98 protein-coding genes (1 of these 98 cut by a window edge) are annotated in these 115,343 nt (G+C 39.5%); 31 read left to right on the forward strand and 67 right to left on the reverse strand.

Features of this window, described 5'->3' with window-relative positions; all coding sequences use genetic code 11:
• Nucleotides 1-255: 255 nt before the first annotated feature.
• From LX80_RS08670 to LX80_RS08685, 4 genes are read right to left on the reverse strand one after another with little or no spacing between them, the layout of a single operon-like run.
• Complete coding sequence (locus LX80_RS08670) at nt 256-999, reverse strand: glycosyltransferase family 2 protein (protein ID WP_111295321.1); 744 nt, start codon at nt 997-999, stop codon at nt 256-258.
• An 8-nt stretch (nt 1,000-1,007) separates the two neighbouring features.
• Entirely contained in the window at nt 1,008-1,562 is a 555-nt protein-coding gene (locus LX80_RS08675) for a WcaF family extracellular polysaccharide biosynthesis acetyltransferase (RefSeq protein ID WP_111295677.1), read from the reverse strand.
• An 8-nt stretch (nt 1,563-1,570) separates the two neighbouring features.
• On the reverse strand, nt 1,571-2,728 hold the full coding sequence (locus tag LX80_RS08680) for a glycosyltransferase (RefSeq protein WP_111295323.1): 1,158 nt from the start codon (nt 2,726-2,728) through the stop codon (nt 1,571-1,573).
• A 48-nt stretch (nt 2,729-2,776) separates the two neighbouring features.
• A complete protein-coding gene (locus tag LX80_RS08685; RefSeq protein WP_111295325.1) occupies nt 2,777-3,910 on the reverse strand; it encodes a glycosyltransferase family 4 protein in 1,134 nt (377 codons plus the stop codon).
• A 90-nt stretch (nt 3,911-4,000) separates the two neighbouring features.
• On the opposite strand from LX80_RS08685, the gene LX80_RS14380 reads away from it, so the two are divergent.
• Nucleotides 4,001-4,342 carry a hypothetical protein gene (locus LX80_RS14380; RefSeq protein ID WP_146250441.1) on the forward strand — a complete coding sequence of 114 codons (342 nt, stop codon included), beginning with the start codon at nt 4,001-4,003 and terminating at the stop codon, nt 4,340-4,342.
• Here LX80_RS14380 and asnB read toward each other — a convergent pair.
• From asnB to LX80_RS08810, 25 genes are all read right to left on the reverse strand, one after another.
• Nucleotides 4,339-6,123, reverse strand: coding sequence for an asparagine synthase (glutamine-hydrolyzing) (asnB, locus tag LX80_RS08690; RefSeq protein ID WP_111295327.1), 1,785 nt, complete (start codon nt 6,121-6,123; stop codon nt 4,339-4,341). The two genes, LX80_RS14380 and asnB, sit on opposite strands and share 4 nt — an antisense overlap.
• Before the next feature lie 77 nt (nt 6,124-6,200).
• Entirely contained in the window at nt 6,201-7,349 is a 1,149-nt protein-coding gene (locus LX80_RS08695; protein ID WP_111295329.1) for a glycosyltransferase family 4 protein, read from the reverse strand.
• On the reverse strand, nt 7,346-8,578 hold the full coding sequence (locus LX80_RS08700) for a glycosyltransferase family 4 protein (protein ID WP_111295331.1): 1,233 nt from the start codon (nt 8,576-8,578) through the stop codon (nt 7,346-7,348). Before LX80_RS08700 ends, LX80_RS08695 begins: the two co-directional genes overlap by 4 nt.
• A 3-nt stretch (nt 8,579-8,581) precedes the next feature.
• The gene (locus tag LX80_RS08705) at nt 8,582-9,580 is read right to left on the reverse strand and encodes a glycosyltransferase family 4 protein (protein WP_111295333.1); all 999 of its coding nucleotides are present in this window, start codon (nt 9,578-9,580) and stop codon (nt 8,582-8,584) included.
• A 141-nt stretch (nt 9,581-9,721) separates the two neighbouring features.
• On the reverse strand, nt 9,722-10,984 hold the full coding sequence (locus tag LX80_RS08710) for a hypothetical protein (RefSeq protein ID WP_111295335.1): 1,263 nt from the start codon (nt 10,982-10,984) through the stop codon (nt 9,722-9,724).
• Nucleotides 10,985-11,125: 141 nt separating this feature from the next.
• The gene (locus LX80_RS08715) at nt 11,126-11,755 is read right to left on the reverse strand and encodes a class I SAM-dependent methyltransferase (protein ID WP_111295337.1); all 630 of its coding nucleotides are present in this window, start codon (nt 11,753-11,755) and stop codon (nt 11,126-11,128) included.
• A 30-nt stretch (nt 11,756-11,785) separates the two neighbouring features.
• On the reverse strand, nt 11,786-12,682 hold the full coding sequence (locus LX80_RS08720; RefSeq protein ID WP_111295339.1) for a glycosyltransferase family 2 protein: 897 nt from the start codon (nt 12,680-12,682) through the stop codon (nt 11,786-11,788).
• A gap of 3 nt (nt 12,683-12,685) precedes the next feature.
• Nucleotides 12,686-13,744 (reverse strand): glycosyltransferase family protein, encoded by a 1,059-nt coding sequence (locus LX80_RS08725; protein ID WP_111295341.1) that lies wholly within the window; start codon nt 13,742-13,744, stop codon nt 12,686-12,688.
• Between the two features lie 256 nt (nt 13,745-14,000).
• Complete coding sequence (locus LX80_RS08730; protein ID WP_111295343.1) at nt 14,001-15,098, reverse strand: glycosyltransferase family 4 protein; 1,098 nt, start codon at nt 15,096-15,098, stop codon at nt 14,001-14,003.
• A complete protein-coding gene (locus LX80_RS08735) occupies nt 15,085-15,927 on the reverse strand; it encodes a glycosyltransferase family 2 protein (protein WP_111295345.1) in 843 nt (280 codons plus the stop codon). The genes LX80_RS08730 and LX80_RS08735 overlap by 14 nt, the downstream gene beginning before the upstream one ends.
• Before the next feature lie 8 nt (nt 15,928-15,935).
• Complete coding sequence (locus LX80_RS08740; protein ID WP_111295347.1) at nt 15,936-16,730, reverse strand: FkbM family methyltransferase; 795 nt, start codon at nt 16,728-16,730, stop codon at nt 15,936-15,938.
• On the reverse strand, nt 16,730-17,644 hold the full coding sequence (locus tag LX80_RS08745; protein WP_111295349.1) for a DUF6625 family protein: 915 nt from the start codon (nt 17,642-17,644) through the stop codon (nt 16,730-16,732). The genes LX80_RS08740 and LX80_RS08745 overlap by 1 nt, the downstream gene beginning before the upstream one ends.
• Before the next feature lie 8 nt (nt 17,645-17,652).
• Nucleotides 17,653-18,825 (reverse strand): glycosyltransferase family protein, encoded by a 1,173-nt coding sequence (locus LX80_RS08750; RefSeq protein ID WP_111295351.1) that lies wholly within the window; start codon nt 18,823-18,825, stop codon nt 17,653-17,655.
• A gap of 4 nt (nt 18,826-18,829) precedes the next feature.
• Nucleotides 18,830-19,882: an NAD-dependent epimerase/dehydratase family protein gene (locus tag LX80_RS08755; protein ID WP_111295353.1), complete on the reverse strand. Its 1,053-nt coding sequence runs from the start codon at nt 19,880-19,882 to the stop codon at nt 18,830-18,832.
• A gap of 3 nt (nt 19,883-19,885) precedes the next feature.
• On the reverse strand, nt 19,886-20,644 hold the full coding sequence (locus LX80_RS08760; protein WP_146250443.1) for a hypothetical protein: 759 nt from the start codon (nt 20,642-20,644) through the stop codon (nt 19,886-19,888).
• Nucleotides 20,645-20,647: 3 nt separating this feature from the next.
• Entirely contained in the window at nt 20,648-21,547 is a 900-nt protein-coding gene (locus LX80_RS08765; protein ID WP_111295357.1) for a glycosyltransferase, read from the reverse strand.
• Complete coding sequence (locus tag LX80_RS08770; RefSeq protein ID WP_111295359.1) at nt 21,537-22,646, reverse strand: DegT/DnrJ/EryC1/StrS family aminotransferase; 1,110 nt, start codon at nt 22,644-22,646, stop codon at nt 21,537-21,539. The genes LX80_RS08765 and LX80_RS08770 overlap by 11 nt, the downstream gene beginning before the upstream one ends.
• Complete coding sequence (locus tag LX80_RS08775) at nt 22,643-23,200, reverse strand: acyltransferase (RefSeq protein WP_111295361.1); 558 nt, start codon at nt 23,198-23,200, stop codon at nt 22,643-22,645. The genes LX80_RS08770 and LX80_RS08775 overlap by 4 nt, the downstream gene beginning before the upstream one ends.
• Nucleotides 23,201-23,220: 20 nt before the next feature.
• Nucleotides 23,221-23,655: a sugar 3,4-ketoisomerase gene (locus tag LX80_RS08780; RefSeq protein WP_111295363.1), complete on the reverse strand. Its 435-nt coding sequence runs from the start codon at nt 23,653-23,655 to the stop codon at nt 23,221-23,223.
• Entirely contained in the window at nt 23,634-24,044 is a 411-nt protein-coding gene (locus LX80_RS08785; RefSeq protein ID WP_111295365.1) for a sugar 3,4-ketoisomerase, read from the reverse strand. The genes LX80_RS08780 and LX80_RS08785 overlap by 22 nt, the downstream gene beginning before the upstream one ends.
• A gap of 4 nt (nt 24,045-24,048) precedes the next feature.
• Nucleotides 24,049-24,627 (reverse strand): acyltransferase, encoded by a 579-nt coding sequence (locus LX80_RS08790; protein ID WP_211307735.1) that lies wholly within the window; start codon nt 24,625-24,627, stop codon nt 24,049-24,051.
• A 1-nt stretch (nt 24,628) separates the two neighbouring features.
• Complete coding sequence (locus tag LX80_RS08795) at nt 24,629-25,900, reverse strand: ABC transporter ATP-binding protein (RefSeq protein WP_111295367.1); 1,272 nt, start codon at nt 25,898-25,900, stop codon at nt 24,629-24,631.
• Between the two features lie 125 nt (nt 25,901-26,025).
• Nucleotides 26,026-26,877, reverse strand: coding sequence for an ABC transporter permease (locus LX80_RS08800; protein ID WP_111295369.1), 852 nt, complete (start codon nt 26,875-26,877; stop codon nt 26,026-26,028).
• A gap of 311 nt (nt 26,878-27,188) precedes the next feature.
• Nucleotides 27,189-29,618, reverse strand: coding sequence for a GumC family protein (locus LX80_RS08805; protein ID WP_111295371.1), 2,430 nt, complete (start codon nt 29,616-29,618; stop codon nt 27,189-27,191).
• A gap of 21 nt (nt 29,619-29,639) precedes the next feature.
• A complete protein-coding gene (locus tag LX80_RS08810) occupies nt 29,640-30,449 on the reverse strand; it encodes a polysaccharide biosynthesis/export family protein (protein WP_111295373.1) in 810 nt (269 codons plus the stop codon).
• Between the two features lie 988 nt (nt 30,450-31,437).
• On the opposite strand from LX80_RS08810, the gene LX80_RS08815 reads away from it, so the two are divergent.
• The 5 genes from LX80_RS08815 (at nt 31,438) to LX80_RS08830 (ending at nt 34,524) form a co-directional block, all read left to right on the forward strand.
• Nucleotides 31,438-32,076 carry a DUF6266 family protein gene (locus LX80_RS08815; RefSeq protein WP_146250445.1) on the forward strand — a complete coding sequence of 213 codons (639 nt, stop codon included), beginning with the start codon at nt 31,438-31,440 and terminating at the stop codon, nt 32,074-32,076.
• A gap of 75 nt (nt 32,077-32,151) precedes the next feature.
• Nucleotides 32,152-32,610: a DUF5675 family protein gene (locus LX80_RS08820; RefSeq protein ID WP_211307736.1), complete on the forward strand. Its 459-nt coding sequence runs from the start codon at nt 32,152-32,154 to the stop codon at nt 32,608-32,610.
• A 98-nt stretch (nt 32,611-32,708) separates the two neighbouring features.
• Nucleotides 32,709-32,915 (forward strand): hypothetical protein, encoded by a 207-nt coding sequence (locus tag LX80_RS14575; protein WP_211307737.1) that lies wholly within the window; start codon nt 32,709-32,711, stop codon nt 32,913-32,915.
• On the forward strand, nt 32,908-33,081 hold the full coding sequence (locus LX80_RS14475) for a hypothetical protein (RefSeq protein WP_170120419.1): 174 nt from the start codon (nt 32,908-32,910) through the stop codon (nt 33,079-33,081). The genes LX80_RS14575 and LX80_RS14475 overlap by 8 nt, the downstream gene beginning before the upstream one ends.
• A 486-nt stretch (nt 33,082-33,567) precedes the next feature.
• Nucleotides 33,568-34,524 (forward strand): hypothetical protein, encoded by a 957-nt coding sequence (locus LX80_RS08830; RefSeq protein WP_146250447.1) that lies wholly within the window; start codon nt 33,568-33,570, stop codon nt 34,522-34,524.
• A gap of 6 nt (nt 34,525-34,530) precedes the next feature.
• On the opposite strand, the gene LX80_RS08835 is transcribed toward LX80_RS08830, so the two are convergent.
• The 4 genes from LX80_RS08835 to LX80_RS08855 form a co-directional block, all read right to left on the reverse strand.
• Entirely contained in the window at nt 34,531-34,944 is a 414-nt protein-coding gene (locus LX80_RS08835) for a hypothetical protein (protein WP_111295379.1), read from the reverse strand.
• A gap of 57 nt (nt 34,945-35,001) precedes the next feature.
• Nucleotides 35,002-38,274, reverse strand: coding sequence for an arabinofuranosidase catalytic domain-containing protein (locus tag LX80_RS08840; RefSeq protein ID WP_111295381.1), 3,273 nt, complete (start codon nt 38,272-38,274; stop codon nt 35,002-35,004).
• Between the two features lie 450 nt (nt 38,275-38,724).
• Nucleotides 38,725-39,489, reverse strand: coding sequence for a nucleotidyltransferase family protein (locus LX80_RS08850; RefSeq protein ID WP_111295683.1), 765 nt, complete (start codon nt 39,487-39,489; stop codon nt 38,725-38,727).
• A gap of 8 nt (nt 39,490-39,497) precedes the next feature.
• On the reverse strand, nt 39,498-40,961 hold the full coding sequence (locus LX80_RS08855) for a RapZ C-terminal domain-containing protein (RefSeq protein WP_111295385.1): 1,464 nt from the start codon (nt 40,959-40,961) through the stop codon (nt 39,498-39,500).
• Nucleotides 40,962-41,123: 162 nt separating this feature from the next.
• On the opposite strand from LX80_RS08855, the gene LX80_RS08860 reads away from it, so the two are divergent.
• From LX80_RS08860 to LX80_RS08870, 3 genes are all read left to right on the forward strand, one after another.
• On the forward strand, nt 41,124-43,919 hold the full coding sequence (locus LX80_RS08860; protein ID WP_170120420.1) for a TonB-dependent receptor: 2,796 nt from the start codon (nt 41,124-41,126) through the stop codon (nt 43,917-43,919).
• Between the two features lie 127 nt (nt 43,920-44,046).
• Nucleotides 44,047-45,135, forward strand: coding sequence for an aromatic ring-hydroxylating oxygenase subunit alpha (locus LX80_RS08865; RefSeq protein WP_111295389.1), 1,089 nt, complete (start codon nt 44,047-44,049; stop codon nt 45,133-45,135).
• 38 nt (nt 45,136-45,173) lie between these two features.
• Complete coding sequence (locus LX80_RS08870; RefSeq protein ID WP_111295391.1) at nt 45,174-46,595, forward strand: APC family permease; 1,422 nt, start codon at nt 45,174-45,176, stop codon at nt 46,593-46,595.
• 98 nt (nt 46,596-46,693) lie between these two features.
• Here the strand turns inward: LX80_RS08870 and LX80_RS08875 are convergent, their stop codons facing one another.
• The 4 genes from LX80_RS08875 to LX80_RS08890 form a co-directional block, all read right to left on the reverse strand.
• The gene (locus LX80_RS08875; RefSeq protein ID WP_111295393.1) at nt 46,694-47,245 is read right to left on the reverse strand and encodes a carboxymuconolactone decarboxylase family protein; all 552 of its coding nucleotides are present in this window, start codon (nt 47,243-47,245) and stop codon (nt 46,694-46,696) included.
• 10 nt (nt 47,246-47,255) lie between these two features.
• Nucleotides 47,256-47,822, reverse strand: coding sequence for a carboxymuconolactone decarboxylase family protein (locus tag LX80_RS08880; RefSeq protein WP_111295395.1), 567 nt, complete (start codon nt 47,820-47,822; stop codon nt 47,256-47,258).
• A gap of 169 nt (nt 47,823-47,991) precedes the next feature.
• Nucleotides 47,992-49,146 (reverse strand): acyltransferase family protein, encoded by a 1,155-nt coding sequence (locus LX80_RS08885; protein ID WP_111295397.1) that lies wholly within the window; start codon nt 49,144-49,146, stop codon nt 47,992-47,994.
• A 225-nt stretch (nt 49,147-49,371) separates the two neighbouring features.
• Nucleotides 49,372-50,922, reverse strand: coding sequence for an Rne/Rng family ribonuclease (locus LX80_RS08890; RefSeq protein WP_111295399.1), 1,551 nt, complete (start codon nt 50,920-50,922; stop codon nt 49,372-49,374).
• 2 nt (nt 50,923-50,924) lie between these two features.
• On the opposite strand from LX80_RS08890, the gene LX80_RS08895 reads away from it, so the two are divergent.
• Nucleotides 50,925-51,113, forward strand: coding sequence for a hypothetical protein (locus tag LX80_RS08895; protein ID WP_111295401.1), 189 nt, complete (start codon nt 50,925-50,927; stop codon nt 51,111-51,113).
• Nucleotides 51,114-51,255: 142 nt separating this feature from the next.
• Here the strand turns inward: LX80_RS08895 and LX80_RS08900 are convergent, their stop codons facing one another.
• Complete coding sequence (locus LX80_RS08900; RefSeq protein WP_111295403.1) at nt 51,256-52,107, reverse strand: tetratricopeptide repeat protein; 852 nt, start codon at nt 52,105-52,107, stop codon at nt 51,256-51,258.
• Nucleotides 52,108-52,127: 20 nt separating this feature from the next.
• Nucleotides 52,128-52,418 (reverse strand): HU family DNA-binding protein, encoded by a 291-nt coding sequence (locus LX80_RS08905; RefSeq protein ID WP_111295405.1) that lies wholly within the window; start codon nt 52,416-52,418, stop codon nt 52,128-52,130.
• A gap of 216 nt (nt 52,419-52,634) precedes the next feature.
• Here LX80_RS08905 and mutY point away from each other — a divergent pair, with 216 nt between their 5' ends.
• Nucleotides 52,635-53,705 (forward strand): A/G-specific adenine glycosylase, encoded by a 1,071-nt coding sequence (mutY, locus tag LX80_RS08910; RefSeq protein ID WP_111295407.1) that lies wholly within the window; start codon nt 52,635-52,637, stop codon nt 53,703-53,705.
• Nucleotides 53,706-53,740: 35 nt separating this feature from the next.
• On the opposite strand, the gene LX80_RS08915 is transcribed toward mutY, so the two are convergent.
• From LX80_RS08915 to LX80_RS08930, 4 genes are all read right to left on the reverse strand, one after another.
• On the reverse strand, nt 53,741-54,091 hold the full coding sequence (locus LX80_RS08915; protein ID WP_111295409.1) for a phage holin family protein: 351 nt from the start codon (nt 54,089-54,091) through the stop codon (nt 53,741-53,743).
• An 11-nt stretch (nt 54,092-54,102) separates the two neighbouring features.
• Nucleotides 54,103-55,383: a M16 family metallopeptidase gene (locus tag LX80_RS08920; protein ID WP_111295411.1), complete on the reverse strand. Its 1,281-nt coding sequence runs from the start codon at nt 55,381-55,383 to the stop codon at nt 54,103-54,105.
• The gene (locus tag LX80_RS08925) at nt 55,380-56,621 is read right to left on the reverse strand and encodes a M16 family metallopeptidase (RefSeq protein WP_111295413.1); all 1,242 of its coding nucleotides are present in this window, start codon (nt 56,619-56,621) and stop codon (nt 55,380-55,382) included. Before LX80_RS08925 ends, LX80_RS08920 begins: the two co-directional genes overlap by 4 nt.
• A gap of 87 nt (nt 56,622-56,708) precedes the next feature.
• Nucleotides 56,709-57,932: an aspartyl protease family protein gene (locus tag LX80_RS08930; protein ID WP_111295415.1), complete on the reverse strand. Its 1,224-nt coding sequence runs from the start codon at nt 57,930-57,932 to the stop codon at nt 56,709-56,711.
• A gap of 236 nt (nt 57,933-58,168) precedes the next feature.
• Here LX80_RS08930 and mqnC point away from each other — a divergent pair, with 236 nt between their 5' ends.
• Complete coding sequence (mqnC, locus tag LX80_RS08935; protein ID WP_111295417.1) at nt 58,169-59,293, forward strand: cyclic dehypoxanthinyl futalosine synthase; 1,125 nt, start codon at nt 58,169-58,171, stop codon at nt 59,291-59,293.
• A gap of 118 nt (nt 59,294-59,411) precedes the next feature.
• Here mqnC and LX80_RS08940 read toward each other — a convergent pair whose 3' ends face one another.
• Entirely contained in the window at nt 59,412-60,701 is a 1,290-nt protein-coding gene (locus tag LX80_RS08940) for an APC family permease (protein WP_211307738.1), read from the reverse strand.
• A gap of 330 nt (nt 60,702-61,031) precedes the next feature.
• Between LX80_RS08940 and kbl the strand changes: the two genes are divergently transcribed.
• From kbl to LX80_RS08975, 7 genes are read left to right on the forward strand one after another with little or no spacing between them, the layout of a single operon-like run.
• Nucleotides 61,032-62,219 (forward strand): glycine C-acetyltransferase, encoded by a 1,188-nt coding sequence (gene kbl / locus LX80_RS08945; protein WP_111295419.1) that lies wholly within the window; start codon nt 61,032-61,034, stop codon nt 62,217-62,219.
• 5 nt (nt 62,220-62,224) lie between these two features.
• Nucleotides 62,225-63,076 carry a penicillin-binding transpeptidase domain-containing protein gene (locus LX80_RS08950; protein WP_111295421.1) on the forward strand — a complete coding sequence of 284 codons (852 nt, stop codon included), beginning with the start codon at nt 62,225-62,227 and terminating at the stop codon, nt 63,074-63,076.
• Between the two features lie 54 nt (nt 63,077-63,130).
• A complete protein-coding gene (locus LX80_RS08955) occupies nt 63,131-64,192 on the forward strand; it encodes a vWA domain-containing protein (protein WP_111295423.1) in 1,062 nt (353 codons plus the stop codon).
• Nucleotides 64,189-64,779: a tetratricopeptide repeat protein gene (locus tag LX80_RS08960; protein ID WP_111295425.1), complete on the forward strand. Its 591-nt coding sequence runs from the start codon at nt 64,189-64,191 to the stop codon at nt 64,777-64,779. Before LX80_RS08955 ends, LX80_RS08960 begins: the two co-directional genes overlap by 4 nt.
• Nucleotides 64,780-64,832: 53 nt before the next feature.
• The gene (gene ispG, locus LX80_RS08965; RefSeq protein WP_111295427.1) at nt 64,833-66,845 is read left to right on the forward strand and encodes a (E)-4-hydroxy-3-methylbut-2-enyl-diphosphate synthase; all 2,013 of its coding nucleotides are present in this window, start codon (nt 64,833-64,835) and stop codon (nt 66,843-66,845) included.
• A gap of 23 nt (nt 66,846-66,868) precedes the next feature.
• Nucleotides 66,869-68,473, forward strand: a complete 1,605-nt coding sequence (gene nadB / locus LX80_RS08970) for an L-aspartate oxidase (RefSeq protein WP_111295429.1) — start codon at nt 66,869-66,871, stop codon at nt 68,471-68,473.
• A gap of 46 nt (nt 68,474-68,519) precedes the next feature.
• Entirely contained in the window at nt 68,520-69,401 is an 882-nt protein-coding gene (locus LX80_RS08975; RefSeq protein WP_111295431.1) for a lysophospholipid acyltransferase family protein, read from the forward strand.
• Here LX80_RS08975 and LX80_RS08980 read toward each other — a convergent pair whose 3' ends face one another.
• The 4 genes from LX80_RS08980 to LX80_RS08995 all read right to left on the reverse strand — a co-directional run bounded on the left by LX80_RS08980 (nt 69,402) and on the right by LX80_RS08995 (nt 71,985).
• The gene (locus tag LX80_RS08980) at nt 69,402-70,091 is read right to left on the reverse strand and encodes a rhodanese-like domain-containing protein (protein WP_111295433.1); all 690 of its coding nucleotides are present in this window, start codon (nt 70,089-70,091) and stop codon (nt 69,402-69,404) included.
• A 148-nt stretch (nt 70,092-70,239) separates the two neighbouring features.
• Nucleotides 70,240-70,575 carry an ArsR/SmtB family transcription factor gene (locus LX80_RS08985; protein WP_111295435.1) on the reverse strand — a complete coding sequence of 112 codons (336 nt, stop codon included), beginning with the start codon at nt 70,573-70,575 and terminating at the stop codon, nt 70,240-70,242.
• Nucleotides 70,576-70,656: 81 nt separating this feature from the next.
• Nucleotides 70,657-71,358 carry a tRNA (adenosine(37)-N6)-threonylcarbamoyltransferase complex dimerization subunit type 1 TsaB gene (gene tsaB, locus LX80_RS08990; RefSeq protein WP_170120421.1) on the reverse strand — a complete coding sequence of 234 codons (702 nt, stop codon included), beginning with the start codon at nt 71,356-71,358 and terminating at the stop codon, nt 70,657-70,659.
• Nucleotides 71,359-71,370: 12 nt separating this feature from the next.
• Entirely contained in the window at nt 71,371-71,985 is a 615-nt protein-coding gene (locus LX80_RS08995; RefSeq protein WP_111295438.1) for a 3-hydroxyacyl-CoA dehydrogenase family protein, read from the reverse strand.
• A gap of 79 nt (nt 71,986-72,064) precedes the next feature.
• On the opposite strand from LX80_RS08995, the gene LX80_RS09000 reads away from it, so the two are divergent.
• Nucleotides 72,065-72,451 carry a RidA family protein gene (locus tag LX80_RS09000; protein ID WP_111295440.1) on the forward strand — a complete coding sequence of 129 codons (387 nt, stop codon included), beginning with the start codon at nt 72,065-72,067 and terminating at the stop codon, nt 72,449-72,451.
• Here the strand turns inward: LX80_RS09000 and galK are convergent.
• Both galK and LX80_RS09010 read right to left on the reverse strand, forming a co-directional pair.
• Nucleotides 72,435-73,601 (reverse strand): galactokinase, encoded by a 1,167-nt coding sequence (gene galK / locus LX80_RS09005; protein ID WP_170120422.1) that lies wholly within the window; start codon nt 73,599-73,601, stop codon nt 72,435-72,437. The two genes, LX80_RS09000 and galK, sit on opposite strands and share 17 nt — an antisense overlap.
• A 1-nt stretch (nt 73,602) precedes the next feature.
• A complete protein-coding gene (locus LX80_RS09010; protein ID WP_111295444.1) occupies nt 73,603-74,544 on the reverse strand; it encodes an aldose 1-epimerase in 942 nt (313 codons plus the stop codon).
• Between the two features lie 107 nt (nt 74,545-74,651).
• Between LX80_RS09010 and LX80_RS09015 the strand changes: the two genes are divergently transcribed.
• The 4 genes from LX80_RS09015 (at nt 74,652) to LX80_RS09030 (ending at nt 79,961) form a co-directional block, all read left to right on the forward strand.
• A complete protein-coding gene (locus tag LX80_RS09015; protein ID WP_111295446.1) occupies nt 74,652-78,032 on the forward strand; it encodes a methylmalonyl-CoA mutase family protein in 3,381 nt (1,126 codons plus the stop codon).
• Nucleotides 78,033-78,135: 103 nt separating this feature from the next.
• Nucleotides 78,136-78,720, forward strand: a complete 585-nt coding sequence (locus tag LX80_RS09020; RefSeq protein ID WP_111295448.1) for an FG-GAP repeat protein — start codon at nt 78,136-78,138, stop codon at nt 78,718-78,720.
• 34 nt (nt 78,721-78,754) lie between these two features.
• The gene (locus LX80_RS09025) at nt 78,755-79,402 is read left to right on the forward strand and encodes a flavin reductase family protein (protein WP_111295450.1); all 648 of its coding nucleotides are present in this window, start codon (nt 78,755-78,757) and stop codon (nt 79,400-79,402) included.
• A 241-nt stretch (nt 79,403-79,643) separates the two neighbouring features.
• A complete protein-coding gene (locus LX80_RS09030; protein ID WP_111295453.1) occupies nt 79,644-79,961 on the forward strand; it encodes a hypothetical protein in 318 nt (105 codons plus the stop codon).
• A gap of 82 nt (nt 79,962-80,043) precedes the next feature.
• Here LX80_RS09030 and LX80_RS09035 read toward each other — a convergent pair whose 3' ends face one another.
• The 5 genes from LX80_RS09035 to LX80_RS09055 all read right to left on the reverse strand — a co-directional run bounded on the left by LX80_RS09035 (nt 80,044) and on the right by LX80_RS09055 (nt 90,694).
• Entirely contained in the window at nt 80,044-81,405 is a 1,362-nt protein-coding gene (locus LX80_RS09035; protein WP_111295455.1) for a RagB/SusD family nutrient uptake outer membrane protein, read from the reverse strand.
• Between the two features lie 40 nt (nt 81,406-81,445).
• The gene (locus tag LX80_RS09040) at nt 81,446-84,556 is read right to left on the reverse strand and encodes a SusC/RagA family TonB-linked outer membrane protein (protein ID WP_111295457.1); all 3,111 of its coding nucleotides are present in this window, start codon (nt 84,554-84,556) and stop codon (nt 81,446-81,448) included.
• 216 nt (nt 84,557-84,772) lie between these two features.
• A complete protein-coding gene (locus LX80_RS09045; RefSeq protein ID WP_146250450.1) occupies nt 84,773-85,678 on the reverse strand; it encodes a hypothetical protein in 906 nt (301 codons plus the stop codon).
• A 12-nt stretch (nt 85,679-85,690) separates the two neighbouring features.
• On the reverse strand, nt 85,691-87,397 hold the full coding sequence (locus tag LX80_RS09050; RefSeq protein WP_170120423.1) for a SusD/RagB family nutrient-binding outer membrane lipoprotein: 1,707 nt from the start codon (nt 87,395-87,397) through the stop codon (nt 85,691-85,693).
• A 117-nt stretch (nt 87,398-87,514) separates the two neighbouring features.
• Nucleotides 87,515-90,694, reverse strand: coding sequence for a SusC/RagA family TonB-linked outer membrane protein (locus LX80_RS09055; RefSeq protein ID WP_111295462.1), 3,180 nt, complete (start codon nt 90,692-90,694; stop codon nt 87,515-87,517).
• 676 nt (nt 90,695-91,370) lie between these two features.
• Between LX80_RS09055 and radA the strand changes: the two genes are divergently transcribed.
• The 5 genes from radA (at nt 91,371) to LX80_RS09080 (ending at nt 97,043) form a co-directional block, all read left to right on the forward strand.
• Complete coding sequence (radA, locus tag LX80_RS09060) at nt 91,371-92,744, forward strand: DNA repair protein RadA (protein ID WP_111295464.1); 1,374 nt, start codon at nt 91,371-91,373, stop codon at nt 92,742-92,744.
• A 65-nt stretch (nt 92,745-92,809) separates the two neighbouring features.
• The gene (locus LX80_RS09065; RefSeq protein WP_111295466.1) at nt 92,810-93,511 is read left to right on the forward strand and encodes a ComF family protein; all 702 of its coding nucleotides are present in this window, start codon (nt 92,810-92,812) and stop codon (nt 93,509-93,511) included.
• A 92-nt stretch (nt 93,512-93,603) separates the two neighbouring features.
• Nucleotides 93,604-94,137 carry a glutathione peroxidase gene (locus LX80_RS09070; protein WP_111295468.1) on the forward strand — a complete coding sequence of 178 codons (534 nt, stop codon included), beginning with the start codon at nt 93,604-93,606 and terminating at the stop codon, nt 94,135-94,137.
• A 67-nt stretch (nt 94,138-94,204) separates the two neighbouring features.
• A complete protein-coding gene (locus tag LX80_RS09075; protein WP_111295470.1) occupies nt 94,205-95,407 on the forward strand; it encodes a DNA polymerase III subunit in 1,203 nt (400 codons plus the stop codon).
• Nucleotides 95,408-95,714: 307 nt separating this feature from the next.
• Complete coding sequence (locus LX80_RS09080) at nt 95,715-97,043, forward strand: PSP1 domain-containing protein (protein WP_111295687.1); 1,329 nt, start codon at nt 95,715-95,717, stop codon at nt 97,041-97,043.
• Between the two features lie 73 nt (nt 97,044-97,116).
• Here the strand turns inward: LX80_RS09080 and LX80_RS09085 are convergent, their stop codons facing one another.
• On the reverse strand, nt 97,117-98,847 hold the full coding sequence (locus LX80_RS09085) for a M3 family oligoendopeptidase (RefSeq protein WP_245898026.1): 1,731 nt from the start codon (nt 98,845-98,847) through the stop codon (nt 97,117-97,119).
• Nucleotides 98,848-98,995: 148 nt separating this feature from the next.
• Here LX80_RS09085 and mutL point away from each other — a divergent pair, with 148 nt between their 5' ends.
• Nucleotides 98,996-100,840: a DNA mismatch repair endonuclease MutL gene (gene mutL / locus LX80_RS09090; RefSeq protein ID WP_111295472.1), complete on the forward strand. Its 1,845-nt coding sequence runs from the start codon at nt 98,996-98,998 to the stop codon at nt 100,838-100,840.
• A gap of 62 nt (nt 100,841-100,902) precedes the next feature.
• Here mutL and LX80_RS09095 read toward each other — a convergent pair whose 3' ends face one another.
• The 3 genes from LX80_RS09095 to LX80_RS09105 form a co-directional block, all read right to left on the reverse strand.
• Nucleotides 100,903-101,661, reverse strand: a complete 759-nt coding sequence (locus tag LX80_RS09095) for a CPBP family intramembrane glutamic endopeptidase (RefSeq protein ID WP_111295474.1) — start codon at nt 101,659-101,661, stop codon at nt 100,903-100,905.
• Between the two features lie 90 nt (nt 101,662-101,751).
• Nucleotides 101,752-103,113 carry a D-alanyl-D-alanine carboxypeptidase/D-alanyl-D-alanine-endopeptidase gene (locus tag LX80_RS09100; protein WP_170120424.1) on the reverse strand — a complete coding sequence of 454 codons (1,362 nt, stop codon included), beginning with the start codon at nt 103,111-103,113 and terminating at the stop codon, nt 101,752-101,754.
• Between the two features lie 28 nt (nt 103,114-103,141).
• A complete protein-coding gene (locus LX80_RS09105; RefSeq protein ID WP_111295478.1) occupies nt 103,142-104,278 on the reverse strand; it encodes a formimidoylglutamase in 1,137 nt (378 codons plus the stop codon).
• A gap of 108 nt (nt 104,279-104,386) precedes the next feature.
• Here LX80_RS09105 and LX80_RS09110 point away from each other — a divergent pair, with 108 nt between their 5' ends.
• Nucleotides 104,387-106,132, forward strand: a complete 1,746-nt coding sequence (locus tag LX80_RS09110; protein ID WP_111295480.1) for a BatD family protein — start codon at nt 104,387-104,389, stop codon at nt 106,130-106,132.
• Here the strand turns inward: LX80_RS09110 and LX80_RS09115 are convergent.
• The 8 genes from LX80_RS09115 to LX80_RS09150 form a co-directional block, all read right to left on the reverse strand.
• Complete coding sequence (locus tag LX80_RS09115; protein WP_111295482.1) at nt 106,116-106,823, reverse strand: response regulator transcription factor; 708 nt, start codon at nt 106,821-106,823, stop codon at nt 106,116-106,118. The two genes, LX80_RS09110 and LX80_RS09115, sit on opposite strands and share 17 nt — an antisense overlap.
• A gap of 29 nt (nt 106,824-106,852) precedes the next feature.
• Complete coding sequence (locus LX80_RS09120) at nt 106,853-107,830, reverse strand: sensor histidine kinase (protein WP_111295484.1); 978 nt, start codon at nt 107,828-107,830, stop codon at nt 106,853-106,855.
• Nucleotides 107,827-108,288: a gliding motility lipoprotein GldH gene (locus LX80_RS09125; protein ID WP_111295486.1), complete on the reverse strand. Its 462-nt coding sequence runs from the start codon at nt 108,286-108,288 to the stop codon at nt 107,827-107,829. Before LX80_RS09125 ends, LX80_RS09120 begins: the two co-directional genes overlap by 4 nt.
• Before the next feature lie 58 nt (nt 108,289-108,346).
• On the reverse strand, nt 108,347-109,225 hold the full coding sequence (locus LX80_RS09130; protein WP_111295488.1) for a YicC/YloC family endoribonuclease: 879 nt from the start codon (nt 109,223-109,225) through the stop codon (nt 108,347-108,349).
• A gap of 160 nt (nt 109,226-109,385) precedes the next feature.
• Entirely contained in the window at nt 109,386-110,762 is a 1,377-nt protein-coding gene (locus LX80_RS09135; RefSeq protein ID WP_111295490.1) for a SusE domain-containing protein, read from the reverse strand.
• A 43-nt stretch (nt 110,763-110,805) separates the two neighbouring features.
• Nucleotides 110,806-111,660 carry a SusE domain-containing protein gene (locus LX80_RS09140; RefSeq protein WP_146250452.1) on the reverse strand — a complete coding sequence of 285 codons (855 nt, stop codon included), beginning with the start codon at nt 111,658-111,660 and terminating at the stop codon, nt 110,806-110,808.
• A 112-nt stretch (nt 111,661-111,772) separates the two neighbouring features.
• The gene (locus LX80_RS09145) at nt 111,773-113,383 is read right to left on the reverse strand and encodes a RagB/SusD family nutrient uptake outer membrane protein (RefSeq protein ID WP_111295494.1); all 1,611 of its coding nucleotides are present in this window, start codon (nt 113,381-113,383) and stop codon (nt 111,773-111,775) included.
• Nucleotides 113,384-113,416: 33 nt separating this feature from the next.
• Nucleotides 113,417-115,343, reverse strand: the 3' portion of a protein-coding gene (locus LX80_RS09150) for a SusC/RagA family TonB-linked outer membrane protein (protein WP_245898027.1). The gene runs 1,070 nt beyond the window's last position; the window shows 1,927 of its 2,997 coding nt (coding positions 1,071-2,997); its start codon lies off the right edge, out of view; it ends in the stop codon at nt 113,417-113,419.

Here is a 115,343-nt window from a genome sequence, read left to right on the forward strand (position 1 = left end):
GCAACCGGATGAGGCCGATGGGAGCACCCGAGCGGTTGAGCTTGTATCAGTTTTTGCCAATCTTTTTCCTAGTGATTGGTGTCCCCACCAACCACATCGCATAACCTTCTACAGTAGGCATACTACACAAAGCTATTTACGTTAGTGGCTGTCGAAGTGTTAGGAAACCCTTACCAATTCAACAGCCATACCATACTTTCGCTGAACAGATGTTGATTAAACGATGCTGCCCCGCAAAATAAATGCATCCTACCACTATCCTTTCCAAAACTGATTCAACTTACGCAGGGGTTTGGCATACAAAGTGTACCATTTGGGCTGTAACCCATTCACTTTCCAGGCCATGACATCTTTACGGTTGGCTTTGAAACGCGCCAACAGGCTTTCATTACTGGCACCGCCTGCCCGCATGTAAACCAAGGTTTGCGGCAAATATCCTAACCGAATACCGTATTTGTGAATGAAGCGCAGCATGAGCTCATAATCGGCTGCCGTACCTAAATCCAGGTTGAACAATCCATATTGTTCATACACTTTTTTGCGCACAAAAAAAGTGGGATGTGGGGGCATCCACCCTTTCAAAAATGCACCGGGGGTATAAGCACCGGCTACCCAATAGCGCTGCACTTTCGCCACATTATCTTTCTGCACATACACCAAATCGCCATATACCGCATCACATTCTGTAGTTTCAAACAACTGTAACACTTTTTCCAAAACCGTATTCGATGCATAAAAATCATCCGCATTCAAAATACCAATCACCTCTCCCTTTGCACGTTGTATGCCCTTATTCATGGCATCATACATACCCTTATCGGGTTCTGAAATATAAATGGCAGCCGTATTTTGCAATACCCGTGCAGTATCATCGGTTGATTGCCCATCCATGATTAAATGCTCTAACGGCACTACCGTTTGTGCAGCCACCGACTCCACGGTTTGTAAAATGGTAGCTGCATTATTGAAGCTGGGCGTTATAATGGAAATGCTTAGCATGTGTTATCTTAATCGGTTATCACCCGTTCTTTCATCCATTCAGCCGGATGTCCGCTGTAAATGCCAAAGGGCAATAAATCTTTCGTGGCCACGGAACGAAGGGTTAATACACTGTGTTCTCCACAGGTAACCCCTCCGGTTACTACAGCCTGTGCACCAATCCATACTCCGTTATGCAGGGTAATGGGCTGTACCATCAGGTCGAATGCCACTTTTGTATAATTGTGGTTACCGGTAATCAACAAAGCTTGTTGCGATATGCACACATTGTTGCCAATGCTTACGGTGGTTAAATTATCAATCCAGGCTCCTTCGCCAATCCATACCTCGTTACCTATTTTTAAATGCCAGGGATACTTAATATTAACCGATGGTTTAATCACCACATGCTGCCCCACGGTTGCACCAAAAAGCCGCAATAAGGCTACTTTCAGTCCACTAAAGGGAAATAAAGCCGTTTTAAACACAAGGGCATTGGTATAATACCACAGCAACCTTTTCAGGACGGTTCCGCCGGGTTTATACCAGCTATTATCATATTGATTCAATTGTACCCGTTGCATAGTTTTGTTTAATCGAATAAAAGCCCGTAATCGTGTTCCCAATTATTTTGCTCTACTGTCTGCAAAGCTAAGGTATGTGCACCGGCACAAAATGCGGTCCATTCGCTTGTTTCCATCAAAGCCAGTTCATCAATGGCTTGGGCTATTGGTTGCACTGCATCAATGGGAATATCCCATCCTGCCTGCTGTTCCCGCAAGTTTTGCCAGGGGGTAAATGTACTGATGAGTACCGGACGGGCAGCACTGAGACTTTCATAAATGGCATGCCCAAAATTTTCTCCTTTGGTTAACAGTACCAACGCATCGTATTGTGCAATGGTAGATTGTACGGCATGGGGCTGTACACTGCCCTTATAGGCTACCTGAATATGGGCGGGCATTTGCTGCATTTGCTTTTCACATTCCTGCCAATACCGGCTATCTACCACCGGACCATAAATATGCAATTGCACCGCTTGCCGACATAAGCGCAAAGCCTGCAATAACAACAGCAAATTTTTCTTTTCCGTAATCAACGACAAATAAATCAGTTGCAAACGTCCCGGTAGTTTATGCGACGGCAACCATTGCTGCAATGGCCATTTGGGAATATTGGCCGCAACCACAACTCGGGCATTTTGTCCGGCAAAACGCCGAATATCATCGGCTTCATCGGGTGTAGTGGCATGCCAAACCACGCCTTTACACAAAGCCAGTAATCCCAAACCTTTGAAATAAATTTTCTTGCGCCAGGGCTTTACCGCTAATGCACCCGGTTGTAACATACCCCTGGGACAAATAATCATGCGTTCTACGGCTATTTTTTTCTTTTTCCACCACTGTAAAGGCCAAATAAACCAAGGCATTCCATACATCCCGTTGATGTACACCTCATTCGGTTGCAAGGATTGAATGCACTGTAACATGGCTTTTGGGGTAATACGCCCCGAAGCATACCAAACCATTACCTGCTTCCCATTCAAGGTAAGGGTTTGCCATTGATTGGTTTGCACCGATGGATACACAGCGGTTTCCCCTAAATCGTGTGCCGAGGTAAATACAGCAAAGCGGTACCGTTGTCCTAAATGCTCCACCAAATGCAGCAGTGATTGCACGGGACCACCGGCTTTATAGCCCGGATAAAAATAGGGGTTAAGGATGAGTATGGTTTTTATCGCTGCTTCCATTGCATACAAAACTACAGGCAAGTATTCACTGAATTGTCTTCCATATGTTTATTCCTCCAAAGGCAATATTTCATCCCCCGCCAATAACTGTTGCAAACGCATTTTATAAGCCTTAAAACTAAAATGCTTCCATACTTCCTGCTGCAATAATTCGCCTTTCATAAAGGGTGGCTGCAATATTGTTTGTTGCAAAGCTTGTAAAATAGCTGCCGGGTCAGTGGGGTCAACAAGGGTTCCCAAACGCCCATTCAACAAAGCATCGCGACTGCCGTCTTTATTCCCGGCAATGACCGGTAAGCCGCAAGCCATGGCCTCAATGAACACAATACCAAAACCCTCTTTCTGACTGGGCATGATGAATACATCGGCCATTAAATAATGTTGTTGCAATAAGGCATCGGGTACAAAACCCAATAAAAATACGTGTTGTTGCAGTTGCAGGGTTTCTATCAGTTGTTGCATTCGCCTGGCTTCGGCCGCATCGGCTTTGCCTATGATGTAATAGCGGATATGGGGATTCATTTGCAATAAGGAAGGCATCAAACGCACCACGGTATCATAGCCTTTGTATTTTTCAGACGATTGCAAACGGGTTACCGTTAGTAATACTTTTGTTTCGGGAGTCATTTGGTAATGCCTTAACAAATCGGCCGGTTTGGCACAAAGTGCCGGAAGCGTAAAATATGCATCTAAGGTATTGGGAAATAAACGGCATTGCTCGGGTTGTAAAAACGCATGGTGTCGCAATAACTGTTCACGGGTATAATGACTGACACAATAAATGCTGTTTAACTTTGTCAATAATGATTTTTTCATGCCTTTTTGGGGTTGCCATACTTCAATGCCATGGGCAATGAGGATGATTTGCACTTTCGGGAAAAAAGCTTTGATAAGCACCCCCACAACCGCTAAATTAATATGCCCCAATATGATGGTGCGAAAACAAGAGGCTTCTATTAAGGTATTCCCTACAAATTGTAAACGCTTACCGCCAAATCCCTTAAATCGTCCTTTGGGGAAATAACGGCGGTCCGTTTCCGTATCATACATGGAATAGGCCTCTGCCTGAATTACCCCATCCACACTCAATTCATGCAGGGCTTTCATGAAGTTGCGGTTGAATTTTTCAATACCGCCGGTAAAGGAAAAAGCTTTGAGATACAGAAATAATACTTTATGCATGAGGGGTATGGATAATCTGCTGAACCTATGAATGTGTTATTGACGCAGTTTTAGTGAACATTGGTTTTAAAAATGGGATAAAGGTATGTAATGGAAGGGAAGTTTACTTTTCGAGCAAGCCAGAAACGGCAGGAAAATGTTTTCACCGGTGCTTGGTACACACACGCACAACAGCCTCATTCCTTCCGTTCCGGTGAATGCCCCTCTAACCAATCCTTTCCCTGGTGGCGGGTGTCCCCTCCCGCCATGTTTCCCGGATTCTGCCTCATTTCAGTTGATACAACGGCACCATTTGTATGTTTTTTTATTCAATCAACCTATCGGCCAATAGGGTTGGAAATACCATCGGGACGGCTACTGTCATTGGCAGGAATCTTCTTAAGCCATGCAGCTGCTGCACAGCAACCATCCACGCTTTGTTATGCACTTTAAAAGGCTGATGCCATCACAGAGGGACCGGCTAAAAAATAAGCCCAAAAATGGCTCCAGTGCAGCCGATGCCGCAATAACTGTTGCTGCATGGCTTTCAGTGTTGTATCATTATAATGCAGGGCCATTTGTGCCATCCAGTCACCGAATGGGAACACAAACCCTTGCTTGGGCCTATCCCAAATGGCTTGCGGTAATACATCCTTAAACGCATCAATCAACAAGGCTTTGCTTTGTTGCCGGCTATACCTAATCTCCGGAGCAATACCATACACTAAATCCATTAATGGCTTGTCTAAAAAAGGCACCCGCACTTCTACACTATGCCACATACTCATATAATCGGTGTCTTTCAACAACTGATTTTGCATGTACCAATTGGTTTCCGCATAACTCACTTTTTCCCCATCATCTAAATATTGGGTGAAAGGCGGCACGGTAAAGCGATGAATACAATCAATCACTTCTTTTTCGGTACAATCTAATAACTGCGCCACCTGTGCGGGAATAAAAAAACCGCGGTTAAACAAATAATACCCCAATACCGACTTAAACTGCAAAAAAGCAAATCGCTTAAACTTTCCCTTACCCAACAGTCCGGTTAAGGCCAACATCCATTTGGGAGTATGCAAAGCAGCATCCATCATATTGCTGCGATGAAAAGAGGGGTAACCGCCAAATAATTCATCGGCACCAATGCCACTTAATACGGCCGTTAACCCATATTCTTTGGCTTTTTTACTAATGAAATAGGAATTAATGCCATCGGTACTGGGTTGGTCCATCGCCTGCAAAATATCGGGCAGACTTTCCTGAAAATCATTTTGGCTAATGACAAACGACCGGTGATGGGCACCTGTTTTTTGTATGATGATATCCTGGTATTGCTTTTCAGAAAAAGCGGTTTCATCAAATACAATGGAAAGGGTTTTCAAACGGTGATGCAATACCGGTTGAGCCAACAAGGTTAATATGCTGGAATCAATGCCGCCGCTTAAAAATAACCCCACGGGTGCATCGGCCACTAAATGCCGCTCCACTGCCCGGGTTAAGGCACTGCGTACTTCCGCTACGGCAGCTTCGCGGTTGTATTGGGTATATAAATAATAGCGGGTGTGGTAGCGTTGCAGGATTTGTGTAGCCGAAGGCCAATGATAGGTTAAATAACTACCTTTCGCCAAGGGTATTACGTTGGTTAAGGTAGTTACCGGCTCGGGCAGGTGGCCGTACAATAAAAAATATTTGCGCCAATCGGCATTTTCCGGCCATTGGGGTTGCAAGGCTTTGAAGGCCCTGATTTCAGAGGCAAATACCAGTTGCTCGTCCGAAATGCTGTAATACAGCGGTTTTATCCCGGCATGGTCGCGCACCAATACCAGGTTTTGGGTATTGAAATCAACAACAGCCAGGGCAAACATGCCTTCCAATTTTGCCCAACAATCGTTCCCCCAGGCTTGGTAGGCATAAAGAATCACTTCCGTATCGGTACCGGTATGAAAGGCATATCCCATGGTTTGTAAGGTGGTACGCAGTTCCCGGAAATTATATATTTCGCCATTGAACACCAATACCAGTTTACCATCGGTGCTGAACATGGGCTGATGGCCGGCCGGAGACAAATCTAATAAGGATAAGCGCCGATGCCCCAAAGCCATATGATGGGTATTGTTCACATAAATACCGGCATCGTCAGGCCCACCCCGTTGCATGGCATCCCGCATGCGCATGATATCGGCCTCCGAGGGCGTTTGATAACGATGTACGATTCCGGCAATGCGACACATAGGGTTGACAGGGTTTGAAATGAATAGGAATGATTAAAAATAGTTATTTGTACTTAAAATAGAGCATTCCTAATCCATTAATTTTTTGTTATACAACCCTCTATGGAGGAAGCAATATTCGTGAAAGAAAAATGGGCAATTTTTTGTTGAGAAGAATGCCCCATATTTTTAGCAAGTTCTCGATTATTCAATTTTCGTAATACCTCCACTAAAGCGGGTTGATTACCATGAGGAAAAATCCATCCATTCTTTCCGGGTTCAACTAAGTCAATGGCGCATCCCACTTTATCACTTACAATAATGGGTTTACCACAAGCCATGGCTTCATTTACAGCCAGACCCCATGTTTCTCCCGGACCATCTGAGGGTAATACAAATACATCAGAAGCATGGTAAAATAGGGGTAATTTCGATTGATTTTGAAATGGCAGAAAATGAATATTCGAAGCATTACCTGCTAATTGCTTCAATGACGTTTCAAGCACACCATTCCCTACCATTAGCAAATGAGCATTTTTTAAAGCTGCTTCAAGAAATGCACTTATCAGTAATGCAGGATTTTTTTTAGGCTCAAATTTTCCGGCAAACAAAACCAACATTGCATCGCTTGGAATTTGCAAACTAATACGCAAAGCCCTTACTTCATCATCATTAACGCTGTTAGCAAATCTTTCATTATCTACGGCGTGAGGTGCCACTATAATTTGAGCATCATTTAATCCGCACCATTTAAAGTATGCAGCACTATTCTTCCCTGCCGCCAACGCTATATCTACGTGATGATATACCCATCGAAGAAAAAATCGGCGTAACAATTTTTTATAACCTGGCAATGAATCTAATAAAGTAGAATCACCTCGAAATAAAACAGGCAATTTTCCTTTAAAATAACGCATCACCTTAAGGTGGCTATAATAATTCCATCCAAACACACAAATGGCATCGGGTTGCCAAGCTTCGATGGCCGGTATTAAATCGGAATTAACAATAGAAAAAAATTGTCCCGGTAACTTGCCGCCAGAATTTTTAAGAAAAGTATATTCATAGCCCTCCAACAAAGGAATATCCCAAGCAATTGTTTTAGCAAAACCCTCATCAAAATATTGTTCAAATTTTCCTTTGGTATAAAATACTTTTATAGCAATACGTTGTCTTTCATTGATATGTTGAAACAACGGTGCATAATATTGTATAGGATGCGTTATAATAAATGCTAATTTTTTCAAGGGGATACAATTTTTTGAATGAAAGTTGCCCAAGCATTACCATATCTATCCCAGGTGAATGTATGGGCTTTTTTTACTGCAGCTTTTCCCATTTCGGCCAGTTTATTCCTATCTTCCAGCAAATTAAGAATCGCCTGTTTACAGGCAGCTGCATTGCCAATGGGAATGATAAAACCTTCTTTTCCTTCTTCAATAATATCCGGTCCTGCTGTAGCAGGTGTGGTTATGATTGGCAAACCACATGCCATGGCTTCTAATAAAACCAATCCAAAACCCTCAAAATAACTGGGAAATACAAATACATCGTGTGCTTGCATAATAGTAGGCAATTCGCTATGCGGTACTTTACCTTTAATTGTTACATTGGGCAAATTAGCGGATTCTATTAATTGAATGACCTGTGGAATTACAGGGCCCACCAAAGTTAAAGTAACAGGCAGTTCTTGCAATTGTTTCATTACATCCAATAAAACAGGAATACCTTTTCGTGCATCAATAGTTCCGGTAAATAATAAACGCAAAGGACCATCCGTTAAGTAATTTTTTTTTGAAGTAAACTGTTCAAGGTTCACCCCATAAGGTATAACCGTTATTTTTTCTTCCGGAACGCCATGGGCTAATAATGTTTGTTTCGTAAAACTACTTGCTACAACAATATAATCGGCTGTTCTTTGTTCTTCCTCTTCAATGGCTAAATGTGCCTCAGTTTTATGTTCTATCCGAACGGACCAGTCAGGGTAATCAAGAGCTAATTGTTTAAAAATAGCTTCTTTAGACAATGAATGCGCAATGCTTACATCCAATACAAACTTTTTTCCAAATTGATGCGTACGTTGAATTAAAATATTAGACGCCGTATCAAACCCTATCACAACATCTGCCTCCTTTAGTAATTGCGGAGAAAGACGTTGCTGAAAAATGGCGTTACGTTCAAACCAAATGGCATCTGTATATGCAGCCTGTTTACTTTTCCGAACATATTTCCACTCTAACCAGGGGTATAAACGAATTTTTTGTTGGGGCAATTCCTGAATAATTCTGTTACTGATTTTTCTTTGCATCCTTCCGGGCAAACAACGAAACAAATGATAGTAATAACTTTTGCTGCTTATTGCAATACCCGTAACAAAATAAGATAACAACCCTTTTTTATATAACTGCACTGCCAAACGATGGGCATATTGTGTTCCCGGATGCGTAAGCAATATATGAGGCTTCGTAGGTTGCATAGTTTAATTGAATAAATTCCATTGTTTACATTGTGCTAAATAAGCATTTGCTATGGCTTCAGGGGTGTGTTGTTGCAAATAAGTTTGTATGGCATCAAATTTATCGTGAAATTGGGGATAGTCAGCAACTGCTTGCTTCATAGCCATAATCAGCTCTTCTATATTTCCATTTTTAAAATAATATCCAAAAGAACCTACAGCTTCCGGCAAACCACCACCGTTAGAAGCCACTACCCCGCAACCACAGGCCAATGCCTCTAAGGCCACAATGCCAAAAGGCTCGGGCCAGCGGGAAGGAATCACGGCTATTTTAGCACTGTTGTATGCAGCTACCAATGCTTCACCGCGCAATACTCCGGCCCAGGTAACCGCATCTCCCATACCGGCGGAGGCTACCCTTGCCTGTTGTGTGGCCCGCTCGGGTCCATCGCCGACCAATAACAAACGACTTTCCGGCCGAATTTGGCGGTATTGCAAAAAGGCAGCTATCAACACATCCAATCCTTTATCGGATACCATACGCCCGGTAAAAATGAAATCATAGGGCCGTTCTCCCGTATTGGTTTTGGTAAAAATGGGCTGATAACTATTAGGTATTACAACCGATTTGCCGGGCAGTGTTTGAGCCACATAAGCACTGCAACAGATATTGTGGGCAAACAGTGTGAGTAATCTTTTGGCAATGCCGGTCCAATGATATGACAAATAAGTCAAATGATGTATTACCACCCATTTGCGCCGGAACCGCAAACCCGTGCGAAATGTTTTTAAACTAATATTGGCTTCTACATACAAATCCGCTTTCCGCAACAGTTGTCGAACCCTGCTTTCCGGGGGATTGCGCAGCACTGCATAGGGTTGCGCTTCCGCTTCCTCGGGCACTGCCGTAATTACCGTAACGGTATGGCCTTGCCTTGCCCAAGCCAATGCCAATTGGTGCATCATGTTTTCTAAACCACCCACTTTGGGTAAAAAAGTAAGAGAACGAATCACAATACGCATGTAGAATGCAATCAGTTAGTGTAAAAAAGTGAATGTATGAAGGCGGCGACTGTCATTCCCGCTTTACCTTTTGTAACTGCAGGCAAAAGCATGCATCGGCGGTTGAGTTACATCTCTTAAAATGCTGTAATACCCAACCTGCTATTGCCATGGTTTCATGGTAACCGCTGCCGAAGCGCTGCGATAATAAGTCTGGTCAATTAAAATAATGCCAAAGGCCAGGTAAAAAGCATTGTAAATATTGAATACCCATACCACGGCATAAAATACCAAACCAAATACCAACCACTTTAACAAGGCAGGTACGGCCAAGCGACTGGCCAAGTACCAGGCCATGAAGAACCGCATGAAGAACAACACAAAGCCCCCCTCTAAAATCACCCGAATCAATTCACCCTCAATAAAACCGTATTCTTCAACATAAGGTGAGGTACCGAATAGCTGGGTAGCCCCCTGATAAGTAGCCCCCAATCCCACTCCAAATACCGGGTATTTTCCCCGGAAATTCAGGATTTGGGGAATATCCCCCTCAATCCGTCGAGCTTCTTCCCCACTTTGTGCCAACGATTGCCGACGATCATTGAAATTGTCAAAGGCGGTGGCAATTTTATTGCCGATTTCTCCGAAATTGCCATAAAGGGTAAAAAACAAACCCAGGATGACCAATGGAATGAATAAGGCCGTGAGCCGAATTTTCCGGAAATTCCGCCAATCACTCAAAATAACCAAAGCCAGTTCTCCCACATAGATATAAGTAGTTCCCCTGGAACCCGACATGAAACAGCCCACCAATCCGGCCCCCATTAATCCCAATACAATATTGGGAGAATATCCCTTTTTAAAAATATAGCCCACCAAAAAGGGCACAAACAATAAAAAAGCCCCATAACCGCCAATATAGGAAAAGGTACCCGTTACCCGAACCGCCTTACCAATATTGGCAATATTGCCTCCCACGGCATCCAAATTGGCATAGCGGTTAATGAAGCTGGTGGCCGGTTGCTGGTATTGCACCATGCCCAATACCACTTCCACCAAACAGGCAATCAATACGGGCCAAATCCACTGCTCAATGACCACCTCCTCTCTATTTTGCAGGTACAAAAAAATAAACACCCAAAAATAGCTATGGACAAGGATGCCCAACAGGCCATGGTAAATGGTGAGGTTCAGCGGATTAAATGCTTCTACTATCAGTAATAGCAGGTAAAGGGGAAAAACAGTATTCAGAAATAACTTGCCCAATGCCCGCCGGGCCGTGAAAAAAAACACAACAGGCAATAGCAATTGCAGGCCAAAAATAATATTACCTACAGTGGTAGAAGTAAATACCCATTTGCGCAATACCCCACTAAGGGTGGTGAAGAAAAAACAAAATAAAAAAGTTTGATTAAATTTTTTCATATTTCCCTGCAACGTATTATGCTTAAAGTGGGTGAACCCTTAAATGAACAATGGTAAAATCCATTTCCCTCGATCATTTATCAATTAAATAAAATTCATTCTATTTTTAATTCGAAATAGGCATAGCGCTTATATGATTTCTTACAATTTTTGGGCGATTGTAAGCATAGATGGGAATATTCGTTTTAACTTTCCAATCATTTGAATGGTCCGTAAATTCTTCAAATATTTTAATCCTGTGGGCCCGTATATCACTTTTTGATGATGCACTTGAAAACCTGCTAAAGTCAATAAATTGGTAATATTTTGAAAATTCCAGGCATATAAATGCTGATGAATGTCTTTCATACTGGTTGGGTTTCCCGGAATCTTTTCAATGGGGAGTATCAATGCCAAAACCCCTTTCGATTTTAATTTTTGATGCATGATTTCCAACTCTTTCAAGGGCGCCTCACAATGTTCTAAAGAATGAGAATTCAAAATACAATCATAATAAGCATCGGGAATGTCTTGAGTTGAAGTATAGGCAACTCTTTTATGTTGCATTAAATATTCCGTAATATAGGGCGAAATATCATAACAATCAGCCATAACGGATAGGGTTAGATGCCCCGGTCCGGAACCATAGTCAAGCAGCTTTTTATTTTGTAAATGAAATCCATTACTTTCAAAAATATTATACATGTAAAATTTCGAAAGTTTGAAATGATAATCGTTTTGATGTATATGCTGCTGATATACTGACTGATAATATGCTTGATCATAATTCATCGGGAATACTTTTTATAAGATAATAATGTGTCAATGGATGATTTTGAAAGCCATTTTTTTAAACTTTCGCATCAATCCTAACCTGGTTTGATATTTATCATCAAAATTTTCTTTTAATTTGTTTTTTTTCAATTGAATCAGTTTTGCTTCTAACCATAGCCTTACCATGATTAAAAAGGCAACCAATGGTTTAGCTTTTATTTTACCATGTTTTTCCAATAATTTCCATCTGCTTTCATAAAACAGTTGTACCCTTTTTCCATTGCGGGGAATAGAGTTGCCACCTGTATGACAAATAACATAGGCCGGATTGTAACGCAATTTCCAATTACTGCGATGGATGCGCATACTTATATCGTTGTCCGCATCGAGTACACGAAAATTTTCATCGAAATAATTCATTGCTTCCAGGCAGGATTTCCGAAAACTAACCGCACATGAAAATGGCAATAGGCGTTTAGAACGAAAAACGTTGTAGGGTGCCAGGTATTTGTGCAATTGTTGTCCGGCCACCAAACTCCAAATGGAAGGTTCTGTCATGAAATTGCCACTATCCCTCCCCATTGCGTCTACCGTTTTAAATCCCACACAACCCAATAAAGGTTCCGCTTGGTATTCGTCCACTAATCTCTTTACAAATGCTTGTACCGGATAGGCATCCGAATCCAGTAATACCACAATGTCGCCTTTCGCTGCTTTTAAACCGCGATTGACCGTTTTTGTATAATGCTGATTCGTTGGATTCCTTAATACCATCACTTTTTCCGGAAAATCATAGGGATTGGTAAGTGGAGACGCATCATCTACTACAATAATTTCTGCAATCCTTTGTTCATCATACCGTAACAAGGCCTCAATATTTCTTTGCACCAGTTCCCAGGTATTGTAGTTCGGAATAACGACAGAAACCGTTAGTGTTGTATTCATTTTTTATAAGAAGGCTAAATAATGTTGTAAATGCTGCTGATAATTGTGCCGATAGTACCACTCTGAACCTTGTTTCGCTATTTTTTCTAAAGATACGCTATTGGGTACAGGCTTTTGTAATTGCCAATAGTGTTCTCCTGCCACCAATCCATCTTCACTCCGCTGTGCGGTTTTAAAACCATTCCACACAAAAAGACCATGGGACAGATAGGCCGCTAATACTCCCGACTTCCCTAATAGCGCATCAGGATATACCATGGCACCAAAGCGAGCCTGCTGCAATTCTTCACTAATTTGTTCGGCCGTTAATACCCCCAAAAATTTTATGGGAACAGGTAACCGAGGTATCTGCGCTGCCTCTGCCGATACTCCAATATCAATAATTTCATTAATGCCCAATTGTAGCCAATGATGGGTGTATTGGCTCAATGCTTCATATGTTTGTAAACGCATGGCCGGATGCCCAAATACCATTAAGCGTGGTTGTTTTTGTTCCCAGGGGATCAACTGATTGGGCTCAGGGATATTGGAAAAAAGACCGATACAACTATTTTTTCTGCCTTTATCGGGTGTTGCCTCCGTTATTAATGCAGCCATGCGTCCGTTACTGCAAAAGGAGGCATCGGTTAAACGATACAAGGCTTTGAAGATTTTTTTCTGTGCTTGATGCAACCAAAACGCAGTAGTCCAAAGCGGACCGTTGGCATAGAGTTCATGAAAGAAAATAAGGATTTTCACCCCCATCTGTTTCACTTTTGTCAATGCAGTGACCAACCAAAGCGGAACCCCCTTGCGTTGATACCCATAACCGGAATAGTTAAGGATAACGGTATGGATTTGCTGTTGTTGTACCAGTTGCAGCAAATGGGTACCGTTGGCTTGCAGGGGCCAATACGGTTGAACGGTTACCGGAGTGGGTTGCGGCAATCCGGCAAAATGAACGGTATAACCTGCATTGGTTAACCCTTGCCCCAATAAGGCAGCATAATCCCCCAAGCCATTGATGGCCGGAGGATATTGCGGTGCAATGAGTAGTATATGCTTTTTAATGCATGATGCCATGGATTTAAAAAATAATCTAATAAAAAGATTTTTTTAAATAGCTATTTTTTAAGTTGTTGACTGCTATCTTCAACGACCACATGCCCCGTAAACAAGAAGTTGAATAGGGTACCAACCACAACTACTATGTTTTCTATGATTAAATCTACTTCAACAGATATGCCCATTTACCTATTTATGATTCCGATTCTGGCACAAACTTATTTTCTGTTTTATTTGATGAGGGCACTAATCAATAGTAATAATCTTTGACTACCTATTCTTCCCCCAGCAACTGCTTTAACCTATTTTGAAAGTTTTGAAAACCAAACTGTCCGGCAAAATGAAAAGCATTTTCCCGCATTAATTCTCCTACGCGCTGATTGTCGCGTAAGGATAATAAAGCATTTATAAACGATTCTGTGTTTAAATCACAAGGTACAAAACAATCATGGGGTGCCTGTTCTAACACCCCGACGCGGGTAGCCAATACCCGACAACCGCAGCGCATGGCTTCCAAGGGCACCAAGCCAAAACTCTCCCCCCGCGATGGGAATAAAAGATATTGTGCAGCACAATATAGGGCATACAGTTCAGCTTTTTCCCGAACCAACGGATAGATGGTAATATGTGCTCCATTTAATTTGCTCAACTCTTGCCGCACTGCAGCTTCTTCTCCCACCCCCACCAGCGTCAACTGAAACGGAATAGCCTGATGGGTTAAATATTCCAGGATACCCAACACTATATCTTTTCCTTTGGCCTGTGTCCATCGGGCACAATACAATAACCGCAATGGTGCATTTGCATGGGCATTGATTTCGTTTTGCGATGGCAAGGGACTGTCGAATACCGGATCTAAAGCCGGGGGTAATATATGTACATTCTGTACAATTTGTTGTTGCAGCAACCAATCTTTATCTGATGCACTGACTGTTATTATTTTATCGGGAATGGTAAACGCCAGCCGCATCCAATGGGTTAATAGGCGATTGAACCATTTTTCTTGTTTGAAATGAGGTCGATACCTGATTTCAGGTCCATTAGAATAATGAATAATTTGAATATTTTTTTTTATGAACCATTTCCGATACACCCACAGAAATAACCAAGCCTCACCACCCATTACGAATATGCTATTGAAAGCAACATGTTTTTTTCGACGGGCAAATAACAATAGCCAACCAATGGATAAACGCAAACTATTTAAACGGGGCTGTAAAATATTTAAAAATTTCCCGGTTGCAGGATTATCGTATCGAATGATTTGGGAGCCCAAAACACTTAAAACCTGATGAATCACCAAGCCCGAACCGGTATAAACATCCGGCATACAATTCGTGAATACCCAATATTGAGGCTTATTTTTTCCCATATTTCTTTTTCCAATGAAACTGATAAAAATACCAGGTATAATAAATTTGTTGCATCCACTCTTTTAATGCAATTAAACTATCCCAATTTTTTTTTCTGTCGCGTATGGGAATTAATCGGTGATAACTAGTTGCAATAAGTAACCTCCTACAACTGATTATAGGTAAATTATTTTTTTTTAAATAATATAAATGACTTTCTTGAGCCATTGCCAGCTTTTTGGGCGATTGAATTCTGCGAGGCGGATGGTACACCTTTGCATCCGCAACAAATGGAATAGTTATTTCCCTCTTTTTTAATCGTTTGTGCAAATCAATATCTTCCATATGAGGAAAAGGGAAATTTTCATCAAAGCATCCAATTTCAAAAAATAAATTTTTACTAACAACAATATTACATGACCAAAATAATCCGCCAATTTCATTAATCGGACTATTATATAAAGGACTAGTAATATTCATGGGACAGATAATTGCCCCTTCAAGTGCCATTTTAAAATTTTTACTATTGTTTATTTTATTGTAATAAGCTGTTAATAAATCTCTATCCGGTTCACAATCATCATCCAAAAACACCAACCATTCCCCCTTCGCCAATCTGGCCCCGTTGTTGCGGTTAGCGGCGGGGCCGCGGCGCGGGCCGGGTGTCCATTGAACAAACGGAAACTGTTTGGCTATTAAGGCAGCCGCTCCTTCTCCCGTACTGTCGTCCGTTACGATAATTTCATAGTCCACGCCCTTTAGCGTTTGCATATCGGGTTGCAACCGTGCCAAGCACTTGGCCAATAAATCGTTGCGGTTACAGGTGGGTATGATGACAGAGAAAAACATATTTCATATTAATTTTTTTTTAATACGGCTAAATAATTAGTAGTATCAAAAACCTCGAGATATAAACCATATTGATTAATTGGATAAATACCATCCTTCACAATTCTATAAAGATGGTAGTGAGGTGCTAATAAATCCCAAAAATCTTTAAAAAAAGTTCTTGAGCTAACGTTAAAACTTCCGAATTCAAATTGTATTCTTTGAATTGACCCATTGCTAAGATACTTACCCATCCCTTTCAGCACTTCTAATTCATGACCTTCTACATCAATCTTGATGTAACTAATATGCGAAATAGCATTTTCATTTAAAAATTGATCTAACCTTATCACTGAAATTCTTTCAACACCTGTAGCTTGAACTTCCCCTTTAAAGGTTGCATACAAAGAACTTAATGTATTGATATCATTAAATGTATATAAATTTACTTCTTCAACATTACTTCCTAATCCATATGGAAATATGTTTAATCGTGAATCATTTTTATATTTGTCAAGCAGAGCATTAAAGAGTTTTTTTTGAGGTTCGAATAAGTAACAAGAAAGCTGACAATTGTTAAATTTAGATAATACGCAATCAGTATACTCACCTTTATTTGCCCCAATGTCAAAAAAAATAAATTCGTTTTTACTTTTATATTCAGTACTAAGCTGTTGTAACAAAAAACTTTCACCGCTAGTATCAACTGAAATGGGCGATCCTATGTTCATCCCATATTTTGAGAAATGAGCTAATTTCTTATAAAATTCCTGATATTTTAATTTACCTGAAAAAAATTGATTATACCAATTACGTAAAAACATTAGCAAATCTTTTTTATATTTATTAGAAGTTTCGTTTTAAAAGCATTAAAAATATTTTTTGAGAAAGTGATGTTAATCCAATTGGGCTTTTTATTAAAATAACCAAGCGAGTTTAAATAATAAAAATCTTTATTATTAATATGTTTAGGTATATAAAAATAAAATTTAGTTTTATAATAAATTAAATGCAATAACAAAAATTCAGTACCATTAAATGAAATCTGCTTTTGTTGAATGCGTACCGGTTTTATAGATTTGGATTCTAAAATACTGTTTTCCCATTTCACTTTTATAGATTGTTTTTTTTCTTCTAATAACAATACTTCAGTCATGCTTTGTATAGGTGTTGATAAGGAAAAAATACTTTGTCCAGCTTTTAAAGCTTCAAAGAAATGTCCGCCACACTCATCAAAAGCCATATATGCTTGGCTTTGAAATACTACTTCCCAATCTTTACTTTTTTTGAATAAGTTATTGCAAATTTCATTGTTACGCATTAAAAAAAAGGATCCCGACAAATAGCTAGTTATGCCACTATATACATCTATACCAGTTAAACTATCATAATTAATAAATTTTATAAAATTTCCCATAATAACATCGGGGTCAATTGAGCCCCAAAAATTATAACCTTTTAAATCTTTTGATAAAACCAATCCATAAGTTGGTTTAAAGTCACATAATTTATAAGGGTTCCTTAAATTAATTTTTATACCTAAGTTTTTTTGAATAAGTGCTTTAAATTCTTGAAAGGAACATGATTTATGTATTATATTCTTGGCAGAAACAAAGGGGATAGGATGATCAGAATAACACAATAAATCAAATGGTTGATCAACCATTGAATTGAAAAAAAGAAAACTATATTTAGGCCATTGACCGAAATATGGCAATATCAATGCAATTTTATTCAATCCTTGAACTATTTGTTTAATAATTGTATAAGCAAATTTTCACTCTCCTTTACTCGAATTATCCAATTTTCCTGAACTTCCCTCAATTGATCAATATATTCCTGTTTGGTTGGCAAACTATCTAAAAAATCAAGAATGCTTCCTTTTTGATTATTTGTTAAAACAAGGCCTAATCGATTTTGTAAGATGTATTGAACACAAGCACCATAAGTAGGACCAAATGCAATAATCATACAACCAGCTAACAAATAATCATTAATTTTAGTTTGAATAGAGGATCTAGCGAAATGGGCAAATTCTGCAGTAAAAGTTTCAGTTACTAAGCCAAAATCATAATGATGAAGTATGGTGGTAAGCTCCCTATAGGCTATGCTTCCTTTGTAACATACCTTGCTTGATTCAAATTTTTGAAAATGATGCCTAAATTCTTCTTTTGTGTAGATATCCAAAAAAACATTATGATCAGAATCATTAATGCTATCTATCATTTGTAATAATCCATCTAAATGATTGGGGTATACTGAACCTGCATACACAATATTGATGGATTTTTTGCCAAAACTCCAAGTCTTCTTTGTCAACATTCTATCTAAGGGCACTGGATTTTGTAAAACTGTGTATGACTTATTCTTTAAATTTTTAAATTTAGTTTGAAACAGACTTGCCATATTTTCACTAATCGAAATCCATCCTTCTATTTTATTAAAACTTTTTTGTATGACATTCTTTACTAAAAAATCATCATACAATTTATAATCATCCATTATGTAACAAAACAATTTTGCATATGGAATTTGGCTTTTCAAGTTAATTAAAGCTTTATACAAAAATGGGGAATTTGGAATTCCTATGATAATTTCCGGTTCAAATCCTACAATAAATGCCTTGTTTTTATTTGAAAAATGAAAAAAACGAGGATTAAACAGCTTTTTAAAAAAATTAAGAATTTTATAGAAACGATTGTTCCAATTTACATCAATAAAATACTCAAATAATTGAAAATCTTTATTAGCTACCCAATCTTCATTAATCCCCAATAACTTAAAATTAAGTTGATGCACTAATAACTTACACTCGAAATTTTTTTCTAGAAGCTTTACAAAATGATAGGTAGTTTGTGGGCCGGCAAATCCATTTTCATTTGGTGAAAAATCAGTTACGATTAAAATACGTTTTTGCATACAACTATCCCACTCTTTTTTTCCAGCTTTCCACAATTTGGCGAATGGTTTCGGTAAGGCTGATGGTAATATCCCAGCCAGGATAATGGGCTTTCATTTTTCGCAAGTCGCTGTAATAGCAAATATGGTCGCCGGCACGGGGTTGGTCAACATAAGTATATACCTGTGCCTTACCGGTAAAACTTTCCGTTATTTGAAAGGCTTCCCAAATAGAGCAGGTATTGGCTTTGCCGCCCCCCAAATTATACACTTCCCCGGCGCGGGGTGTGGCAATGAAAGCTTCCATAAAACGGGCAATATCGTAGCTGTGAATATTGTCGCGCACCTGTTTGCCTTTGTACCCAAACACGGTGTATTGCTTGCCTTCCCAATTGCATTTTACCAAATAGCTGAGAAAACCATGCAATTCAACCCCACTATGGTTAGGGCCGGTTAAACAGCCGCCCCTTAAGGCACAGGTAGGCATATTGAAATAACGGCCATATTCCTGCACCATGATATCGGCAGCCACTTTAGAAGCCCCGAACAAACTATGCTTGCTTTGGTCAATGGAAAAAGTTTCCGGGATGCCTTCGGCATAAGCCGGATCGGCATAGTCCCAACGGGTGGGCATTTCCGTTAAAGCAATTCGGTTGGGCGCATCGCCATACACTTTATTGGTACTCATGTGGATGAAGGGGGCCTCGGGGCAATATTGTCGGGCGGCCTCCAATAGGTTTAAAGTGCCACCGGCATTGGTATCGAAATCGTCAAACGGTATTTGCGCCGCCTTATCATGACTGGGTTGGGCAGCCGTATGCACAATCACATCGGGTCGGATGGTTTTTACCAAATCGAGGATGGCGCTGCGGTTGCGCACATCAATTTCATGGTGGCGAAAGCCGGAAATGCTGTGCAACAGGCGTTGTTGGTTCCAGCGGGTGTCGCCTGCCGGACCAAAAAATACCGCCCGTTGGTTATTGTCCACCCCATGTATTTTATACCCCTGTTGGGCAAAATACAGGCAAACCTCGCTGCCCACCAATCCGGAAGAACCGGTGACTAATAATGTTTTCACTATTTAAACTTTTAATTTATATAATAATTTTACAAACCATTTACCCGGTAAACCTAATTGTTTTAAATGATAATTCCTTAATTCTTTATAATGACCCAACCTTTGGTTATTTTCATCAAAGGCTTCCCCAATAAAATGAAAATTCTTGCGCCGAATTTTTATTTTCTGCGCAAAGGGCAGTCCGTTTAAGTTGTAATTGTCATAATAACTTAATTCATCAAGAATAGCAGGGTAAATAACAGAACTTAAAAAGTGTTGGTCATCATTATAAATTTCTAGACCTGCCTGAGGATATTGCTGCCACCAGTTTCGAATCATTTGTTCCATGCCATAGGGAAAAAGATTTTTCATCCCCCAAAGTCCGCCCATCATAAGAAAACCTTTATAAAATACTGGATGATCTTTAATTAACAGAAATTGTTTTCCATGCTGCATCCAATCTTCTATTATCCATTTTTCTCTGGTTGATAATCGGGAATCAGCATCACGAGAAAGAAAAAGTTCCACATTGGAATCATCGGCGGGTAAAAATCGCCAGGTCATCTTGGGCAAGTTGGAACCCGTCATATCAATTACCTCCACATTTTTATATTGTTTGATTTGTTCCAGAAAAGTTGCCGGCACGGTATCATCTACATAAAATCGGCAAATAAAATCAGGAAACAGCCAAGCAGCGGTCTTAATATTTTCAATTGCCCCTAATAAATACATGGGCTTTGAGCCATAGAGGGAGTAAGAGACAACTCTTTTTTTTGTTTTCATTACTTATATATGCCAAAGAATTTTATATCCAAATCTTTTTGGAAAATGAATCTCATAAAATAATTTAATCAATATGATTTTAAAAGTGTATACATTAGATTGATATATCTTATTAAGTAATTCTTTATTGTCGTTTTTATAAAATGATATTGCAAAAAATTCTATTTTCTTTCTACATTCCTTAGAATATTTCGCATGCTTTAAAAAAATTAATAAATAATACTTTGTCCAATCAGTAATTTTATTTGAAACATTTTGCGTGTGAATTCTATAATAAGCAAGTTCACTATTAATATAATAAAATTTCGTTATCAAAGAGGCACGCATCCAATAATCATAATCTTCTAAAATATTTTGAGTATCAAATTCACCAACTTTTAATATAACCTCTCTACGAATAATAACAGTTAAAGCAGGGATAAAATTTTTATTTACTAAAAAATTAAAAATATAGCCAGAATGTGTTTCATCTGGGTTATTGATCAAAACTTTTTTTCTTTCATTCAAATTTGTGTCCTCTACAACAATTGCATTTGAGTAAATGACACCATATTCGTATCCAATTTCAGAAAATGTTTTTATAGAATCTTTTAGAAAATTAAAATGTAAATAATCATCAGCAGAAATTATTTTTATAAATTCTCCTTTACAATACTTCAAACACTTATTTAATGTTGCAGAAAATCCTATATTCTCATTATTATATATTTTAGTTGCATTTATTCCATATTTATTTAATTCTTCATTAAATATTTTTACAGAATTATCTCTGGATGCATCATCTGCAACAATGAGTTCCCAATTAGAATAAGTCTGATAAAAAATACTTTTTATACAGGTAGAAATAAAATTTTCATGATTATAACTCACTATTATGATACTTACCAACCCATTATCTTCCATTATAAAATTCTTTTATCGAATTAACAATAAACATTAATTCCTCGTTTGAAATGCCAGACCATACAGGAAGACTTAAACAAGTATTAGCCAATGCTTCCGCAATGGGGAAGTCACCCTTTTTATAACCCAAGTAGCTATAGGCTTTTTGTAAATGCGGTGGTAATGGATAATGAATTAAGGTGCCAATACCCCGACTTGTTAAGTAAGCTTGTAAAGCATCGCGATATTGAGTTCTTATCACATATAAATGATACACATGTGTTGCACCGGGCTCAACTATCGGCAAGAACAAATCGCCTACACCCTTTAGTGCTTCATTGTACCACTGTGCAATTGTTTGTCTTTCAGCAATCCACTTATTCAAATGCGGCAATTTCACTTGCAAAAAAGCAGCTTGTAATTCATCCAAACGCATATTGTAGCCGATACGTTCATTGTAATATTTCTGTTTTGAACCATAATTGCGATAGATTGCTATCTGTTCAGCATATTCGATGCTATTGGTGGTAATGGCACCTGCATCACCCAAAGCACCTAGGTTTTTACCCGGATAAAAGCTGGTGGCATTAATATGTCCAAAACTTCCGGTTAAACATCCTTCCCAGCTGGCACCTTGTGCCTGTGCATTATCTTCTACTACCTTTAAATCATATTTTTTAGCAATATTTATAATGGAAGTCATATTGCAACTTTGCCCATATAAATGCACCGGTAAGATAGCTTTTGTACGGGAAGTAATGGCTTCTTCTAACTTCGCAGGGTCCAAATTATAGGTTTCAGTATTAGGTTCAACAGGTATGGGTGTAGCACCGGTATAAGACACTGCCAACCAGGTAGCAATATAGGTATTGGATGGTACTATAACTTCATCTCCCACTCCTATTCCCAAAGTTTTTAATGCAAGGTGTAATGCATCCAATCCATTGCTTAACCCAACACAATATTTTACGGCATTAAACTGCGCATAAGCAGTTTCAAATGCTTCTACTTCTTTGCCTAATACAAACCAATTGGCATCATAAACCCGTTGAAAAGCGGCTTGCATAGCAGCTTGCAGGGCATGATGCATGGGTTCAAAATTTACAAAAGGAATTTTCATGCCGGAACTAATTGATTATTTTTAAAGAACCATGTATTACCATATTTGTCCTCAAAAGTATTATCGCCGGTTTGCCTCATTTTAGTCCCATCTTCGTTCATCCAGCCTTTAATGATAGCAGGTGAACCCATCATTAAAGCCCTGCCAGGAACGGATTTATTAACTAAAGCACCTGCAGCAATCATAGCATAAGCACCAATCGTTATGCCGCCCATTATAATAGCAGCAGCACCAATACTAACACCCTCTTCAATACTCGTTATTTGAAATTGTGATGGATATTGTTTTGAACGAGGATATTTATCATTCGTAAAAGAAACATTAGGTCCAATAAATACTTTGTTACCCAATCGAACTCCATCCCACAAATAAACTCCTGCTTTGATGGTAACTTCATCCCCTATAATCACATCATTTTCAATAAAAGTGTGACAATTGATATTGCAATTTTTTCCAATTTTAGCACCATTTAAAATAATGGCATATTGCCAAATCATTGTATTCTCACCGATATTGTTTGATTGAACCGATGCCAATGGATGTATGATACACATATATTATTATAATTATTTACTCAAGAACGTTTCAGTAATAAAAATTGATTATAATCACGTATATAATCGTTCGTACTATACAATTCAGAAGCCAATACCAAACAAATGGAACCGGAAGAGAAGTTGATTTCTGATGCCCAAATTCCCGGTGGTATATGTAATCCTAAATATGGTCTGTTTAATTGTACAATTCTTTGCGTTTTCCCATCATCTAATGAAACTTCGAATGAACCACTGGCAGCGATTAAAAATTGATGACAATTATAATGTGCATGTGCTCCTCTGGATTCACCACCCGGAATATCATATAAATAAAATATTCTTTTTATTTTGAATGGAATTTGTACATTATTTTCAATAACAGTAATATTACCTGAACGATTGGCAATTTTATTCAATTCAATAACAGAACAATCAAAAACCTTAAAGTTTTTTATTTTTTCATTCTTATCCATTCACAAAAAGTTGAAAAATCACGAATATAATCTTCTGAGTCATACATTTTATCACTCGCAATCAGTGCTAGGGCATTGGTAGAAAAGTTTTCTAAGCTACGCCACCAACCGGGTGGCACATATAATCCGTAATAAGAACGATTCAATAACCATCTTTTCTCTTCCTCCCCATTATTTAATACAACTTCAAAACTGCCACTCAATGCTATAATGAATTCTTGTTGGGTTTTAAATGCATGGCCCCCCCTTTTTTCACCACCCGGCACATCATATATCCAATAGGTTCGGGCAATGGCAAAAGGAATTTGATGATTATCCTGTAAAAAAGATAGGTTACCTCTTGGATCCTGTATCTTCGGTAAAGAGATAATTTCAACTTGTTTAGTCATTTTATTAATTAATATATCGAATAATTTTTCCTGGATTACCGACTAAAATAGCATTTGGAGGCACATCTTTCGTAACTACAGTGGAATTGCCAATAACAGAATTCTCTCCGATTGTTACTCCTTTCAAAATAACAACATTATTACCAATGAAAACATTTTTATGAATATGTACTGGTTTACATTCATAATTACCATTTTTTCGATTTTCAACAGATAACCCATGAAAATCAGAATCTAAAACTTCTACATTATAGCCAATGATTGTATTTTCACCAATATAGATAGAAGTTTTATCACAAATGATTTTTGCATTATTATTAATAATCACATTTTTTTCAAAAATAATAGTACTCGCTTTCGATCTGGCTTCAATATAAATTGAAGTATCAAAATACATTGGAGAAGGGTAATATCCTAATTGTACTTTTTCTTTGAAAATAATTTTACCACTCCCCACAAAAAGAGTTGGCTGCTTGATTTGTGGTGATCCTTCTACTATTTTATAGTTGCTCAGATTTTGAAATAAGTATATGCGAATTAGTTGAAACCTTTTTGAAAAGAACTTAGCAAATAATTTAATCATATTAAAGGTCTTTGAACTCACATGTAATAAATGGATTTATACGCAAAAAACCTGGTAAATTATTTATATTATTACCTATATATTCATTTACAATTTCAAACTCCACAACATGTTCAAATTTTTTGAGAACAAATCTTTGATCTTCGCCAAAAAGAATACTGATACTGTATGTACCTGCATTGAGAGTATATCCTGGTATATTAAAATTTATTTCATATATTCCATGTTTTGAGTTTCTTTCAGTTGTAATCAAATAGGGAATTTCACAAATAATAATTTCATCAGAATTTTGAACAATCAAACTTACAGCTAAATTAATATTCACTTTAACATTAATAAAAACTATATTAAAATCAATCCCTGAAGAAATCGTAATTACTTTTCCGTCTTTCGATCCAACCTCGAATTTTAATAATTTTATAAATGCATTTCCCGGTGCCTTTTCAACAAGCCCAATATAATTTAAATATGTTTTTTTTTCGCCTCTATTTTGATAATATGATACAGTATCTATTGTATTACCAACATATGTAATTAAACCATTTTCAAGCGCTATTGCAGATGTGCACAACTGCTTAACTGCTCCCATATTATGACTCACAAACAATACCGTTCTGCCGTCCTGCACACTTACATCCTTCATTTTCCCGAGGCATTTTTTTTGAAACTCAGCATCGCCTACAGCCAATACTTCATCTACAATCAGTATCTCCGGTTCCAAATGGGCCGCTACGGCAAAGGCTAAGCGTACATACATCCCGCTGCTGTAACGCTTCACGGGGGTGTCCACATAGCGTTCTACCCCGGCAAAATCCACAATGGCATCAAACTGTCGGTTAATTTCCTTTCGGGTCATGCCCAGTATGGCTCCATTCAGGTAAATATTTTCCCGACCGGTTAATTCGGGATGAAAACCCGTACCCACTTCCAATAAACTGGCTATACGCCCCCGCACTTTAATGCGGCCGGTGGTGGGTGCCGTGGTCTTAGACAGTATTTTTAATAAGGTACTCTTACCCGCCCCATTGCGCCCGATAATGCCCACTACTTCGCCGGGTTGTACACTGAAGTTAATGTCTTTCAAAGCCCATACATATTCGCTGTCGCCCTTGGTACTGCGGTCATTTACCTCGCCTATACGGGCAAAGGGGTCTTCCTTGCCCCGAACCTTGTACCACCAACGTTTTAAATCGTGGCTTAACGTGCCGGTGCCTACTTCGCCCAGCCGATATTGCTTGCTTAAATGTTCTACCTGTATAATGGGTTGTGACATAGCATAAATTTACCTGTTTTTTGAAATGAAGCTCCTTGCCTGCTGAACCCTCTTTGTGTCGTCAATAAGGGTTGATTGTTTCCCGGGGCTCATTTGCTTTCTTCATCAGAATACAGTGTGCGCAATTATACCGTATCCATGAATTTGCGTTCTACCCGATTGAAAATAAGGGCACCCAGCACCAGCAATACCACCGTACATACCACACTATAGGCCAAGCCTTCCCAGCTAACCTGTCCACTGCCCGTGAAAGCGTAACGAAACAATTCCACCAGCTCCGACAAAGGATTGGCATGAATCACCATTGCATATTTTTTGGGCAGGGCACTCATGGGATAAATAACGGGAGTGGCATACATGAGCAATTGTACACCAAACGTGAGCAGGAAAATCAGGTCGCGGTATTTGGTGGTGAGGGCACTGATGATCATGCCCAACCCCAATGCCTGAAAAGCCATGAGCACCACCACTAAGGGCACCAACAACAAATAAAGATTGGGATGCAGGTTGGCACCGCTGATTAAATAGTAGGCCCATATGAGGAGGAACAAACTTACCTGTATGCCCAGGCGCACCAAATTCGATACCACAATACTTAAAGGCATAATGAGGCGGGGAAAATATACTTTACCAAAAATATTGGCATTGTCGCGGAATACCGTTGCCGTTTTATTCAGGCTGTCGGCATAATAGTTCCAAATGGTAATACCGGCTAAGTAAAACACCGCCATGGGTAAGCCATCCGTTGAAATTTTGGCAATATTGCCAAAAATGAGCATATAGGTAACCGTGGTTAACAAGGGTTGAATGAAAAACCAAATGGGGCCCAAAATGGTTTGCTTATAAGTCGCTACAAAATCACGACGCACCAGCATGATTAACAAGTCGCAGTAGCGCCAAAGCTCACGTAGTTTTAAATCCAGTAAATGCGCCCGGGGCTCAATGATTTCTGTCCATTCCGCTTTTTCTTCGTGCATAAGGTTTCATCAATTGTTTGATTGAATTGGGGTAATGAGATAATAAGAGTGGGGTAGTGTGGAAGACAAGTGTATTCAATTCCTTTTTGAGGGGTTGTTGTTTGTTCTGTTCAGGGTGGTGTATTTTTATTTCGATAACAAGTCAAAGCCATTCGCCTTGGTGGGGCAGGTAGTGTCGGTGTGTTTCTGAGCAAATTTTTTAAGTTGTAGGTTGCTGCATCCTAAGTCCGGATGCATAAAATTTGCTTATCACTTCCCTCCATGCTTTTAAAGGGAAAAACCACAGCAGGGAAATGGCACTGCTCCCCCCATTAACTTTTATCCGGCGGATCAAAATAGCCCTCCTGGTCGGTTTTACCGTAATAACCATAGCCATAACCGCGTTTGCTGTACAACCCATAGCGGTACATATACCCATACCCTCCATATCCATAGCCATACCCATAATAGCCGTAGCGACCGCCCAACTGCACATCATTCACCACTATACAGGCATTGGGTAACTTGTTTTGCGCCACTAAATCCGCAAAAAAGTCCACTTGTTTTTTATAGGTAAACCGTTGCCGAATCAGGTAAATCACCGAATCGGCATAGGCCGTAAACGCATAGGTATCACTCACCAAGCCTACCGGTGCAGAGTCAATAATGATGTAATCATACCGTTCTTTTACCCATTGCATGAAAGCAGTTACTTGTTCCCCAATCACCAATTCAGCAGGATTGGGGGGGATGGGGCCGGAACGAAAAATATGCAGGTTTGGCAGGCTGTCAATGGTGGTAATGGCTTCAGCCGGATTTTGTACCTGCCCAATTAAGCAATTGGTAATGCCCTTGGGGTTTTGCTGCTCTCCCTCATACACTTCTTTGCGCAATTTGCGCAAATCGAATTCCAATAAAGCCACTTTTTTGGAAGAAAGGGATAAGACTGCGGCCAAATTCAGGCTGACAAAAGATTTTCCTTCCCCACTCACCGAAGAAGTAACCAAATAGGTTACCGGCTTGGGTTTCCCTTTAGTCTGAAACTCCATGTTGGTACGCAAAATGCGAAACTGTTCGGCAATAACATTGCGGGAACTGGTGACAATAATATGGCGGCCGGCCAATCCCGCATGGCTGATTTCGCCCACAATGGGCTTGTCAATACGTTGCACAATGTCTTCGCGGGTGGTTACCTTATCGTTCAATAAATCGATGATGAAGATGATGCCAAAGGGCAGCACAATACCCAGCAGCAGCGAGAACATGCGAATATTGTTGGTACGCGGTTCCACCGGTACGGGCGAGGAAACGGCCGGGGTGAGCTGCTGGTAATTGGATACGGTGGAAGAGCTGGAAATAGCCGCCTCTTCCCTTTTTTGCAACAAATACAGATACAGGCTTTCTTTAATGGATTTTTGCCGGTTAATATCCATCAATTCCCGCTCTTTTTCGGGAAGGGAAAACAACAAAGCATCATTGGCCGCCAGGTTTTTTTGTTGCATGGCCAATTGTTCCCGAACGGCTTTTTGGTAATTGGCCAAACTGATGAGCATGCTTTTCCGGGTTTGCGCCAATTGGTTTTCCAAATCACCGCTGATCATCCCCCCCGAAGTAATATAGGGCGCATTTTTGTCTTTTTTCAATTGCACTTCGTTGTAATTGGCCACCAATGCCATGAATGTAGGGTCATCAATCCCCATGCTGGAAGGAATCAGTTTATGGTTGTTTTCCGGGCGACTGATGTAATCGTTTACCATGGCCGCCAAACTCAATTTGGTTTGCAACCCGTCAATGGCATCCTGAAAAGCCTTGGTGGTAGCGGCATATTGCTGGCTCATGATGCTGAGGTCACTGATGTGGTTGCGTTCTTTGTAGTTTTTGATGTCTAACTCCAACTGAGTTAATTCCTGTTGCACAATATTCAGGCGCTGGTCAATAAAGGCAATGGAATTGCGGGCTACCCTATTTTTATCGTCAATGTCTACAATCTTGTATTGTTCAATCAGGGTATTCAAAATTTCCTGCCCCCGGAAACGATTTTCCACTTTTATGTTCAATTGCAGGGTAGTGGTTTTGGGATTGGGAATGGTAATGGACAAACCACCCTGTATTTCGCCGATGGCCTGGGGAATCGGTTCCCATACAATGGTATAAGGAATGGTATTGGGGACAAGCCCCTTATTGGGTACCAATACCAGGCGCATCCCTTCCAGGCTAAGGGTATCATTCCAGCGAAAAGCCTGACGATGGGCATCATTGTCAGGCCCGCCCCAGGTAATTTCACCCCCGGTAAGGGTATATTCGGGAATGGCAAAAGTATAGGCATGGCTGCTGTCGGCAATTTGCAAAGGAATGAGTTGGAAGCCCCCGGCTTTGTCAATTTCATAACGGTTGATTTTCCCCTTGGTAAAATAGCGCAGGTTAAATTGGCCGGCTTTTACCACCCTTTCTATAACGGGATAAGAACGCAACTGTTCTATTTCATTGTCCAGATTCACTTTCCGGCCACCGGTTAAGGCTATGGAAACAGGGTCATTGCCGGGGGTTTGGGAAATGGTATTGTCTTCACCCGGCTTAATGAGCAGCAGGGTACTGGCATTGTAAATGGGTACGGTATATTTGATATAAATATAGCCCACACCCACACAAATTACCACACTTAAAATAAAGAGGGGCAGGTAGGCGAGGTATTTGAACAACAATTCCCTAAGCCGGTAAGCCGTGGTTTGGGTTTGCTGGTGGGTGGGCGGTGTTTGCTCCATGCCATGAATGAATTTGGTGAATTAAAAAGTACGGTAGAGGGTTAGGGTAATTAAAATTAATGAAGCAACAGTCGTTACAATTTGAATGGTGCGCAATGTATTCGGGTTTTGTTTCAACTGACGCAGTTTCCGGTCATTGGCTTTCACATATACAATGTCATTTTGCTTCAACTGGTATTCCGGCGAGGCAAAGGTATTTTGCACCGAACGCAGGTCGTAAGTATAGTGTTGAATGCGGCCACTGTCTTGGCGGATGAGCACAATACTGTCGCGGCGGCCTTCATCTTTAAGCCCGCCACTCATATTAATGGCATCAAGGATGGTGGCAATGCCCGAAGGAAAGGTTTTGATACCCGGAGTAATGACTTCCCCCATCACACTCACTTTAAATTGATTGAATTTGACGAGCACCACGGGACTCATCACATAAGGTGCCAATCGGGCCTGCAGGGTATCGCGCAGGGCAGGAATGGTTAAACCGGCGGCTTTAATGCGGCCAATCACGGGCATTTGAATATAGCCTTCCAGGTCAACAAAATAACCGGCGGCAGATGTGCTGCCCCCCACTGCCCCCTCACCCGCCATGCTGCCATTGCTGCCGGCCGTATTGGCCAAATTAAACAGGGCAGCCTGTTCCTGATTCGGGGTGGCACTGTACACGCTAATGTTTAACTGGTCATTGGGTTGTATTACCGGGTATTGCAGCGGTGTAATGGTAACGCTGTCAATATTTTTCTGGAATAGGTTGTAATTGCGGTCGAGCCGCTTGGCCGGATTACAGGCTGCCAGCAGTAAAATAAGCCCAAAGGCGAATAATCGTTTTGTATGCATGTCAATGACAAATAAAAGGGAAAGTACAGAAACCCTTTGAATTATGAAGAATTAATTTGATTGATTGAATGGTTTACACAGCTTCGCCACGTGACTCACAGTCGCTTTTTAAATTTTCAACCTGGAACCGGTGTTTCTGTGGAGATTTACTCCCTTTATGAGAAACGAAAACAAATATATGGAATTTGGTATGTTGCCGGCCAAGGTGCATAAATTAAGTTAATTGAAAATTTATACACGCCCGGCGACGCCGCGGCTTGAAACAAATATGGTGCCTGATTTTTGGCGGTATGGGTTTCAGCAAGGTTTTTCTTTTGTTGTGTATCCCGACCGATACAGCAAAGGCAATAGGTTTGTTTCGGTCGGTGGTGACAACAACCAACAACTCACCCCTTAGTGGCAGGTGTCCCCACCCGACACATCCGGTGCTTCCCCTTTAACCAAGATAGCATTAATAACCATTCCCTTTTTTGCCCTTCACGTTTCGGTCGGTGATGACAACAACCGAAAGCGGTATTTTGGGTGGTTGGCAACACCAACTGATAGCGGTATTCATTATCAGGCAAACTCATACCTGCTTCGAGACAGATTCGAGACCGGTTCGATAGTATTTCGGCAAATGCCGAATGGGTATGCTTTCGGTATGGGTGTTGCCGAATACCCTTCGAAGTTCTGTTATCCTTCGACAATATGCCAAAGCATTGATTTTTAAATTACTGAAGCACCTATGCTGTCGGCTGTTCGGTTGCCCCGGCCTATCGCAGCCGCTGTATGAGGTTTTATGGAACAGGGGTAAACGCGCAGTTTCCTCTTTTTTGTCACAACATTTTTTTTTGAATGTTTTCAGCATTCACGGGCATTGTACCCATGTACCGGTACGACAGGTACAAGAAATCGGCCATGGGCACTACTAGTTTAGCAGCCGTAACGCCAACACTTCAGCCGCGGAGAAGCAATGGCCATTCCTGAACATTTAAAAACAAACATTATGGCAAGAATTACCAAAGGTATCCTGGGTCCCGTGAATGGGAAAGTGGGTACCGTTGTGGGCAGTAACTGGCGGGGTATTGATTATATCCGCAGTAAATCGGGCCCCAGAAAAGGACAAGCAACCCTGGCACAGCTTGACCAACAAATGCGGTTTACCCTCATGACCGGCTTTTTACAAAGCGTAAAAGGGATGGTACAAGTAGGATTTCAAAAAGCAGCGCAAAAACAAACAGCTTTGAATGCTGCGCTGAGTTATAACCTCAAAAACGGCACATCCGGTTTGTACCCCAACATTGGACTGCAATACAATATGTTGTTGTTAAGCCGAGGCGATTTGCCCAATGCTCAAAATGTGGGGGCAATTGCCGGCACAACCGGCAAGGTGAATTTCATTTGGACCAATAATGGCAGTACGGGTAAGGCTAAGGACGATGATATTGCCCTGATTACCGTGTATTGTCCCGACACCCTCCATGCCATTTACACCGTTAACGGCCCGGCACGCAGTGCAGAGCAGGCAGTAATGGATGTGAGTCAGTTCAGCGGCAAAACCGTAGAAACCTGGATTGGCTTCATGTCGGCCGATGGCAAAGAAATCGCCAACAGCCTGTACACCGGTCAGGTAACCGTATTGTAAACCCAACGATACCCCCTTGCTGCACAGCGAAATAGCCCCACTGATTGTCTGCTTGTCGCCTGTAAAGCCGGGGGTATGGTTAAAAAAACTCAACCTATGTTATTGTATTTATTCAGAACCTATCAGAAAGAAGGGACCAATGGTGCATTATGGCGGCAGCAACAACTGATTGGCCACACCATTGAATTACCCTGGCAACAGAATCTGCCCCAAATTTCCTGTATTCCCGAAGGCTTGTACACCTTGGAACGACGGGAAAATGACCGTTTCGGCACCCATATCGCCGTATTGGATGTACCCGGCAGAGCCGGTATTTTAATCCATCCGGCCAATGATGCCTTACGCGAATTGCGCGGTTGTTTGGCACCGGTAAAACAACTAACGGGGCCCGGACGCGGCATTTTATCGCGACAGGCCATGCAGGATTTATTGGAATACCTGCAACCCGCTTTTGACCGGGGAGAAAAAGTGCAGTTATTGATTCTGAATGTGCAAGCCCAATTAAAAACCCTGGCCAGACCGGGGCAATGGTAAACCATTTTTCTCACTTAAAATGAACATGTATGCAACAAATTTGGCAAAGGGCCCAGGCGCCCACTCCTGTTTTTTTCAAGCGACTGCGCAGCCTGGCATTGGTACTGAGTGCCATAGCCACGGCCGTTTTAACCGCACCGGTCAGTTTTCCGCCTTTGGTGGTAACGGTTGCCGGATATGTGCTTACGGCCGGTACGGTTGCCGGTGCCATTAGTCAATTAACCGTAGCAACAGATGCCACCATACCAGCGCTACCACCTGACAATGCAGCACCGGAGCCGAGTAACAACGAGACAAATGAATGAACACAGGCCGGTACTGATTGCTACTATTGGCGGCACCCTTACTGCGTGGTGGCAGGCCATACAATCGAGTGAACCATTTCATACGGCCGTATTGGCCATGGAGGGTGCAGTAATCAGTTACGGCACAACCTTGTTGCTGCAATGGTGGCGAAAAAAACGCCGATAAGTTCAAGCCATCGGCCCCTACCGATGGCTTTTTTGAATGTATGCATCGGAAGCACCCTATTGCTGCACCGTAATGAAGGTGGTTACAACAACTGATGTCATTTACTTTTAAACACCCCGATAACTTCGGATGACAGTGCTGCAAGGATACATCAAGTTAGATATGCCACAAAAAATGGTTATACAAAATTTTTTCCAATTGACAAAAAAACAATATACACTATATCTTAATAAATAGACGGTTATGCAAGTTTTTAATTTGTAATATGCTTTTTATTTTTAATGACATTTATTCATTAACCCTAAAATGATACAATATCCTATGCATCATTTCATGCACAGTTTCATTACATTCATGTACAACATTAGGAATGCCACTACATTATCGGCTGTTTCCGAGCAAATGAAAAATATCCTGCCGGTGCTCAAAGAGTTGCACCAGATAGTTGCAGATGCGTGTTTAGGAATAAAATACGTGAACCGGGAAATGAAATGGAATTTTTTTGAAAATTATCTCTATGGTTGTTTGGAAACAATTACGGAATACCTCGGACGCTTTCGTCCGGAGCCTTACGGCAAGGACATAGAAGATGGTTTGCATTGGCTCATGTTGTTGTATGAGAAAATATATGTGTACAGAGGCCCATACATGCTTGTTCATACTGTACCAACCTGCATACAGCTAAAGTATCAGGCGCAGTTGTTGGAAGCGTTATCCAAATGGTATCATCAACATCCCACTGTCGATGCCGCGCTTTACCAATGCCTGCAACAAACCATTCGCACGGCTTTGCAGGGAACATCGGGCATTACCATGCAACAGTTGCAATATGTACAGGAATGGGTACATGCCTTGCAACATGTACCCAAGGGTGCGGATGATAACCTGCAGAACCATGTATGTCGTTTGTTGTTGGCAAAAAATTATAATGACCCGGAATTCCTGCACTATTATTTTAGTTACTGGGCGAATCAAATTGCGGAGGAAGCCACTGCCGCCGGAGCGCAACTGGCATGGTTGAACATGCAGCAGGAAATTGTATTGTGGTGTGGGGAAACAAACCCCCCGTTTTATCCGCAAAAACCCGGTTGCAGGGAGGTATTGGAACAAATGATAAAAATTGAATTGAAAAAGTGGAGCCTGATGGAACAACATAATGTTCCAACAAGGTACCCGCAACCGGAGGCCAATGGTGCCATGCGTACTTCGCTCAGTTTATCGGAATTGGCCTTGGTATTGCGTTTATTGTATGAAACCGGAGTATGGCAAAAAAGCGTGATGATGGATTATTTTCGGCATTGGTCGCAATGGGTGGTATTGAATAACCAAAAAAACATTACGGCCGCTTCCCTGAAAAGCCGGTATTATAGTCCCGAACCAACCGCCTTGCAAAAAGTAAAAGATTTATTGCTGCAAATGCGCAAGCAGCTGAATGAATGGTAAACATTGTTATTGAGATGCATGGGTATTTTTCTTGTATTCCCGCAGCCGGATTTGCAGGAAAATACCCAGCCCTAACATAATTAAAATGATCACACCGCCATCAAGAGGTGCTGCATTGTAGCCACCACCACCAACACCACCGCCACCCGGTCCACCACCGGGATTACCAAAAGTACCCATTACAGGAGAGGTAGCACCACTAATGGGTGTTAGGGTATTACCCGGCAAAGTTGGATTAGGACTTAACCCAATAGTACCATTACTGATGCCGTTACTGATTTGCAGGCGACTATTGCCAATGGTAGAACGCTGTTGTCCGCCATTCATGGGCAAATTATTCACCGTGCCACCCAAGGGACTGCCCAATCCCAATCCACCCAATTGGGCCTGAACCGGCAGGGTTGCCCATGCCAACCCCATAACCAGGCAGGCATTCCGACAAAATAAATATAGCTGCTTCAGATTCACCGGATAAAATTAATGGTTTTGAATAATAAGGGTTTGGGTAAATTGTACCGACGGGTTTTGCACTGATGACAATTGCAAATAATAAGTACCGGCTGCCAACCGGGTATTCCATTGCAAAGCCTGTGCCGAAGAACCATTGGCAATACTGATTTGATTGGCATATACCCGCTGACCGTTGTTGTTGTACAACTGAATTGTGTACAGGCCGGCAGGCAGGTTTTCCGTAGCCAAGGCAATGCTTTGTCCATCGCTGGGATTGGGGTAAATGCGGATGCGCATATCGTTGCCATTGGTCCTTACCCGAACCGTATTGGAATACAAGGTACGGTCGGCAGCCAGGGCACGGATACGGTACCATAAGGTACCTTGAGGCGCAGGTGCATCCACATAACCAAAAGCCGAGTCGTGCACATTGGAAACCTGCCCCACGGGCATAAAATGCAGGCTGTCGGTACTGCGTTCAAAGGTATAATCCGGCCCCGTAACAGCCAGGGCGGCGGGTGCAATGCCCAATAAGTGATAGCCGCCATTGATGGCTTGTACCTGTAACCCAATAACTGACGCATTGGGTAAGGCCTCGGTACGAACCACGCTAAAGCGGTGCAAATAAGTGGCGGTATCGGCAGTAGGGGTAAAAGACAGGCGCAAGGTATCGCCGTTGTGAACGGGATAGGTTTTTTGGGTATAAGCATCATAAACAGCCCAACCGGCAGGAATTTGTTCCCCGGCTGCCACCAAAGTGTAGGGTTGGTTGATACTTAGGTTCCAAATAGCAATCGGCAGGGTATCGCCTATGGCCAATTGCTGAATTTTTTGAATGCTCCAGTTTTTTTGCTGGATGCGAAAAGCCATATTTTCGGTCGGGTTACGGAATTTATGGGCATCTTCGCCGATGATGGATTGGTTATTGAAATCGCTGCGTTGCGCCAATAAAGCTCCGTCACGGGTATGGCCTTGGGCGTCTGATAAAGTAAGGTACAATTTGGTCATCGGGGTAGCTTGTGCAAATACCCCGGTTAAATTAGCCGGGTTGGTATTTTTATTAGTTTCAGTTACAATAAATTGGCGGGTATTGTTGGTTACATCATTTTGTATAAAAAATGCTTGTCCGGGTTGTATATACTTGGTAGCTGCAGAGCCGGCATAATCCGGACCGGTAACGGCATCCCAAGTTACATATTTTTTGATCGTACCGTCCCAGTAACCATATTGAGTAGTTACCAACCCACTCGTACCAGGATTGGCCATCGCAGCAGTAAAATCAAAGGAACTTGCATAAGGGTTACCAATCAATGTATAACCTGTATCGGCAATATTTGACAATTTGTATGAGTTGTCAGTATAAGAATTTGTTCCACCAAGTTGGTAGCTAATTCCCGAGCTTGAATTGAATACAACATTCCCTGTTATTAATTTTCCCCTGCTTCTTAAAGTTACACTGGTAAATGTGGAAGGCGCATTTGGATCAAATAGATTATAGGTTCTATCGCCTTGTATAATCATTAAAAATCCTTTATATCCGTATAATTTATTAGATTTTGTATTTCCTATTACTGAAAAATTTTGGGAATTTATATCCCACATCCATAAAGATGGCCTGCCAGAGCCACTATAATCAATACCACTTATAGGATCATTCCCTTGACTAGTACCTATTTCACCAGTAATTGTAGTTCCATAACCGGGATTAGGGTTATAGTTTGCAGTAGTTGCCCCTTCTTGCCAATTTGCCCATATCGATTGGTCTGAAACTATGGGCGCAGTTATAGTTCTATAATAATTGCTGTCTAGACTCCCATCTGCTTTTGCAATTATTCTATGTATAACAAATCGCCCAGTTCCAGGATAAATGATATTCCCACCAACAACACCAACTTGGGCAGTATTATTAATACTTGTACTTTCTAAAGTAATATCACTATTATTCAAATTTAAAGTTCCTGAAATAATATTTAGTGTTTTAAGAACAGTAATATTGCTATTTAAAGTTATAGTATTTACACCTGAATTATTAAATGTTAAGGACTCATATGATGCTGAACCGCTTATATATTGTGAAGAAGTTCCATTTAAAATTAACTGACCACTTAAATTATAGCTATTAACAAGATTGGCAGCAACATAGATATTGCTATTGTTAATTATATTTCCACTATTAGATAAATTCCCAAAAACATTTAAATTATTGTTTACTGTCAAGGTTGCATTACTATTAATTGTCAAATTCAAAACTTGAGCAGCCGAGCTAATTACAGGAAAAGGAAAAGGATAAACATTAGGTATTATTGCCGAAATAGATGAAGTTGGAACGCCATTTGACCAATTACCACTATCAAACCAATTTGTATTATTATTTAAACCTGTCCATTTTGTCAGGTTTAAATTATTCATACCATAATAATTACTTTGATTGGCTTCTAAAGTTTGCCTGTCAGTTGTTGATAATTGCGTTGGAAACAAAACTATTTCACTAAATGCTACATTCGAAAAATAATTACTCGAATTGTCAAAATTTGCAATTTGAACACCATTTACACCATTTGTTCCAGCATTCCCAATTGGTGTTCCATTCCCATTAAAAAACAGCTGCGAATTCGCACCATTATATTGTTCTGTTGAAACTGTAGGCGAATTATTTGGCAATGCTAAACTCCCTAAAATGTTTGGTGCGGCTATCACTACATTATTGTTACCATTATAAAACGACAAAATGTTAAATGGCGATCCATTTGCACTTCCTAATATAGTTTTCCCATTACTACCTTTTATTGCTGTAACAACACTATTCCTCGTAAATGGCTGACTTATTAATCCAAACGCCGCCGATGCCATTGTCTGGCTCACCCCATCAAACACCACCGCCGGTTGGCTGTTCGCCCTTTGCACCACCCCACTCAACACAATCGCCGGTTGTTGGGATGTGGCAGTTTGCGTGGCATTGCGCCCATTGCCGCTTTGGTCGTACCAAATGGTTACGTAGCCGTTACCGGTACCCACAAAACTCTTTAAGGCCGCGGTATCCAAATCCCCATTGGTGGTAAAACCAATATCCTGTGTAGCATTGTCGCTGCTGCGGCGTACCTGCAAGGCATAGCCGGTATAACTGCTGCTTAACTGACGCACACTATAAGCCACTGCTGCCGGTGTAGCACTGGTAAGCCCCGCCTTATCCAGGGTATTTTGTGCCCATAGCGGCACCCGTGCAAAAGCACAAAGGAAGATTGCAAGTAGTAAACGGACTGTTTTTTCCATGCGTTCGTTTTGGTGGTTGCGTAAACTCATTTCAGTCGGTTGCTGCCATCTGTGCACAAACCCATCACTACAACATTTTACAGCTTTGTATAGCCTATTCTCATAGATATTCACTCGCTGCTTTTCGCGGCTTCACAGTTGTGAAATAATGGTTTTACACCCCACATTTTTAGAAAAGACCCAATTATACGTGACAAATTTAATTTGTTTTAGCGATTTTAGGCCATTTTTGGCGGATTTCCCTATTATTTTTTGATTTTCCAATGGCATATCACCCAAAAGGGGTAGGCATGCCGGGGAAGGATTGACTATTGGGGGCATCCTAAATACATTAAAGGCCATAACAATCATGAGGGCAAAGAGATGTCGCATTGTTTTGTCGGGAACAAGCATGTATACATTAATGGCCGGTAGGAACAACAACATTTCCCTGGTGGCAGGTGTCCCCACCAACTGACAAACAAATGAGATGAATAGGAATTACCGGGATGATTGATCCGGTGAAGCAAATAACCTTTCCGCAGCAGCTAAGGTGGCCGGCGTGCCTACATCTATCCACGTATCGCCGGTATGGTTAAAGCCTTCCAATAGATAATTGGGCGCCCATTGTAAATACACATCCACCAACGAATACTTCCCTGCACCCGGTAAATGCTGCAACATGGCCGGATTGATAATTTGAATACCACTAAAGGCTTTGGGAAATAAGGGCGCATCCATCAACACCAATTTTTCTTCCCCGGTTGTTTGATTGCGCCATCCGCAAAGGCGGTTCCGTTGGTTGAATAAAAAATAGCGCGAAGCCACCCTGTCGGTAACGGCTAAGGTAACGGCCGATTGCCGGGCGATGTGTTGCGCCAACATGAGCTGTAGATCTAAATTGGTTAAGATATCTACATTCATCACCACCAAAGCATCACAATCTTCCAACAGCTTGCGGGCATGGTATAAACCACCGCCGGTTTCCAATACCTGCTCTGTTTCATCGGAAATATGCAGGATACTTCCCCACCCCTGATGTGCCTGAATGGTTTGGATGATTTGATCGGCGAAATGATGCACATTTACTACCACATTACGAATGCCGAATTGTTGCAGGTAACGAATATTCCATTCTAACAAGGTTTTACCGTTTACCTGTGCCAGCGCCTTGGGATGCGTGCGGGTAAAGGGTTGCAGGCGGGTGCCCAAACCAGCTGCCAATACCATGGCTTTTACAACGGGATTTTCCGATAATTGCCTCATCGTACTTTTTATTTTTTTTCTTCCGTTACGGGCAGGGTTACCCAATTGGCCCGATTGGTATGGGTTAACTGCACTTTTAAACGGTATTTGTTACGCAAATGGCGGGCCGTTTGTTCGGCGGCATACACACTGCGGTGTTGGCCACCTGTACAGCCAAAATTTATTTGCAGGTGCTCAAAACCGCGCCGCATGTATTCCTGAATGGTAATATCAATTACATCCCAAACACTGTTTAAAAAAACATTCATTTGGGTTTCCTGTTCCAGGAAATCCTGTACCGGTTTGTCTAACCCGCTTAAATGCTTGTAAGCATTAATGCGCCCGGGGTTTAATATGCCCCGCATATCAAACACAAATCCGCCGCCGTTACCTGTTGTATCGGCAGGGATACCTTCGCGGTAGCTGAAGCTGTTGATTTCTACCCGTAAGGGGGTATTTTCATCGGCCTTGGGTATATAAAACCTTTGCATAATGGGCGCATCGGTCATGAGGCGCAGCAAACGGTCTAACTCCGGGGTAATAATACCTACCTGGCGGTCTTGCATAAAATACTGCAGGTTTTGCAAGGCCAAAGGAATGCTGGCCAGGAAATGGGCTTTGCGTTCAAACAAACCCCGGAAGCCATAAGCACCCAACACTTGCAATAATCGGATGAGCACATAGCCATTGTACTGCCCCACAAACACCGTTCTATTCAGGGGGTGGGGCAACAGTTTATCTACCTCATCCATATAATGGGTTAACAAATCCTGCTTCCACTGCTCGCTTAAATTGGCACGGGCCTGCCATAACAAGCTGGCCACATCGTATTGCAAGGCACCCTTCATGCCCCCCTGAAAATCAATCGCAAAGGTGGTACCGTTGTGAATAAAAATATTGCGACTTTGAAAATCGCGAAACAAAAAATAGCGATGTTCCGTTTTGGTAAGGTAGGTACTCAACGCTTCAAAATCGTCCATGAGTGCCTGCTTATCATAGGGCGTTTGCAGGGTATCGAGGAAATAATACTTAAAATACAATAAATCGCTCATAATGGCCTGTTTACCAAATTCCTTGGCGGTTAAACAGGCATCGTAGGGAAACTGCCGATGACCCAAGATTTGCAAGCGTGCCAGCATGGTAAGGCTTTGCTGAAACCAAGAAAATACTTCGGGGGTAAAACCTTGGGATTCCAATACATGGAGCAGGCTGGTATCGCCCAAATCTTCCTGCAAATAAATGGTGTGTTCCTCATTCATGGCCCATACAGCCGGTACGGGCAACTGCAATTGTTTAAAATGGGCACTAAAACGAACAAAGGTTTCATTTTCCCGCACATTGTTGTTATAGGTGGCAATAACGGTTTGATGGGGTAAGTACACCCGGTAATAAGTACGGTTACTGCCGCTGGGAGGTAATTGGGCAATGCGATTGGGTTGCTGATGAAAATGCGCTTGTACGAGTTGCGAAATTTGTTCGGTAATGGTAGCCATAAACGCAAAATTGCAGGTTGAGCAGCCAAAATAAAGGAAAAGGGGGCATACTTTAGGAATTTTTAATGTTACTTGTAAAAACAACGAAGTATTTTAGAGCAAATCACCTATTGTTTACCAAAATTCAACTGCATGCATCTACTGAAATCACTCTTGTTCGTTATGGTAAGTACTTGTATTACCGTAACAGTGTTTGCACAACATACTTATTCGGGCAAAGTAACCGACAGCAAAGGACAACCATTGGAAGGTGTAACCATCACCATTAAAGGCACAAATATCAGTACGGCCACCAATGCGCAGGGGCAGTTTACGCTAAAAGGGGCCAATGATGCCGTATTGGAAATTAGTTCCGTAGGCTTTGAAACCAGAACCATCAAAGGCGGATCGAATATGGCTATTGTTTTAAAAGAATCCGTAGCCAACCTGGGCGATGTGGTAATGGTGGGTAGCCGCGGGGCGGGAAGAAGTAAAACCGAGTCGCCGGTGCCGGTTGACATTATTAAATTGGGTACCACCAATAATACCACTGCCCGTATGGACCTTACTTCGGCATTGAATTATTTAGCGCCTTCTTTCAACTACAATAAACAAAGCGGTGGCGATGGTTCGGATGCGATTGACCTGGCTACTTTACGTGGTCTGGGGCCCGACCAAACCCTGGTATTGATCAATGGCAAGCGCCAACACCAAACCGCTTTCGTGGCTTTATTCGGTACCCGTGGCCGGGGTGCTTCCGGTACCGACCTGAATGCCATTCCGATTGATGCTATTGACCGCGTGGAAATATTGCGCGATGGGGCTTCCGCCCAATATGGTTCGGATGCCATTGCCGGGGTTATTAATATTATTCTGAAAAAAGACGTGAACCACTTGAGCATTAATACCGGATGGAGCGGATATTATGACCATGAATACAATTCCCTGAATGCCTTTGACCCCAGCCAATATTATACCGGCCATTGGATTGACGGTAATACGGTTTCCGTGGGCATGAATTATGGTTTACCCATTGGCAAAAATGGAGGCTACATTAACTTTTCGGCCGATTTTCGTTCTGCCGGCAAAACTTTTAGAGAAGTACCCGATACCAATGTAATGACCAACCCGAAAGCCCTACCCATTAACACCATTCGCCGGGCATTTGGCGATGCTTCGGTATTGGCTGCCGGCGGTATGTTCAATATGGAAGTTCCCATTGCCCATACCAATACCAGCTTTTACAGTTTTGGCGGTTATAACTACAAAAACTCCAATGCTTACGCTTATACCCGCAATTTTTCGGCTGCGCCGGAACGTTTCCCCACCGATGCCAACGGTAACCTGATTTTTGTGCCCGGCATAATGAGAAAAACGGCCGATGGCAGCGAAACTTATTACAATCCTATTGAAGATGTACACATTACCGACTATGAAAATTCCACCGGCTTTAAAGGTACTTTCAAAAGCGGCTGGAACTGGGACATCAGCAATACCATTGGTTATAACAACTTCCACTACTTTGGACAAAAAACCTTTAATGCCTCATTCAATCCCGCCAACGTTAATAAAACCAACTTTGATGACGGGGGCTTTAACTTTTTGCAGAATACCGTGAATGCCGGTATTAACAAAAACATTCGCAAAGGCTTTAACCTGGCCTTTGGTGCTGAATATCGGTACGAGAACTACAAAATTTATCAAGGTGAAGAAGCCTCTTATGCCCTCTACGATCCGAATAAAGCAGCCGGTGCACAAGGCTTTCCCGGCTTTCAACCGGCCGATGTAGTGAATGCCAACCGTTCGGTCATTGCCGGCTATGCCGATGCTGCCATTGATGTTACCAAGCAATGGTTGATTGATGTAGCGGTAAGAGCAGAAAATTATACCGACTTTGGCGGGGTAACTACTTATAAATTTGCCACCCGTTATAAAGTAAGCCACAATTTCAATTTACGTGGTTCGGTAAGTACCGGCTTCAGAGCACCTTCTTTGCAGCAAATTAATTTCAGCAATACCCAAACCAATATTTTGGGTGGCAAATTAGTGGCTACGCGCATTGTTCCCAATTATAGTCCTTTGGCACGTGTAGCCGGCATACCGCCGCTTACTCCGGAAAAATCGGTGAATGCCAGCTTGGGCTTTAGTTGGAAACCCGCACCCGAATTAACCATTACCACCGACGGTTATTGGGTAAAAATTAAAAATCGGGTAGTATTATCCGGTCAGTTCAGTGCCGATGACAATACCCTGCCGGCCGGTTTAATTAACGAATTGAATAACCTGAATGTGGCCGCCGCACAGTTTTTTGCCAATGCAGTAAGCACCACCAATACGGGTTTAGACGTGGTAATTGATTACAACAAAAAAATTGGCAAAAGCAATTTTAAAGCCACATTGGCCGGTAACTTCAACCATATTACCATTAACTCCATTAATGTGCCTGCGGTATTAAATACCAGTTATTTACACCAGCAAACTTTTTACAGTACCCGCGAACAATCGTTCTTAATGGCATCGGCACCTAAGTCGAAGTTTTCATTGGGATTAGATTACAGCAGGAATAAAGTAGGTGCCGGCGTTCACTTTACTTATTTTGGTCAGTTAACCACTCAGGGTTATGGGTATTCCGGCTCACCCAACCCCATACCCAATGGCCCCGGCGATCCCAATATTTCCGGCAGCGGCAATGGATATGATCCATATGTAACCACCGATGATGGCAGCACTACCGTACCGGAAAACTTTTTGTTCCATGGTAAAGTAACAACAGATATTTATGGCTCTTACAAAATAAGCAAATCGGTTACCCTTTTTGGCGGCATTGACAATTTGTTCAATGTTCACCCCGATTTATCCGTAGTACCCAATGCCCGTTATGCTTCGGCTTATGACAGTGAATCGGGCGGACCCTTCGATGCCATTCAAATGGGCTTCGACGGTATGCGGTTGTTTGTGAAATTAGCCTTTAATTTTTAGATTCCAATTTCCCAACCACAGCCAAACAACCGCCCTCTAACGGGGGCGGTTTTATCTTTCTGCACAAATAATGCGCATCCCATCAACAGAAAATATTCCATAGTAATTTTAGTAAAATTTTGCTTTTATGAAACCGTTGTATGTGCATCCCGATATTGCGTATGCCAAAACCATTGACACCGACTTTTATTTAAATCCCGCCTATTTTGAAGCTTCCAAAGAAAACATCTTTGCCCCTTCGTGGCAATACCTGGGCGAAACGGGTATGTTGAACGATAACACAACGGTGTACCCTATTACATTGCTGCCCGACTATTTGCACGAGCCCTTAATCTTAACCCGCGACAATGCACAACAAATCCATTGCCTGAGCAATGTTTGCAACCACCGCGGCAATATATTGATACCTGCTGCCTGCAAGGCCAAACATTTGCGCTGTCAGTATCATGGCCGATTGTTTCAATTGGACGGACGTTTTATTTCCATGCCCGAATTTCAGGGAGTACAAAACTTTATTCCCGAAAACAATCATTTACCCGAACTGCCTTTGTACCGCTTGGGCAATTTATTATTTACGCAATTAAAGCCCGGCCCCTCACCCGATACTTATTTTAAAGAAATGATGCAAAGGGTGTATTGGCTGCCCATTGACCAAATGGTGTATCGCCCCGATTTATCGGCCACCTATGAAGTAAATGCCCATTGGGCTTTGTATTGTGAAAATTATTTGGAAGGATTTCATATTCCCTTCGTGCATCCGCAATTGAATGCCATTTTAAACTTTAAAGAATATACCACTGAAATATTCCCTTACAGCAACCTGCAGGTAGGTGTAGCCAAAGCCGGCGATGTTTGTTTTAATATACCGGCCGATGCCCCCGATGCAGGCAAAGCCATTGCGGCCTATTACTTTTGGGTATTCCCGAACATGATGTTTAATTTTTATCCCTGGGGATTATCGTTGAATGTGGTTGAGCCGAAAACTCCATCGCACTGCACGGTTCGCTTTATTGCTTTTGTGTATGATGAAAGCAAATTAGGCAGTGGTGCCGGCAGTGGTTTAAATACCGTTGAAATGGAAGATGAAGCCGTGGTGCAGCAGGTACAAAAAGGCATTCGTTCACGCTTTTATCATCACGGGCGTTATTCCGTATTACACGAAAAAGGAACCCATCATTTTCACCGTTTACTGGCGAATAGTTTTACCAACGCATAGGCATTTCTGTAAACAGTACAACAACTTAAAACAACCGAATGGCGCAATTAGCACGCACCCTGTCGTTTAAAACAGCCTTATCGCTGGTAGTAGGCGGCGTTATTGGATCGGGTATATTCATGAAACCGGCATTAATGGCCGGACAATTAGGTAATGCATGGCTACTGCTGAGTGTATGGGTTGTGGCCGGATGCATTACGCTGTTTGGCGCATTAAGCAATGCCGAAGTGGCGGCCATGTTTCCCGAAACGGGGGGCCAATATGTATTTTTTGAAAAAATGTACGGCAGGGGCTTTGCGTTTGTATATGGATGGGCGGCATTTGCCGTTTTTAATACCGCCGGCAATGCATCTATTGCATATGTATTTGCCCAATATACCAACTATTTTATTCCTTTACCCGAATGCAATCCGGCCCTGGTAAAAGCCATTCACCTGAATATACCCTATGTAGGAAATATTTTTCCGTTAGACCATATTGGCGTTAAACTATTAACGATTGCCCTGGTATTGACACTGACCTACATTAACTACCACAGTGTAAAAGAAGGAGGTGCCATTCAACGCATCTTAACCGCATTAAAATCCGTTGCCATAGTATTGCTGATTGGGGGCATTTTGTTTTCCGGCAAAGGACATTGGCAAAATTTACAACATCCTTTAAACAATGCACCCACCGGTTGGGCATTGGTAGGAGCTTATATGGCAGCATTAGCCGGTGCTTTTTGGGCTTACGACGGGTGGAACAATATTACGTTTGTAGCCGGCGAAATACAACATCCGCAACGCAATATTCCCCGCAGCTTATTCATGGGTTTATTGTTTTGCATGTTGGTGTATGCTTTGGTGAACTTAGCTTATTTGTATGTTTTGCCTTTACCGACAATGGCACAATCGGGCTTTGTGGCTTCCGATGCCGCTGCTGCTGTTTGGGGTGCTGCCGGCGGCAGTATTATTGCCCTCATGATTATTTTTTCCATTATCAGTACTACCAATGCCAATGTTTTGGCCACCGCCAGGGTAACCTATGCCATGGGCACCGAAAACAAGTTGTTTGCCCCTGCGGGAAAATTGCACCCCAAATACCGTACACCCGGCAATGCATTAATCACTAATGCCGCATGGACCATTTTATTAATCCTGAGCGGCTCGTTTGATATGCTGACAGATATGTTGATTTTTGTGAGTTGGTTTTTTTACGGCATGAGTGTATTGGGCGTATTTATTTTAAGAAGTAAAATGCGCACTACGCCAAGGCCCTACCGTGTGTTTGGATATCCGTTAGTGCCCTTGTTATTTGTGGCCTTTGTAGCCTTCTTTCTGGTATCAACCCTTTATACCGATATACGCGATTATCAACTGGGACGTACCCCTGTCATTAATTCGGTATTGGGCACCCTGATTACCGCCGTGGGTATTCCCGTTTACTTTTTATCGAATAAAAAAGATAACCAACGATAGACTATTGACGTAAAAAAAATCCCTGCAAGAGTTGCATCCGGCAACCTTACAGAGATGGTTAAAGTAGTAGCGTTTATGAGGCGACTTCAACGTATGTATTACAATTCCGCATATCGGTTTTCGGAAGGCAGGTAACCTTTGTTTTTTAAGATAACCCCCAGGCGTTGATAGAAAGCCGGATCGGAAGGTGTAACACTGGCCAGCCCATCTACATAGCGGTTATACAAACTGAACAGGGCTGCAATCAATACGGTATCATGCAATTCCATTTCAGTGGCACCGGCCGCTTTGGCGGTTGCTACCATTTCGGGGGTAACATTTCTGCCGTTTTGTTGCACGGCACGGGCAATGGTTAATAAGGCCTTCATTTTATCGCTCACCTGCGCCGACTGTATATCTGTACAAACCTGTTCAGCCAAAGGTTGATCCAACAGCATATCGGCAATGGCCGCATGTGCCGCTGTGCAGAAAGCGCATCCGTTGCCATTGGAAACAACCGTAGCAATCAATTCCCTTTCCCCTTCGGTTAAAGTTGATGGCCCACGGAGTAGTATTTGTGTAAGTTCGCGAATGGGTTGTGCCGTATCTTTTCTATAATCGAGCAAACCCGTAATGCCGGGTAACTTTTCGCTGAGTGTAATATAGGGCATGGTAGTAAGATTAATGTGATGAAACAACAAAGGGTTTGGTCATGTAGCCTTCTTCGGCCCGTTGTTTACCGATGGCATCGTACACGGCAGGATCATCGGGTGCCCAGGTAGCCAATCCGTCAACATACCGATTGAACATACAAAAGGCTGCGGCAATTAATACGGCATCATGAATTTCTTTATCGGTTGCACCGGCTTGTTTGGCGTGATCAATATCGGCCTTGGTTACATTTTTACCGCTTTGCTGCACTTTTGCAGCAATAGCCAATAAAGCCTTCATCTTATCGCTCAATTCCGCCTCCTGCACGTTGAGTTGCAAAATATTATTCACCAAACCGGCATTACCGCCCAATTGAAATTTGGCAATGGCACCATGGGTGGTGGCACAATATTTACACTCGTTTAACCGCGAAGTATATGTGGCAATCAATTCCCTTTCACCCGGCGTTAGGGTTGAAGTATTTTTATCATGCAATAAGGTTTGAACCAGGTGGTTGAGTGGTTCTGCAGTAACAGGGCTATACATGAATAAACTGCGGATACCGGGATAGCCTTCCGGCAATGGAATGTGTGGCATGGCAAACAATTTTTAAGTAAAGTAAGGTAGTGGTTTCCTTGTTTACGCTGCTGCCGTCGGTACGATTTAAGGAAATTTTAAATTCCTTACCCGGGGGTGTCCATGCTTATTGCAAGCATTTTTTAAGTCTGCACAATGATATTTTTTTATTGCTGCACACCTATAACGGTTATACCTTTATGTAAATCTTCTTTTTATCCATCAGGTACACTATGAACCAGTAAAAAGCAATTAAAATAAGGGCATATACCAATGAGCCCACCCGTTCATCTACACTAATGGGTTTACAAATGGTTTGGTATAGCCACCCGAAGGGAGAAACATACTTCGGCAAGCCCTCATCGTTGGTACCATCGGGAATATGAATTAAGCCGAGTATTCTGGGCAAAAAACCGCTGAATACAAATATGAATAAGGGATTCTTGCCAAACACATCGAAGAAGCGGCTCCAGGCACCTTTGTATGCTTTGAATTCAATAGCATAAATAAGGATACCCAATGTAGCCATGGCCAATCCGCTGGTATAAACGACATAACTGCTGGTCCATATTTTTTTGTTAATGGGAAATACCATGTCCCAAATATAGCCCGTTACCATTAATATTAGTGCCATGACCAACAGATTAGCCAGCATTTCAAAATGCTTTCCTTTTTGTTGAATGTATTGCCCCGTTAAGAAACCAATAATTACCTGTACTACGGCACCGGGTGTGCTGGACAATCCTTCCGGATCAAAAGGAACGCCTTCGCCCTTGTACACATGATTAATGCCAAACAAATGAATATCGAACTGTGTACCCCAGAATCCTTGCAGGCTTAAGGGATCGCCGGGTGCACCTGCCAAAAAGGTAAAAGCCCAATATACCAATAAAATAATGCACCCTATTACAAAAGCACCGCGGGGTTTGGCATAATAAATAATAAGCGCCGCCAATAAATAACTAACGGCTATGCGTTGCAGTACCCCCATAATGCGTACTTGCTGAAAACCTTTCACCACCAAATGTCCATCGTTCCATTGTACAAAGGGACTCCAGTTAAGCAATAAGCCAATCACAAAAATGAGAACAGCCCGTTTCACCACTTTCTTTAAAAAATAAGCATTCCCTTTTTCCTCGAAGGAAGGCAACACAAAAGAAAAGGCATTCCCTACGGCAAACAGGAAAAAAGGAAACACCAAATCGGTGGGGGTACAGCCATGCCAGGGAGCATGTTCCAGTGGTGTGAAAATGTGTTCCCATGAGCCCGGGTTGTTCACCAAAATCATCAGTGCCACGGTAGCGCCCCGAAACACATCGAGCGAATAATAGCGTTGTTTAACCATATGGGGGTGTTTGCGAAAACGTTAAATTAAGGAAAAGCCAGTAATTAGCAACAGGAATACGAATAATTGTGTAACAAAAAAATAAGATGAAGTAATTATTATATACAATTTTTGTAACAATCGTTTACTCGAATCAGCATGAGGCAAGCCAATCATATACAGTTGACACGCAAGCATAAAAAAGGCTGCCCGAGGACAGCCGTTTTCATGGGAATTAGGATTGATTTAGAACTTAATTTCCTCTTCGTTTTCATCGAAGAAATGGTATTCAATAAAGCTGTAATTATTATTGGGCAATACTTTCAGCTTAATGGCAAATTTCTTTTTCCATTTTTTTACTATGTTGGTAAACCATCCTTTGGTTAAATAGGCATATACAATGGGATGAACGTGCAATTCAATTTGGCGATGGCCATGGTTTACCAGGTATTGCAGGCGCTTTTCCATTTCATCTTCCAACAAAATAGAAGGCGTAACCATGCCGGTACCACCGCAGGTGGGGCAGATTTCCGAAGTGTTGATATTTACTTCGGGACGCATGCGCTGACGGGTAATTTGCATTAAGCCGAATTTCGATATAGGCAATACGGCATGTTTTGCCCGGTCGTTTTTCATGTATTCTTCCATGGCATCTTGCAGCTTGCGCTTATTATCGGGCAATTTCATATCAATGAAATCAATAACGATAATACCACCAATATCACGCAGGCGCAATTGGCGGGCAATTTCTTCGGCCGCTTCCAAATTGGTTTGCAGGGCATTTTCTTCCTGATTATTGCTAACACTTTTGTAGCCGCTGTTTACATCAATTACATGCAGGGCTTCGGTATGTTCAATAATTAAATAAGCGCCGCTGGGCAGGTTCACTGTTTTGCCAAACGAGCCTTTTACTTGCTTGGTAACTCCATATTGGTCGAATATGGGTAAGGGGCCGTTATAGTAGGTTACAATATCGACTTTGTCGGGTGCAATTTTTTGAATATAAGCTTTGGTATCGTTGTAAATATTTTTATCGTTAATTACTACGCGATTAAAATCAACCGTTAGCAAATCGCGCAGCATGCTGGTGGTTTTATCCTGCTCGCTCATAATTTTGGCAGGAGGCACGGCACCCTTTAAATTCAGTTGAATTTGTTTCCAGTTTTCGGTAAGGGCAATAAGGTCCTGGTGCAATTCAGCGGTAGATTTACCCTCGGCAGCGGTACGCACAATAACGCCAAAGTTTTTAGGGCGAATGGCTTCTACAATTTTTTGGAGGCGCTTGCGCTCTTCGGCCGAATGAATTTTTTTGGAAACGGCTACAATTTCATTAAACGGGGTTAATACCACAAAGCGACCGGGCAAGCTGATTTCACAACTCAGGCGGGGGCCTTTGGCCGCAATGGGTTCTTTTAAAATTTGCACCAAAACACTGGGTTTGCCATTCAGCACCTCATTAATTTTACCGGTTTTAACAATTTCCGGTTCTACATTGAAGTTACTGAAATCGAAAGGTGTTTCCCCTTTATCGTGAATAGCCATTTGGGTAAACTTCAACAAAGAGCGGGCATAGGGCGACAGATCGGTGTAATGCAGGAAAGCATCTTTTTCAAACCCCACATCAATAAAAGCGGCATTGAGGCCGGGGATTAATTTTTTTACCTTCCCTAAATATAAATCGCCCACGGCAAAATTAGCATCGGCCTTTTCCGTGTGTAACTCAACCAGTTTTTTATCTTCCAGCAAAGCAATTTCAACTCCACCGGGCGAAACATTAATAATTAATTCTTTGTTCACAAATGTTGCAACTTTATAGATACACAATAGTGCACACTGCCATAGAAAGCAGGGCATTAAGAGTAATCACGCATGTATTTACCCAAAGGGAAGGAAAAGGTAAAGTTGCAGCAATGAAAGGCGCGGCAAATACACGTTGTGAAACCAAGGAAAGGCCTCCGGTAGAAACCAACGGAGACCTTAACAAATAAAGTAACCTGTAAAGAATACTACTTATTCTTTTTCTTATGACGGTTTTTTCTTAAACGTTTTTTACGTTTGTGGGTAGCAATTTTATGACGTTTTCTTTTCTTACCACAAGGCATACGCTGTCTGATTTTTTTGTTTAATAATTTATTTTAGTTCGTTAATACGCTTGTCAATTTCTTTTTTAATGGCATCGTTGTTAATCATGTTCTTGGCTGTTTCGTACCAATGAATAGCATTGGCTTTATCGCCATGCATATCGTAGGTTTCGGCCAGTTGAAAAATGGCTTCCAAATTATGGGGGTCTTTGCGAACAATGAACTGAAACCGTTCAATGGCTTTATCTAATTGACCGCTTTTTTTACCACCCAAGCCCAATACCATTTGTGCATACAGGTTATTGGAATCTTTTTGTGCAATTTCCCGAACGGGTAAAATACCCTGCATAGGGTTATCGGAAATATTGCCAAACATATAACAAGCCCCCAGTCCAATTTTACTGGAATCGTTATTGGGATTCAATACCAATGCCTTATCTAAAAGATCTTTTGCGTTTTCGGCCAACCAGTGTTGCATGGCCGGATTATTCTCTGTCAGCAGGTTATCTACAAACAGTTGGGCGGCAAATGTGAGACTTTTTTCGGAATTCTCCAACTTAGCTGCTTGTGCCATATAATAGGCATACGGTTCAAATACATGGGCTGAATCTTTCCAAAAGCGGGCTAACTGATGATAAACGTGAATTTGCTGGTCTTTTACGTCGCCGCGGGTAACGGCATTTTCCAACGATAAAACACGTTGATTTTGTTCGGGCGTAAGCTGCTGACGAGCTTTTTGCAATATATCGGCAAAATGAATGGCAGGGGGCGCTCCGGCATCCTGCTGCGCCATGGGTGCCTGATTAGCTGCCGATTTGGGAGCAGTAACCTTACCAAATACGAATAACAACACAACCGCCACCACCGAAGCAATGACTAATACAATTTGACTTTTTTTCACACGCTCAATTTTGCGCAAAGTTATTCCGACTTGAGCTTGGAACGCACTTCTTCCATAAATTCTTTTGCAGGCTTAAAGGCGGGAACAAAATGTTCAGGTATTTCTACAATGGTATTGTATTTAATATTGCGACCAATTTTTGCTGCTCTTTTTTTGGTAACAAAGCTGCCAAAACCCCGAATATAGATATTTCGGCCGGCTGCCAAATTGGTCTTAATTTCTCCTAACATGGTTTCCAAAGTAACCAGTACATCAACTTTTGGGATGCCGGTTTTTTCTGAAATAACATTAATGAGATCTGATTTTCTCATAAAAAAGCTTTTCGGGTGAACATTACTTTAAAATTAAAACAAAAAATGGGTTTTGCAAGAAAATACAAAAAAATAATACATATTAGTGACTGATTGCAAAGATATTTATAAGTTGTCGATTTACATAATATTGCAATTTTCCGCAAACACACCCTTTTTTCCTGCAACAAATGGCCTGATGGTTAAATGCCGATTTTAAGGCATATTTGCTGCTGTATGCAGGCACCTCATTTTAACGAATTGTTATTACACTGGCATAGGCACCATAATAAACGCACCATGCCCTGGAAAGGAGAAAAAGATCCCTATAAAATTTGGCTCAGTGAAATTATTTTACAACAAACCCGTGTTGAGCAGGGGCTTGCCTATTATGAAAAATTTATACAGCAATACCCTACCGTTACCCAATTGGCCGAAGCACCGGCAGAAGCCGTTTTTAAGTTATGGGAAGGATTGGGCTATTATAGCCGCTGCAAAAATTTATTGCAAACCGCTAAAACCATTGTACAACAATACCACGGGCAATTTCCGGCAAACTATGAGGCCCTTTTACAATTAAAAGGAGTGGGACCCTATACCGCTGCAGCCATTGCTTCCTTTGCTTTTCAATTACCCTATGCCGTGGTAGATGGAAATGTGTTTAGGGTATTAGCCCGTGTGTTTGCCATAGATACACCCATTGATAGTACGGAAGGGAAAAAACAATTTACGCAATTGGCACAACAAGTGTTGCATCAACAACACCCCGATTGGCACAACCAGGCCATGATGGATTTAGGGGCTACCATTTGTAAACCAACGTTACCCCTTTGCAGCAGCTGCCCACTGATACCCATTTGCAAGGCGCACCAAAACGGCACGCAACAACAACTGCCCGTAAAAGAAAAAACCATACAAAAAAAGAAACGCCGCTTTTACTATTTTTTACTGGAATACCGCAACAGTGTTTACTTGCACAAGCGCACCCGTAAAGATATTTGGGAAAACCTGTATGAGCCTTACTTAATTGAAAGTGAGGAAGACATTGTGTGGAATACAAGTACCATTGCCCAATGGTTACAAGAACAATGGAATGTTACAGCATTTAACACCCTTCAAATTTCTACCAAAGAGGTGCAGCAACTCACCCATCAGCAAATTACGGGCGTAATGATTTATATACGGCTGCAACAACCCATACCTGAATTGAAACAGTATGAAAAAGTGCCTTGGAATGCAATTTCGGAAAAACCTTTTCCCAAATTGATACACCAACTGATGCAGCAACTAAACCTACTCAATAAATAATTGCGCTGTTACAGCAATGGCTATACGTTGTATGGCTATGCTTCATTATTACGTACCAGTCCTTCAATAAAGGAAGATACCAACGACACAATAATACTGAAAAAAAGTGCCGACCACCAGCCATCTACCCGAAAGCCGGGAACCAGCTCTGAGGTCCATTTAATAATCAGCACATTAATTACCAGCAAAAACAAACCCAGGGTAAGTATGGTAAAAGGAATGGTGAGAATGATAAGGATAGGTTTTACAAAAGTATTGAGCAAACCCAGTACCACTGCCACCAATATGGCGGTAGCAGTACTGTTTACATGTACACCGCTTAAAATATAGGTAGCCACCAATACGGCTACCGAGGTAAATAAAACTTTTGAAAGGAATGAAATCATATTGGTTTCATTTATACTACCTGAAGTTCGTAAAAATTTTCGGGATTCAGGTATTTTTTCGCCAATTGCTGTAATTCTTCTGCCGTGGTAGATTTAATATTCTGTACCGTAATATCAAAATAATTCATGGGCATATTATTCAACACATAATTTTTCCAGCGTTCAATAATATGAAAAGGTCCGTCAATATCGCCCAGCAAAGTGCCGATTAAAAAGTTTTTCACCAAGCTCAGTTCGGCTTCGTCAATTGGCTGCTGTTGCAATTTCAACATTTCCTTGTAGGTTTCTTCTATGGCGGCTTCACTAACCTGCCTTCCGGCTTCGGTACTTACCATCCACACACTTTGTTGTTGAAATGCCTGAATGTATGAATGAATACCATAGGTATAACCTTTGTCTTCGCGAATATTACTCATGAGCCTTGAGCCGAAGTAACCACCCAATACGGTGTTCAGCAATTGCGCCTTTAAAAAATCGGGATGGTGACGATTGGGGAATGGCAGTGCTAAGCGAATGGCAGCTTGTACCCCATTATCATCGTTTAATACAAAATATTTTTTTTGCGCTGCGGGTTGTATGGAATATTCCGGCTTCACCAATGCAGTACCGTTAAGCGGTAGTTGCCCGATTGAATGATTGAGCAAAGCCTCAATATTATTCGGCAAATTACCGGCAATAAACACCGTGCATTGCCCGTTTTGATAGTATTGTTGAAAGAACTGCAATATTTCGTTGCGGGTTAAGGCATCGTAATCGGACAAGTGGCTATACTTACCATAAGGGTGTTGTTCACCAAACACATAGGCATCAATTAAACGATTGGCCACAAAGTCGGGCTTTTTTAAATTAACGGACAGGCGTTGCTGCATGTTTTGGCGATAAATATGAATTTCCTCTTCGGGAAAAACCGATTCGCTCAATACCTCAACCAACAGCGGCAGTAATTGAGGCAGGAATTTGCTTAGGCTGTGTAAACTAACACTTGCCCGTTCAAAATAACAAGCACGGTTTAAATAAGCGCCATACATTTCAACCTGTTCATTTAACTGAAAGGCTGTTTTATGCCGGGTACCATTTTTTAATAAAAAATTCGTACTGGCTGCAACAATATTTTTTTGTTCATACCAGTTACCGGCATCAAAAACCAATTCCAACTGTACCACTTCCTGTGCACCGGCTTTTACGGCATATACTTGAACACCATTGGATAAGGTAAATGTTTCCGCTGCCGGCAGTTGTAAAGGCAAATGAATGGGGTCGGTTATATGGGGTTGTTGTTTTCTATTAATCATAAGTGTTGGCTGTAGTAATAAAGCGTATTTACATTGTTCGGATTAAAAATAGCGGCTGCACCTTGCTGCAAATCGGCCGTAGTAACTGCCTGAAAGCGACTCAGCTCTTCATTCATCAACTGGGCATTGCCCAATAACTCGTAATAAGCTAAGCTGCCGGCACGGTTCATTAATGCCATGTCTTCGAACACAATAACACTTTCTGTTCGGTTTTTAATTTTGGTTAATTCTGTTTCAGAAACAGGTTGTTCAACTATTTGCTGAATAACCGCATTAATGCCGGCTTCAGCCTGTTGCATGGTAACTCCTTTCACCAATTTACCCTGAATAGTAACCAAGCCGGGGTCGATAGAGCCTAACTGATAACATTGAATATCGGAAAACAATTGCTGCTCTTTTACCAAGGTTTGGTATAAACGTGATGAGCTGCCACCGCCTAAAATTTCGGTAATTAAATCGGCTACATAATACCCTTGCTCTAAACGACCGGCCATGTGCCAGGTTTTCATGATGGCATGCAAAGGCACATCGGCGGTTACTTCTAATGAACGTGGGGCCGTTTGTGTAGGTTCGGCGGGTAAATGGCGTACATACTTTTCGCCCATGGGAATATCGCCAAACCATTTTTCTGCCAATTGCTTTACTTGTTCGGTAGTGACATTTCCGGCCACTACTAAAATGGCATTAACGGGGCGATAGTGTTTGAAAAAGAAGGCTTTCACTTCGTCTAACTGCACCTGTTCAATATGGCTTAGTTCTTTACCTATGGTTAACCAGCGATACGGGTGCACCTGATAAGCCAAGGCCCGCATTTTATGCCACATGTCGCCATAAGGTTTATTAATGTAGTGTTCTTTAAACTCTTCGCAAACCACCTTCCGTTGTACTTCCAAACTTTTTTTGCTAAAGGCAAGGGAAAGCATTCTATCACTTTCCAGCCAAAAAGCCGTTTCAATATTTTTAGCCGGCAATTGGCAATAGTAATTGGTTACATCTTCCGTGGTATAGGCATTATTTTCACCACCGGCACGTTGCAGGGGTTCATCATAATCCGGTATGTTTTTGCTGCCGCCAAACATCAGGTGCTCAAACAAGTGGGCAAAGCCGGTTTTTTCGGGGTTTTCATCACGGGCACCCACATCGTACAACACATTCACCACCGCCATGGGGGTTGAATTATCTTCATGCACCAGTACCCTTAAGCCATTCTCTAAAACAAAGCGATTAAATTCAATCATACTACTGAAATAAGGTGTGCAAAGTAGCAACAAAATTGCGGAGTGGGCAAATATGTTTACCAAAGTATGACACAAAGGCGGCAGGGTTTAACGCCGTAATATGTTCACCACTTTTAAATCGAGTGTTTCTAATTTGCCTGCACGTTGTACAATTACTTTAATGCGTGAACCTGCATTTTGCAAAATATTTTTAAAGGTTTGAATATTTTGGGTAAACACATTGTTCATGGCAATGATAATATCATCGGGCATAAAGCCGGCTTTTTCGCCCGGCGATCCGGGCATTACATCAACCACAGTTACAGCCCCGTTTACCCAATAAATGCCCAAACCGGTGTAGGAATAATCGAAAGGATCTTGAAAATGTTTGTTGGGAACAATATAAATGCTGCGTTCGGGATAATTAAATACGGTGTTAAAGCGCCGCATTAAATCGTTCCCCAATATACCGCCCAAAAAGGGATAGCTGGTGATGTTGTAATCATCGCTAAAAATCAGTAGGGGTACTTTCCTGAATTGAAAAGGACCAATTTTAATTTTTTCTGCCACCGTTAATTGCATTTCTTTTTTACCACCCAACCCTTCGGCCTGTGTGGGATACAACTTACGTTTGCGCTTCAGCAAACTGCTATCTTTCATAAACCTTTCAGATATTAAAAAATACAAACCGGCACCGGTATCAAAAATAAAGCGGCTTAATACTTTGCGGGCATCGGTAATGGCTGCGGGTTGGTAGATTAAGGTACTGAAGCGGGGCTGCAATACATATCCGCCATTGCCTTTGGGGTATTTAAACTTGCGGGGTTCATAAACACCAATGGTATGGTTATCATAATCAACACTTACCACATAGCGGCTAAAAAAAGTGTAGCCAATAATACCATCAATTTTTACGCCATATACACTGGTTAATAAATCGTAATTATTAATGTGAAAGTCGAGGCTGTCGAGCGTTAGCCCCGGGAAATGCAGCCTATGCCGATAAGTAAAATCCACTGTTTTAATGCCTGCAATACCGCGAATGGTGCGGTCGGTATGCACCCGTTCCAAATGAAATTCCTCAACTGTTGAAGAATCGAGTGAAATGCCGCCGCTTCCGGTATCTAAAATAAAATTCAAGGAATCAGGAATACTATCTAACTGCGCTTTTAAAATAACGATGCCACCGCTCAATTGAATAAAACCAAAGCTGGCCATGGGTTTGGGCAGACTTTGTTCAAATGTTTTAGTAACCGGCAAAGGCGTTTGAGCCGATAGCAGGATACCGGTGCAGCAAGCCATGATCAGTAAAAATGCCGTAACAATTTTCATGCGGGATAAAAGATGCAATTGCTAATTTGCCCTTATTAATGAATGTAACTAATTTTTGACATGTAACCAATTTTGCTGACCTAAATTAGGGGAATGGCATAAAAACCCCATGAATGGTGAAAGGTAATGACAATAACAGCGGCCTTATCTTACACAATACACCGGCCGTTATGGAAATGGATTTGACATTTCAACCTTATGCCCCCTACCTTTGTTACAGTTTTTAAATAGTTATTATGCAGTTGAACGATTTGTACCAAAAGGCCCTGAACCTGGAATTTTTAAGTGTAGAAGAAGGAATGTTTTTATTTGAACATGCCCCCCTTACCGAATTAATGGTGGTGGCCGATACCTTGCGCAAAAAACAAGTACCCCATGGTAAAGTGAGTTGGCAAATAGACCGAAATGTAAATACTACCAATGTTTGCATTGCGAATTGTAAGTTTTGTAATTTTTACCGCATACCCGGACATAAAGAAGCCTATATTACCGATATGGACACCTATCGGAAAAAAATTCAGGAAACCCTGCGTTATGGCGGCGACCAATTGCTGTTGCAAGGAGGTCACCATCCGGAATTAGGGTTGGATTTTTATACGCATATTTTCCGGCAGATTAAACAGGAATTCCCTACCATTAAACTGCACGCATTAGGCCCCCCGGAAGTAGCCCATATTACCAAGTTGGAGCGTTCAACCCACCGCGAAGTGCTGAAAGCCTTGCAGGAAGCCGGCTTGGATTCCTTACCCGGCGCCGGTGCGGAAATATTGGTTGACAGGGTTAGAAGATTGATATCAAAAGGCAAATGCGGCGCCGATGAATGGTTGGCCATTATGCATGAAGCCCATGAACTGAACATTACCACCAGTGCCACCATGATGTTTGGCCACGTTGAAACCATTGAAGAACGCTTTATACACCTTACCCGCATTCGCGATACACAAGCCTTAAAACCAGAAACAGCCAAAGGCTTCCTGGCCTTCATTCCCTGGACCTTTCAGGATGTGGATACCCTTTTGGCAAAAATTCGCGGTGTACATAATTTAACTACTGCCGATGAATATATTCGCATGATTGCCCTTAGCAGAATTATGTTGCCCAATATTAAGAACATACAAGCCAGTTGGTTAACAGTGGGCAAACAAACAGCACAGGTTTGTTTACATGCCGGGGCTAATGATTTCGGCAGTATTATGATTGAGGAAAATGTGGTGAGTGCCGCAGGTGCACCGCATCGGTTTACTTATAAAACCATTCAGGAAGCCATTCGCGAAGCCGGTTTTGAACCCCAATTGCGTAACCAGCAATATGAATGGCGCGAGATTCCCGAAACCATAGAAGAACAGGTGATTAATTATTAAAAACGAGTTGAAATAAATCCCGGCCATTCGTTCCATATTGATTAATGTATTGGAGCGAATGGTTGGTGATGCTTGTTCCCTAAGTAAAACAACAGCAGGTACTTTTTTGATGGACTGATTAAGTTGGGTTGACTGTATTCACCGGTTTATCCAATGCATACAGTACCAAGCCCGCTACCAATATGCCCACACCGATCAAGCTTTCCACGGGTTTATCCATTAACGTAAATATGAGTACCCAGGCATTGAACAATAGAAAAACAATTTGCAATACCGGCTTAAAAGGACTTTTATAGGTAGGAAAAGGTTTGGGTTTGGTGAACAAACTGGTGGCCACGGTTAAGGAAGCCATCAACTGTAACACAAAGCCCGCATACAACAATACTTTTTCAAACGAGCCGGTTAACAGCAACACAATGGCAATAGCCACATGCAACCAAATGGCATAAATGGGAATGCCGTGCTTGTTTTTTATGGAAAAGGGTTGCCATAAGCGGTGTTCACGAGCCAATGCAGCCGTAACCCTTGAACCCACCCATATATACGAACTAATGGTGGCAATTAATTGCAAGGCAATAAAAGCACTGACCCATTTGGCGCCCTTTGCACCCAAAACATTATTGAACGCAATGAACGTAACAGATTCCTTACCTTTTAAGGCATTGACGGTAGCATGCTTTAACAACACATATTGGAATAACATATACACCACCATTACAAAAAGGGTACTGCCAATAAGGGCTCGGGGCAAATGCAGGCGTGGATTATCCATTTCATCAACCACATAAGCCGCCGCATTCCAACCCGTATAAGCAAAAGCCACATATACCATGGCCACTGCATAGCCGGGTTGCACCACTTCGTGATGCCAGGAATTATTCCATTGCAATGCATTTTGTGCCGGTGCTGCCGCTGCCACACCAATAATGATTAATACAACAATGAATAAGATTTTCAGTACCGTACTGCTGTTTTGCAAACGACTACTGTGTTTTAAAGTGAAACTGTGCAGTAAACCAATGGCCACAATAATGGCTATGGCCATGAATGTATGAATGGGCAATCCTAATACGGGCGATAAATATTGGGTAAAAGCCATGGCTGCCAAAGCCACCGGTGCCGAAAACCCCACCGTTAAACCTGCCCATGCCGACAAATAGCCCAGCATGGGATGAAAAATACGGGACAAATAAATATAATCACCACCCGATTCTTTGTAATGGGTGCCTAATTCAGCATAAGCAAAGGCACCAAATAAAGACAATACCCCACCAAAAAACCATAAGCTGATAATGCTCCAACTATTTTGAATGGCATTCAACTGAAAGCCCACACTGGTAAATACACCGGTACCAATCATGTTGGCAATAACAATGGCTGCTGCCGTGTAAATACTAATTTTTTTCAATCCGTTTTTATTAAAATTTGAATAGGGCTAAGCCATGCCGCCAATACAAATTGCACACCCCAATTAATGCGGCACTAAATTAAGGGAAATAAAGGCAAGGTGCAGAAGCAGTTCATTTCTTATTAATATAAAAAATATTTGTTTTCGGGTATTTTGCAATAGTATATTTGAAATAAGCAACAATCATTTTTCATTTCCCCATTGTTTACATCTTAGCCGTTACCCCATAAAACGGGTAACAAGTGCAAGAGCGCAGCACCGAAACATAGTAGCACAAAAACGGTTATAAGCAATAGGCATTCCCTACCTTTGTGGCCTAAAAAATGCACTATGAATGAAGCTTTTGTTGAACGCATTCGGCAGGAATTAGCTGCCATTGACGAAGCCGGCTTAATGAAAAAAGAACGCATTATTACCAGTGCACAAGGCGCTGAAATAATGGTGAACGGCCGGAAAGTATTAAACTTTTGCGCTAATAATTATTTGGGTTTATCTGCACATCCTAAAGTAATTGAAGCGGCACACAAAACCATTGATAGCCGCGGATATGGCATGAGCAGTGTACGGTTTATTTGTGGCACACAGGATATTCATAAAACCCTTGAGGCTAAAATTTCAACTTTTTTAGGTACAGAAGATACCATTTTATATGCAGCTGCCTTTGATGCCAACGGTGGGGTATTTGAGCCGCTGTTGAATGAAGAAGATGCCATTATCAGCGATGCTTTGAATCATGCTTCCATTATTGATGGAGTAAGACTTTGCAAAGCACAACGGTTTCGGTATGAGCACAATAACATGGACGATTTGGAACAACAATTGCAAGCTGCTGCCGGTTGTCGCAGCCGCATGATTGTTACCGATGGTAGTTTTAGTATGGATGGTACCATTGCCCAATTGGATAAAATTTGTGATTTGGCCGATCGTTACAATGCCATAGTAATGATAGATGAAAGCCATTCATCCGGCTTTTTGGGCAAAACCGGAAGAGGCACTCATGAATATCGCGGTGTAATGGGTCGCATTGATATTATTACGGGTACCCTGGGTAAAGCATTAGGTGGTGCCAGTGGCGGATTTACCAGCGGACGTAAAGAAATTATTGAAATGTTGCGTCAGCGGTCACGCCCCTACTTATTCTCTAACACCTTAGCACCCAGCATTGTAGGAGCCAGCATTGCCGTATTAGATATGCTATCTGAAACTACTGCCCTTCGCGATAAACTGGAATACAATACCCGCTATTTCAGAACTAAAATGACCGAAGCCGGTTTTGATATTAAACCAGGTGAACATCCCATTGTACCCATTATGTTGTACGATGCGGTGTTAGCACAAAAATTTGCGGCTGCATTACTGGAAGAGGGTATTTATGTAATTGGTTTCTTTTTCCCTGTTGTACCCAAAGGCCAGGCACGTATTCGCGTACAATTAAGTGCAGCACACGAACAGGAACATTTAGACCGCGCCATTCAGGCGTTTATAAAAGTGGGTAAACAATTAAATGTATTAAAATAGTTGCTATGCAAAAAGGTAGTCGTTTTTTACGGAGATTGGGGTTTTTTAAAAGTTGGGCACTGCTGTTACCTGTTATTTGGTTGCAGGCATGCAATTCCAATAATATTCATGAAGATGCTTCACTGGGTAATGATTTTACCCAACATGGCGTAACCGGCAGCTTTGCTTTATTCGATAATGGTGCAGGCAGTTTTACGACTTACCATTTTAAACAGTATTTAGATTCTGCTTATCAACCCAATGCCACCTTCAATATTGTAACAGCCTTAATTGGTTTACAAACGGGTACTATTGCCAATGAAAGAATGGTGATTCCATTACCCCCTGCCGCTGTTACACAAGGTAATAACGACAGCAGTAATCATAGTCCCAATTTTGATACGGCCATGGCGCACAACATTACTGCCTATTTTCAGGAAGTTGCACGCAGAACCGGTAAGGAAAAAATGCAATTTTGGTTAGACAGTTTGAAATATGGCAATCATTTAATAGGCAATAGTGTTGATAGTTTTTGGATGAATAATACCCTTACCATTACCGCCGATGAACAGTTGGGTTTAATTAAACGCTTGTATTTTGGTCAATTGCCATTTGATAAAACCTGGCAAGTTTTGATAAAAAGATTGTTGATGAAGGAAAACAATGCCAATTATCAATTGGCATATATTACCGGTGAAGGCGTTTTGCCTAACCAACAACAAATTGGCTGGGTATTGGGATGGATAGAAGAAAATAAGCACCCTTATTTTTTTGTACTGAATACGGAAGCACCGGGTAATGTGGCTTTAGCTGCCACAAACCTGCAATTAACCCGCGATTTGCTTTCGCATTTGGGCTTTTTTAAAGGGAAGAAATAGGATAAACAACAATTTAGTTTTTCCTTTTTAACAGTAACCTGTAGCTTGCAGCACATGATACATTTTGGCCAACCACATTATTTATGGGCATTAGGGGTGCTTTTACCCCTGCTGTTGGCCTATTTTGCTGCCATACATTTTAAGAAGCGTACCCGCAAAATGCTGGGTAATGCTCAGTTGGTGCAGCAACTAACCAATAACTATCTGCCGCAACGTTATGGGCTAAAAGTTACTTTATTATTAATTGCCATTGCATTAATTGTTATTTCCTGGGCTAACTTAAGAAGTCCGAAACCCGAAAAAGGCAGCAAGGGCAATGGTATTGATGTAATGCTGGTATTGGATGTAAGTAAAAGCATGTTGAGTCAGGATGTGCCCCCCAATCGTTTAGAAAAGGCCAAAACCTTTTTAAATCAATTGGTGCCCAACATACAACACAACCGCATAGGATTGGTGGTGTTTGCCGGCGAAGCCTATTTACAAATGCCGTTAACACCCGATGCGGTAGCCACAAAGTTGTTTATTGATAATGCCTCACCCGATTTGGCCCCTGTACAGGGCACTAATATTGGCGCTGCATTAAGGTTGGCTGACGCTTCATTGGATGATAAGGAGAAAAAATACAAAGCAGTTGTATTGGTAACCGATGGTGAAGATTTAGATGCCGGGGCATCCGCGGCTGCTTCTACCTTAGCCGACCATGGCACGGTTTTATATACTGTGGGCGTTGGCACGGCACAAGGTGCACCCATTTTAGAAAATGGGCTTTATAAAAAAGATGCGAATGGGAAAACCGTTATTTCCCGATTGGATGCACCCCTTTTACAGTCCTTAGCGCAAACTACGGATGGACAATATTATTTTTTAGATAACACCGCACAAGTGGCTAATGAAATAGCAGCTCAATTAAACAGCATGCAAACCAAACCATTAAACAATAATGGCGGTTATGTTCAATACACCTTGTATTACGCAGCTTTTCTGGCAGTGGCGCTTGTTTTACTTTTGTTAGAAATTTTTATTTCTGAAAAGAAAAGCAGCAAACGCAAAGTAAAGCTTAACCAACAACAGGCAAACGAAAAGCTTATGCAACCGAAGCAAGTATTAGCAACATGAAGCAATGGATAGCCATATTAGTTTTTGTTGTGCCGGCCATTGGTTCCAGAGCACAAAACAAACAGGAACAAGCTTTATTGTATAAAGCCAATCAGTTGTACCAATCAGGCCATTATAATGAAGCGGAACAATGGTACGACAAGGTGCTGGAGCTGAACCCCAATAATAGCATTGCATTGTTTAATAAAGCCAACGCATTGCAACAACAAAAAAATTATGAAGCTGCAGCTAAACAATTTGAGCAGGCAGCAGCCGTTACAAATGATAATGATTTAAAAGCCAAAGCGTATTACAATTCGGGTGTTGCTGCCATTAAGCAACAACAATTAGCCAACGCCATTAATGCCTGGAAACAAAGTTTATTGCTGAATCCTTACAGTGATTCTGCCCGCAATAATTTGCAGAAAGCATTGAATGAACAAAAAAAACAACAGCAAAATAATCAGCAAAATAAACCACAACCTAAAAACCCATTGAACAAACAACAAGCCGATAATTTGCTAAACCAATTACGACAGCAAGAGAAAGAGCTACAACAATATGAAAAACAAAAACTTAAGCCGGTAAATACGGAAAAAGACTGGTAGCAACTTTTCATGCACTCATTTGTTTAACTAAATCATTGTATAAACACTATACCATGCAACTTTATTGTAATAGTTTAACCCAATATAGCCGCTTAAAAACACGTGAGGTAAAAATTGGCGATTTATTACTGGGTAACGGACACCCTATTCGCATTCAAACCATGACAACCACCGATACCATGGATACCCTGGCTACTGTTGAGCAAGCCATCAGATGCATTGAAGCCGGTGCCGAATTGGTGCGAATTACTGCCCCTTCAAAAAATGAGGCAGAAAACTTATTGAACATCAAAAACGAATTACGTAAAAGAGGGTACACAACGCCTTTAGTAGCCGACATACATTTTACACCTAATGCCGCTGAAATTGCAGCTCGCATTGTTGAAAAAGTACGCATAAACCCGGGCAATTATGTAGATAAAAAGAAGTTTGAGCAACTGGAATATACCGATGCTGAGTATGCCGAAGAAATTGAACGCATTCGGGAAAAATTTACACCCTTGGTAAATATTTGTAAGGAATATGGCACAGCGATGCGTATTGGCACCAATCATGGTTCACTCAGCGATAGAATTATGAGTCGTTATGGTGATACACCCAATGGCATGGTAGAAAGTGCCATGGAGTTTTTGCGTATTGCCCGTAGTTTAAACTACCATAACATTGTATTAAGCATGAAATCGAGCAACCCACAGGTAATGGTACAAGCCTATCGGTTACTGATTCAACAAATGCTAACTGAGTTTAATGAATGTTATCCGCTGCATTTAGGAGTAACAGAAGCCGGCGATGGAGAAGATGGCCGCATTAAAAGTGCAGCAGGTATAGGCACTTTATTGGAAGATGGTATTGGTGATACCATAAGGGTTTCCCTTACGGAAGATCCTGAATTTGAAATTCCGGTTTGTAAAGATTTAGTAAAGCGATATACCCAACCCGATTTGAATAAAACACCCATTCCGGCCATCAATACCATACCTTACAATCCGTTTGAGTATAAACGCAGGAATAGCAATGCTATTCAAAATATTGGCGGACATCATGTTCCGGTAGTTATTGCAGATTTCAGTAAAATAAATGACATAACGCCACAGCATTTGCGTAGCATTGGTTATACTTACCATGCCGATACAGATAAATGGAGTATTGGAGATGCAGCTGCCGACTATATTTTTACCGGCTATCAATTATTAAATTTTGAATTACCCGGCACTTTGCAAGTTATTTGTCATCCTTCAGCATGGGAATTATCGCAGAATAAAAGTCAATACCATCCATTATTTACAGCAGCAGGCTTTTTAAAAGCAAAGCAAACCGATGAACAACTAAACTTTGTTTCCGTTGACTGTTTTAGCGATGAAACAGGCTTGAATGATTTTACCTATTTAGCCGAATTACAAAAGCACCCATCAGTTGTTTTTTGTTTACAAACCGGCAATAACAGAAATATGCAAGCCATTAGACGAATGGTGATGGAAATGATGAATAAAGGCATACAAAACCCGGTGGTATTAAACATTAACAGTCAATGGCACACCGTTGATGAACACTTGGTTCACTATGCCACTACTGCAGGCGGATTACTGCTAGATGGCATGGGTGATGGATTAATGCTTTCCATGCAAGAAAGCAGTTATCAATCCCTGCAACAAAACAATGCGAATGCCAGTGGCCGAAACTATGTAAGCAATACTTCTGTTGAAGCATTTATGAATAATACTGCATTTGGTATTTTGCAAGCCACCCGCTGTCGTATTTCAAAAACTGAATACATTTCCTGCCCCAGTTGTGGCCGCACATTATTCGACTTGCAGGAAACCACTGCAAAAATTCGTGCAAAAACCCACCATTTAAAAGGTGTAAAAATTGCCATTATGGGTTGTATTGTCAATGGCCCCGGCGAAATGGCCGATGCCGATTTTGGCTATGTAGGCAGTGGCCCGGGAAAAATTACATTATACAAAGGCAAAGAAATTGTGAAGCGAAATATTGACAGCAGTATTGCTTTGGATGAGCTTATAAAGCTTTTGAAAGAAAATGAAGCTTGGATAGAACCAACCGTATAATTTATTAATACATTTTTGTTGTTATGAGTGAGTTAAGAACCGATTTTTTAGTGATAGGATCCGGTATTGCAGGTTTAAGTTATGCACTAAAAACTGCCAAACATTTTCCCGACAAAACCGTTACCGTTATTACCAAAACCCATGCAGAAGAAACCAACACAAAATATGCACAAGGTGGTGTAGCCGGTGTATGGGATGAAACAACCGATAGTTTTGAAAAACATATTGAAGATACCTTAATAGCCGGTGATGGATTATGCAATCCCAATATTGTTGAAATAGTAGTAAAAGAAGGCCCGGAGCGCATTCAGGAATTAATAGATTATGGTGCCATATTTGATAAAGATGCCAGCGGACAATATGCTTTAGGACGCGAAGGCGGGCATAGCGCTTACCGCATTTTACACCATAAAGATGTTACAGGGCAGGAATTAGAAAGAGCTTTACTGGCACAAGTAAAAGCCACTAAAAATATTGAAATAAAACATCATTGGTTTGTGGTTGATTTAATTACACAACACCATTTAGGTTATTTGGTAACTAAATCAACGCCCGATATACAATGTTATGGTGTTTATGTGTTGAATACCCAAACCAATGAGATTGAAAAAATTTTAGCCAAGATAACTGTTTTAGCCAGCGGAGGTTGTGGCCAGGTTTACCGAACTACTACCAACCCCACCATAGCAACCGGTGACGGTGTGGCAATGGTGTACAGAGCCAAAGGAAGAATTGAAAATATGGAGTTCATTCAATTTCATCCCACAGCATTATATCAACCCGGGGTGTCCCCTTCTTTTTTAATTACGGAAGCCGTGCGTGGTGATGGGGGTATTTTACGCAACAAGAAAGGCGAAGCCTTTATGGAACAGTATGATGAAAGAAAAGATTTGGCGCCACGCGATATTGTAGCAAGGGCTATTGACAGTGAAATGAAAAAAGATGGTACAGAGCATGTGTATTTAGATTGCACACACATGAATATGGAAAAGTTTAAACAACATTTTCCCAATATTTATGAGAAATGCTTGAGCATAGGGATTGATGTTGCACGGCAATGGATACCCGTTGCACCGGCAGCACATTACAGTTGTGGCGGCATTAAAACAGATGAATGGGGAAAAACATCTATTCAACACTTATTTGCTTGTGGCGAATGTGCCAGTACCGGATTGCACGGTGCCAATCGTTTGGCAAGTAATAGTTTATTAGAGGCTATGGTATTTGCGCACAGAAGTTATTTGGCCAGTGTTGAATTAATTCATCAAATAGAATATAATACAAATATTCCTAATTGGAATGCAATGGGAACCACACACCCGAAAGAAATGATATTAATTACACAAAGTCGTAAAGAATTGGAACAATTAATGAGCGACTATGTTGGTATTGTTAGAACAGACGTACGTTTGCAACGCGCCATGAAACGGCTTGATTTATTGTTTGAAGAAACAGAACAATTGTATAAGACCGTTACCGTATCGCCACAACTTTGCGAGTTAAGAAATTTAATAACTGTTGGCTACCTAATTGTTAAAAGCGCAATGTTCAGAAAAGAAAGCAGGGGGCTTCATTATAACACCGACCATTTACAAAAAAGTGAACTGCTGCAAAATATTATTCTTTAACCACCATGCCATTGGCATTATTTAAATTATCAACTTTAGAAAAAACATGTATTATATTGTTTATGCATTATTTTATTTGATTTCGCTGTTACCCTGGCGTGTGCTTTATTGGATAAGCGATTTGGCTTATGTAGTTATTTATTATTTGGTGGGTTATCGAAAACAGGTAGTATATAATAATTTGGCCATTGCATTTCCGGAGAAAACAGAAGCAGAGCGAAAAAAAATTGCCAAAGAATTTTACCGTCAATTTACGGATACCTTTGTTGAGGTTATCAAGCTGGTGTCAATATCAGAAAAAGAATTGGAAAAAAGAGTAAAAACCGATACTGAAATATTGAATCAACTTTATGCGGAAGGAAAAAATGCACAACTGTTGTTAGGGCATTTTTTTAATTGGGAATATGCCAATGTAGCTTATGCGCGTAAACTAATGCATCGCTTTTTAGTAGTATATAAACCAATTGAAAACAAAGTATTCAATCGGCTTTTTTATCATATAAGAAGCAGATTTGGAACAAGACTCATTTCATCTTCCAACTTTAAAAAAGAGTTTACCCAAGAAGCTGTTCCACCCTATGCACTTATTTTGGTAGGGGATCAAAATCCGGGTAAACCGGATAATTCTTATTGGTTTTCATTTTTTGGTAAACCTGCTCCTTTTGTAAAAGGCCCTGAATTAAGTGCCAGGCATAATAATACTGCCGTTATTTTTTGCAGTTTCTACCGAATAAAAAGAGGGTATTACGATTCCAAATTACATTTATATACCACCGACCCCAAATCATTGCCCGAAGCATCCATTACAAAGGCTATGATTACTTTTATAGAATCGGAAATTAAGACCAGACCTGCCAATTATTTATGGAGCCATCGTCGCTGGAAGTGGACTTTTGACCCCGAAAAACATGGTCATTTATTAAAATAATTAATTATTATTTTCTAATGGTTTTTTATTGGTGTCTGCTTTAATAATATCAAATAATGCAGGCAGGCTTTCAATAGCAGGCCATCCGCCTTTCAAGTGGCGCAGATTATGAATGCCTTGTTTTTTAATGAGCGTACAAGCAGTAATGCCCCGATAAGCATTGCTTCCATAAATATAAATATTTTGGAATTCTTCAAAATTAGCCATACTGCCGGGATCGTTTAAATTGGAAAAAGGAATATTGGCTGATTCATTTAAATGAATGGTATCATATGCTTCTTCTGAACGAACATCAATCAGTACTAACTTCTCATCAAATTTAATATCCATGGCCAACTCATCGGGCTCAACGGCTATTAATACATCAATGGGTTCATTAAGCATTTGCCAGTTAGCAAAACCGTTTTTTAAATAGCCGATTACCTGATAGCCATTCTGTTGCAGTTGCGATATATATGCTGCTTCATTATCATTAGCAATTAATATAACGGGCTGCGCTTGCAGTTGTAATTCTTGTAAACATTCGGCTATATTATCTTCTGTACAAATAGCAATACTGCCTGTAATGTAACCTGCTTCAAAGCTGTCGGCCGGACGAATGTCTATTAAAATTATATCTTCTTGCTGTGCACAACGTTGTAAAACATCGGCAACAGTAAATGCAAGTGGTTGTACTTGGTTATCAGTCATAAAATCAATTCAGAATTACAAACGCAAAGTTAATGGGTTGATACTATTCACTTTATTTAAGTTAAGGGCTTAAAATTTCTGCTTTATAGGCAAAAAAAATCCACTGCTTGTGGGAACAGTGGATTAAAAGGGTTACAACAAATGGTGTTTAACCAACTAATTCAGTAACAAATTTCATTACTTCGTTAATACGTGCATAGTTGGGTGTGTAGAAAATAAATTTACCATTGCGCTGGGTATTCACCAGTTCAGCACGGCGCAAAATAGCCAAATGCTGTGAAGCAACGGATTGCTCTAAACGCAATTTTACGTACAACTCAGTAACAGTCATTTTTTTGTTTTCGTCTAACAACTTTAGCATTTGCTGACGAAGCTTGTGGTTCAGCGCTCTTAAAATAAGTGCAGCCTTCTTTGACTGAATCAGATCAACCTTAACACTGGGCCTGCCATTGCTTAAGGTTAGTGTGTTTTGTGAACTACTCATGTTTAGTGATTGGGGATTAAAAAATTACAATATGAGGCTAAAGTTAAATACTTTTTAAATACAGTGTATACCAAAAAAGGGTTATTTGACATTTTTTTTTGGATTATAAAATTCTTTCAAATAAAAAGGTGTGCTGTAAGCAATATTTTCGAACCGATTGTTTTGAAAGGACTCATAAGCCAAAATGCCCAAATGGCCTGCATTATAGTTGATTGCTGAAAAGAAGGCCGATGAATTTTGCACCATTTCTTTCCACTTTAAACTACCACTTCCAAAAAATAATATATAATTGTCTTTTAACAGGTTATTAAAACTGTTTTCACTTAAAACTTCTGCAGTAGGTTCCATTATGGTTTGCAAAACAGGTGTAAATACAGCTGTAAATACTTCCATTCTGCGGGCATCAATCATGGGTGCTATTAACCATGGCTTAACGGTATGTAATTGCGCTAATGCAGCACATGCTTCTACTGCTGCCTGAGCCATTGCTTTTAAAGTATTTTCAATAATTAAAGGTTTATTTAATGCATAGGCAATACCCTTTGCTGTGGCTAAGCCAACACGCAAGCCGGTGTAACTGCCGGGGCCGCCCGTAACGGCAATTGCATCAATGTTTTCAAGGCTTTGGTTTAATTCCTGCATGATTTGTTGAATAGCAGGTTGAATAAAAGCAGCATGATTTTTTTGTTCACTGCTAAAGCGAATAGATAATATTTCAGTGTTATAACATAAACACACTGAAGCTAATTCTGTAGCGGTATCAATATTTAATATAAGTGCCAATAGATATGTGATTTATTTATTAGCAGATGAAGTTAATAACAAAGGTGCAATTTGATATTGCTGATTTTGTTGTTGCATAGCATGCAATAATTGTACAATGCGTTTTTGGCCAATAATATTCACCCATTCAAATGGGCCTAAAGGATAATTGGTGCCTAAACGCATGGCCGTATTTATATCTTCCACTGTACTTACCGATTCGCCTAAAGCAAAATAAGCTTCATTAATAATAGCAGCGATACTACGTGCAGCCATAAAACCCGGAATATCGGCACACCATATAGGTTTAATAGCCATTTGCTGCAAAAGCGCTTCTGCAGTTTTTTGTATATCGGAATGAATATTGGTTAATTCCCATACATGTCGTTCTAAAAAATAAGGCCACCCGTTAAAGCGGATAAAGTTTTTGGGCATATTTTGCGTGGTTGCAATAACCGCATTCACAAAAACAGGAGCATTAGTAACAGTTGTGAAAGCAGCGCCATTTTCTTCATACAAACAATCGAAATAAGCATCAGCAGTTATTATATCGACACCGTTGTATTGTACTATTTGTATAGTTCCGGAAATGGTTTTTTGTAAAAAAAACTGCATTTGTTGTTCATTAGCATTCACCAAAATCGTCATAATACCCAATTTAAAGCACAAAAATAGGTTGGTTTATAACCCGAAAAGCATTTACTTGCCATAGTAAAACTAGTTTTTTATGACGAAGCAAATTATTAAAACCGAAAATGCACCTGCCCCTATTGGACCATATAACCAAGCGGTAAAAGCCGGTGACACCATTTATTTAAGCGGGCAAATTGCATTGCACCCTACAACAGGTGAATTAATGACACACAATATTGAAGTTGAAACGCATCAGGTAATGCAAAATATAAAAGCAATTTTAGATGCATGTAAAATTTCATTTGAGCATGTGGTGAAAACAACCATATTTTTAAGTGATATGGATTTATTTGCCAAGGTGAATGAAATTTATGGCAGCTATTTCACAGGCGATTATCCTGCACGTGAAACCGTAGCCGTAAAAACATTACCCAGAAATGTGCATGTTGAAATTAGCATGATTGCTATTCAGCATTTATAGGTACCCAATGTGTTCCGGAGGCGGGTTGCACAAAATAGGCCTCAGCCTGAATATTGAATTTTTGCCGATAGTTGTTTACAATTTCTTGCACAATATTTTGTGCTGCCTGCTTTTCAATAATGCAAATAACGGTACCACCAAATCCACCCCCCATTAGTCTTGCCCCAATAACCGCTTTCTGCTGTTTAGCCTGTTGCACCAAATAATCAATTTCAGGGCAACTTACTTCATACAAATGCTGCAAACCATGATGGGTTTCATATAACAAAGATCCGAATGCTGCTATATTATTTTGCTGCAAATAATCAGCCGCTAATTGCACTCTTTCCATTTCTTCTACCACATATAAGCATCGCTTATAAATAATTTCGGGAAGTAATGCTTGCTGTTGCTTCACCATTTGAGGGGTAATATTACGAAAGCTATTGCCATAACCCGGAACAGCAGATAATACATTTAAACCTTCTTTACATTCTGCTCTTCGCTTATTGTATTCACCCGATGCTAAACTATGATGCACTGCGGAATTGATTAATACAATTTCATACTGCGACAATAACAAGGGTACCCATTTGTGTTGCAGGCTCACACAATCTAACAATATGGCATGTTCCTTTTTTCCAAATAAGTTAGCATACATATCCATAATACCACATTGCACACCGGGGTAACTATGTTCCGCTTGCTGCGCCAATAAAGCCATTTGTAACAAGTTTAACTGCAAGGAAAAAATATGGTTAAGCGCAAATAAAAATCCGGCCTCAATAGCTGCAGAGGAGGAAAGACCGGCACCATGGGGCAAATTTCCCCCAAATACACAATGAAACCCTTGAATATTTTTGTGTTCCTGCTGCAATACATGCAATACGCCTAATATATAATTTTTCCAGCCCTGCTGTTTTGTAATATTATCAACATCTACTATAAGAGAATCATTGATATCGGCCGCAATGCAATGAATTAAATTGGATTGATTGGGAGCAATAGCAATCCAAATGCCTTTATTTATGGCAGCAGGCAAAACAAAACCGTCATTATAATCAATGTGTTCGCCAATTAAATTCATTCGCCCCGGCGAAAAAAACAACTGCGGTTCTTCAGCAAATTGTTGATGAAACAATTGCAATATAATGTTAGCATTTTCTGCCATTTTACAAAGCTTTAACGGAATAAGTTGTACTGAAGATATAATACCGATCCGGTTGCAGTAACAGCAATCCCATATCGTTGTTAAACGCATCGGGAGCACTGCTTAAATTTTCAATAGCCATACTTTTACGGTGTGGCGGAATATAAACTTGCAAATAAGGATATGCTTTATCCGGTGTTATATGCAGTTCCAGCAAATGATTTTTTAATACACAATGTGCTGGCTGTTCGCTGTTTAAAACAAAACAATTATCGAGGTTCACATCTTTTAACAGCATGCCATTTTCAAAACGATTATCATCTAACATAACACCGGTAGGTAATAAACGTTCATCAAATTCAACCTGTTTATTGCTGCTGAATTGTAAGGTGCATTCGTCAATACCCGTTCCTAAAGTGAAATAAGGATGCCATCCATCGCTGTAAGGAATGGGGCTGGAACCATGGTGCACTACTGAAGTGGTAACAGTTACAGTTTGATTGGCTTGCAACTTCCAGTTAATTAATAACTCAAACGGAAAAGGATATCCTTTATCATCGCCCTTATATTGATAGCGCAATCCTACTGTACAACCATAATCATTGGCATGTAAGTTCACCACTTCAAAAATGGCATCATATACCAAACCATGAATTGCATGATTGCCCAAATAGAATTTGCCTACCGTGTAAGTATGTCCATTAATGGTAAATTGGCCATTGGCCATACGGCAAACAAAGGGCGATAATTTAGCACTTTTAAAGCCATAAGTAATTTCCTGTAAAGCCGCTTCAGCATTGTCAAAACCATCTATAACATTTTGATATCCGTCTTTTACCGGCACCTTAAAGCTATTTAACAATGCCCCCATGGCATAAATTTCAACTGCTGTGCCTGTTTGTTCATCTTTTAATTGTATAACCTCAAAAGGTTGCTTAGAAATAATTGAGCTATTGAACCGCATACCTGTTTTTTACTGCACAATGTAAAAATAAAATTCCTGTATCCACAAAAACTAACAACCGTTAACATCAATGCATTAATTTTGCAGGCTACCAGTAATTAGTGATTATGAAACCAAATAACGATTTGAAGATACGATTAATAACTGCTGCCAGTTTGTTTGATGGGCATGATGCAGCTATTAATATCATGCGCAGAATATTACAAAGCAAGGGCGCAGAAGTCATTCACTTAGGTCATAATAGAAGTGTGCATGAAATTGTAGAGGCAGCTATTGAAGAAGATGTACATGGTATTGCCATTACCTCTTACCAAGGAGGCCATGTTGAGTTTTTTAAATACATGAAAGATCTTTTGGAGGAAAATGGTTGCGGGCATATTAAAATTTTTGGTGGTGGTGGAGGAACTATTTTACCCGAAGAAATTGAAATTTTACATCAATATGGCATTAGCCGTATTTATTCACCCGATGATGGACGCCATATGGGTTTAGAAGGAATGATTGAAGATGTGCTACAAAAATGCGGTACCGTTATTTTTCCTTCGCTTGATTTGAATAAAGAAAAAAAATCGTTTGCGCTACAGGAACAAAAAGATATTGTTGCCATAGCCAGAGCTATTACGCTGGCAGAAAATAAAGCTTCTTACCAGTCAATACTGGATTATCTAAAACAAACCCATGCACCTAAAGATAGAATTCCGGTAATTGGCATTACGGGTACCGGTGGAGCAGGAAAAAGTTCTGTAACGGATGAATTGGTGCGTAGATTCTTACATCAATATCCCGATAAAACCATAGCTGTTATTAGTATTGACCCTTCAAAGAAAAAAACCGGCGGTGCCTTATTGGGCGATAGAATTAGAATGAACGCCATTGCCGGGCCACGCACTTACATGCGCAGTTTAGCTACCCGTGAAGACAATACCGCCATTAGTGCACACGCTGAAGATGCCATTGCCATTTGTAAAGCAGCCGGATTTGATTGTATTATTATTGAAAGTGCAGGTGTGGGACAAAGTGATGCATCCATTTTACATTGCAGCGATGTTAGCCTTTATGTAATGACTCCGGAATATGGTGCAGCTACTCAATTAGAAAAAATTAACATGCTGGACTACGCCGATTTAATTGCCATAAACAAATTTGATAAAGCCGGTGCCTTAGATGCTTTGGCAGATGTACAAAAGCAATACAAACGTAATCATCAATTATTTGAAGCCAAGGCAACTGAATTACCAATTATTGGCACCATTGCAGCCCAATTCAACGATCCGGGCATGAATACACTTTTTCATTTATTAATGAGCAAAACCAACGAAAAACTACAATTGCAATGGCCGAATGCCCCTTTAAGCAATGAAGAATTAGCAATTCACAGCCAAAAACCCTCCATAATTCCGGCCAAAAGAGTGCGTTATTTATCCGAAATAACGGAACGCATTAAAGAATATAATGCCTGGGTTGAACAGCAAAGCCAAATTGCTTCAAAACTTTACCAATTAAATGGTGTTCTTACCATTAAAAACCTTAAGGAAAATGAAGCTATTCAAACAGCATACAACCAAGCAAAGCAACAACTGGAAACACAGTGTTATGAATTAATTGAAAATTGGCCTAAACTGGTAGAACAATACAACGCATCCTTTTTAAATTATGAAGTGCGGGGAAAAGTATTACAGCAAGCGATAACCGTTACCTCATTAAGCGGCACAAAAATCCACAAAATTGTTTTACCAAAGTACAAAGACTGGGGCGATATTTTACATTGGCAATTGCAAGAAAATGTACCGGGTAAGTTTCCTTACACTGCCGGTGTATTTGAACTGAAACGAACCGGTGAAGATCCTACTCGTATGTTTGCAGGTGAAGGTGGTCCGGAACGTACCAATAAACGGTTTCATTATGTTTCATTTGGTCAACCTGCCATAAGACTTTCCACTGCCTTTGACAGTGTTACTTTGTATGGCGAAGACCCTGCCAAACGTCCGGATATTTATGGTAAAATTGGAAACAGCGGTGTAAGTATTGCTACCGTTGATGATGCCAAAAAATTATACAGCGGCTTCGATTTATGCGACCCGAAAACATCGGTAAGCATGACAATTAACGGGCCTGCACCTATTATTCTGGCATTTTTCCTGCATGCGGCTATTGATCAACAGTGCGAGAAATACATTGAACAACATAATTTATGGCCCGAAGTAGAGGCATATGCACAGAAAAAATACAAAACATTACATAGACCTGTTTATTATAATCCATTAGCTCCGGAAAGATTACCGGAAGGCCATAATGGGCTTGGTTTAAAGTTATTGGGCTTACAGGGAAGTGAAGTTTTACCCCAAGATGTTTACCAATCCATTAAAGCCAATGCCCTATCGCAAGTACGCGGAACTGTACAAGCCGATATTTTGAAAGAAGATCAAGCGCAGAATACTTGCATTTTTTCAACCGAGTTTGCATTAAAGTTAATGGGCGATGTACAGCAATATTTTATTGACCACAAAGTGCGCAATTTTTATAGTGTAAGCATTAGCGGATATCATATTGCAGAAGCAGGCGCCAACCCCATTACACAATTAGCTTTTACTTTAGCCAATGGGTTTACATATGTTGAATACTATTTAAGCAGAGGCATGCATATTGATGATTTTGCGCCGAATCTTTCCTTCTTCTTCAGCAATGGAATGGACCCTGAATACAGTGTAATTGGAAGAGTAGCACGCCGCATTTGGGCTAAAGCCATGAAATATAAATACAATGGGAATGAACGTTCACAAAAATTAAAATACCATATACAAACATCCGGTAGAAGTTTGCATGCGCAGGAAATTGATTTTAATGATATAAGAACCACTTTGCAAGCATTATATGCCATTTATGATAATTGTAATTCCTTACATACCAATGCATATGATGAAGCCATTACCACACCTACTGAAGAAAGTGTACGCAGAGCAATGGCTATACAGTTAATCATTAACAGAGAATTGGGCACTGCACAAATTGAAAACTTTATACAAGGCAGCTTTGCCATTGAAACATTAACCGATATAGTAGAAGAAGCCGTTTTGGCCGAATTTGACCGCATTAATGAACGCGGAGGTGTACTAGGTGCAATGGAACGTATGTACCAACGCAATAAAATTCAAGAAGAAAGTTTACATTACGAAACTTTAAAACATACCGGTGAACTACCCATTGTTGGTGTTAATACCTTCTTAAATAAAAATGGCAGCCCAACCGTAATACCCGGCGAAGTTATACGTTCAACCACCGAAGAAAAAGAACAACAAATTCAAAACCTAAAAGCATTTCAACAAAGGAATGAGGTTTTAGTAAAAGAAAAGCTAGCCCTGCTAAAACAAGTAGCTAAACAAAACGGAAATATTTTTGAAGCTATTATGGAAGTAGCACCTTACTGCAGCTTAGGACAAATTACCAATGCGCTTTATGAAGCAGGAGGGCAATACAGACGCAATATGTAATTTGAACAAATTTTAATGATAAAAACAACTAAAAAAATTTCATCTTTACCCAATGTGAAGATGAAATTTTGTATTAGCTCAGTTGCATAAAATAAAAACAACCATGCATAAAAAGGGATGGCTAACAGCAATAATAATGCTGCCATTATTTGCAATGGCACAAAGTAATAAGTTTGACTCAACAGTGCTATATGGCAAAGTGGGTTATCGGGTACGTTGCAATAACAAAGATGCCAATAACAATTTGGCCAGTATTAAACTAATTGGTTTTAGTGGTGCCCGCGACCCTGAGTTTTTTGTAAAAGGTGTCATTAAACAAATTGCGATTGATGATTTTAACAATGATGGCTATCCCGATTTAATGATTAATGTTTACAATGGGCCCAATGAGCAGTATGGCAATGTAATTACTTTGATATCAAGTGAAAACAAATCCATATCCGTTGCCGGCTTCCCCGATATTTTAAATGACCCCAAATTAAGGGTTGGATATAAGGGAAATGATCATTTTCAAATTATGCAAGGCCTATTAATGCGTAGTTACCCCATATACTCCTCAAATGATTCAAGTGCTACCTATACCGGTAAAAAAAGGTTTATTCAATACCAATTAGTAAAAGAGGAGGGAGATAAAATGAGTTTTAAACCTATGCATGTATATGAGGTAGCAGCTCCCAATATCAACTAATACAACCATTTGTGAAAATGGTTGTTACAATTAAATGATACATTATAATCAATCAACCATTCAAAATTGGGAAAGATTTTATCGTGCTAATTTACTGCAATGCATTACAGGTTTTAAATCCGCCAATTTAATCGGCACCATTAACGCAGAAGGTGTACCTAACGTAGCCATATTTAGCAGTGTAGTTCATTTAGGTTCCAATCCAGCTTTGGTAGGTTATATTAACCGCCCCATTGCTGCGGCACCACACACTTTAGCCAATATAGAAGCTACCGGTGTTTACACCATTAATCATGTAACCACAGAATTTACTGATAAGGCACATCAAACAAGTGCCAAGTATGCATTAAATGTAAATGAATTTGATGCTACAGGATTAACTATGGAATTTATTGAAGGAATAAAAGCGCCATTTGTAAAAGAAAGCAATATTCAATATGCAGTGCAGTTAGTTGAAATAGTCCCCATCAGGCATAATCAAACATTTTTGGTAATTGGAAGCATAACAGATATTATTCTAAAAACAATAACACCCGCTTCAGATGGATTTATAGCCATTGAAAAAGCAGGTTCAATGGCCTGTTTGGGCGCCGATGCATATTATACCGGTCAACTAATTCAACGATACCGTTATGCCAAACCCAATGAACCAACACAATCCATTTTACAAAATATTTGTTAATAGGCAATTGAATTTTTGCATCAAACACATTCCAATATTTTTGATTTTGAAAGCTACATGTATTGAAAATATTGGCTTTTACGAATTAATACATTTGTTAAGTTGCAGAAAATTTTATTACGAATGCGCTTGGCTTTAAAAAATTGGCACATAATTGGTTTTATGTTGATTAGAAGCGTTTAAATAAGTTTTCAGTAACCTTAGTAAACTGCTCAATTGTTAACCATTAAAACCTTTAGTTATGAAAAAGCTGATGATGACACTCGGAATAATTGCCGCATTGGGATTTGTTGAACAAGCACAAGCGCAAGTTAGAGTGAATGTAAATCTTGGTATAGGTGCACCAGTATATTATCCGGCTCCGCGCCCTGTTGTAGTTTATGATGAATATCCTGTATGTGCACCCCGTTCCGTTGTAGTAGTACCTGCACGCCCTCGTTATGTTTACTATGATGTATATGCAAGAGATCGCTATTATGATAGAGACAGAAGATATTACGATGGTCCGGGTCGTGGAAGAGGACATGAAAAAGGTCATGGAAGATGGGATCGTGATTAATTTTTTTGGCGTTACCCTATAAAACAAAATGCCGCTTAAATTTAAGCGGCATTTATTATTTTATTACTGCAATGATACTACGTTAGTAACCGGCATTTTGAGTTAAATTAGGATTTACAATAATTTCGCGCTTAGGTATAGGAAACACCAATTTAGGCGAATTATAATTTAAATTACCCACTGTACCTTGTGTACGTTTAACATCATGCAAAGTAAATCCTTCGAATGCCAACTCTAATTTTCTTTCTTTAAGAATGGCTGCCAAAGTAAGATTACTTGCAGTGTAGGGTGGTAAATTTACCCTTTGCCTAATTTTATTAATATCATTCACCGGTGCATCACCCACTTGAGTACCCATTCTAAAATTTGCTTCAGCGCGGGTTAAATACATTTCTGCCAAGCGAATTATGTGTACGTTGCCATAAACATTATCAAATTTTGCTGTGTAGATAGAGCCACCAGAGTTGTAAAATAAGCCTAAGCGAGCATCGCCCGGTTCATATAAATTTAAATGTGCCTGATTAATTTGAATATCACCACGGCTATAAGGTGAATAATATTCATTAAAGGTATTGTAACCAGAAGTAGGTGTTACCTGCATGGCAAATAAATCTTCGCTGGTGTTAGGAACAGCAGCAGGTGGATAAGGTGCAGGGAAAGCAGCAGCATAAGTGCTTGTTAAAGCAAACCCATTGGCTGTAGCAGTTGTAATAGCTCTATTGGCTGCTGCTGCAGCATTCGGATAATCGCCTTTTTGCAGATATACTCTTGCTAACATGGCACTTGCAGCAGCTTTGTTAGCATAAAAACCGTTGGTAGCAGGCAATAAAGATTCTGCATCGGTTAAATCGCTAATTACCTGTGCATATACTTCAGACACTTTATTACGACTTACTTTATTAGCATCGGTAATACCTGTTGTTGGTGTTAACACCAAGGGTACTCCGTCATTTGCGGTTGGATCGCCATCATTCCAGGCACGTGCAAATAAACGAACTAAGTCAAAATATAATGCACCACGAATAAATTTAGCCTGTCCTTCAACACTGGCCTTTTTATCGGCAGTAACAACATTCAATGCATTCAGCACATTATTTACATCATTAATGGCTTTATAGCTGGTTAACCAATTTTGAGTGGTGAAGTTATTGTCAATTGGAATGGATTTATTATAAATTTGTGTCATTCCCTGATAAGTACCACTCCAGTTTAATTCAGCGAAATTTCCCAATAAATCCGGAGCCACAAAGGTTAACCCGCCGTAAGCATTTTCAACGCCCATATCGGCATAAGCGCCTGTTAAAGCAACCAACACATCACTGCTAGTGTTTAGCGCTACAGTTTGGTCTATACTTTGGGTAGGCTGAGTATTCAGCATTTTGTTACATGCTGTTCCATAAACAACCCCTAACAGCAGCAAGCTTTTATATAAAAACTGTTTCATAATCTTTTTTTTCAATTAATGAATGAATTATCGTCATTTTTTATAAACCAATGTTTACACCAAATACCAAAGTTTTTAATTGAGGAGCAGAGTAAAAATCAATACCCTGATTAATGTTGCTGGCTAAAAAATCGGCCGTAACTTCAGGATCCCAACCTTTGTATTTGGTTATTGTAAATAGGTTTTGTGCGCGAACATAAACACGTAGTCTTTCCAGTTTAATTTTCCGAATTAATTGTGCAGGCAAATTGTAACCAATAGTAACTGCTTTTACTCTTAAATAAGATCCATCAGAAATATAACGACTGGAAGGATCAGTTCCATTGGCATAGAACAATCTTGCTTCAGGCACCATTGTTTTATCACCGGGTTGTTTCCAAGCTGCTAACTGATCAATTGTTTGATTGTCGAAACCATTACTTCCACTGGCAGACATATATTGGCCACCTCCATTATAGATTTTATTGCCATATACACCTTGCAATAAAACATCTACATCAAACCCTTTGAAAGTAAAGGTGTTTCCAAATCCATAAATAAATTTAGGAATAGGGCTACCAATTACTACATCGGCAGCTTCATTATAATCGTTCGTAGTAGTTTTATCTAAACTGCCATCTTGCTTAACGGTATTTTTAACGTATAATGCATCTCCGTTATTAGGGTCAGCTCCAGCAAATTCGCGAGCCACAAAAACACCTAAAGGTTGTCCTTCCATGGCTTTATTTACACCGGTTCCTAATAATTGTCCACCTAAGTTGGTAACAACATTTTTATTGGCACCAAAATTTAATGAGGTAGTCCATCTAAAGTTTTTGGTAGAGATATTCGTTGTATTAATGGTAAATTCTATACCTGTATTTTTTAAGCGACCAATATTTCTTAATTGTGTTGCAAAGCCGCTGGTACCGGGCACTTCCTGATTTAATAATAAGTCACGAGTATCGCGGCTATAGTAATCTATTTCCACACTTACACGATTATTAAACAAACTGGCTTCAATACCAATATCTGTTCCATAAGTGGTTTCCCATTTTAAGTCGGGATTTGCAATTTGCGTAGGATGTTGACCGGGTTGACCACCATAAGGTGCATTACCGGAATACAATCCACGAGCAGCAAAATCAGGAATACGATCATTACCATTACCGGCATAACCCGCTTTCAACTTTAAGAAACTCAACCATTTTACATCTTTTAAAAAGTCTTCTTCGGTTAACACCCATCCTGCAGAAGCACCTAAGAACAAGCCGTAACGATTATTTACACCAAAGCGAGATGACCCATCATAACGACCGGTAACAGACAATAAATATTTATTATTGAATTTGTAGTTAACACGTGAAAAATAAGAAATAAGGGTGCTGGAAGTTGAAGAAGAACTAGCATCAGTTTTAGAAGCAGCACTTGATAATTTTTTATAAGCATCACTGGGGAATTGTTCGCCGGCAGCACTACTAAAATCATAAGTACGATCAGTATAACTCATCCCTAAAATAACATCTAAATCGTGCTTTTGCTTGAAGTTAGCATGATAGTTAAAGTAGTTATTGGTGGTTAAATTCAAAACCTGGGTTGTACCATAAAAACCACTACCATTGGGCACTCCAATATTACGAGCTGTAAGACGACCATAATAATTTTCTTCAAACTGATTCAGCTGGTCAACACCAAAATCTGTGTGAAAGTTTAATCCCTTCATTAAATTAGCGGTGGCATAAAATGTTCCAAAAGTTCTATTTACCAATGTGTTATAAAACCCATCAATTACACTTAATAATGGATTGTAGTAAACGGGATAATTGGTATTGGGTGCACCCGTATTAGGATCCAAAGCACCACTAATTAAACCGGTACGAGGATCAATTAAAGGAGTAATGGGTGACAATGCTACTATTTGTAAAGGTGTAGAAAAAGCATTATCATTAGATACACGACTATTTAATGAACGAGCAAAAGCCAAATTGATGCCTGCAGTTAACCAGTCTTTCACTTTATGTTCTAAATTAGCTCTTCCGGAATAGCGCTTATAAGCATTCCGAACCAAAATACCGGTTTGGTCTAAATATTGGCCTGAAACATAAAATTTAGTTTTAGCATCGCCACCTGAAATATTCAAATCATATTCAGAAATGGGTGCATTTTGAAAAGCTAAATCTTGCCAATTAGTATTCACTTTAGCTGTTTGCCAATCGTTATTTCCTGCAGAATAACGAGTAAAACGGCTATTTACGTAATTTAAATAATCTTGTTGAGCCGCTTGTAAAGTTGAATAGTAGCCGGCCAAATAATCTTGATTGGCAGCACCTAAAGCAGCTTGTGTAAAATAGTCAACATATTGTTTAGCATTCAAAAATTGGCGCTTACCGGTGGGTTCTTGGTTACCGGTATAATAGTTAAAATCGATACGTGAAGTGCCCATTTTTCCTTTTTTAGTAGTAATCAACACTACACCATTGGAAGCACTGGCACCATATATTGCAGTGGAAGAAGCGTCTTTTAAAATTTGAATAGATTCAATATCATTCATGTTCAAATCGGCCAATGCATTTGTAGCGGCAGAGGTGCTGGATAAATCGGTAGTTGTAATAGGAATACCATCTACCACATACAAGGGTTCATTTCCTGCAGAAACAGAAGAGGCACCGCGAATTTTCACATTAATGGCTTGCCCTAATTTACCGTTTTGTTGAGAAACATACACACCGGCAGCTCGGCCTTGAATAGCACTTTCAAAACTGGTGGCCGGGGTGTTTGCCATTTCCTTAGCAGTTACGGTTGATACAGAACCTAATACATCCTTTTTTAGTTTGGTTCCATAACCTACAACTACAATTTCATTTAAGCTTTTATCAGCTTCGGCCATTTTAATGGTTAAATGTTGGCCGGTTATATGAACAGCCATGTCACGATAGCCTACATAACTAATTTCTAAAATGGATACCGATTTGGGAACTACAATTTTAAACTGTCCTTCGGCATTGGTAGAAGTGGCCGCATTTGAGCCTTTAGCTTTAATCGTAACACCGGAAAGTGGTTTTCCATCTTGCTGATCGGTAATAGTACCGGTAACCGTAACGGTGCTTTGCGCATTTAGCTGTGCGAACAGCAACAACATAGCGCTCAAAATGAGCAGCAGCTTTTTTCTCATAAATGTTTGTTTAGTTGTCTAAGAATTTCTTGCCAGGCAGGCAAGCTAAAAAAAAACATTTAATAAGCGTTAATTTGTTGAATTAAAATTTAATAATGGCTTAAATTCAGTAAGAATGGCTTAGAGAAAATTAAAAAAAAACGGGCGATAAGAATACCGCCCGGAATTGAATAGAAAATTAAAACACGAGAGAAAAAAGCAAAAACCTTATAAAATTTATTGTTTTTGAAGTATTAATTTGAAAAATCCTTGATCACCATATGATCCATAGTTAATATGAACTTTAACGGAAATTACACCTGTACATGAAAATACGTTACCACCGCCACCTGATAGGGTTGATGCAATAACACCACTATAATTAGCGAAGTTGATACCTGCCGGAATGGTGGCAACACCAGTAGCCGGATCAACATTAATATATAGTGGCTGTACAGAAGTACCATAAGCAGGATTAGGATATACCTGGCTAATGTTTAACTGATTTGTGCCGGGACCATCTGTTACGGTAACAAGATCACCGGGATTCCAATCTTGCCAATCATCTTCAACCACCATATAAGTTCCGCCCATTGGTGCAACAAAAGGACAAACAATGTTTACAGTAAATGAAAATGCAGAATTATAATTAGAACCTGCAATTAAATTGGTTGCATCATTAGCATACCCTGTATTAGATACATCCCAAAAGCTACCTGATTTAGTTACAGATCTATTATAAAAATAATACGAAGTTCCGGGTGCAATAGAAGTGGGTGCTATACCTAATGCATTGGCCAACTCCTGACCATTAACACTTATAGTAGTCCCTTTTCCTGCATAAGGTATAGTTTTCACTTTTTTCCACTTGGTGGTATCATAAGTAGGTGTTGTAGCAACAAATAAATCAATATGATCAATGGGCTGGCCACCTTTATATTGAGACACAATGATGGAAGCTGTAGAGGTAGTGATTGAAGTTGAATTTAAATTTAAATTCACCACACTATCCAATACTAAATAGGTGCCAATACTCATGGTAGTAATATCCGACAATGGATTTACATCTGCTCCCGTTTTTTTACAGGCAGTAGAGTTGAGTAGTAGTGAGGCGACCAACAACAAATATATTATTCTTTTCATAATAAATATTTTTTATTTAATAAAATTATCAGGATTATTATCCCAGAATACTTTATTGGCTGCTACACCCGGAGTTTTTTGTGCAGGAGCATTTTGATTTCGGTTAACAAATACAGACGGATAGAAGAAAGAGCGCATAAAGAATCCGGGGGTTGGTGTAGCCACGGCAATTTGTACATCTTTAGGGCTGCCTGTTCTTCTGATATTATTGTAAGGTTCTACACCATTACCCCACAAAGCAATGTAGTATTCGCTTTCAATAATATCAAGTTTACCTGCGGTATTGGCTGCGGCATAATTGGTTAATACACTATTAACATAGTTACTAACTTGTGTAGTGGTAGGCATATAGTTGGAAGGAATATTATAACCAATAGCAGTAGGGAAATTAATTACCTTACTAATAGACGCATTTATGCCTTGTGCCAATAATTGGTCGGGAGTTCCATTCACTGTAATTCCCAAGGTTAAGGCTGCTTCTGCCTCCAAGAAATAGGTGTAAGAAGATAACCAAATGGGGCTAATACCATTTCCACCTGATCCCATACCAAGAGTTACGCTTGCTGCCTGATTTTGATCAAATTCACCACCTGCAGGATAAATACCCCAAGTAGTTCTAAAATTACCATCAGGAGAACTACCGCTATTGTCACCAAAATCACGCCCGAAATATCCTTTTCCTACATAACAGAATGGTGTTTGGTCAGGAACGGAAGGATACCAAGCGGGAGGGTTAGGCAAGTAAGCACAAGGAACTGTAGTTTGAGTAAAGCTTGCAGAATTTAACACCTGGCGATAAAAATAAAATCTGGCACGAGGATCACCAACGGTAGAAGCAGGACTGTTTAGTAATGTTACAGACCCATTGTATTTTTGAGCGGTTACTTTCCACATGAAGTAGTTAGACAAATAATCACCGGGGCCACCTGAATTTACATAGTTATTGCCATAATGAGGATTACGGCTATCGGGTGATGCTAAATTCTTTCCATATTGAAAGGCAAAATCTTGAGATGCACTGTTAATTAAATTGTTGGTAGTCATTAAAGCCTGAATTTTAGCAGGAACGGTATTATCTACCAAACGAGTTTGCATGTAATATTTCAGTTTTAATGTATTGGCTAATGTTATCCATTTTGATGCACTACCATTGTAAAACAAATCACTTGGCACTTTCACTGCACCGGTTTTATTAAAATCAGCAATTGCACTATCTAATAAAGCTAAACCATTGGCATAAATAGTGGCACTGGCATCAACATGCGGATTCGTGTTTGCATCGCCCAAATTGGCTTCAGAATAAGGCACATCACCAAATACGTCTACCAAAGTACAGATTGTATAAGCTTTTAACACTTTAGCAATACCGGCCTGTATATACTTTTGTTGTGCTTCTGCAAGTGGTATTAAAGAATTGGCATTTGATAATACACCCGTATAAGCAGTAGTCCATATACCATCAAAAGTTGCCGGTTGGTAAGCGTTGCTGTATTGAGGACCACCCCAAAACTGCTGCCGGCTTAATTGAGCACCATAAGTAGATACACCTTCAAAAAAATTGACAAAATTTAATTGTACCGCATTTAAATATAGGTCAACATCAGCAGTAGATGGTGATGGATAATTGGGATTATTCAATAGCGGATCGAACTGTTTATTACAAGCAGATAGCCCGACCATTAACCACGCTACCGAACATATGATTAATATTTTTTTCATGTGAATAAGTTTTGTAGTTACAAAATGCACCATATGTTGAACAGTAACATTACTGTCATTATGGGGTGTTTTGCTTATATGATTACGTTTAAAAGTCATTTGTTATGAATTTATGCATTAAAAAGTAACTCTTAAACTAGCACCAAATCTGCGGGCTGAAGGGCCACTTAAAAACTCCATACCTCTACCATTACCTACACCCAAACCACTTGCATCGGGATCAAAGTGCACATACTTAGGGAAGTTAGGTGCATAGTACCAAAGGTTGGTTCCGGAAAAAGTTAATGACACCGCTCCAAAAGGAGTTTTTGTTAAATACTTTCCGGGCAAATTATAAGTTAATGAAGCTTCTCTTAAACGAATACAGGTGGCATCATAAATACCTGTTTCATAAGGGGCAATAGCACCTGCATTGGTAACTGAATTGTCAAAGTAAGCTTGTGAAGCTGTAATTTGTACTTTATTCGGATTACCATTAGGATCTACACCGGGTAAAATGTAAGGTGCAGCTCTGTCAAATTCAGTATCCTTGGTAACACCTCTTCCCAACAATGCACTGGCAGTTGAAGAGAACATTTGACCGCCGGCTGTATAATCCCACTGCATTCTAAAGCTGAAAGCTTTATAAGACAAGTTAGAGATACCGGTTAATTTATACAGAGGTGTTGGGTCACCGATAATGCCAACATCATTAGAAATGATATAGTCACCGGAGGTTGGGTCAACAATTCTTTGACCTGACTTGGGGTCTCTTACCCAATAACTTCCAAGAATTACTCCTAAGGGTTGTCCATTCTCTGCAATAGTTCCAAAATTTGAATATCCGGCAGTGTTAATAAATTTAATATCTGCGGGTATTTCAGAAACCATGCTGCGGTTAAGCGTATATAACGCAGTTAAATCCCATTTCCAGTTTTTACCGCGAATAACATTATAACCCAATGATAACTCAATTCCCTTGTTAACAACTTTACCACCATTTACCTGCTCGCTGGTAAATCCTGTTGATGGGTCAAGTGAACGGAATAAGATTTGATCTTTGGCTATTCTGTAATATAAAGTCAAATCCATTGTTAAGCGATTATCGAAGAAGCGACCTTCAGCACCTGTTTCTATTTCGCGTAACAATTCAGGTTTTATATTAGGATTAGGCAACAAGGTTGAGTTAGAGTTGGTACTAACTGTTGTACCACCATTGGTAACAAATGCACGAGTAACGGTATTTAAATATGCCCTTGTTGAATAAGGTGATGGCGGATTAGCACTGGTTGAATAACCCACCCTCAATTTCAGGTAGTTCACTGTTTTATTACCCTTTAAACTTTCAATTGCTGAAGTAGGAATATAGGCCAAACTTACGCTGGGATAGAATATACTTCTATTGGGTTTTTCTACGGTTGAAAACCAGCTGTTTCTTCCACCAACTGTTAAGAAAGCATATTCTTTATAACCTAATGTACCTTGGGCAAATAAACCAAGAGAAAGTGTTTGTTGATCATAGTTCAAAGGTGCACCACTTTCACTATATACGTCGTGTGTTACAAAATTGGCATGATTGAATATTCCATATACCAACTGTTGTGAACTTGACTGACCGGTTTGAGAGAAGATATATCTTCTTGAGTTAGCACCGGCATCTAAGTTGAAAGAGAAATTGGAATTCAGGTTTTTATTAAAATTCAATAAAGCTGTATGGTCCCAAATGGTATTGTAAGCTACTGAACTTCTAAAAAATCCCGTATTCAAGTATAAACCGCCTTTGTTTTGAGCATATGCCTGATATTCAGAATAATTATCTAAACCTACCCTATAAGTTAAATGCCAGAATTTATTAAACTCATAAGTAGTAGAAATTTGTCCGAAAACCCTGCTCACATTATCCTGTGTAAATGCATTGTATAAAGTCCATCTGGGGTTCTGAATGTCATTACTGTTTCTATAGTATATAGAAGAATGGTCAGTAGGTAACTCATAAGGTAAACCCATTAAGTCAACTGCAGTTGGGGTGTACATTACGTTACCGAAAATAGAAGAGTTGGTAGCATTATTACCATAACTATCGCTGGTTGGTGGTGCTTTTACATTGGTTGAAACATAATTAATGGTAGCACTTACAGTAATGTTATTAGTTAGCTTAGCTGTACCGCCAAATCCAAAATTATTTTTTTGCATACCATTGTTCTGCAAATACCCCTGATCATCTGTATAGCTATAGCTTACATTATAATTCAATGCACCTGAAGAACCACTGGCATTTACTGAAGTATTATTCATCATGCCGGTTCTAAAAAACCTGGGAACGCTGTTATAATATTTATAATAGTATGGTGCTCCTTTAAATTGAGGGAAGATGGCATTTAAAGAAGGTTTGTCATAAGGATGGGTAACAACCAAAGGCGGATTGGTAAATGCACCACCCCAGTTACTGAAGTAAGCAATTCCCACACTTAAGTCGAAACCACCACCATATTTGGTATTATATTCAGGTAAAATAGCTTGTGTAGCAAATACAGATTGGGAAACAGTAATTTCTGATTTTTTTCTAACCTTTTGGGTTGAACCATTTTTAGTAGTAATTAAGATTACACCGTTGCGACCGGCCTCTCCATATAAGGTAGTAGCACTCAAACCTTTCAATACACTTACACTTTCAATATTGTTGGGGTCAATATCTAAGAAACGGCTGGAAGTACCAATACCATAAGTAAAGTTTTGGTTTGAATTGGTTCCACCATCAAAAGGAACACCGTCAACAATAAATAAAGGAACCGAATTTCCGGTAATTGTACTTATACCACGAATGTTAATGTTAGTTCCACTTCCACTTAAACCTGTAGTGTTTAAAATATTTAAACCGGGAGCTTTACCGGAAAGAACACGACCTATATCTCCTTCCGGCCTTAATTCCAATTCATCTTTACCAACAGTTGAAACCGCATAACCTAACGCTTTCTTTTCGCGTTTAATACCTAAAGCGGTAACTACCACTTCACTTAAATCCTGATTTTCGGGTACTAAAGTAATGTTCAAAGTTTCATTACCCCGAACTGTCATTTCGCGTTTTGCAAAACCAACACTTGAAATTTGAATGACTGAACCTTCTTTAATGTTCAGCTTAAAATTACCTTCGGCATCGGTAGAAGTGCCTTGTTTTGTTTTTTTGTCAACAATAGAGGCGCCATCTATTGGCTTGCCTTTATCGTCTAATACTTTACCCGAAATTGTTACTGTTTGGGCATATACACCCGCAAAAAGTAGCAAAAGGGCAGAAAAAACCATCAATAGTTTTTTTCTCATGTTGCTGTAGTTTTGGTGAATTAATTCCGTTTATCACGTTATATTGCCGTTCAAATTACTTATTTGTTAATTTTAAACCAAAAAAATTAACAAATATTTTTTCAAAATCTCATAATCTTTTCTTTTTGCGTGTAATTGCAATGCTTAGCAAGTTTTTACGAATAACATTTAATTAACATTCAGCTTTTTTTAATTGTAAAATTAAAAAGTCATTATGTCGTATTACATTTTGGCTTTATGCCAAAATTGCACCCGTCCGGTGCTTTTTTGTATGTGGGTAAGTTTTAGGGCTTTTTCATCAAAAAATATTTTGCCATCTGCCCCATTATTGTAATTTAGTGGTGGAATTTAATGGGTTAGTAAGTAAAAGGGTCGGCTTTATTGCTGGCCCTTTTGCGTTAATATTGAAGCGAATATTTACCACGAATTCTCCAATCATCTGTATCTGTTTTATAAAATGTTATCAGTAAAAAAAAGCATTAAGCAAACACACTATCAACCATCTTTCTTTTTAAAAATAGCTTGTTACTTAAAAATTTGTATTTGACTTAAAATTTCAAATGCAACAATCAAAACGATATAGACATATTGATGTATAAAATAGATACGCATTTGTTAAACGTTACCATACATTTTATTGCACCAAATAATTACAGCCCATTAACTTTGAAATAAGATGAGTAAGATAAAAACAGCATTTTTTTGTAGCAACTGTGGTTATGAAAGCGCAAAATGGTTAGGCAAATGTCCCAGTTGCAATAATTGGAACACCTTTATTGAGGAAGTAATTCAAAAAAATAATCAACCTGAACTAAATTGGCAAAATTACGGTAGCAAACAAACTACCAACAACAAGGCAATAGCGTTAGATGAGGTTAATCCGAATGAACAAGAACGCATTATTACTGCTAACAATGAACTAAATAGGGTTTTGGGCGGTGGTATTGTACCAGGAAGTATAGTATTGGTAGCCGGTGAACCGGGCATAGGCAAAAGCACTTTGTTTTTACAAATTGGTTTATCATTACAAAACTTAACGGTACTATACATTAGTGGAGAAGAAAGTGAACAACAAATTAAAATGCGTGCCAACCGTATTCAGTTAAAACATCCTTCCTTTTATTTATTAACAGAAACAACTACGCAATCCATATTTAATGAAATAAAAAAATTGCAACCACAATTAGTTATTGTCGATTCTGTTCAAACTTTGCAATCGAATTTAATTGATGCAGGTGCCGGCAGTATATCGCAAATACGGGAATGCACTGCCGAATTTCAACGCTTTGCTAAAGAAACCAATACACCTGTATTTTTAATTGGTCACATTACGAAAGATGGCACCATTGCAGGCCCCAAAATTTTAGAACATATTGTTGATGCTGTTTTACAATTTGAAGGCGACCGCCACTATACTTATCGCATACTTCGCACATTGAAAAATCGTTTTGGCAGTACTTCTGAATTGGGTATTTATGAAATGACAGGAGACGGCATGAAAGAAGTATCCAATCCTTCTGAAATTTTATTAACACAACGCGAACATACATTAAGCGGAAGTGCCATAGCTGCAACCGTTGAAGGCATAAGGCCTTTACTAATTGAAGTGCAGGCTTTGGTTACACAAAGCGTTTATGGTACACCACAAAGAACAGTCAGTGGATTTGATTTAAGACGATTACAATTATTGCTGGCTGTATTAGAAAAACGAGGCGGTTTTTTATTTGGCACTAAAGATGTATTCATCAACATTGCAGGCGGATTAAAAGTTGAAGATCCCTCTATTGATTTAGCTTTAATTGCTGCTTTACTATCCTCATATGAAGATATTCCCTTACCGGCGCACATCTGCTTTGCAGGAGAAGTAGGATTGAACGGTGAAATAAGAGCAGTAAACCGTATTGAGCAACGTATTGCCGAAGCTGAAAAATTGGGATTTGAAAAAATTTTTGTTTCACGTTATAATCAAAAAGCTATTCAGCCCAAAAAATACAGTATTGAAATTGTTGCTTTAAGCGAAGTGCAAGAACTTTATCAACAACTTTTTTAATCAACGCTTTCATTCATAAAAATTCATTTGTGCCGCATAAAGCATATTTGTTTTATTTTTAAAGCATGTTGACGATTGTAAAAGATTATTGGACAAATTTTGTTCATTTATTTTTTCCGCACACTTGCATGGGATGCAATGCTGATATTATGCCGGAACAATTTTTATGTACCGAATGCTTAATGCAATTACCCCGTACCGGTTTTTTTGAAGCAGCCGACAATCCCGTTGAACAAAGCTTTTATGGCAGAGTTGCTATTGATGCAGCAGCGGCTGCATTTTATTTTACCAAACAATCACTTGTACAACAATTATTGTTTCAATTAAAATATAAAGGTCGGCAAGATGTTGGTATTTGGTTGGGGCAACAAATAGGCCATCAACTTAATATTTCCAAACGCTTTCAACCTATTGATGCCATTATTCCATTACCCTTGCATCCTAAAAAAGAAAAATTACGAGGTTACAATCAATCAACTTGCATTGCCAAAGGTATAGCGGAAGTTTTACAAAAACCGGTTTATACGAATGTCATTGTTCGTAATAAGTATACACATACACAAACGCAAAAAAACAGGGTTCAACGTTGGGAAAACATGAATGACGCTTTTACTATTATTGAACCTGAAATATTAAAACAACAGAATATTTTGTTGGTGGATGATGTAATTACAACCGGTGCAACATTAGAGGCTTGTAGTAATGCTCTTTTATCGGTTCCGGTAGCGTCCGTGCAAATTGCTACAGTAGCCTATACACTTTTATAGGTTTTATTAAAAAATTAAACATTCAACCCCAACAATTGTTAGTAATTTCCGTTATTGTTTTTTGCATTATCTAAAACCAAAAACTTTTAACCATGAAGTATTTGTTCACCATTGCAGCTATAGTTGCTTTAACCTCATTTACAACAATGAAAAGTAACACCATTTATCAATTCAAAGTTCCTTCTATTAACGTTGGCACCATTGATTTTGCCAAATATGAAGGCAAAAAAATTTTAATAGTGAATACCGCATCTAAGTGTGGATTTACTCCACAGTATGAAGCTTTGGAAAAACTCTATGAAAAATATAAAGACAAACTGGTTGTAGTTGGATTTCCCTGCAATCAGTTCGGTAATCAAGAGCCCGGAAGCAGTGATGAAATTGTTCAATTCTGCAAAAAAAATTACGGTGTTACCTTTCCTTTAGCTGAAAAAGTTGATGTAAAAGGTCCTAACATTTCACCCGTATATAAATGGTTATGCAATAAATCAGAAAACGGGGTATTAGATGCCACCATTACCTGGAACTTCAACAAATTTTTAATTGATGAGCATGGGAAATTATTAGCTTATTTCCCAAGTACTGTTACACCCGATAGTCCTGAAATTTTAAAATATCTAAATTAACGCCACTCGGAAATATTTTGCAAAGGAAGATGTTGTTTAAGCATCTTCCTTTTATTTTGTACCCATCATGGAACTGAAAGATGTAATTGGACAATCAGATTTAAAGCAACAACTCATAACCATGGTGCAGCAAAATAGGCTGGGCCATGCATTATTAATGGTAGGAAAAGAAGGAACAGGTGCACTGCCTTTAGCCATTGCATTTGCACAATGGGTAGTGAGTCAACCTGCACAAAACGCACAAAGCAATGCGATGGATTTATTTGGCGAACCTGCCCCTTTAAGCAACACCAATAAATGGATTAGTCCGGATGATATTACAACATTGCCGGCCTTTCATAGAGCTATTCAATTCATGCATCCCGATTTACATTTTTCCTACCCGGTAATACCCAAAAAAAGTGGCGACAAACCTATTAGCACCGATTATTTTGCTGAGTGGAAAGAGTTTGTAAAATTATATCCTTATGGAAATGTGTATGATTGGTTACAATTTATTGGTGCAGAAAATAAGCAAGGCAATATAACTGCTGAAGAGTGTAACGATATTATGCGCAAACTAAATTTAAAAAGTTTTGAAAGCGCATACAAGGTTTTGGTGTTGTGGATGCCAGAATACTTAGGCAAAGAAGGCAATAAATTATTAAAATTAATAGAAGAACCACCCGCCAACACATTGTTTATTTTAGTAGCCGAACAAGAAGATGGCGTATTGCCTACCATTGTTAGCCGTTGTCAGGTAATTCGGGTACCCATGATAGACAAGCATGACATAGAAAATGCATTGGTACAAAAAGCCGGCTTAGCTCAAACAACCGCAGCACAAATTGCGGCAGTTTGCGAAGGCAATTATCGTGAGGCTTTACAAATGATACAAGATACTGCCGCAGATTGGCAAAGTTTGCTTAGAGAATGGTTGAATGCCACCTTAAAAGCCGGCCCAAGTATGCAATTAAAGTTTGTGGAAGAAATTGCCAAGGCGGGGCGAGAAAAACAAAAACAGTTTTTACGATATTTCATACACTTATTGGAAGAAAGCTTACACATAAGGTTATTGGGAACAGAAGCCATGCATTACTTACCTGCTGAAGCAGATTTTGCACAAAGGCTTAATAAAATTGCTTCCGTTAGTCAACAGCAGGCCATTGTAAATGAATTAGATAATGCCATTTACTATATTGAAAGAAATGCCAATGCCAAAATGTTGTTTATGGCCTTAACCATAAAGCTTCAATTTATTATTCAAAACAAGGTAACCCTACATGTTTAAACACTATTGCCAATAAATTTCCTATTTTTGAATTTGTAGAACTGAAAATTGTGGGGTTGTACCTTTTTTCCTGTGTGGATAGGTGTGAAGGGTAAATAGCATTTGTACCTGATGTATTTGATGTACTTATATAATTTTATCAGGCCTTACCAATGTATAGGAACGCCATAGCTCACTATTGTTCTGAACGTTGAAGTGAGTGACACAACAGGCGTTGAACAGGGAACTGCTGTTGGTAACATACCCCTCCTACGCTCAGTTTTCTACGGTATTTTATTTAGTTGAACTTTTAAATGAAAACGACATAATGGGATGTGGATCATGTGGCACCAAAAAACCAGGCGGTTGCAAAAGTAATGGCGGTTGCAGTACCGGCGGTTGCAATCGGTTAAATGTGTATGACTGGCTTCAAAACCTGCCATTAACTTTTAGCGATGCCGATTGTAAAATAATTGAAGTAAGCTTTAAACAAGGCAGCAGAAAAGAGTTTTTTAGAAATACTTCCCTACAGCAATTTGAAAAGGGGGAATACGTAACTGTTGAAGGGGTTGCCGGTTTTGATGTGGGTGAAGTTAGCCTTACAGGCGAATTGGTGCGCTTGCAATTAAAAAAGAAGGGGGTTGATGAAATGAACCCCGATATAAAAAAAGTTCTTCGCCGCAGCACAGAACGCGATTTAGAAAGCTATCATTATCAAAAAGATCGCGAACCTGCAGTACAAGCTCGCAGCCGCGAATTGGCCAGGCAATTGAATTTACAAATGAAGTTGAGTGAAGTAGAAATACAAGCCGATGGCAAAAAAGCTACTTTTTTTTATACTGCGGAAGATAGGGTTGATTTTAGAGAACTAATTAAATTATATGCCGCTGAGTTTAAACTAAAAGTTGAAATGCGGCAAATAGGCATTCGCCAAGAAGCTGCAAAAGTGGGCGGCATTGGCAGTTGCGGCCGCGAACTTTGTTGCAGTACCTGGTTGCAAGATTTTAAAAGTGTTAATACAACTGCTGCTCGTTACCAAAACTTATCTATTAATCAAACCAAATTAAGCGGTCAGTGTGGTCGTTTAAAATGCTGTTTGAATTATGAATTGGATACGTATTTGGATGCATTACAACATTTTCCGGAAAATGTTGACACGTTGCAAACTACTAAAGGCAATGCCGTTTTAATTAAAAAAGATATTTTTAAAAATTTGATGTGGTATATGATGGAAGGGGGAAGTAAATACTATCCACTTACCATTGAGCGGGTAAAAGAAATAAAGCGAATGAATGCGCAAAATATTTTACCTGATGATTTGGAACCGGTTGATGTAGTAAGCGGAAAACCGAAAGCTATAGAACCACAATTTGTAGATGTTGTTGGACAAATTACTTTAAAGAGCTTAGAAAAAACCAATAAGCGTAACAAAGGTGAACAACGTCGCGACAATCGTGATAACCGCGATAACCGCAGCAATGAACAGCGGCAACCCAATAACAACGATAACAGAAATCGCGGCAACAATAATAACAACCGTAGCGATAATAGACAACGTAATAATAACAATAATAAAAACGATAATCGCAACAGACCTCAACAGCAAGGCAAGCCCGTTAATAAACCTAATTTGCCTAAAGGAAAGGATAATGCATAGATTGATTCTTTAAACTAAAAAAAGAGGCAGTTTGAAAAACGTGCCTCTTTTTTATTTTACGAATAGTTGAATACTACAATGCTTCCATTTGTGCATCCACAAATTCCATTAAAGTTTTAATATGCGCCGGCGACAAATTAAATTGTAAACCTGCAGCCGCATATAGTTCAGGTAAAGTTTTGGTGCCGCCTAAACTTAAAGCACGCATATAATTTTGTAAAGCCTGCTCAGGGTTTTGTATGTATTGCATCCATAAACCAATAGCACCCAATTGTGCAATTCCATATTCAATATAATAAAATGGCACTTCAAATAAATGCAATTGTCTTTGCCAGCCAATAGCACGGTAAGCATCTAAACCTGTATAATCAATGGCATCAGTTGAAAACTCTTTTAAAATGCGCATCCAATTATCGGTGCGTTCTTCAACAGTATGGTTTGGATTTTCGTATACCCAATGTTGAAATTTATCAATAATAGCAATCCAAGGGAAAATAGTAATGGTACGTTCTAACTGATGTGCTTTTGCACGTTTCAAATCGGCCTCGTTATCAAAGAACGTATCCCAATGGCTCATTGAAAATAGTTCCATACTCATACTCGCAACCTCTGCAATTTCCATGGGGTATTCTTTAAATGCAGATAAAGGTAAATGGTGTGCTAAAAACGAGTGAATGGCATGTCCACCCTCATGCACCATAGTAGTAACATCACTCATTTGTCCGGCAGCATTCATAAAAATAAAAGGTGCGCCACTTTCAGCTAAAGGACAATTATACCCGCCGGGTGCTTTGCCTTTGCGACTTTCTAAATCGAAGTGGTGTAATTGATCCATTTTTACTAAACAATCCGCAAAAAAGGGATTCATTTTACGAAAGCAAGCTTCTGTTTTTTCCAGTAATTCTTTTCCGGTTTTAAATGGTCGCAGCGGTTGTGTACCTGCCGGTTCTGCTTCTGTATCCCAAGGGCGTAAAGTATCTAAACCCAATTGTTGCCTTTTCTTTTCATAAATTTTATTGACAATGGGTAACACATGTAATTTCACTGCTTCGTGAAACTGAAAACAATCTTCTTTTGTATAGTCAAAGCGACCTAATTCAACAAATTTATAATCGCGGTAATTGGCAAAACCTGCATTGAGTGCCACTTGATGGCGCTTTTGAATCAGTTGACTATATAACTGATGCATGGCATCTTTATCTTGCAACCTTCTTTCCTGAATTTTTCGATAAACAGATTCCCGCACAGAACGATCACTGCTTTCTAAAAACTGTGCAGCCTGTTGCAAAGTATATTCACGGCCATCCACTTCTACCGTCATTTTTCCGGCAATAACCCCATATTGTTGTTGCAATACTCCTAATTCAGCCTGAATGGGAATATTGGCTTCGCGAAACAACTCAATATTTTTCTTAACGGAACGTAAGTAGGTGAAATATTGCTTTTGATCTAATTCATTAACAAAGGGTGAATTAATTAATTTTTTATTCAACGCATCGGCATAAGGCTGAATTTTGGGTTGAATTTCCATTACAAAAAAATTGTAAGCCTCTTCTAATGCAGGATTGGTAGTATCGCAAGTCATTTTAATTTGTCGCCAGCAGGCATCTTCACTTACTACTGCTTCTAATTCACTAACATCGCGAAGCCAATCTTCCAACTCAGCTACATTATTAATGGAACGTTCTTTTAGGTTTACAAAATATGGTTCTAATAACTCCCAGGTAGTAACCGTAAAATCGGCGGGTAAAAAATGGCGGGGTAACTTTTCAATATTTGCATTGGCAACTATCGTTTCCTGCATACATAAATTGTTTAAATGATAAAATTGATGACCCAGTGCTTTATAATCAACAAAGCCTGTTAATAAAAAGGTGCACAAAGGTACCAAAAACATGGGTGATGGCTGCTAAATAAAGTTTAATTTTACCGCTTCAAAATGTTGAAGTGTTGTGAGCGATAAAATACAATTGTTACCCGATAATATTGCCAATCAAATAGCCGCCGGTGAAGTAATTCAAAGGCCCGGAAGTGCCGTAAAAGAATTGTTGGAAAATGCCGTAGATGCCGGTGCAACAAAAATTCAATTGATTGTACAAGATGCCGGCAAAAGTTTAATTCAGGTAATTGATAATGGCAGTGGTATGAGCGAAACTGATGCACGTATGGCATTTGAACGGCATGCCACCAGTAAAATCAGAGCCATTGATGATTTATTTCATATAAAAACAATGGGTTTTAGAGGCGAAGCATTGGCCTCCATTGCCGCTGTAGCGCAAGTTGAAATTAAAACCCGCCAACCCGAAAGTGAATTTGGCACTTATTTGTGCATAGAAAACAGTAAAGTGTTACAGCAAGAACCTTGTGCTTGTAATCCGGGCACCAGCATTAGCATGAAGAATTTGTTTTTTAATGTGCCGGCTCGAAGAAATTTTTTAAAAAGCAATGCTGCAGAAATGCGTCATATTATTGATGAGTTTATTCGAGTAGCAATGGCATTTCCGCAAATATTTTTCAGTTTAACGCATAACGGTCAGGAAGTTTTTCATTTGGAAGCGGGTTCATTAAAACAGCGAATAGTGCAGGTTTTGGGTAATCAATACAACGCCAAATTAGTTGCTGTTAAAGAAGAAACCGACTATCTTAACGTGTATGGCTTTGTGGGAAAACCGGATACAGCCAAAAAAACGCGTGGCGATCAATATTTTTTTGTAAATAATCGCTTTATTAAAAGCGCCTATTTAAACCATGCTGTAAGCGCTGCATTTGAAAATTTAATTGCGAAAGACAGTTATCCAACTTATGTATTGTATATTGATGTGGACCCCTCACAAGTTGATATTAATGTACACCCTACTAAACAGGAAATTAAGTTTGAAGATGAAAAAATTATTTATGCTTTTGTGCAAGCAGCAGTAAAACATGCATTGGCACAATTTAGTATTGCACCTTCATTGGATTTTTCTTTGAATGCAGATATACAGCAATTGGATGCCGTTAGTAAGCCAATGACACAAGAGCAAAAACAACAAACCCAAGCTTCCAACTTATACAAAACCTTTACCCAAAAGCATCAGGCACATTTTATTGAAAAAGACAAGAACAGTGAATTAAAAAACTGGCGGTCATTTTTTGAAACTACTGAGGCTTTGCCTATTGATATTGGCGGCGCAGATACCTCTTTATGGCAACCGGCACCAGAAAAAAAACACATCTTTAATCCTTTACCCGAAGCAACCTTAGTGCAATTGCATCAAACCTATATTATTGTGCCCACTGATAGTGGTTTTGTATTACTACACCAACAACTGGCACATGAACGCATATTGTACGAAAAATTTCAAACAGCCATGCACCTAAAACCTATACCGGTGCAGCAAAGCATGTTTCCTTCTACTATTGAATTATCAGCAGCCGATGCTACCCTTTTAAGTGAATTGATACCTGAGTTGCTAAAAATTGGTTTTCAATTAGAAGCTTTTGGCAATAATACTTTTGTGATACAAGGAACACCTGCCGATGTAGTACAAGGAAATGAAAAATTAGCCATTGAATTGTTGATTGAACAGTTTAAACATTTTAGCAGCGATGTAAAATTCAGCAAACGTGAAAAATTAATCCGTTGCATGAGTCGCCAACAAGCCATTAAGGCCGGCAAAACTTTATCGCAAAGCGAAATGCAACAACTTATAAGCGACTTGCTGCAGTGTGCAACACCTAACTATACCATTAATGGCAGTCCCACTTTTTTAGAATTTAAAGAAGATTACTTAGACAGAATGTTTGGAAAAAATTAATTACACCATTTTTGGAAAATTAGCAGCAGTGAAAACAATTAACTGCTTCCTTGAAAAATGTGTTATGAAACAAAGGTTTCATGAAAACTTTTTCTAAATGCTTTTTTCTGCATCATCAATAATAATACAACAACTAACAAAGCCCAAGCGGCTGCCAATAACCAAGTGCTACCTGCATGCTCTACCCTATTCTCAGTGGTAATAAAACTTGCAATTGTTTGATAAGCTAAATTAGCCCCCCAATGTATTCCTAATGCGGGCCACAATGAATGTGAAAGCCGGATAGTAATGGCCAAAGCAATTCCTAACAAAAAAAGATAACTCAAAACTGCCCAACCATCATTCAACCGCCAAATATGATTCAGCACAAAAACAATTGCCGAAAGCAATACCCAATGCCAAGACTTTAAAAATGAAAAATGAACATACCAATAACCACGAGTTAATATATCTTCTGCTAAAGAAGGAATAAAAGTAATGAGCATGATTTGAGGCAGTTGCATCATCCATTGTTGCCATACCTGCATTTTCGTTATTGTTTCAAATTGAAACAGTATGGATGCCAACCACGATAAACTAAAAAATAAAATACCAATGCATAACCCTATTACCAAAAACAACCAACGATGTTTTATTTTACCCAATCCATACCCTTCCCATCCCTTCCATCCTTGCATACGAGCAATAATATATGCACCTACTAATACCAGTGTTTTAAAAACAGCTGAAATCCAAAAGGAATTAAAAAATTCAGGAAAATGGTATAAAAAAAACAGCACAACAAACCCTGCAGCAAATGAAAAAAATGATTTAAGCGTCATGCAATTTTTTTGAAAAATAATGTTTGAAATATTTGGCTGGCATTCATCCTTTTCAAATTTTCTACAATGAAAAAAATGAATGAAAATGCATTAATTAGATTGAATGTACGCAGTTAAATATTTTTCAACTACATTTCTAACTGCAGCGGCACTGCTAACATGGTTGTTCACCAAAACTGAAAATATAATAGGCTTTCCACTTGCTGTAGTTACAAAGCCGCTAATTGAAACATGATTACTTAATGTTCCTGTTTTAGCTAATAAGTTACCTGCAAAATTTTTATAATGACCACTAAGTGTTCCCGCATTAGCCGTTGGCAAAATAGCAGCAATACGGGCCATACCAAAGTTGGTTTTCATTTGTTGCAAAACGGCCACCAAATCGGCAGGGGTAATTAAATTATAACGGCTTAAGCCACTGCCATCAACCCATTTGGGTTTTTGAGGCAAAGCAGCAAAATCTGATTCTAATAATTTCGCAATAATTTTTTTATCATTCATTTCACCTAATAACTCATTGCTTACCATTAATAGGCTTTGTTCAGCAAAGAAATTATCACTGCGATGCATCATAATTTTCAGCATGCTGTCGGTAGCCTGCGATTTTACTGTTTGCACATCCGGCAAACGATTCAATTTGAAATTAGCTTCACTAACAGATACATGTAAAGTATCAGACAATAGTTGCGACAATAAGTTTTTTTGTTGGGTAAAAAACGGCACTTGCAAATCCCTTATTTCTTTATAAGCTGGAAGCATTTCAAAGCTGTTATCGCCAATGCCACGTTTAATGGTATAAAAACGAGAATTGATACGGTAAGGATTTGAAATATTATTTTGAAAATAAGCCGGCATTACTTTTTTATACGCAAATGTGGCAACGTTACCGTAAATAGGCATACAGGAACGTTCAGCCATATAATCTTCCGTATAATCGTCCCATGCCCAACCGGCGCCTAAGGCTGCATCCTTCCAATTTTGTGTAGTTATAACAATCTTTTTTTGTTGTTTTAAAAAATTGAATGCTGGCTGTACAGGGAAATCTGATAACAAAAAAGTAGGATCACCATTAGGTTCCAGCTCAATAGAATCATTCCCTTTGTTTACATATCGAAATGCGGTTAAACTATCACCCAAATAACGCATGGCGGCATAGCAGGTTAATAACTTCATATTACTTGCCGGAATAAAGTATTTATCAGCCTGGTATTGCACTAAATTATTGCCGTTTGATGCATCAGCTATGCAAATACCCACTTGAGCTCCTTTTAATGCAGCATTGTTTAACAAAGAATCAATGGTAAAAACCGGATTGACTACATTATTGACTACATTGGTTGAATTGCTAATTAAAGGACTAACCGGTTTTGCTTGAATTTTTTTATGTGTTACACATGCAAAAAAAGTAATGGCAGCAAAACTGAGTGTAATTAATGTTTTAATTTTTTGCATAGCATACAAAATTTGGTATTGAATAGTGTTATATTCTTTCAGCATAACGCAACCAACGTTCCGGTATTTCATCGGTGCATGCTAATATATAATCAGTTTTACTGCAAGGAATAAATTTACCATCGTAAGCTTGCATCCACCAACGACCTGTTTTTTTGCTTTGCAAGAAGACTGTATCAAATTCAGCGAAAGCTAAGTGATATTGTTTAAAATTTTCAGATTCATTGAAATCAGATTCATGCCTGCTTTTCAATATACCATCTAACAAATACCACAACATGTGTGCAATTTGTTTGGCGGTTAAATTGTGAATATCGTTAGCTACATTATATCCAAAAACACCAACTACTTTAACGGAATTACTCATGCCTGCAAATTGCATCAGGCTGCAAGCCTCTTCGCCGGTAAAGCCATTTGGGGTAAGCCAATTGGCCGGGGCATGTGCATATTGAATGGCAGAAATATCGAATGTAAATAATGCTGCGGTTCTTATAATGGGTTCCATTTCATTCAAATCTTCTTTGCTCTTGCCTACCCGCACACAATCAAATCTTAGCTTGTCAATGGTTTGAAGCATGTTAGGATGTGTTAAATAGCTTTGAAAACCAATATGGCTGTAATGCTTTAAATAATTAGGCTCTTCTGTAAGCATTTGAATGAGGAAATGATCGGCCGGCGCAGGCGAATCCATATTTAAATCAATTACCGCATCAACAGAAACTGCTTCAATAATGGTTTCAGTTTCGGCATAAGCTTGATATAAGCCAAGGGTTTGGTCGTGTGAGCCCCCTATTACAACAACTTTTTTGCCTGCAGCAATCATTTCCTTCACAACAGTTTTTAAAGCTGCATAGGAATCGGCCAATGTTGCACCAATTTTAACGTTACCTAAATCGGCCAGTTTAACCTCTTTATGCCAATAAAATAAAGGATAAAAAGCTTCTCTGATGGCATCTGCACTTGAATGATTACTATGAATACCGGCGCCACGCATATCATTACAACCAATGATAACTAAATCTGCATTTTCAATTTCCGGCAAAGCCCCATCAGCAACATACATATCTATTTGGCCGCCAATGTGGGTTTCAGCAAATGATTGTTCGTTGGCAATGGTATGTATGGGTACAGGTTCTAAAAATTCTAATAAACTTTCCAAATTCATGGCCTATATTTTTAACAAACATACATTATTGTGCGTTATGTTTTAACCCCATATTAACCCACAGGTTGCAAAAACCCAGGGCTAAGGTTTTATATTTGTTTGGCACTTATGCGTTATGTATTTAAATATAGTTTGCCTATTGTATTAATTTTACTCTTACCGATTTCATTGCTGGCTCAAAGTACTTTTGAAATTAATACACCCTATAATACCATTGGCCTGCAAGAAACGCTACAGGTAAGTTATACTTATAAAGGCGAAGCAAGTATGAACAATTGGGTAGCACCGGTTTTCAACAATTGGCGTATTATCTCAGGTCCTTTTTTTCAAATACAACATGTTTCCATAAATGGCAATCAAAAAACAGAAACTACTATTAGCTATGAATTACAACCTTTAAAAACCGGGAATATTGAAATTCCGGCCGGGGAGCTACACCTTTCGTCAACCAACATCCGTTGCAAGCCCATAACTATTTTAGTACAAAAAAATGTTCCCGCCGGAAGGCGACAACAATCGGGCTTACAAATGCCCGGTGGCTTTTTTGAAAGCGATGTTACGGATGAGCCAACTGAAACAGAACGTAATGCCATTGTATCACCAGGTGAAGATGTGGCCAAAAAAATGAAGGATAATATTTTTATTCGGGTTGAAACCAGTAAAACAAATTGTGTAGTAGGAGAGCCTGTTTTAGTAACATACACTTTGTACAGCCGTTTGCGTACTTCTTCAAAATTAGTACAACAACCCGTTTTTAATGGATGTACTGTTTATGAAATGACAACGCAAGATTTACGTTCGGAAACAAAATTATTGAATGGCAAAAAATACAGTACTTATATTATTCGAAAAGTACAATTAATACCACTAACTGCCGGCACCATAAATTTAGGAATAGCAAAAGTTGAGAACACCGTAAATTTTTATCGGGTAAATAACAATACCATACAACAAACATTTGAATACAGCAGCATTTGCAGTAGTGAACCTGCTGAAATTAATGTAACAAATCTGCCAACCTATAAAGGAACTGCCAATTTTAGCGGTGCCATTGGAAATTTTACAATTAATGCAAGAGTGGATAAAAAAACTGATACGGCCGGTGATGTTAATAAATTAATTATTGAAGTAACCGGATCGGGTAATTTTTCATCTGTTACTTTACCGCAAGTACAGTGGCCTAAAGGCGTTGAGCACTTTAATAGCTCAGAAGAAACCGACGTAAACAAACTAATATATCCTGCTGCAGGCACTAAAACTTTCACTATCCCTTTTACTTGTAAACAACAAGGCACTACCGTTATACCTGCCATTCATTATAATTTTTACAATACAGAAACAGGCAGTTACACAACTATTGAAACTACCCCTATTGAAATAAAAGTGAATCCGCCTTTAAAAAACTTTATTAATCCGGACCTATATTCAGAAGGAAACACCAACAGCCGATATATTTGGATTATACCCGGCATTGGACTGATATTAGCCATAGGCTGGTGGATTTTTTACAAAAAAGAAAAAAATACTAAACCAAATGTAATCAGTAACAATAATGTGATTAATATTAAAACCGATATTCAACAAGCGAATGCAGTTACGCCTAACAACTTAATAGAGCCTGCCAAACCCGAAAGTATTTACGAATTGCTAACTATTCCGGATGATATTGCCTTTTTTAAGGCAGTAATTAGTATGCTGGAAAAGGAAATAAGTATTGAAAAAGACAACGGCAGAAAAGAAGCGCTGCAAGAATTATGTGCAGCATGCAATAGTGCTTTATATGCTCCTCAAAGCAATGCCAATAGGTACGATGTAGCCGAACAGCTAAAAATTTTATTTATTCATCCGGCGTAAACTTATACCCGGCTCCACGAACCGAATGAAAGTATTTTGGATTTTTACTATCGGCTTCAAAATATTTGCGAAAATTAAGAATGAAATTGTCAATAGTGCGGGTTGTAGGATACACATTATAGCCCCAAACTACCTGCAATATTTTTTCTCGTGATACCACTTCTCCTTTATTTTCAATTAACAGCTTTAGTAACATTGCTTCTTTCTTACTTAAATCAACTTTGTTACCATTTACTGTAATAGCTTCCTGTGCTTTAAAGTCAATTTTGTTTGGGCCAAACTCATACACATCTGCAACTGATTCTTTTACTTGTAATTTTTTGCTTTTTTCAATAAGCTTTTCAATACGCAACAGTAATTCTTCTAAATTAAAAGGTTTGGTTAGGTAATCATCTGCCCCTTTTTTTAAACCCAATACACGATCAGCGCCGGTATTTTTAGCACTTAACATTAAAATTGGTACATCATTGTTATTTACCCTAACAGTTTCAGCAACGCTTATGCCATCAACTTCGGGCATCATTACATCCAGAATAATTAAATCGAAGTATTCGTTAGCAATAGCTTTTAAAGCATCGCTGCCATTGTAAGCTGAGGTTACGGTATAGCCTTCTATTTCCAAATTTAATTTTAAAGCTTCATGTAAATTTTCTTCATCATCTACCAATAATATGCTTGCTTTTGTGGGCATTGAAAAAAAATTAATTGAATGATTACATTTTATGCAATAGCAAAAATTACTTTAAAAATACTACCATTGGGTAAATTATCCAACACCTGAATAGTAGCATGGTGTTGTTGTGCAATTTTCTTACATAGATATAAACCTAACCCGGTACCCTTTGTGCTGCGCACATTTTCATCGCCGGTTCTGTAAAATTTTCGAAATATTTTTTTCTTTTCTTCTGCCGAAATACCCATTCCTTCATCTATTACAGCTACTACGGCATGTTGATTTTGTTGTTTTAGTTGTACGGTTACCGATGCCTGCTTTGGTGAATATTTTAAAGCATTTTCAATTAGATTATTCATAAGCATTTGTAATAACAAAGGCTCGCCCATTATGTTTACACCTTGGGTTATATCTGCTACAATTGTTCTTCCAGCAAATCGTGCTGTGGCATCTTTAACCGCATTTTGTACCAAATCAGAAAAATTTACTTTTTGCGGACTTGCATGATAATGGCCACTTTCTAATTGTGAGGTAAATAAAATATTATTACATAAAGTATTTAGCCTATTGGTTTCTTGCAGGGTATTATTGACTAACTTTTCTTGTATAGTGGGGTCTAATTTTCTTTTTTGCAATGTTTCTAAATTCAATTGGGCAACAGCTATGGGCGTTTTTAGTTCGTGTGTAACTGCCATCATAAAATTTTGCTGTTGTTGTGCCAATTTAATTTGTCGGCGCGTTGCCCTATAAACATAAGCGGCACCAATTAAAATAATGGCCAAGAATGTTAATCCTTCACCAATGTATTGTGCTGTTTTTCGTTGCTTTTCGCGAAGAATATCGGCAGTCTTATTTAAGTAAGCTTGTTCGATAGTATTTACTGCTTGCAGTTTAAGTGTTGCCATTGCATCGTTTTGATGGTTTAATGCTATGAACCACCACAACAAAGCCGATAGAATGTACAATAATAATACCCAGTATACAATACTTACTATAATTAGTCTGTGTTTGAAGGTAAGCTTCATGGTGCAATTTTTACAATTCGAATGCCTGCATTAAGCACGTGTTGTAAAGGGTCTTCACGCATTATTTGTTGTAAGGTAAAAGAGTATTCTCCTTTTTTTAGCTTAGCCGGCACAGCATTAAATGGCAATCGGTGGTCTACAATATCATCCATGGCAGTACCTAACCATCCTGCACTATTGGCTAACGTAAATTCACGATTAAAACTATAAGTGGAATCGGGATCGTGAACCGTAATGTGTAACCAAACATTTTTGTAACGATATGCATCTTCATGCCTAAACACTACATACAAATTATACAATGCATTGGTGTCAGTAATATTGAAATGAAAGGAAGGAGTATCAGTGCTGCTCCACACATGATTAGGAAATGGTACTGATTTTTCAAACACATTTAAGGAAGTGCATGCCCAAAATACCATTAAACCAATAAAAAGAAAAATGTAACGATGCTTCATGGGTTTGTAGAATATTTTTTATGGAAGGAACTATTCATTTGAATTCATACAAAAACAATTACAACACATTTAATACTTGTTCCTTTGCCTTTTCCAATTCGTCTTTCATTAACACTACACATTTTTGAATTGCCGCATCATTGGCTTTTGAACCGGTTGTATTAATTTCTCTTCCAAATTCTTGCAATAAGAAGGAAAGTTTCTTACCCTTACTACTTTCGTCCTTACTTTCAATAATGCTTCTAAAATAGTGGCAATGATTTTGCAGGCGAACCTGCTCTTCACTAATATCAATTTTTTCAATATAATAAATCAATTCTTGCTCCAACCTATTGGCATCATAATTATCCTTACCCACGGCTTCTTCCAATAATTTTACAATATTGTCTTTTATTTTTTTTCTACGATGCGGTTCCAACTCGGCAATAATATGTTGCTGTGCTTCAATATTATTAAGTCGCAGCAACAAGTCTTTTTCAATAGATTGCCCCTCTTGCAAACGATGTTTTTTTAATTGTTGAATGGCTGCTTCCAAAATTTTTTTGAAATGCTGCCACTCTGCTTCGGTCATTACTTCTGTTGTATTCACTACTACTTCAGGTAAACGTAAAACTGCAGCCAACAAGTGATCGGCTTCTGCATTCAATTCGTGAGCAATTTGCACTACTGATGTGTAATAAGCTTTCAGCAGGTCTGTATTAATGGTTACAGGTTTAGCCCCACCATTCTGTTTTAAATTAATGATGCATTCAATACTTCCGCGCTCAAGTGATTCACTTAATAAACTCCTAATATCAAACTCAAAAGGTTTAAGCATGGCAGGCATTTGTAAACGCAAATCAAACTGCTTACCGTTTAAAGAGCGCAATTCTACAATAAAAGTTTTATCGCCAATTGTTTGTTCTACTCTTCCATAACCGGTCATTGAATACAGCATAGTATTTATTTAATATTTGCAATGTAAGCAATGTTTAATTGTTGTGTATGCAAGTAGACTAAAATGTTTTGCAATTAGCATGATTTTGTATTTGTTTTGGGACATAAAAAAGCCGGGTTTTAAATAACCCGGCCTTAATATTGAATTGAACAAGTGGTAACTATTGTATAGTGTAGGTATAATATCCTGCACCGGTAAGGTATAAAATTATTTTATGAGTACCTGCGGTAAGGTTAATATTATCACCTCCCGGATCAAGGCTTCCATCTGCACCTGTATCACCGTAATTTAAACTCCAATCGTTATTGGCACGGAATTTAAATTGATCACCGTTTGCAGCAGTAATGGTAGCACTCCAGGTATTACTACCGGCATCGTAAGTAAGCGGAACATCATTACTCCATCCGCTTCCTGCAAAGCTTCCTATTACACTCCAAGTAGTTGCAGTAGCTGACCAGGTATTGTTATTGGTGTTGGCAACAATATGATAATAACCGGGGCCAGGAACAGATAAATTACCACCACTGGGGCTAAGTGTACCGCCACCACCATCGCCTAAAGCATTACTCCAATCGGGTGTAGTGGTTAATTTAAATTGATAGGTGCCGCCGGCAGGAATATTAATATAACCATCATAATTGCCATCATTTTTAGGTGAACCTAAATTAGGTGCAGAAGCAGGTGACCAACCTTGATAATCACCGGGCACCCACAATAGGCCATATTGCTGAACCAATGATACAGAGAAAGTACCATGCTGAAAATCTACAGTAATGGTATAGATACCTGTATTAGCAGGTCCCGGAATATTGTCGCTTAAGTTCAAACCAAAGCTGCCTCCGGCACTTAAGCCCGGAACGGTTTTATCGGCTACCGAATATTTGTTACTCCAATCTCCATTAACCGGCAATAGTAAATATTCCTGTCCGCCATTTAAATAAAAGTTGCCCTGATAAGTTACAGAATCTAACATTTTAAATTGTTGAGCCGGCACAGGTACGGGATTTCCCCATGCACCGGCAGTAGCACTACCTACTAAGAATAAAGCTTTTGATGCAGGAGGTGTTACTTTAGGTGGAACAACATAAGTAGTAAAATTAATGGTTACAACATTCGATTTTAATTGCTCATTATTATTGGCATATGATGAGGTTATACGAATATCAACCGGATATTTGGTATTATAAGCAAAGCCAAGACTTAGTAAAAGATTATTCAAATCTTTAGCAGTAAATGAATAAGTGCGACTAACATTTACAACACGTGTAACTTCTTTGGCAAAATTTCGACCTGAAGAATCTATCTCTATAATATATTTAACATTAGAGCTATCAACCGAATAATTTGGATTTGTCCAATTTAACGTGAGCACTATTTTATTGGAATCGGCAACAGCCGGAGCAATATTAGTTGCTGACACGCTTAAAGTTACCGGCGTACCGGGAGCATACACTTTTAACGCCCCTACCTTATCGCAAGCAGTAAACACTACTGCCAGCAATATGGCCAGAAAACCGAGTTTAAAAATTGATTTCATATTTTAATTTTTTCGTATTAATAATTTACTTTAGAAAAAATATTTATTGTTTCACTACCGTATATTTTCCTTTTTGGAAATCAACAGTAATGGTGTAAGTACCTGGCTGTGAAGGTCCTGGGAAGTTATCACTCAGGTCATACCCAAATCCGCCACCTGTTTCAGTAGGATTTAAAGATGAATTAGTTGCGTATTTATGTGACCAACTACCATTAACCGGTATAAACAAGAATTGGTTATTGGGACTTGTATTATCGCCACCACTCATTTGAACAGTAATAGTGTATAAAGTAGGCGTTACTTGTGTAAACTGTAAACCGGGTGTTGGAACAGGATTACCCCATGAATTTAATTTGGGGTCGCCACCTATTAAATAAAGTTGGCCCGAAGTAGGCGGTTGCACTTTAGGAGGTATAGCATAAGGTGTAGCCGTAAACTTCAATACATTAGAAACCAAATTAGTGGCTTTTACTGAATTAATAGAAGAAGTAACTCTTATTTCAAGATTGTGTTGTACACCTGCAGCCAACCCTAACTGGTTTAATAAATAATCATTAAACTGACTTTGAGTGAAAGTAATACTTAAATCGGGACTAACGGATACGGTCTGACGATTAGGGTTTGTAAAGTTTGAACCGGTTGTATCTATTTCAATCAAGTAGGTAACATTTTGCGAACTAATGCCCGAAGTGAACATATAGTTAGGATTTGTCCAGTTAAGCGTAAGTGCCGTATTATTAGCAGTTGTATAGCTTAATGGAATATTACCTGTTACCGATGCGGTTAAAACAGGTGCTGTGCCACCCTGAAAGGTATCAATGGCATCATCTTTTTTACAAGATGCAAACAAGGCCACTGCTATACCGAATAGTAAGAGTTTGGCAAATATTGTTTTCATTTTTTTATGTTTTAAAAAGTTTGTAACTATTATTGTACCTTTTATTTTCAAGCTTAATTTCTGTGTTTTTTACAATCAACTAACATTTTGTTGAATGTTAAACAACTAAAAATTAATAACCGGGATTTTGCACTAAGTTGGTATTAGATGAAACATCGGAAGAAGGCAATGGATACAGGTTTCTGAAGCTGCCTACAGAAGTTCCTGTTGGTACTCCTCCTTTCCATGGCCATAAATAATTCGATGTAGTGAAATAGCCATAACGTATTAAATCTGTTCTTCTAAAACCTTCCCAATACAGTTCGCGTCCACGTTCAGCTAAAATAAAGTCGAGTGTTAAATCAGGTGCACCAATATTTCCGGCAGTGCTTCCACCATAAGCCCGTGTACGTAATTGATTAATGTAAGTTAATGCCTGTGATACGCTACCACCGGTTCCGCCGCGCAACACAGCTTCTGCATAAATTAAATACATTTCCGGCAGGCGGAATAAGGGAATATCTACATCAGCAAATGTGGGGTTTGAGCCATTGTTGCCTGATGTTAATACATTAGGAATAGTTGGACGAGTTTTATTAATGAACTTTTGAATAGCATAACCATCAGTGAATGTGGTTAATGAATTAATGTCTAAATTCTGTCCATTGGTATAAAACTCGGCACGTTGGTCGGTATTACCACTGGGATCGGGAAACAGGTTTACAAAAGCTTTAGTGGTACGCATACCGGCCCAACCTGCGTCTAATCCATAATCACCGGCATTCATACTACCGCCTACAGAACCATGACATAAGAAAGTGGAACCACCATAGTTTTGTGTTTTTAATCCATCATAATTAATGGTAAAAATAAATTCGCTGGTATTTAAATTATTATCGGCACGCATTAACCAACGGTAATCAGAAACTAAGCTATAACCGGCATTAATTACTTTAGTGGCATAAGTAATTGCGTCGGTATAACGAGCAGTTCCTGTATAAACCTGAGCATTCAAATAAATACGAGCTAATAATGCTTCTGCGGTTGCTTTATTCACTCGACCGTAATTGTTGGTTGCCGGCAACAATGAATCACAAGCTTTTAATTCAGACTCTACATAATTAAATAAATCGGCACGTTGAATTTGCTTAGGTAAAAATGAACCAATCGGATCATTTTCTGTAGCGAAAGGAGGATTACCAAACAAATCCATTAATACACTATACTGATAAGCCCTCAAGAATCGTGCTTCTGTTCTAAAGTTTCGAATGTTACTTGCGTCATTGCCTGTAATACCTCTGGCAGCCAAATTAGCATCGGAGGCCTGATTAATGAAGTTATTACATAAAGTAATTTGATAAAATGAACGATAATACAATCCTTGCAACATGGGGTTGTTCGAAGTCCAGTTCATTAAATGGAAGTCTTGTACACCCGGATCGCCCCAAGCTACAACCGCTTCATCCGTGCTCAACTCTTGTGCATTCCAATACAAGCGAAAGAAATCGGAAGTACCTTCATCAATGCCTTGAATATCGCCACTGCCGGCAGGGCCTTGATTTCCGGTTAAAGCAAAACTGCCATATACTTTAGCAGCCGCTTCAAGGTATCCTTGTGTGGTACTAAATACCTGATTGGCAGTAATACCATTGGTAGGAGTAAGGTCCAGCTTTTTGGTACAGGAGGTAATGATTCCTGCTGCCATTAAACCTACCATTGTTATTTTCAATAAATTCGTTTTCATATTAAACAATATTTATAAATATTTTGAATGGAATTAAAAGTCTAGATTCAGGTTTAACACAAAGGTTCTTGGTCTTATGTAGAAGTTATTGTCTATACCACCTGCAATTTCAGGGTCAGTGCCTTTGTAATCAGTTATCACAAAAACATTCTGCACACTTGCGCCTAAACGTAATCCCACCTTCTTGTTAATTACTTTTCCAAAATTGTATCCTACAAAAATGTTATCCATTCTTAAGAAAGATGCATTTTGTACATAGTAATCGGATAAGTAATAGTTAGTACCGGTTCCTGTAAAATTGGTATTTAATACATCAACTGAACCATTGCTTAAATAACCTAACGGATTTAAAATGTTTTTCATAGTACCTGTGCTAGAGGCAACGTTGTTATACAAGTAGTTGCCAATGTTAGCACGCAGTGAAAAACCGCCATTCCATTTTTTATAATTCAGGTTGGAATTAAAGCCAAGGAACACTCTGGGATCGGCATATTTATAACGATACAAATCGCTTGCAGTAATAATGCCATCACGGTTTAAATCGGCAAACAAATTTTCAATGGGTTTACCATTTTTATCATAAATCTGTTTATATACATAAAAGGATCCACGTGGATAACCTACCGAGTTAATTAAGATAGTATTACCGGTTCCACCTGAAATACCTCCAAACAAGTTACCCGGATAGTTGGGATCATTAGAAATGGTAAGTTTTGTGATTTTATTTTGGTTGTAAGTAATATTAAAACCAACGTTCCATTCCAAATCCTTGGTACGAATAGGTGTTCCATTAATAGTAAATTCAACACCTTGGTTTTGCATATCACCCACATTTGCCACAATTTGGTTGGAGAAATTGGTACCGGCAGGTTGGTTAATTAAATTCAGCAAGTTGGTAGTTTTTCTAAAATAATATTCAATGCTACCGGTAATGCGATTATTAAAGAAACCATAGTCTATTGCCACGTTTGTTGTAGCAGTTTGTTCCCATTTTCTATTGGCATAATAACCACCCGGACGGAACATTTGGTAATAAGTATTACCAAATTGATATTCGGCAGTAGCATTACTTAAACTGTAATATGATATATAATCATAATTACCTATACCATCTTGCTGTCCGGTAATACCATAACTGGCTCTTAATTTAAGATCGGATAAAGCCCTTACATTTTTCAGGAAATTTTCTTGATTAATTTTCCATGCCAATGCAACTGATGGGAAATTACCCCAGCGGTTGTTAGGACTGAAGCGAGAAGAACCATCGCGACGGAATGTTGCAGTTAATAAATACTTATCGGCATAAGTATAATTTAAACGTCCAAAGAAAGAAATGATGGTATTCTCAGGCTTATCAAACGGGTATGTGGGATCTGAATTGGGTGCTTTTACACCGTTGGCAGAATAATCAGCATAATAATAATTGGTAGTTAAATAGTCATTGAATTCATAACCGCCCATTACGTCAATACGGCTGCGTATTTTTTTCAAATCTTTAATGTAATTCAAATAAAACTGCAAAAATGTATTTGCATTGGTTTGCTTGTATTGATCATTTACACCACTGTGATAAACACCATTAGCATCTACAAATCTTTTATAGCTGGATGCAGCACTGTCAGGCACATATATTGTACCTTCTCCTTGCGAAATGTCGTAACTCAAGTTTAACTTGGCATGCAAATCGGGCAAGAAGTGTACTTTATAATCGAATTGTGCACTACCTATACTTCTTTGTACAGTGCTTTTATCATCACGCATCATTAATAAACCCATGGGGTTACGAGGCGCCAACCCTTTTAAACCACTTATAGAAGTAGGATCTAACCATTCCCAATAACCACCAAACCGGTTACTGCCGGAATAAACAGGTTGTGTTGGATCGAAATTCACAGCAGCCCCTATAGCGCCCTGGTTAGCAAAGCGGCTTTGACTGTAGGTACCTAAAACACTAAACTGA

The sequence above is a fragment of the Hydrotalea sandarakina genome (assembly GCF_003254115.1).
Lineage (GTDB): Bacteria > Bacteroidota > Bacteroidia > Chitinophagales > Chitinophagaceae > Hydrotalea > Hydrotalea sandarakina.

Bases quoted from the DNA above. Each gene is read 5' to 3' on its own strand.
- radA (WP_111295464.1), top strand. From the start codon at position 91,371: ATGAGTAAGATAAAAACAGCATTTTTTTGTAGCAACTGTGGTTATGAA.
- LX80_RS08995 (WP_111295438.1), bottom strand. From the start codon at position 71,985: ATGACGATTTTGGTGAATGCTAATGAACAACAAATGCAGTTTTTTTTA.
- LX80_RS09100 (WP_170120424.1), bottom strand. From the start codon at position 103,113: ATGCAAAAAATTAAAACATTAATTACACTCAGTTTTGCTGCCATTACT.
- LX80_RS09015 (WP_111295446.1), top strand. From the start codon at position 74,652: ATGAAACCAAATAACGATTTGAAGATACGATTAATAACTGCTGCCAGT.
- LX80_RS08815 (WP_146250445.1), top strand. From the start codon at position 31,438: ATGGCAAGAATTACCAAAGGTATCCTGGGTCCCGTGAATGGGAAAGTG.
- LX80_RS09125 (WP_111295486.1), bottom strand. From the start codon at position 108,288: ATGAAGCATCGTTACATTTTTCTTTTTATTGGTTTAATGGTATTTTGG.
- LX80_RS08985 (WP_111295435.1), bottom strand. From the start codon at position 70,575: ATGAGTAGTTCACAAAACACACTAACCTTAAGCAATGGCAGGCCCAGT.
- LX80_RS08790 (WP_211307735.1), bottom strand. From the start codon at position 24,627: ATGATTAAATTATTTGCTAAGTTCTTTTCAAAAAGGTTTCAACTAATT.
- LX80_RS09080 (WP_111295687.1), top strand. From the start codon at position 95,715: ATGGGATGTGGATCATGTGGCACCAAAAAACCAGGCGGTTGCAAAAGT.
- LX80_RS08980 (WP_111295433.1), bottom strand. From the start codon at position 70,091: ATGACTGATAACCAAGTACAACCACTTGCATTTACTGTTGCCGATGTT.
- LX80_RS08955 (WP_111295423.1), top strand. From the start codon at position 63,131: ATGATACATTTTGGCCAACCACATTATTTATGGGCATTAGGGGTGCTT.
- LX80_RS08950 (WP_111295421.1), top strand. From the start codon at position 62,225: ATGCAAAAAGGTAGTCGTTTTTTACGGAGATTGGGGTTTTTTAAAAGT.
- LX80_RS08740 (WP_111295347.1), bottom strand. From the start codon at position 16,730: ATGTTTTTACGTAATTGGTATAATCAATTTTTTTCAGGTAAATTAAAA.
- LX80_RS09130 (WP_111295488.1), bottom strand. From the start codon at position 109,225: ATGCTGTATTCAATGACCGGTTATGGAAGAGTAGAACAAACAATTGGC.
- LX80_RS09095 (WP_111295474.1), bottom strand. From the start codon at position 101,661: ATGACGCTTAAATCATTTTTTTCATTTGCTGCAGGGTTTGTTGTGCTG.
- LX80_RS08765 (WP_111295357.1), bottom strand. From the start codon at position 21,547: ATGGAAGATAATGGGTTGGTAAGTATCATAATAGTGAGTTATAATCAT.
- LX80_RS09030 (WP_111295453.1), top strand. From the start codon at position 79,644: ATGAAAAAGCTGATGATGACACTCGGAATAATTGCCGCATTGGGATTT.
- LX80_RS09025 (WP_111295450.1), top strand. From the start codon at position 78,755: ATGATACATTATAATCAATCAACCATTCAAAATTGGGAAAGATTTTAT.
- mqnC (WP_111295417.1), top strand. From the start codon at position 58,169: ATGCAGTTGAACGATTTGTACCAAAAGGCCCTGAACCTGGAATTTTTA.
- LX80_RS08775 (WP_111295361.1), bottom strand. From the start codon at position 23,200: ATGTGTATCATACATCCATTGGCATCGGTTCAATCAAACAATATCGGT.
- mutY (WP_111295407.1), top strand. From the start codon at position 52,635: ATGCAGGCACCTCATTTTAACGAATTGTTATTACACTGGCATAGGCAC.
- LX80_RS08875 (WP_111295393.1), bottom strand. From the start codon at position 47,245: ATGCCCTATATTACACTCAGCGAAAAGTTACCCGGCATTACGGGTTTG.
- LX80_RS08680 (WP_111295323.1), bottom strand. From the start codon at position 2,728: ATGGAAGCAGCGATAAAAACCATACTCATCCTTAACCCCTATTTTTAT.
- LX80_RS08735 (WP_111295345.1), bottom strand. From the start codon at position 15,927: ATGTTTTTCTCTGTCATCATACCCACCTGTAACCGCAACGATTTATTG.
- nadB (WP_111295429.1), top strand. From the start codon at position 66,869: ATGAGTGAGTTAAGAACCGATTTTTTAGTGATAGGATCCGGTATTGCA.
- LX80_RS08925 (WP_111295413.1), bottom strand. From the start codon at position 56,621: ATGATTGAATTTAATCGCTTTGTTTTAGAGAATGGCTTAAGGGTACTG.
- galK (WP_170120422.1), bottom strand. From the start codon at position 73,601: ATGGCAGAAAATGCTAACATTATATTGCAATTGTTTCATCAACAATTT.
- LX80_RS08795 (WP_111295367.1), bottom strand. From the start codon at position 25,900: ATGTCACAACCCATTATACAGGTAGAACATTTAAGCAAGCAATATCGG.
- LX80_RS08870 (WP_111295391.1), top strand. From the start codon at position 45,174: ATGGCGCAATTAGCACGCACCCTGTCGTTTAAAACAGCCTTATCGCTG.
- LX80_RS08730 (WP_111295343.1), bottom strand. From the start codon at position 15,098: ATGGGAAAAAATAAGCCTCAATATTGGGTATTCACGAATTGTATGCCG.
- LX80_RS08800 (WP_111295369.1), bottom strand. From the start codon at position 26,877: ATGCACGAAGAAAAAGCGGAATGGACAGAAATCATTGAGCCCCGGGCG.
- LX80_RS08770 (WP_111295359.1), bottom strand. From the start codon at position 22,646: ATGAAAATTCCTTTTGTAAATTTTGAACCCATGCATCATGCCCTGCAA.
- LX80_RS08750 (WP_111295351.1), bottom strand. From the start codon at position 18,825: ATGCAAAAACGTATTTTAATCGTAACTGATTTTTCACCAAATGAAAAT.
- LX80_RS08720 (WP_111295339.1), bottom strand. From the start codon at position 12,682: ATGAATACAACACTAACGGTTTCTGTCGTTATTCCGAACTACAATACC.
- LX80_RS09145 (WP_111295494.1), bottom strand. From the start codon at position 113,383: ATGAAAACGAATTTATTGAAAATAACAATGGTAGGTTTAATGGCAGCA.
- LX80_RS08860 (WP_170120420.1), top strand. From the start codon at position 41,124: ATGGTAAGTACTTGTATTACCGTAACAGTGTTTGCACAACATACTTAT.
- LX80_RS08760 (WP_146250443.1), bottom strand. From the start codon at position 20,644: ATGAAAACAAAAAAAAGAGTTGTCTCTTACTCCCTCTATGGCTCAAAG.
- LX80_RS09050 (WP_170120423.1), bottom strand. From the start codon at position 87,397: ATGAAAAAAATATTAATCATATGTTCGGTAGCGTGGTTAATGGTCGGG.
- kbl (WP_111295419.1), top strand. From the start codon at position 61,032: ATGAATGAAGCTTTTGTTGAACGCATTCGGCAGGAATTAGCTGCCATT.
- LX80_RS14475 (WP_170120419.1), top strand. From the start codon at position 32,908: ATGAATGAACACAGGCCGGTACTGATTGCTACTATTGGCGGCACCCTT.
- ispG (WP_111295427.1), top strand. From the start codon at position 64,833: ATGCAACTTTATTGTAATAGTTTAACCCAATATAGCCGCTTAAAAACA.
- asnB (WP_111295327.1), bottom strand. From the start codon at position 6,123: ATGTGTCGCATTGCCGGAATCGTACATCGTTATCAAACGCCCTCGGAG.
- LX80_RS09115 (WP_111295482.1), bottom strand. From the start codon at position 106,823: ATGCCCACAAAAGCAAGCATATTATTGGTAGATGATGAAGAAAATTTA.
- LX80_RS08905 (WP_111295405.1), bottom strand. From the start codon at position 52,418: ATGAGAAAATCAGATCTCATTAATGTTATTTCAGAAAAAACCGGCATC.
- LX80_RS09120 (WP_111295484.1), bottom strand. From the start codon at position 107,830: ATGAAGCTTACCTTCAAACACAGACTAATTATAGTAAGTATTGTATAC.
- LX80_RS08710 (WP_111295335.1), bottom strand. From the start codon at position 10,984: ATGAAAAAATTTAATCAAACTTTTTTATTTTGTTTTTTCTTCACCACC.
- LX80_RS09010 (WP_111295444.1), bottom strand. From the start codon at position 74,544: ATGCGGTTCAATAGCTCAATTATTTCTAAGCAACCTTTTGAGGTTATA.
- LX80_RS09035 (WP_111295455.1), bottom strand. From the start codon at position 81,405: ATGAAACAGTTTTTATATAAAAGCTTGCTGCTGTTAGGGGTTGTTTAT.
- LX80_RS08780 (WP_111295363.1), bottom strand. From the start codon at position 23,655: ATGGATAAGAATGAAAAAATAAAAAACTTTAAGGTTTTTGATTGTTCT.
- LX80_RS09065 (WP_111295466.1), top strand. From the start codon at position 92,810: ATGTTGACGATTGTAAAAGATTATTGGACAAATTTTGTTCATTTATTT.
- LX80_RS09045 (WP_146250450.1), bottom strand. From the start codon at position 85,678: ATGAAAAGAATAATATATTTGTTGTTGGTCGCCTCACTACTACTCAAC.
- LX80_RS08725 (WP_111295341.1), bottom strand. From the start codon at position 13,744: ATGGCATCATGCATTAAAAAGCATATACTACTCATTGCACCGCAATAT.
- LX80_RS09000 (WP_111295440.1), top strand. From the start codon at position 72,065: ATGACGAAGCAAATTATTAAAACCGAAAATGCACCTGCCCCTATTGGA.
- LX80_RS08840 (WP_111295381.1), bottom strand. From the start codon at position 38,274: ATGAGTTTACGCAACCACCAAAACGAACGCATGGAAAAAACAGTCCGT.
- LX80_RS08850 (WP_111295683.1), bottom strand. From the start codon at position 39,489: ATGAGGCAATTATCGGAAAATCCCGTTGTAAAAGCCATGGTATTGGCA.
- LX80_RS08975 (WP_111295431.1), top strand. From the start codon at position 68,520: ATGTATTATATTGTTTATGCATTATTTTATTTGATTTCGCTGTTACCC.
- LX80_RS08670 (WP_111295321.1), bottom strand. From the start codon at position 999: ATGCTAAGCATTTCCATTATAACGCCCAGCTTCAATAATGCAGCTACC.
- LX80_RS08810 (WP_111295373.1), bottom strand. From the start codon at position 30,449: ATGCATACAAAACGATTATTCGCCTTTGGGCTTATTTTACTGCTGGCA.
- LX80_RS08785 (WP_111295365.1), bottom strand. From the start codon at position 24,044: ATGACTAAACAAGTTGAAATTATCTCTTTACCGAAGATACAGGATCCA.
- LX80_RS08700 (WP_111295331.1), bottom strand. From the start codon at position 8,578: ATGCAACCTACGAAGCCTCATATATTGCTTACGCATCCGGGAACACAA.
- LX80_RS09055 (WP_111295462.1), bottom strand. From the start codon at position 90,694: ATGAGAAAAAAACTATTGATGGTTTTTTCTGCCCTTTTGCTACTTTTT.
- LX80_RS09085 (WP_245898026.1), bottom strand. From the start codon at position 98,847: ATGCAGGAAACGATAGTTGCCAATGCAAATATTGAAAAGTTACCCCGC.
- LX80_RS08895 (WP_111295401.1), top strand. From the start codon at position 50,925: ATGTTGCAACTTTATAGATACACAATAGTGCACACTGCCATAGAAAGC.
- LX80_RS09110 (WP_111295480.1), top strand. From the start codon at position 104,387: ATGCGTTATGTATTTAAATATAGTTTGCCTATTGTATTAATTTTACTC.
- LX80_RS08880 (WP_111295395.1), bottom strand. From the start codon at position 47,822: ATGCCACACATTCCATTGCCGGAAGGCTATCCCGGTATCCGCAGTTTA.
- LX80_RS08885 (WP_111295397.1), bottom strand. From the start codon at position 49,146: ATGGTTAAACAACGCTATTATTCGCTCGATGTGTTTCGGGGCGCTACC.
- LX80_RS08805 (WP_111295371.1), bottom strand. From the start codon at position 29,618: ATGGAGCAAACACCGCCCACCCACCAGCAAACCCAAACCACGGCTTAC.
- LX80_RS08930 (WP_111295415.1), bottom strand. From the start codon at position 57,932: ATGAAAATTGTTACGGCATTTTTACTGATCATGGCTTGCTGCACCGGT.
- LX80_RS09020 (WP_111295448.1), top strand. From the start codon at position 78,136: ATGCATAAAAAGGGATGGCTAACAGCAATAATAATGCTGCCATTATTT.
- LX80_RS08705 (WP_111295333.1), bottom strand. From the start codon at position 9,580: ATGCGTATTGTGATTCGTTCTCTTACTTTTTTACCCAAAGTGGGTGGT.
- LX80_RS09070 (WP_111295468.1), top strand. From the start codon at position 93,604: ATGAAGTATTTGTTCACCATTGCAGCTATAGTTGCTTTAACCTCATTT.
- LX80_RS08675 (WP_111295677.1), bottom strand. From the start codon at position 1,562: ATGCAACGGGTACAATTGAATCAATATGATAATAGCTGGTATAAACCC.
- LX80_RS08715 (WP_111295337.1), bottom strand. From the start codon at position 11,755: ATGAATTATGATCAAGCATATTATCAGTCAGTATATCAGCAGCATATA.
- LX80_RS09140 (WP_146250452.1), bottom strand. From the start codon at position 111,660: ATGAAAACAATATTTGCCAAACTCTTACTATTCGGTATAGCAGTGGCC.
- LX80_RS08830 (WP_146250447.1), top strand. From the start codon at position 33,568: ATGAAATGGAATTTTTTTGAAAATTATCTCTATGGTTGTTTGGAAACA.
- LX80_RS09040 (WP_111295457.1), bottom strand. From the start codon at position 84,556: ATGAGAAAAAAGCTGCTGCTCATTTTGAGCGCTATGTTGTTGCTGTTC.
- LX80_RS08915 (WP_111295409.1), bottom strand. From the start codon at position 54,091: ATGATTTCATTCCTTTCAAAAGTTTTATTTACCTCGGTAGCCGTATTG.
- LX80_RS09135 (WP_111295490.1), bottom strand. From the start codon at position 110,762: ATGAAATCAATTTTTAAACTCGGTTTTCTGGCCATATTGCTGGCAGTA.
- LX80_RS08685 (WP_111295325.1), bottom strand. From the start codon at position 3,910: ATGCATAAAGTATTATTTCTGTATCTCAAAGCTTTTTCCTTTACCGGC.
- LX80_RS14380 (WP_146250441.1), top strand. From the start codon at position 4,001: ATGGAAGGGAAGTTTACTTTTCGAGCAAGCCAGAAACGGCAGGAAAAT.
- LX80_RS08960 (WP_111295425.1), top strand. From the start codon at position 64,189: ATGAAGCAATGGATAGCCATATTAGTTTTTGTTGTGCCGGCCATTGGT.
- LX80_RS08855 (WP_111295385.1), bottom strand. From the start codon at position 40,961: ATGGCTACCATTACCGAACAAATTTCGCAACTCGTACAAGCGCATTTT.
- LX80_RS08865 (WP_111295389.1), top strand. From the start codon at position 44,047: ATGAAACCGTTGTATGTGCATCCCGATATTGCGTATGCCAAAACCATT.
- LX80_RS08920 (WP_111295411.1), bottom strand. From the start codon at position 55,383: ATGATTAATAGAAAACAACAACCCCATATAACCGACCCCATTCATTTG.
- LX80_RS08835 (WP_111295379.1), bottom strand. From the start codon at position 34,944: ATGGGGTTGGCATGGGCAACCCTGCCGGTTCAGGCCCAATTGGGTGGA.
- LX80_RS09075 (WP_111295470.1), top strand. From the start codon at position 94,205: ATGGAACTGAAAGATGTAATTGGACAATCAGATTTAAAGCAACAACTC.
- LX80_RS09105 (WP_111295478.1), bottom strand. From the start codon at position 104,278: ATGAATTTGGAAAGTTTATTAGAATTTTTAGAACCTGTACCCATACAT.
- LX80_RS08820 (WP_211307736.1), top strand. From the start codon at position 32,152: ATGGTTAAAAAAACTCAACCTATGTTATTGTATTTATTCAGAACCTAT.